The sequence below is a fragment of the Parascardovia denticolens DSM 10105 = JCM 12538 genome (assembly GCF_001042675.1).
GTDB classification, from domain to species: Bacteria; Actinomycetota; Actinomycetes; order Actinomycetales; family Bifidobacteriaceae; genus Scardovia; species Scardovia denticolens.
Genome location: NZ_AP012333.1, coordinates 1611921 through 1727263 on the forward strand (window position 1 = coordinate 1611921; position 115343 = coordinate 1727263).

The 115343-nt window shown below is 57.9% G+C and carries 116 protein-coding genes, 4 tRNA genes and 3 pseudogenes (1 of these 123 only partly in view); 33 read left to right on the forward strand and 90 right to left on the reverse strand.

The features are described 5' to 3' along the window. Positions 1–40: 40 nt before the first annotated feature. From PSDT_RS08740 to PSDT_RS08745, 3 genes and pseudogenes are all read right to left on the reverse strand, one after another. Positions 41–523, reverse strand: a pseudogene (locus tag PSDT_RS08740) (ATP-binding cassette domain-containing protein); the annotation flags it as partial. Next, positions 466–1080, reverse strand: a complete 615-nt coding sequence (locus PSDT_RS06615; protein ID WP_006288707.1) for a hypothetical protein — start codon at positions 1078–1080, stop codon at positions 466–468. The pseudogene PSDT_RS08740 and the gene PSDT_RS06615, both read right to left, overlap by 58 nt. A 549-nt stretch (positions 1081–1629) precedes the next feature. Then, positions 1630–2386 (reverse strand): annotated as a pseudogene (locus tag PSDT_RS08745) (acetoin reductase). Positions 2387–2739: 353 nt separating this feature from the next. Between PSDT_RS08745 and PSDT_RS06625 the strand changes: the two are divergent. After that, complete coding sequence (locus PSDT_RS06625) at positions 2740–3435, forward strand: PIN domain-containing protein (RefSeq protein WP_006288706.1); 696 nt, start codon at positions 2740–2742, stop codon at positions 3433–3435. Positions 3436–3661: 226 nt separating this feature from the next. On the opposite strand, the gene PSDT_RS06630 is transcribed toward PSDT_RS06625, so the two are convergent. The 36 genes from PSDT_RS06630 to PSDT_RS06800 all read right to left on the reverse strand — a co-directional run bounded on the left by PSDT_RS06630 (position 3662) and on the right by PSDT_RS06800 (position 26211). Then, a tRNA-Ser gene (locus tag PSDT_RS06630) sits at positions 3662–3747 on the reverse strand. A gap of 196 nt (positions 3748–3943) precedes the next feature. Then, on the reverse strand, positions 3944–4960 hold the full coding sequence (locus tag PSDT_RS06635; RefSeq protein ID WP_006288705.1) for a tRNA pseudouridine synthase A: 1017 nt from the start codon (positions 4958–4960) through the stop codon (positions 3944–3946). Between the two features lie 99 nt (positions 4961–5059). Continuing rightward, positions 5060–5815, reverse strand: coding sequence for an ABC transporter permease (locus PSDT_RS06640; protein WP_006288703.1), 756 nt, complete (start codon positions 5813–5815; stop codon positions 5060–5062). Continuing rightward, positions 5815–6603 carry an ABC transporter ATP-binding protein gene (locus tag PSDT_RS06645; protein WP_006288701.1) on the reverse strand — a complete coding sequence of 263 codons (789 nt, stop codon included), beginning with the start codon at positions 6601–6603 and terminating at the stop codon, positions 5815–5817. Before PSDT_RS06645 ends, PSDT_RS06640 begins: the two co-directional genes overlap by 1 nt. A 503-nt stretch (positions 6604–7106) precedes the next feature. Beyond that, on the reverse strand, positions 7107–7655 hold the full coding sequence (gene rplQ / locus PSDT_RS06655) for a 50S ribosomal protein L17 (RefSeq protein ID WP_006290124.1): 549 nt from the start codon (positions 7653–7655) through the stop codon (positions 7107–7109). Positions 7656–7791: 136 nt separating this feature from the next. Further along, the gene (locus tag PSDT_RS06660) at positions 7792–8787 is read right to left on the reverse strand and encodes a DNA-directed RNA polymerase subunit alpha (RefSeq protein WP_006288698.1); all 996 of its coding nucleotides are present in this window, start codon (positions 8785–8787) and stop codon (positions 7792–7794) included. A 78-nt stretch (positions 8788–8865) separates the two neighbouring features. Next, positions 8866–9264, reverse strand: coding sequence for a 30S ribosomal protein S11 (rpsK, locus tag PSDT_RS06665; protein ID WP_006288696.1), 399 nt, complete (start codon positions 9262–9264; stop codon positions 8866–8868). A gap of 74 nt (positions 9265–9338) precedes the next feature. Beyond that, complete coding sequence (rpsM, locus tag PSDT_RS06670) at positions 9339–9710, reverse strand: 30S ribosomal protein S13 (RefSeq protein WP_006290123.1); 372 nt, start codon at positions 9708–9710, stop codon at positions 9339–9341. A gap of 120 nt (positions 9711–9830) precedes the next feature. Continuing rightward, on the reverse strand, positions 9831–9944 hold the full coding sequence (gene rpmJ, locus PSDT_RS08145) for a 50S ribosomal protein L36 (protein WP_006291230.1): 114 nt from the start codon (positions 9942–9944) through the stop codon (positions 9831–9833). A gap of 48 nt (positions 9945–9992) precedes the next feature. Next, entirely contained in the window at positions 9993–10211 is a 219-nt protein-coding gene (gene infA, locus PSDT_RS06675) for a translation initiation factor IF-1 (protein WP_006288694.1), read from the reverse strand. Between the two features lie 91 nt (positions 10212–10302). Then, entirely contained in the window at positions 10303–10947 is a 645-nt protein-coding gene (locus PSDT_RS06680; RefSeq protein ID WP_006288693.1) for a LemA family protein, read from the reverse strand. Between the two features lie 186 nt (positions 10948–11133). Further along, positions 11134–13482: a DUF2207 domain-containing protein gene (locus tag PSDT_RS06685; RefSeq protein WP_006288691.1), complete on the reverse strand. Its 2349-nt coding sequence runs from the start codon at positions 13480–13482 to the stop codon at positions 11134–11136. 275 nt (positions 13483–13757) lie between these two features. Beyond that, the gene (locus PSDT_RS06690) at positions 13758–14327 is read right to left on the reverse strand and encodes an adenylate kinase (RefSeq protein ID WP_006288687.1); all 570 of its coding nucleotides are present in this window, start codon (positions 14325–14327) and stop codon (positions 13758–13760) included. A 68-nt stretch (positions 14328–14395) separates the two neighbouring features. Then, positions 14396–15730 (reverse strand): preprotein translocase subunit SecY, encoded by a 1335-nt coding sequence (secY, locus tag PSDT_RS06695; protein WP_006288685.1) that lies wholly within the window; start codon positions 15728–15730, stop codon positions 14396–14398. Positions 15731–15992: 262 nt separating this feature from the next. Then, positions 15993–16454, reverse strand: coding sequence for a 50S ribosomal protein L15 (gene rplO / locus PSDT_RS06700; protein ID WP_006288684.1), 462 nt, complete (start codon positions 16452–16454; stop codon positions 15993–15995). Between the two features lie 2 nt (positions 16455–16456). After that, positions 16457–16645 carry a 50S ribosomal protein L30 gene (rpmD, locus tag PSDT_RS06705; protein ID WP_006290114.1) on the reverse strand — a complete coding sequence of 63 codons (189 nt, stop codon included), beginning with the start codon at positions 16643–16645 and terminating at the stop codon, positions 16457–16459. Beyond that, positions 16645–17382, reverse strand: coding sequence for a 30S ribosomal protein S5 (gene rpsE / locus PSDT_RS06710; protein WP_006288682.1), 738 nt, complete (start codon positions 17380–17382; stop codon positions 16645–16647). The genes rpmD and rpsE overlap by 1 nt, the downstream gene beginning before the upstream one ends. Next, complete coding sequence (gene rplR / locus PSDT_RS06715) at positions 17379–17750, reverse strand: 50S ribosomal protein L18 (RefSeq protein ID WP_006288681.1); 372 nt, start codon at positions 17748–17750, stop codon at positions 17379–17381. Before rplR ends, rpsE begins: the two co-directional genes overlap by 4 nt. Beyond that, positions 17750–18289 (reverse strand): 50S ribosomal protein L6, encoded by a 540-nt coding sequence (gene rplF / locus PSDT_RS06720; protein ID WP_006288680.1) that lies wholly within the window; start codon positions 18287–18289, stop codon positions 17750–17752. Before rplF ends, rplR begins: the two co-directional genes overlap by 1 nt. 12 nt (positions 18290–18301) lie before the next feature. After that, positions 18302–18700: a 30S ribosomal protein S8 gene (rpsH, locus tag PSDT_RS06725; RefSeq protein ID WP_006288679.1), complete on the reverse strand. Its 399-nt coding sequence runs from the start codon at positions 18698–18700 to the stop codon at positions 18302–18304. An 82-nt stretch (positions 18701–18782) separates the two neighbouring features. Continuing rightward, the gene (locus PSDT_RS08150; RefSeq protein WP_006288678.1) at positions 18783–18968 is read right to left on the reverse strand and encodes a type Z 30S ribosomal protein S14; all 186 of its coding nucleotides are present in this window, start codon (positions 18966–18968) and stop codon (positions 18783–18785) included. A 1-nt stretch (position 18969) separates the two neighbouring features. Then, positions 18970–19539, reverse strand: a complete 570-nt coding sequence (rplE, locus tag PSDT_RS06730) for a 50S ribosomal protein L5 (protein WP_006288677.1) — start codon at positions 19537–19539, stop codon at positions 18970–18972. Further along, positions 19536–19871 (reverse strand): 50S ribosomal protein L24, encoded by a 336-nt coding sequence (rplX, locus tag PSDT_RS06735; RefSeq protein ID WP_006288676.1) that lies wholly within the window; start codon positions 19869–19871, stop codon positions 19536–19538. The genes rplE and rplX overlap by 4 nt, the downstream gene beginning before the upstream one ends. After that, on the reverse strand, positions 19871–20239 hold the full coding sequence (rplN, locus tag PSDT_RS06740; protein ID WP_006288675.1) for a 50S ribosomal protein L14: 369 nt from the start codon (positions 20237–20239) through the stop codon (positions 19871–19873). Before rplN ends, rplX begins: the two co-directional genes overlap by 1 nt. 70 nt (positions 20240–20309) lie before the next feature. Continuing rightward, positions 20310–20576 carry a 30S ribosomal protein S17 gene (gene rpsQ / locus PSDT_RS06745; RefSeq protein ID WP_006288674.1) on the reverse strand — a complete coding sequence of 89 codons (267 nt, stop codon included), beginning with the start codon at positions 20574–20576 and terminating at the stop codon, positions 20310–20312. Between the two features lie 2 nt (positions 20577–20578). Continuing rightward, positions 20579–20833 carry a 50S ribosomal protein L29 gene (gene rpmC / locus PSDT_RS06750; protein ID WP_006288673.1) on the reverse strand — a complete coding sequence of 85 codons (255 nt, stop codon included), beginning with the start codon at positions 20831–20833 and terminating at the stop codon, positions 20579–20581. Next, positions 20833–21252, reverse strand: a complete 420-nt coding sequence (rplP, locus tag PSDT_RS06755; protein ID WP_006288672.1) for a 50S ribosomal protein L16 — start codon at positions 21250–21252, stop codon at positions 20833–20835. Before rplP ends, rpmC begins: the two co-directional genes overlap by 1 nt. A 4-nt stretch (positions 21253–21256) precedes the next feature. Continuing rightward, complete coding sequence (gene rpsC / locus PSDT_RS06760) at positions 21257–22069, reverse strand: 30S ribosomal protein S3 (protein ID WP_006288671.1); 813 nt, start codon at positions 22067–22069, stop codon at positions 21257–21259. Next, positions 22070–22429 (reverse strand): 50S ribosomal protein L22, encoded by a 360-nt coding sequence (rplV, locus tag PSDT_RS06765; protein WP_006288670.1) that lies wholly within the window; start codon positions 22427–22429, stop codon positions 22070–22072. Positions 22430–22449: 20 nt separating this feature from the next. Continuing rightward, the gene (rpsS, locus tag PSDT_RS06770; protein WP_006288669.1) at positions 22450–22728 is read right to left on the reverse strand and encodes a 30S ribosomal protein S19; all 279 of its coding nucleotides are present in this window, start codon (positions 22726–22728) and stop codon (positions 22450–22452) included. Between the two features lie 16 nt (positions 22729–22744). Further along, positions 22745–23575 carry a 50S ribosomal protein L2 gene (gene rplB / locus PSDT_RS06775; protein ID WP_006288668.1) on the reverse strand — a complete coding sequence of 277 codons (831 nt, stop codon included), beginning with the start codon at positions 23573–23575 and terminating at the stop codon, positions 22745–22747. A gap of 30 nt (positions 23576–23605) precedes the next feature. Next, on the reverse strand, positions 23606–23902 hold the full coding sequence (gene rplW / locus PSDT_RS06780) for a 50S ribosomal protein L23 (RefSeq protein WP_006288667.1): 297 nt from the start codon (positions 23900–23902) through the stop codon (positions 23606–23608). 2 nt (positions 23903–23904) lie between these two features. Continuing rightward, positions 23905–24564 carry a 50S ribosomal protein L4 gene (gene rplD, locus PSDT_RS06785; RefSeq protein ID WP_006288666.1) on the reverse strand — a complete coding sequence of 220 codons (660 nt, stop codon included), beginning with the start codon at positions 24562–24564 and terminating at the stop codon, positions 23905–23907. Positions 24565–24568: 4 nt separating this feature from the next. Next, positions 24569–25222 (reverse strand): 50S ribosomal protein L3, encoded by a 654-nt coding sequence (gene rplC, locus PSDT_RS06790; protein WP_006288665.1) that lies wholly within the window; start codon positions 25220–25222, stop codon positions 24569–24571. 13 nt (positions 25223–25235) lie between these two features. Beyond that, entirely contained in the window at positions 25236–25544 is a 309-nt protein-coding gene (gene rpsJ / locus PSDT_RS06795) for a 30S ribosomal protein S10 (RefSeq protein WP_006288664.1), read from the reverse strand. Between the two features lie 343 nt (positions 25545–25887). Next, on the reverse strand, positions 25888–26211 hold the full coding sequence (locus PSDT_RS06800) for a hypothetical protein (protein WP_036737369.1): 324 nt from the start codon (positions 26209–26211) through the stop codon (positions 25888–25890). Between PSDT_RS06800 and PSDT_RS06805 the strand changes: the two genes are divergently transcribed. Next, positions 26180–26488, forward strand: a complete 309-nt coding sequence (locus PSDT_RS06805; protein WP_223293530.1) for a hypothetical protein — start codon at positions 26180–26182, stop codon at positions 26486–26488. The genes PSDT_RS06800 and PSDT_RS06805 overlap by 32 nt on opposite strands. Before the next feature lie 378 nt (positions 26489–26866). On the opposite strand, the gene adhE is transcribed toward PSDT_RS06805, so the two are convergent. The 7 genes from adhE to PSDT_RS06840 form a co-directional block, all read right to left on the reverse strand. Beyond that, complete coding sequence (gene adhE, locus PSDT_RS06810) at positions 26867–29560, reverse strand: bifunctional acetaldehyde-CoA/alcohol dehydrogenase (RefSeq protein WP_036737368.1); 2694 nt, start codon at positions 29558–29560, stop codon at positions 26867–26869. A 295-nt stretch (positions 29561–29855) separates the two neighbouring features. After that, on the reverse strand, positions 29856–30341 hold the full coding sequence (gene rpsI / locus PSDT_RS06815; RefSeq protein ID WP_006288658.1) for a 30S ribosomal protein S9: 486 nt from the start codon (positions 30339–30341) through the stop codon (positions 29856–29858). Positions 30342–30364: 23 nt separating this feature from the next. Continuing rightward, positions 30365–30814, reverse strand: a complete 450-nt coding sequence (rplM, locus tag PSDT_RS06820; RefSeq protein WP_006288655.1) for a 50S ribosomal protein L13 — start codon at positions 30812–30814, stop codon at positions 30365–30367. 203 nt (positions 30815–31017) lie between these two features. Then, the gene (gene malQ / locus PSDT_RS06825; protein ID WP_006290111.1) at positions 31018–33243 is read right to left on the reverse strand and encodes a 4-alpha-glucanotransferase; all 2226 of its coding nucleotides are present in this window, start codon (positions 33241–33243) and stop codon (positions 31018–31020) included. A gap of 77 nt (positions 33244–33320) precedes the next feature. Next, on the reverse strand, positions 33321–33956 hold the full coding sequence (locus PSDT_RS06830; RefSeq protein WP_006290110.1) for an AbrB family transcriptional regulator: 636 nt from the start codon (positions 33954–33956) through the stop codon (positions 33321–33323). A gap of 10 nt (positions 33957–33966) precedes the next feature. Further along, positions 33967–34608: an IMPACT family protein gene (locus PSDT_RS06835; RefSeq protein WP_006288650.1), complete on the reverse strand. Its 642-nt coding sequence runs from the start codon at positions 34606–34608 to the stop codon at positions 33967–33969. 3 nt (positions 34609–34611) lie between these two features. Then, on the reverse strand, positions 34612–35991 hold the full coding sequence (locus PSDT_RS06840) for an Mbeg1-like protein (RefSeq protein ID WP_223293529.1): 1380 nt from the start codon (positions 35989–35991) through the stop codon (positions 34612–34614). A gap of 317 nt (positions 35992–36308) precedes the next feature. Here PSDT_RS06840 and PSDT_RS06845 point away from each other — a divergent pair, with 317 nt between their 5' ends. Next, entirely contained in the window at positions 36309–37661 is a 1353-nt protein-coding gene (locus PSDT_RS06845; RefSeq protein ID WP_143828277.1) for a zinc ribbon domain-containing protein, read from the forward strand. A gap of 237 nt (positions 37662–37898) precedes the next feature. On the opposite strand, the gene truB is transcribed toward PSDT_RS06845, so the two are convergent. The 19 genes from truB to atpB all read right to left on the reverse strand — a co-directional run bounded on the left by truB (position 37899) and on the right by atpB (position 59401). Further along, positions 37899–38879: a tRNA pseudouridine(55) synthase TruB gene (gene truB / locus PSDT_RS06850; protein ID WP_006288647.1), complete on the reverse strand. Its 981-nt coding sequence runs from the start codon at positions 38877–38879 to the stop codon at positions 37899–37901. After that, the gene (gene rbfA / locus PSDT_RS06855) at positions 38879–39388 is read right to left on the reverse strand and encodes a 30S ribosome-binding factor RbfA (protein ID WP_006288645.1); all 510 of its coding nucleotides are present in this window, start codon (positions 39386–39388) and stop codon (positions 38879–38881) included. The genes truB and rbfA overlap by 1 nt, the downstream gene beginning before the upstream one ends. After that, on the reverse strand, positions 39388–42252 hold the full coding sequence (gene infB / locus PSDT_RS06860) for a translation initiation factor IF-2 (RefSeq protein WP_036737367.1): 2865 nt from the start codon (positions 42250–42252) through the stop codon (positions 39388–39390). Before infB ends, rbfA begins: the two co-directional genes overlap by 1 nt. 467 nt (positions 42253–42719) lie before the next feature. After that, positions 42720–43838 carry a transcription termination factor NusA gene (gene nusA, locus PSDT_RS06865; protein WP_006288642.1) on the reverse strand — a complete coding sequence of 373 codons (1119 nt, stop codon included), beginning with the start codon at positions 43836–43838 and terminating at the stop codon, positions 42720–42722. A gap of 358 nt (positions 43839–44196) precedes the next feature. Further along, positions 44197–45396 (reverse strand): elongation factor Tu, encoded by a 1200-nt coding sequence (gene tuf / locus PSDT_RS06870; protein ID WP_006288641.1) that lies wholly within the window; start codon positions 45394–45396, stop codon positions 44197–44199. Between the two features lie 264 nt (positions 45397–45660). Continuing rightward, positions 45661–47793, reverse strand: coding sequence for an elongation factor G (gene fusA / locus PSDT_RS06875; RefSeq protein WP_006288640.1), 2133 nt, complete (start codon positions 47791–47793; stop codon positions 45661–45663). A gap of 58 nt (positions 47794–47851) precedes the next feature. Next, on the reverse strand, positions 47852–48322 hold the full coding sequence (rpsG, locus tag PSDT_RS06880; protein ID WP_006288639.1) for a 30S ribosomal protein S7: 471 nt from the start codon (positions 48320–48322) through the stop codon (positions 47852–47854). Between the two features lie 2 nt (positions 48323–48324). After that, a complete protein-coding gene (rpsL, locus tag PSDT_RS06885) occupies positions 48325–48696 on the reverse strand; it encodes a 30S ribosomal protein S12 (protein WP_006288638.1) in 372 nt (123 codons plus the stop codon). Positions 48697–49032: 336 nt separating this feature from the next. After that, entirely contained in the window at positions 49033–49809 is a 777-nt protein-coding gene (locus PSDT_RS06890) for a hypothetical protein (protein ID WP_006290103.1), read from the reverse strand. Beyond that, positions 49809–50582: a hypothetical protein gene (locus PSDT_RS06895; RefSeq protein WP_006288636.1), complete on the reverse strand. Its 774-nt coding sequence runs from the start codon at positions 50580–50582 to the stop codon at positions 49809–49811. The genes PSDT_RS06890 and PSDT_RS06895 overlap by 1 nt, the downstream gene beginning before the upstream one ends. Beyond that, complete coding sequence (locus PSDT_RS06900) at positions 50579–51592, reverse strand: ABC transporter ATP-binding protein (protein ID WP_006290102.1); 1014 nt, start codon at positions 51590–51592, stop codon at positions 50579–50581. The genes PSDT_RS06895 and PSDT_RS06900 overlap by 4 nt, the downstream gene beginning before the upstream one ends. Positions 51593–52259: 667 nt before the next feature. After that, positions 52260–52583 carry a F0F1 ATP synthase subunit epsilon gene (locus PSDT_RS06905; protein ID WP_006288634.1) on the reverse strand — a complete coding sequence of 108 codons (324 nt, stop codon included), beginning with the start codon at positions 52581–52583 and terminating at the stop codon, positions 52260–52262. Positions 52584–52585: 2 nt separating this feature from the next. Beyond that, positions 52586–54079 carry a F0F1 ATP synthase subunit beta gene (gene atpD, locus PSDT_RS06910; protein ID WP_006288633.1) on the reverse strand — a complete coding sequence of 498 codons (1494 nt, stop codon included), beginning with the start codon at positions 54077–54079 and terminating at the stop codon, positions 52586–52588. Between the two features lie 16 nt (positions 54080–54095). Further along, a complete protein-coding gene (locus PSDT_RS06915; RefSeq protein WP_006288631.1) occupies positions 54096–55091 on the reverse strand; it encodes a F0F1 ATP synthase subunit gamma in 996 nt (331 codons plus the stop codon). Positions 55092–55093: 2 nt separating this feature from the next. Next, on the reverse strand, positions 55094–56764 hold the full coding sequence (atpA, locus tag PSDT_RS06920) for a F0F1 ATP synthase subunit alpha (RefSeq protein WP_006288629.1): 1671 nt from the start codon (positions 56762–56764) through the stop codon (positions 55094–55096). A gap of 14 nt (positions 56765–56778) precedes the next feature. After that, positions 56779–57597, reverse strand: a complete 819-nt coding sequence (locus PSDT_RS06925; RefSeq protein WP_006288628.1) for a F0F1 ATP synthase subunit delta — start codon at positions 57595–57597, stop codon at positions 56779–56781. 3 nt (positions 57598–57600) lie between these two features. Further along, positions 57601–58158 carry a F0F1 ATP synthase subunit B gene (locus PSDT_RS06930; RefSeq protein ID WP_006288627.1) on the reverse strand — a complete coding sequence of 186 codons (558 nt, stop codon included), beginning with the start codon at positions 58156–58158 and terminating at the stop codon, positions 57601–57603. Positions 58159–58242: 84 nt separating this feature from the next. Next, a complete protein-coding gene (gene atpE, locus PSDT_RS06935) occupies positions 58243–58473 on the reverse strand; it encodes an ATP synthase F0 subunit C (RefSeq protein ID WP_006288626.1) in 231 nt (76 codons plus the stop codon). Positions 58474–58594: 121 nt separating this feature from the next. Then, on the reverse strand, positions 58595–59401 hold the full coding sequence (gene atpB / locus PSDT_RS06940) for a F0F1 ATP synthase subunit A (RefSeq protein ID WP_006288625.1): 807 nt from the start codon (positions 59399–59401) through the stop codon (positions 58595–58597). Positions 59402–59843: 442 nt separating this feature from the next. Here atpB and PSDT_RS06945 point away from each other — a divergent pair, with 442 nt between their 5' ends. After that, positions 59844–60806, forward strand: coding sequence for a glycosyltransferase family 8 protein (locus PSDT_RS06945; RefSeq protein ID WP_006288624.1), 963 nt, complete (start codon positions 59844–59846; stop codon positions 60804–60806). 49 nt (positions 60807–60855) lie between these two features. Here PSDT_RS06945 and PSDT_RS06950 read toward each other — a convergent pair whose 3' ends face one another. After that, complete coding sequence (locus PSDT_RS06950) at positions 60856–61830, reverse strand: glycosyltransferase family 8 protein (protein WP_006288623.1); 975 nt, start codon at positions 61828–61830, stop codon at positions 60856–60858. Positions 61831–62375: 545 nt separating this feature from the next. Here PSDT_RS06950 and PSDT_RS08680 point away from each other — a divergent pair. Further along, positions 62376–62507, forward strand: a complete 132-nt coding sequence (locus tag PSDT_RS08680; RefSeq protein WP_263053130.1) for a hypothetical protein — start codon at positions 62376–62378, stop codon at positions 62505–62507. A 13-nt stretch (positions 62508–62520) separates the two neighbouring features. Further along, positions 62521–63054 (forward strand): DUF4230 domain-containing protein, encoded by a 534-nt coding sequence (locus tag PSDT_RS06955; protein WP_006290098.1) that lies wholly within the window; start codon positions 62521–62523, stop codon positions 63052–63054. 151 nt (positions 63055–63205) lie between these two features. On the opposite strand, the gene PSDT_RS06960 is transcribed toward PSDT_RS06955, so the two are convergent. Together PSDT_RS06960 and PSDT_RS06965 are read right to left on the reverse strand one after the other, a co-directional pair. After that, entirely contained in the window at positions 63206–64672 is a 1467-nt protein-coding gene (locus tag PSDT_RS06960; RefSeq protein ID WP_006288621.1) for an MFS transporter, read from the reverse strand. 10 nt (positions 64673–64682) lie between these two features. Beyond that, positions 64683–65729, reverse strand: a complete 1047-nt coding sequence (locus PSDT_RS06965) for a nucleoside hydrolase (protein WP_006288620.1) — start codon at positions 65727–65729, stop codon at positions 64683–64685. A 272-nt stretch (positions 65730–66001) separates the two neighbouring features. On the opposite strand from PSDT_RS06965, the gene PSDT_RS06970 reads away from it, so the two are divergent. From PSDT_RS06970 to PSDT_RS07015, 12 genes are all read left to right on the forward strand, one after another. After that, on the forward strand, positions 66002–67261 hold the full coding sequence (locus PSDT_RS06970) for a glycosyltransferase (RefSeq protein WP_223293526.1): 1260 nt from the start codon (positions 66002–66004) through the stop codon (positions 67259–67261). Between the two features lie 825 nt (positions 67262–68086). After that, on the forward strand, positions 68087–68482 hold the full coding sequence (locus tag PSDT_RS06980) for a MobC family plasmid mobilization relaxosome protein (RefSeq protein WP_006288617.1): 396 nt from the start codon (positions 68087–68089) through the stop codon (positions 68480–68482). 2 nt (positions 68483–68484) lie between these two features. After that, positions 68485–69957, forward strand: coding sequence for a relaxase/mobilization nuclease domain-containing protein (locus PSDT_RS06985; RefSeq protein WP_006288616.1), 1473 nt, complete (start codon positions 68485–68487; stop codon positions 69955–69957). Positions 69958–70062: 105 nt separating this feature from the next. Next, on the forward strand, positions 70063–70260 hold the full coding sequence (locus PSDT_RS06990) for a hypothetical protein (protein ID WP_006288615.1): 198 nt from the start codon (positions 70063–70065) through the stop codon (positions 70258–70260). A 194-nt stretch (positions 70261–70454) separates the two neighbouring features. Beyond that, on the forward strand, positions 70455–70685 hold the full coding sequence (locus PSDT_RS08750; RefSeq protein WP_397224213.1) for a hypothetical protein: 231 nt from the start codon (positions 70455–70457) through the stop codon (positions 70683–70685). Further along, complete coding sequence (locus tag PSDT_RS06995) at positions 70615–70983, forward strand: hypothetical protein (RefSeq protein WP_006288614.1); 369 nt, start codon at positions 70615–70617, stop codon at positions 70981–70983. Before PSDT_RS08750 ends, PSDT_RS06995 begins: the two co-directional genes overlap by 71 nt. Before the next feature lie 157 nt (positions 70984–71140). Beyond that, a complete protein-coding gene (locus PSDT_RS08595; protein ID WP_223293525.1) occupies positions 71141–71335 on the forward strand; it encodes a hypothetical protein in 195 nt (64 codons plus the stop codon). Then, a complete protein-coding gene (locus PSDT_RS08360) occupies positions 71332–71490 on the forward strand; it encodes a hypothetical protein (RefSeq protein WP_006288613.1) in 159 nt (52 codons plus the stop codon). Before PSDT_RS08595 ends, PSDT_RS08360 begins: the two co-directional genes overlap by 4 nt. 206 nt (positions 71491–71696) lie before the next feature. Continuing rightward, entirely contained in the window at positions 71697–72413 is a 717-nt protein-coding gene (locus PSDT_RS08685) for a type IV secretory system conjugative DNA transfer family protein (RefSeq protein WP_006290094.1), read from the forward strand. Continuing rightward, complete coding sequence (locus PSDT_RS07005) at positions 72349–73365, forward strand: VirD4-like conjugal transfer protein, CD1115 family (protein WP_006290093.1); 1017 nt, start codon at positions 72349–72351, stop codon at positions 73363–73365. Before PSDT_RS08685 ends, PSDT_RS07005 begins: the two co-directional genes overlap by 65 nt. A 121-nt stretch (positions 73366–73486) precedes the next feature. After that, the gene (locus PSDT_RS07010; protein ID WP_006290092.1) at positions 73487–74068 is read left to right on the forward strand and encodes an NAD(P)H-dependent oxidoreductase; all 582 of its coding nucleotides are present in this window, start codon (positions 73487–73489) and stop codon (positions 74066–74068) included. Between the two features lie 282 nt (positions 74069–74350). Continuing rightward, positions 74351–75574: an alpha/beta hydrolase family protein gene (locus tag PSDT_RS07015; RefSeq protein ID WP_006288611.1), complete on the forward strand. Its 1224-nt coding sequence runs from the start codon at positions 74351–74353 to the stop codon at positions 75572–75574. Between the two features lie 16 nt (positions 75575–75590). Here the strand turns inward: PSDT_RS07015 and PSDT_RS07020 are convergent, their stop codons facing one another. The 11 genes from PSDT_RS07020 to PSDT_RS08175 form a co-directional block, all read right to left on the reverse strand. Beyond that, on the reverse strand, positions 75591–76028 hold the full coding sequence (locus PSDT_RS07020) for a hypothetical protein (protein ID WP_006288610.1): 438 nt from the start codon (positions 76026–76028) through the stop codon (positions 75591–75593). A 312-nt stretch (positions 76029–76340) separates the two neighbouring features. Further along, positions 76341–77021: a CHAP domain-containing protein gene (locus PSDT_RS08700; protein WP_317623584.1), complete on the reverse strand. Its 681-nt coding sequence runs from the start codon at positions 77019–77021 to the stop codon at positions 76341–76343. A 39-nt stretch (positions 77022–77060) separates the two neighbouring features. Continuing rightward, positions 77061–77555: a hypothetical protein gene (locus PSDT_RS08705; RefSeq protein WP_143828276.1), complete on the reverse strand. Its 495-nt coding sequence runs from the start codon at positions 77553–77555 to the stop codon at positions 77061–77063. A gap of 365 nt (positions 77556–77920) precedes the next feature. Continuing rightward, positions 77921–80362 carry a VirB4-like conjugal transfer ATPase, CD1110 family gene (locus PSDT_RS07030; protein WP_006290089.1) on the reverse strand — a complete coding sequence of 814 codons (2442 nt, stop codon included), beginning with the start codon at positions 80360–80362 and terminating at the stop codon, positions 77921–77923. Positions 80363–80390: 28 nt separating this feature from the next. After that, positions 80391–80783 carry a PrgI family protein gene (locus PSDT_RS07035; RefSeq protein ID WP_006288608.1) on the reverse strand — a complete coding sequence of 131 codons (393 nt, stop codon included), beginning with the start codon at positions 80781–80783 and terminating at the stop codon, positions 80391–80393. A 22-nt stretch (positions 80784–80805) separates the two neighbouring features. After that, positions 80806–81678, reverse strand: a complete 873-nt coding sequence (locus PSDT_RS07040; RefSeq protein WP_006288607.1) for a type IV secretion system protein — start codon at positions 81676–81678, stop codon at positions 80806–80808. Positions 81679–81696: 18 nt separating this feature from the next. Next, the gene (locus PSDT_RS07045; RefSeq protein WP_036737519.1) at positions 81697–81951 is read right to left on the reverse strand and encodes a hypothetical protein; all 255 of its coding nucleotides are present in this window, start codon (positions 81949–81951) and stop codon (positions 81697–81699) included. 302 nt (positions 81952–82253) lie between these two features. Beyond that, complete coding sequence (locus PSDT_RS07050; protein ID WP_081442115.1) at positions 82254–82778, reverse strand: WhiB family transcriptional regulator; 525 nt, start codon at positions 82776–82778, stop codon at positions 82254–82256. A gap of 39 nt (positions 82779–82817) precedes the next feature. Next, complete coding sequence (locus PSDT_RS08605; RefSeq protein ID WP_223293524.1) at positions 82818–83054, reverse strand: hypothetical protein; 237 nt, start codon at positions 83052–83054, stop codon at positions 82818–82820. A 236-nt stretch (positions 83055–83290) separates the two neighbouring features. Continuing rightward, on the reverse strand, positions 83291–83917 hold the full coding sequence (locus tag PSDT_RS07060; RefSeq protein ID WP_006288602.1) for a helix-turn-helix domain-containing protein: 627 nt from the start codon (positions 83915–83917) through the stop codon (positions 83291–83293). 185 nt (positions 83918–84102) lie between these two features. Beyond that, complete coding sequence (locus PSDT_RS08175; RefSeq protein ID WP_081442114.1) at positions 84103–84342, reverse strand: helix-turn-helix domain-containing protein; 240 nt, start codon at positions 84340–84342, stop codon at positions 84103–84105. A 168-nt stretch (positions 84343–84510) separates the two neighbouring features. Between PSDT_RS08175 and PSDT_RS08180 the strand changes: the two genes are divergently transcribed. Beyond that, positions 84511–84708 carry a helix-turn-helix domain-containing protein gene (locus tag PSDT_RS08180; RefSeq protein WP_263053132.1) on the forward strand — a complete coding sequence of 66 codons (198 nt, stop codon included), beginning with the start codon at positions 84511–84513 and terminating at the stop codon, positions 84706–84708. Here the strand turns inward: PSDT_RS08180 and PSDT_RS07065 are convergent. Continuing rightward, a tRNA-Met gene (locus PSDT_RS07065) sits at positions 84665–84741 on the reverse strand. The genes PSDT_RS08180 and PSDT_RS07065 overlap by 44 nt on opposite strands. Before the next feature lie 406 nt (positions 84742–85147). On the opposite strand from PSDT_RS07065, the gene PSDT_RS07070 reads away from it, so the two are divergent. Further along, the gene (locus tag PSDT_RS07070; protein ID WP_223293523.1) at positions 85148–86122 is read left to right on the forward strand and encodes an ABC transporter ATP-binding protein; all 975 of its coding nucleotides are present in this window, start codon (positions 85148–85150) and stop codon (positions 86120–86122) included. 12 nt (positions 86123–86134) lie between these two features. Then, positions 86135–87832, forward strand: a complete 1698-nt coding sequence (locus tag PSDT_RS07075) for a hypothetical protein (protein WP_006288600.1) — start codon at positions 86135–86137, stop codon at positions 87830–87832. A 95-nt stretch (positions 87833–87927) separates the two neighbouring features. Here the strand turns inward: PSDT_RS07075 and PSDT_RS07080 are convergent, their stop codons facing one another. The 7 genes from PSDT_RS07080 to PSDT_RS07100 form a co-directional block, all read right to left on the reverse strand. Beyond that, positions 87928–89097 carry a Cys-Gln thioester bond-forming surface protein gene (locus tag PSDT_RS07080; RefSeq protein ID WP_231859826.1) on the reverse strand — a complete coding sequence of 390 codons (1170 nt, stop codon included), beginning with the start codon at positions 89095–89097 and terminating at the stop codon, positions 87928–87930. A 282-nt stretch (positions 89098–89379) separates the two neighbouring features. Continuing rightward, positions 89380–89859: a sortase gene (locus PSDT_RS08285; protein ID WP_143828275.1), complete on the reverse strand. Its 480-nt coding sequence runs from the start codon at positions 89857–89859 to the stop codon at positions 89380–89382. A gap of 549 nt (positions 89860–90408) precedes the next feature. Then, entirely contained in the window at positions 90409–90945 is a 537-nt protein-coding gene (locus PSDT_RS08610; RefSeq protein WP_006290083.1) for a prealbumin-like fold domain-containing protein, read from the reverse strand. Positions 90946–90995: 50 nt separating this feature from the next. Beyond that, the gene (locus tag PSDT_RS08615; protein WP_006290082.1) at positions 90996–91874 is read right to left on the reverse strand and encodes an isopeptide-forming domain-containing fimbrial protein; all 879 of its coding nucleotides are present in this window, start codon (positions 91872–91874) and stop codon (positions 90996–90998) included. A gap of 51 nt (positions 91875–91925) precedes the next feature. After that, positions 91926–92264, reverse strand: coding sequence for a prealbumin-like fold domain-containing protein (locus tag PSDT_RS07845; protein ID WP_006290080.1), 339 nt, complete (start codon positions 92262–92264; stop codon positions 91926–91928). Further along, positions 92261–94249 (reverse strand): Spy0128 family protein, encoded by a 1989-nt coding sequence (locus PSDT_RS07095; RefSeq protein WP_143828274.1) that lies wholly within the window; start codon positions 94247–94249, stop codon positions 92261–92263. The genes PSDT_RS07845 and PSDT_RS07095 overlap by 4 nt, the downstream gene beginning before the upstream one ends. Positions 94250–94567: 318 nt before the next feature. Next, on the reverse strand, positions 94568–96601 hold the full coding sequence (locus tag PSDT_RS07100; protein ID WP_006288598.1) for a heavy metal translocating P-type ATPase: 2034 nt from the start codon (positions 96599–96601) through the stop codon (positions 94568–94570). 599 nt (positions 96602–97200) lie between these two features. Here PSDT_RS07100 and nrdD point away from each other — a divergent pair. Both nrdD and nrdG read left to right on the forward strand, forming a co-directional pair. Then, a complete protein-coding gene (gene nrdD / locus PSDT_RS07105; protein WP_006288597.1) occupies positions 97201–99594 on the forward strand; it encodes an anaerobic ribonucleoside-triphosphate reductase in 2394 nt (797 codons plus the stop codon). Between the two features lie 384 nt (positions 99595–99978). Further along, positions 99979–100695, forward strand: coding sequence for an anaerobic ribonucleoside-triphosphate reductase activating protein (nrdG, locus tag PSDT_RS07110; protein ID WP_006288596.1), 717 nt, complete (start codon positions 99979–99981; stop codon positions 100693–100695). A gap of 145 nt (positions 100696–100840) precedes the next feature. On the opposite strand, the gene PSDT_RS07115 is transcribed toward nrdG, so the two are convergent. Continuing rightward, complete coding sequence (locus PSDT_RS07115; RefSeq protein WP_006290072.1) at positions 100841–103336, reverse strand: hypothetical protein; 2496 nt, start codon at positions 103334–103336, stop codon at positions 100841–100843. A gap of 408 nt (positions 103337–103744) precedes the next feature. Between PSDT_RS07115 and PSDT_RS07120 the strand changes: the two genes are divergently transcribed. The 7 genes and pseudogenes from PSDT_RS07120 to PSDT_RS07150 all read left to right on the forward strand — a co-directional run bounded on the left by PSDT_RS07120 (position 103745) and on the right by PSDT_RS07150 (position 112624). Beyond that, on the forward strand, positions 103745–106012 hold the full coding sequence (locus tag PSDT_RS07120; protein WP_006288594.1) for a maltotransferase domain-containing protein: 2268 nt from the start codon (positions 103745–103747) through the stop codon (positions 106010–106012). 116 nt (positions 106013–106128) lie between these two features. Continuing rightward, a complete protein-coding gene (locus tag PSDT_RS07125; protein ID WP_006288593.1) occupies positions 106129–106632 on the forward strand; it encodes an inorganic diphosphatase in 504 nt (167 codons plus the stop codon). A gap of 398 nt (positions 106633–107030) precedes the next feature. Beyond that, positions 107031–107651, forward strand: coding sequence for a carbonic anhydrase (locus tag PSDT_RS07130; RefSeq protein WP_006288592.1), 621 nt, complete (start codon positions 107031–107033; stop codon positions 107649–107651). 182 nt (positions 107652–107833) lie between these two features. After that, positions 107834–109153: pseudogene (locus tag PSDT_RS07135) on the forward strand (hemolysin family protein); the annotation flags it as partial. A gap of 404 nt (positions 109154–109557) precedes the next feature. Continuing rightward, positions 109558–110082, forward strand: a complete 525-nt coding sequence (gene dps, locus PSDT_RS07140) for a DNA starvation/stationary phase protection protein Dps (RefSeq protein ID WP_263053129.1) — start codon at positions 109558–109560, stop codon at positions 110080–110082. A 351-nt stretch (positions 110083–110433) separates the two neighbouring features. Continuing rightward, positions 110434–111381 (forward strand): SPFH domain-containing protein, encoded by a 948-nt coding sequence (locus tag PSDT_RS07145; RefSeq protein ID WP_006288588.1) that lies wholly within the window; start codon positions 110434–110436, stop codon positions 111379–111381. A gap of 235 nt (positions 111382–111616) precedes the next feature. Then, positions 111617–112624: a 2-dehydropantoate 2-reductase gene (locus tag PSDT_RS07150; protein WP_006290064.1), complete on the forward strand. Its 1008-nt coding sequence runs from the start codon at positions 111617–111619 to the stop codon at positions 112622–112624. 164 nt (positions 112625–112788) lie between these two features. Here the strand turns inward: PSDT_RS07150 and PSDT_RS07155 are convergent, their stop codons facing one another. After that, positions 112789–113472 carry a M48 family metallopeptidase gene (locus tag PSDT_RS07155; protein WP_006290063.1) on the reverse strand — a complete coding sequence of 228 codons (684 nt, stop codon included), beginning with the start codon at positions 113470–113472 and terminating at the stop codon, positions 112789–112791. 307 nt (positions 113473–113779) lie between these two features. Here PSDT_RS07155 and PSDT_RS07165 point away from each other — a divergent pair. Then, positions 113780–113853, forward strand: a tRNA-Ile gene (locus tag PSDT_RS07165). A 17-nt stretch (positions 113854–113870) separates the two neighbouring features. Then, a tRNA-Ala gene (locus PSDT_RS07170) sits at positions 113871–113943 on the forward strand. A 593-nt stretch (positions 113944–114536) separates the two neighbouring features. Here PSDT_RS07170 and PSDT_RS07180 read toward each other — a convergent pair. Continuing rightward, entirely contained in the window at positions 114537–115211 is a 675-nt protein-coding gene (locus PSDT_RS07180; protein ID WP_050755050.1) for a biotin transporter BioY, read from the reverse strand. Between the two features lie 15 nt (positions 115212–115226). Here PSDT_RS07180 and PSDT_RS08290 point away from each other — a divergent pair, with 15 nt between their 5' ends. Continuing rightward, positions 115227–115343: the beginning of a hypothetical protein gene (locus PSDT_RS08290; RefSeq protein ID WP_143828273.1), read on the forward strand. 177 nt of this gene lie beyond the right edge of the window; only the first 117 of its 294 coding nucleotides appear in the window; its start codon is at positions 115227–115229; its stop codon lies beyond the right edge, outside the window.

The following is a 115343-nucleotide window of genomic DNA, read 5'->3' on the forward strand; positions in this document are numbered from 1 at the left end:
CCTGAGGAGCCCCCTTCTCCCCCTCAAGAGTCAGGGTGATGGTGCCCTGCTCAGAAGCCAGCATACCGGTCAGCGCCTTCACCGTCGTCGTCTTACCCGCCCCGTTCCGTCCGACAAAAGCCACGATCTGCCCTTTGCGCGCGTGTAGGGACACCCCTGAGACGCCCACGCGCCTTTCTTGGTCATAGAAAGCTGAAAGACCGTCCACATCCAGTCCGACGACCTTCGCCGGGGCGGCCGGATCAACCATCGAACCAGCGTGCGAGGAAGCCGCCGAGTCAGCATCAAGCATATGCAGGAAGCCGCTGATCGACACAGATGCGCGTATCATGTTCCCCAGTTCATAGCCTACGTCGCTGGTGGCGGAGATCCCTGAAAGCACGCCGACCACGGTGCCGGCGACCATAGCCACCGACGCATGCGCATCGACCAAGGCGACCAAAGCGAAAATTATCAGCACCGCCGTCATGGCCGTGGCCGCCAAAGCCAAGAATAAATCAACCAGTTCCAGGCGGCGGGACATCCGCGACCGCCGACGGTAACCTTGGGAAGCCAGACCGGCGACATATCCTCCAGCATCATCATGGGCCAACTCCACCGCTGGCTTTTCATAAGCAATATGTCTTCGAAATAGCGGGCCCGACGGGACACTTTCATGATCTTCGGCCACTGCGTCTGCTCCACATCGGCAAATATCATATATTCAATTACGCTGGGGAACAAGGAAAGCAAAACCAGAACCGCCGACACCCAGCTCGACCGCCAGATGGTCACCGTCAAGGAGATGCAGACGATCGCGGAGGAAACCAAAGATAAAAGGGAGAAGGCTTGCAGAGTCAAGCTTCCCGAACCAATGGCATCACGCGCTTGCCGCGCCTGGTCGCCGGTATCGGAATTCTCCAATTCTTTCGGTTCCTGATGATACAGATAAGAGTTGACGGCTTCGTTGCACCAGGTAGCCATGGGAATCTGAGCAAGCCTTTGCATGGAGAAACCGACGCTGTTCAACCCATATGAAGAGGCGACCATGATTCCGGTGACGATGGCCCAAGCCAAGGACGTGGCGAAGTCATGCCTCATCAAAGCCTGGTCAGCTGGTTCACCAAGAGGACTTGCGCGCTGGGAATGAAAGCGACAAGGATACGAATGATGACGGTGACCGTCATGGAGACAGGGGCCGTACGAAAAGCAAGCCCTGTGCACCATACGATCGATCGGGCGACCTTGGCCAATCTTTTCATTGCCGCTCCCCTGTCTGCCGTTCTAAAATCGGCTTGACGTTTTCATCTTCCCTACCAACTTATCATAGAATTCAGATTGATATTCATCCCCTAGGAAGGTCTTCGCATACGGCCAAAGGCGCTGCCACCTCATACCGAAGAATATCTAAGCCCGAACCTCCATGTCTGTCATATCCCCATGTCTGCCGTATCACCAGCCGATCGTATTCCCAGCCTGCCGCATTCCAAGCCTGCCGCATCACATGGTCCAACTTGGCCAGAAGAGGGGGGGGGATGAAAAAAGCCATGAAAGAAACCTAAAGAAATGAAGCAAAAAAGCGCCCCCGGAAAATCCAAGGGCGCTCACGGGAAAGAAGGTCAACCGGACGGGGCCGGCCAGCCGGCTGAATTAGACGTACTGCATGCCGCCGTCGACGATCATGGCTTGGCCGGTGATGTAATCGGCCTTATCGGAGGCCAGGAAGGAGACCAGGTTGGCCACGTCGGCCGGGGTTTCCCCGCGGCCCAGGGCGATGCCTTTCATGGTTTCCTTCAACGACTCCCCTACCGGCACATGGTTGATTTCGCCCAGCCGGCGATCGATCTCATCCCACATGGGGGTGAGGACGATTCCCGGGCAATAGGCGTTGACGGTGATCTGGTACTTGGCCAGCTCCTTGGCCGCGGTCTGGGTCAGGCCGCGTACGGCGAACTTGGAAGCGGAGTAGGCGGCCAGAGGGACGAAGCCTTCGTGCCCGGCGATGGACGAGGCGTTGATGATCTTGCCCTTGGTGCCCTGCTTGACCATCTGCTGGGCGGCCTCATACGTCCCGTAGAAGGCGCCTTTGATGTTGATGTCCACGATGTCGTCCAAGGCCCTTATCGGTCATCTCCAGGAAAGGCTCGATGCGGCGAATGCCGGCATTGTTGACCATGACGTCCAGGCGCCCGTGATCGGCCACCACGTCGGCCACGAGTTTCTTCACGTCTTCGTGGGAAGCCACGTTGACGTAATACCCTTTGCCTCCGATTTCAGCGGCGACCTTATCCGCCTGTTCCTTGTTGATGTCGGCGACGGCGACGGCGAACCCATCTTCCGCCAATTGACGGGAGATGCCTTCACCGATGCCTTGCGCGCCACCAGTGACGATAGCTACTTTTGTCATGCGTTCTCCTTTGAACTTCTTTATGCGAATGAACTTCGCCCTACGAATTGTATTTATGCGGTATTTATGGATTGATGAATCAATCGGCTGCGCGGCCCCTTCGCTGGAGCCGCACCTTCGTTATATTACACGATGCTCCGCCCGTCACCGGACCCGCCTTCTCCCGGGGACGAACGCGGCCGCTTCCGCGCACGTGACCGCAGCCTTTCCGCAAGCTTCGGGCGAAAAACAGGCTCATTCCTTAGAGAGGAACATGCTGACACGCCCGTTGGTATCTCGACTGTGATACGATAAACGCGTAGCTCCCCATCGTCCTACGGGACTGATGGGGTTTATTATATCTGGGGGCCAACATGACTGACCTGCAAAAAGTCGCGATAGTGATTGACTATCAAAACGTTCATATGACCGCTCGCGATGTTTTCATGCCCAATGACCCTATACATTTCGCCCTGATTGACCCTGTGAAGTATGCAAAGCGCCTTATCCAAGTCAAGAATGACGACATCAAGTTCTCACGTGCAGAGAAAGGACTCACCCTTCCCGATTGTCAGCTGGCATGCATTGAAGTATTCAGAGGAATTCCAGTCGCCGAAGCTGACCCGGACGGTTATCGCAGAAATCTGAAACAAAAATCGACTTGGGAAAGGGAAGCCTGCCTCAACCACCTTGATTTACATATTACCTATCGACCTCTGAAATACCGATCTCGAATGCTCAACGGGGAATCAAGAATCGATACTTCATATCCTCCCCAAGAAAAAGGAGTGGATGTATTGTGCGCGTTAGCCGTCACGCGCCTAGCCAGATCAGGAGACTATGATTGCGTCATTCTTGCCTCCCGAGATACCGATCTCATCCCTGCGCTTGACGAGGCCCATCAGACTCAGACGAAGACACGCATTGAAGCCGCGAAGTGGTTTTCGCCGACTGTGGCATTTACTCGTGGCGCCCTCCATGTAGATAAATCGTGGAAGCTATGGACGACATCCATGGATGAGGCCGACTTTGAGGCAAGTCGAGATCGGACCAATTACGATTACTCTTGATACTCGGCGTCCGCTCATCGCCAAAACAGCAAAGAGCGCCATCCACGTTTTGATAGTATCCTCACATATATATAATCCCGAAACCGTGTTTATGCTTAAACCAGCATATAGGTTTGAACCCAGCCGATTTATCGATGAATTGTAATAAGAGAAGACCTGATTAAATCACTACCGATAAGATAAAGCATGGGGAGTGGTGGAAAAGAGTTTCACCACTCCCGGCAAGCGGATGATAAGGGATTTGAACCCTTGGAGGTATTTGGCCTCACACGATTTCGAGTCGTGCTCCTTCGACCGCTCGGACAATCATCCATAGCCACCGCCTTCGCGGCCCCTGACGGTTCCCCGTCAGAGCACGGAAGATGGGCAGCAAGAATCCATTATGCCATAGAAGGCCAACCTGGGCAAGTCCCGCAAGGCGGAACGCTTCCGGTCCCCATCCTAGTCCCCTCTCCGTCCCTTTCGACCTCCTCAATCCGCTCCAACCGCCTCCGGCCTCTTCCCTTTTTCAGTCCAAGGTGCGTTTGGCCCTGATCGCCTGCGCCCGGGCTGCCAGCAGATCATCGGCCGGATAATTCACCTTCTCCAAAGTCAGCCCGCAGGCCGGAGCCGGGCCGCTAGCCCCTTCCCGGACGGGATGAGCCAGCTTGCCGGCGAACCAGTCCAGGCCCTTCTTCCCCATGCCCACTTGCAGGCAGGCGTTGACCAGGGATCGGACCATGTTCTTGGCGAAGGCATCGGCGATGATGGTGAAAATCAGCAAGCCGGATTCGACCGAGTCCACCCGGTAGGGGGAATCAGGGTTGGATCCCGAGCAAGATTCAAAGCCGGAGATCGAGCCGGCGGCAGAAGGGTCGGCCCCGATGGCCTGAGTCGGAGAAAGGCTCGCTCCCCCGGCGTAGGAGGACGATCCCAAAGGATGGGTGGGAACCCGCTCCCAACGGGCGAATTTCACTTCGCGGATGGTGGTGCCACCGGGATTAGGGCTGGAGAAGGAGCCGAAATCATGAAGACCGACCAGGCTTTGGGCGGCCTGATTCATCAGGTCCAGGTCGAGCCGACGGGGAAGGTTGAGGACGAAGCCGCGCAGGCGAGGGTCATAGGCGGATGATTCATCGGCCACACGGTAGACGTAGACCCGGTCCGAGGCCGAGAACCGGGCGTCGAAGCCGGCCGGGGAGGGGAAAATCGATCTGACGGATATATCAGCGGGAAGGATTCGGCGCAAACGATAAGCGAGCGCCTCCCAAGGGCGATAGGTGGCCGGATCCAAATGCCCCATGGCCACGGACAAGACCTCATCCTCCAGGTCCAGGTGGCAGACCTGGCCGCTGGCATGGACCCCGGCGTCGGTGCGCCCAGCCACCACCAATGTGATGGGATGTCCGTCATCATCAGGCTTCCACAGATGAAGGACCTTGGCTATGGTGGCTTCCAACTCGCCTTGGACGGTCCTCTGCCCCGGCTGCCGGGCCCAACCATGAAAGGCTGTCCCGTCGTAGGAGCAATCAATCCTTAAACGCATACCCCCATAGTGGCAGACGGCCTTGAAAATAGCCGATCATATGGATTACAGCTGGAGACCTGAGGCCTGAGACCTAGCTAATCCTGAACCGCCACCGAGCTAATACCGCATGTTTATCCCGTTTTTGCGGCCATGCCGGAGGATGATGGCGAAGAGCAGATAGCCAATAGCCAGATAAGCCAGACTCTGCCCGGCAACCGTCAACCATTGAGCCGCCGAGACTCCATGCGTCCAGGCCCTCTCAATGAGTTCGAACCCGTATTGCAGGGGGAGAATCCGCCCAAACCAAACGACGGGCGTGGGCAAGACCTTCAGGGGGACGACAACCCCGGAGACGAGCATGAGGATATAGGTGAAAAGGCTGGAGTAGGACTGGGTGCGGGTATAGACCACAGTCAAAGCCACAAAAATCAAGGTGAAACCGAAAAGCCCAGCGAAGATAATCGGGCAGAGGCCAACGATAGCCCAGTTGAGGGCCATGGGGATGCGCAAGATCGCGAACAAGGCGACTATGAAAACCGCATCCAATATGATGGAAATCAAACTCCAAGTCAGAGTCTTCACAATGACCTGCTGGAAAAGGGAGGTCGGCTTGAGCATGAGTTGGGTGAAAGTCCCGTCCTGCTTATCCGTGGAGATGGAGATACTGGATTCGGTGATCATAGTCGATGAGGCGGTCCACAAGAAGTACCCCAGCCAAGCCGTCGGGTTCGACCGCGCGTCCGTGGACAAGGCGAACATGGCGATGAGGATCCCGGTCAGAAGCAGGTCGGAGACATAATTGCTCCAATACATCCTCAACTCGAAAAGATAGCGGCGGATCTCCGCAAGCAAAAGAATACCGAATTTGCGCATCAGTCGTCCTCACCTTCTTCTCCTGCGCCAACCTGTTCATCGAAAAGGGCCAAGAGGATTTTCTCCAAATCGTAGGAGACCCCTTCCGCAGCTCCCATCTGCTGACTATGAGCATCAATGAAATCCTGATAGACCCCCTGCCACTGGATATGACCGTGGGAGATGAGGGTGATGTCGTCGGCCACCTCCTCAATCACTTCGGACTGGTGGGAAGAGATGATGATTCCCATCCCTCGCCGAGCAAGTTCCTTGATGGCGTTCAGGAAATCCCGCTTGGCGACCACGTCCAGGCCCAACGTCGGCTCATCCAAAATCAGGACCTGGGGACGCGGCAACATGGCCGTGACCAGAGCCAGTTTCTGCTGAGTCCCCCGGGACCAGTCCCCGACCGGCTTATCCATGTGCTCGGCCAAGGCTAAAGCGTCCATGAGAGACTGCGACCGCGCGAAAGCCTCTTTGCGGGAGAAGCCGTAGAGGGCGCCCTGGTAAGCGAGGTTGTTCCACCCAGTCAGGAACATATAAGTCAGAGAGGAATCCTCCAAGACGCACGACAAGTGGGTATAGAGGGAGCTTTTCCACTTCTCCAAAGGCTCGCCTTTGAAGTCGACGCTGCCGGATGTCGGTTGGATGAGGCCGCACATCATGCGCAAAGTCGTGCTTTTACCCGCCCCGTTCGGGCCAAGCAGGCCCATGATCCTTCCGGACCTGACCCCGATCGTGACATGGGAGACCGCGGATTTTCCTTTGAACTCTTTGCTGACATCCTGGGCCACAAGGATTTCGTCCATTAGCTATGCCCCAATCCATATTGACCCATACCAATCTCATACTGACTCATCAATCGCGCCGATACTAGTTAATATACCCCCGCAGATGGACAATGTTTCCCATTAATTGCATATTTTCTCTGAAGCCACCAGAAAGTCTGCATAAAATGCAAGTTGCCACCCTCAGTCACCTCATATCCATATCTTGACGTGTATACGAAACGAGGATAGAAAAAAGAAGCCCCTATTTCCAAGGCTCAAAATTTCTATCCTCGTTTCGTATACGCCAATCAAAAATCACCCTCAAAAATCCCCTCCAAACCACCCAAACTCCACCAAAACACCCCAAAAACCACCTCCAACACCCAAAAATCCCACCACCCAAAAAATAATCCCTCTCCAACACATCCAAAAACACCTTCAAAGCCAAACCAGCCCCAAAATGGATAAAGAAAAACCCGGAGTACAGTTCAAAACCGCACTCCGGGCTTGTCATCAGCGATTAATTGCCGGATTTGCCGAGTTTACTCAGCCTTCTCAGCCTTATCCTTAGTGGCCTTAGACTCCTTGGCTTCAGCCTTGTCTGCCTTGGCTGGCTTCTCAGCTTTCTCAGCTTCAGCCTTGTCAGCCTTGGCTGCCTCAGCAGGAGCCTCGGTAGCCTCAGCCTGCTTGACAGCGGCTTCAGCTTCCTTGACGGTCGCCTTCTTGGCGGACACAGGCTCGGTCACCAGCTGGATGATGGCCATGGGGGAAGCATCGCCCTTGCGAGCGGAGATCTTGATGATGCGGGTGTAACCGCCTTCACGCTGCTCCATCTGCTCGGCGATTTCCGTGAACAGCTTGTGCACCACGGACTTGTTCCGCACCACGCGCAGGACGCGACGGCGGGAAGCGAGGTCACCCTTCTTGGCGAAGGTGATCAGGCGCTCGGCCAAAGGACGCAGACGCTTGGCCTTAGGCAAGGTGGTCTTGATCTGACCGTGTTCGAACAGGCTCGTGGCCATATTTGCCAACATCAGGCGCTCATGTGCTGGGCTGGAAGCCAGACGCGGCCCCTTCTTTGGTTGTGGCATAATTCTCCTTTCCGAGACAGGTGGGCATCAGCCCGAACATCCGCTCGGTTTGTTCTATGATCTGGATTGAGATAGCCTCTCAAAGTCCCGAAGATTCGATATCTGGTATTCAATACCTGATATCCAATATCAGTCATCAGATGTCTTCAGGGCTGAAGAAGTTATCACCTTCAAGATCGATCTGGCCAAGGCCCAAGGGGGACTGCTTCAAGGAAAGGCCCATGGAGTCGAGCTTCTCCTTCACTTCGTCGATGGACTTCTGGCCAAAATTACGAATATCAAGCAGGTCCTGCTCAGACCTCTTGACCAATTCACCAATGGTGTGGATTCCCTCGCGCTTCAGGCAATTGTAGGAGCGCTGGGTCAGGTTCAGGTCCTCGATGGGGATCTCCATCTGGGGATCGACCTCTTCGACCACGGGGGCCGGGCCCACCTCCACGCCTTCGGCCTGGTTGTTCAGCTCATGGAAGAGCCCGAAGAGCTCGACCAGAGTGGAACCGGCGGAGGCCACCGCGTCGCGGGGGGAGATGGAAGGCTTGGTTTCCACATCCACAGTGAGCTTATCGAAGTCGGTACGCTGTTCCACACGGGTGGGGTCGACCTTGTAGCTCACCTTGAGCACTGGGGAGTAGATGGAGTCCACAGGGATGCGGCCGATTTCATCGCCTTCCTGCTTGTTCATCTGTGCGGGGACATAACCACGTCCACGTTCCACGGTGAATTCGATTTCGAGTTCGCCATCTTCGGCAAGAGTCGCGATGTGCAGGTCGGGGTTGGCGACCACCACACCGGCCGGAGGGGTGATGTCAGCCGCGGTCGCCTCACCCTCGCCGCTCTTGCGCAGATACATCACGACGGGCTCATCATACTCGGAAGTAAGAACGAGCTCCTTGATGTTCAAAAGAATCTCAGCGACGTCTTCCTTCACGCCTGGCAGAGCGGTGAACTCATGCAGGGCTCCGGAGATACGCACTGATGTCACTGCTGCCCCAGGGATCGAACTCAGCAGGGTGCGGCGCAGGGAGTTGCCCAAAGTGTAACCGAATCCTGGCTCCAGAGGCTCGATGGTGAAGCGGGAACGCTGGGGATTGATTTGTTCCTCAGTAAGTGACGGACGCTGTGCAATAAGCACTTTGTTATCCTTTCAGCTAGATCGGCTGTGCACATGCCGATCTGTGCGGGTTGGATCTGTTTTTTATGTCTTAGTGCTTCAGACGCGACGACGCTTAGGGGGGCGTACGCCGTTGAAAGCCTGGGGGGTCTTGTCGGTGATGGAACCGACTTCGAGACCGGCAGACTGCAAGGAACGGATGGCGGTCTCGCGACCTGAACCGGGTCCCTTGACGAAGACGTCAACCTTCTTGACGCCATGCTCCTGAGCCTTGCGGGCTGCTGCTTCTGCGGCCATGCCCGCGGCGTAAGGAGTGGACTTACGTGAGCCCTTGAAACCTACATCACCACCGGATGCCCATGCCACGACGGCACCGGACGGATCAGTGATGGAGACGATCGTATTGTTGAATGTTGATTTGATATGCGCTTGGCCGACGGGGACCGACTTGCGGTCCTTGCGGCGAGGCTTGCGCGCGGCTTGCTTTGTAGCTGCCATTGACCCTCGTTTCCTTTAGCGATGATCGGCCGGACTCTTCTGAATCCCGCCGGAACGCTCAAGCTCTTCTGAGCCTAAGCCTTCTTCTTACCTGCGACTGTGCGCTTCGGTCCCTTGCGGGTGCGAGCGTTGGTCTTCGTACGCTGACCACGGACAGGCAGATGCCTGCGATGGCGAATACCTTGATAGCAGTTGATCTGAACCTTACGACGGATGTCCGCATCGATTTCACGACGCAGGTCACCTTCGATCTTGTAATTACCCTCGAGGTAATCACGCAGTTGGATGAGCTGCTCGTCAGTCAGATCCTTGACGCGGATATCTGGAGAGATTCCAGTCGCTGCGAGTGTCTCTTTGGCGCGAGTGCGGCCTACACCGAAGATGTAGGTCAAAGCCACTTCAATGCGCTTATCGTTGGGGATGTCGACTCCGGCAAGACGTGCCATTGCGATTTCCTTTGTTCCACGGAGATCGTGCACCCCATCGCCCACTTATGTGGCCTAAGTCTCCGTACTTAGGGTTCAGCTCACGCTGTGATGAAGTGCCTTACTGTGCCGCTGTGTCTGCTAGCCCTGACGCTGCTTATGACGCGGGTTTTCACAGATCACCATGACGCGGCCGTGGCGACGAATCACGCGGCATTTCTCGCAGATCCGCTTCACACTTGGACTAACCTTCATGGCTTTCCTTTTCTACTTGGCTGTATTACTGGTACTTGTTACTCGTGTTCACTTGTAGCGGTAGGTAATACGTCCACGAGTCAAATCGTAAGGGCTCATTTCAAGCACTACCCGATCCTGGGGAAGAATGCGGATGTAGTTCTTCCGCATCTTTCCGGAGATGGTAGCCAGGACGATGTGCTTGTTCTCGAGTTCCACACGGAACATAGCGTTAGGAAGGGCCTCGACGACCCGCCCCTCGACTTCGATCACATCATTCTTTGCCATAACTCTTTTTCCTCGTTGTGAATAACTGCATGCCCTCCGGCCGAGGGCACACCGAGTTCAAATGATAACACACCAAACGGACTGGGCGACATCAGGCGCCGAAATCGACCTTCGGGGCCTGACGGTCCGCTTGATCCGTCACTTCGAAGGACTGGGCCTGCTGGAAGTGGAAGAGACCGGCGATGATGTTGCTGGGGAAGACCTCCTGCTGGGTGTTGTATTTCATGACCACGTCATTGTAGAACTGCCGGGCGTAGCCGATCTTGTCTTCCAGCTGCTTGAGCTGGGCCTGCAGGTCCAGGAAGTTCTGGTTGGCCTGCAGCTGAGGATAGTTCTCAGCCGTGGCCAGGACGTTGACGATAGCCCTGCCGAAGGCGGCTTCCGCCGCAGCCCGGGCCTGTAATTGCTCGGCGCTGGGCGCGTCGGCGGCCGAAGAAGAGGCGAAGGGGCTTTCCCCGCCCGCGGCCTGGGAAGCGTTATAGGAGTTGAGGACGCTTGCCCTGGCCTTGGTCACCTCCTCGAAGACGCTGGATTCATGCTGGGCGTAACCTTTGACGGTCGCCACCAGGTTGGGGACCAGGTCCGCCCGCTTCTTCAGCTGCACGTCGGTCTGGGCCCAGCCGTTCTTGACGCGGTTGCGCAAGACGACCAAGGCGTTGTACTGTCCCACTCCCCAGACAAGCAGGGCGATGATGAGGACGATGATGACGATAAGAACAATCCAGCCTGCGCTCATTGCTCATCCTTTCTTTTTGAAGCGATATCCGCGATATCCGTCCTTCTGATTTTACCGGAACAGCGGCATCTCGCGCCACGGTCCTGAGCCGACTAGAAGCCGGCACCGGAGCCCCCGGCCGGAATCGGCCAGAGACCAGCCGGCGCGAAAGCAGCCGACACTGAATCAACCAGTCGCCAACCCTGGCTAACGGCCCCCGAAGGAACCGCCGCCGCCGCCGCCTCCGCCGCCGGAGAAGCCACCACCGGAGAACCCTCCCCCTCCTCCGCCGCCGGAGCCTGACGCTCCGGAGGTGGCGTTGATGGTGTTGATCGCGTCTGCCACTGTCCCTCCGAAAGAGGAAAGGCTGTCGGAGAAAGCGGACCCGAAATCGGAGAAATCGGTCAGTGAGGAAAGGCCGGCCCCAGCCAAATCGTTGGAGAAGCCTCCGAAGGACCACTCCCCTCCTGGCATCAACCCGCTCTGGTCCCCTCCGGTCACATCGGACGGCCCGAACGAGGGTGTGGACAGGCCGAACATATAGTTGGGAGCCCAAATCCAGCCAGTGGAAACCGCCCCCATATCCGCGGCGGTGACCTTCCCCAGCGAAGGCAGGACTTGACGGAATTGCTTCATGACCTCTTTCGACATGCCGAAAGCGGCAGCGTAAACCAGGTAGTCATCCCACAAGACCAACTCCTCCACTCCTCGGTCGGTGAAATCGCTGAAATCCCTCAGATAGTTGCTGAGCCTTTCCACCTGGTGCAGGATTTTCTCGCCCCCAGGCAGGACGGCATCAACCCGGCCATAAGCCCAAGCGAACCGGGCGACGAAAATGCCGGCCAAGCCCAGGACGAGGAAGTAGGCGAAGGGGCTGAACCAGAGCGTCAAGGCGAAGGCGCTGACCACGGAGGAGAGAGCCAGGAGAGAGACGGGCCAGGTCAGGTTCCGGGGGGCCCTATCGCTCAGGTAGCGACGCCGTTTGGAGCTGTCCGACTCCAGCAGGGCGTTCAACTGTCTGATCGACTTGGCCGCCAAGGTACCGCCGCGAAGAAGGAACTTCAGGTCATCCCCGGAGAAGGCGGGACCAATCTCCTGACTCACTTCCAGGAAGATGGATCGCAGCAGCTCCTCCTCGTCGCTCAAAGAATCCGCCTTGCCCGGCATGCCCTTCCACTCCTCGTCCGGCACCACCACATAGGTTATCTGGAAGGAACCGGATTTCTGGTCGAGGGAGGATGAAGATCCTTCCTGACCAGCGGCGGCAGCGGTCAGCATCGCCTTGCCAATCCGCTCTTTGCTCGGGTTCAAGGGATCCAGACCTTGGTAATAATCGGGGGACCCGGGATAGACGGCGACGGCCCCTTTGGAGATCAAAGACAGCAACAAGGCGGCCATCTGCCTCTTTTCCACGTTGGCATCGGTGGGAATCCCCTGGCTGACCTGCAGGCTCTGATAGACGGCGGCGGCTTCGGTCGCGGGGATGTCCAAGGGGACATCGCGCACGTATTCGCCCGTGGGCTTGTACCGGTTCGCCCGATAAGCGCGGATGGCGTTGACTATGGAAGCCACACTCAAGAGGATGATAAGAACGGCGGGGACGATGATCAGGGCCAGGTTCCGGATGGCTTCGCCCCGTCTCCTGCTTTGATCATGCTCGAAGGCCCTGCGCTCAGATTCGACTGTGGTCGAGACCGTCTTGTCGGTCGTTTTCCGGCTCACTTCCATGCCCGGGGTCTGGAACATGGCAAGGATGTCCAAGTATTGATAAGGACGAATGTTCTCGGCGGTGAAGATCAGGGAACCGTCTTTCCCCCTCCTGCTGGTCGACTGTCCGGAGAAATGATACCAGCCCCAGGATTTATCCGTCCCCGAGGGAAAGAAAATCCTGCCTTGCAGGTGTTTGACGGGGACGGTGTTGCTGGAGTCGATGATCTCCCACAGGAGCTTGTTCGCGTCGGTGTAAGCGGTGACGGCGTTCTTGAAGGTGAGGGAAATCTGGAAAGTCCGGGTGCCGGAATCGGTCACGGGGATGTTCCAGCCCAATTCCACTTGTTTGGACTCGCCTATTTTCAAGGAGGGAGGGATCGGGTCCAGGCCATGGGAGGAGAGCGGGTCGGGGTCATCCCCGGTCAGGGGAACCAGATACCAAGTGTTGGAAGCCTTTTCGTTCCACTGGTCCTCGTCGATGATGTCGGCCTCCGTGTCCCGGTAATCCACCTGCCGGTAAGGGACCTCTTCGCCGTCGACGATTTCGGACACCGATACATCGCTGATGGCCGTGGCCTTATCGGCTGACAAAGTGTAATGGCTGAAAAGCTGTCTCCAGACGCGGCCCCGATCCGACAGGTCGATGGTCACCTTCTCCTTCACCTGGATATCGCCGTTCTTCAACAGCCAGGCCTGATAGTCCATGTTCTGGTAGACCATGCCCCCGGATTGCTCGGAAGAGGACTGGACGGCGGCGAAAATCAGATAAAAGACGGCGATGAGGGCGACCACGACGGTGGTCAGGATGGCCTTGGATAAGGCGTAACGGGAACGGGAAGACTTCATGCTCTTCCACCCTTTCATCGTTGATACGACCGGGTCACCGGACGGTCTCCCGGGCGGTCACTCGCACAGTTGTAAAAGACAGCATACCAAAAGGGAGCCGACCGGGGAAAGGGAGGGGGGGAAGGGGAAGCGGAGGAGAGCTGAGGCGGGATGAGCCGAAAGGAGGCGGGGGAAGAAAATCAAAAAGGGAAACCCCGCATGATGCGCTCATGCGGGGTTCCTCTCCCATAGCTCGGATGGCCGACCAGGGTTTAGGTGACCTGGCCCAGCTGAGCTTAGGCGACCTGGTCCAGCTGGGAGATGATCGTCCGGCTGATCTCGTCAATCCGGCCGACCCCATCCACGCTGAGCAGGAGACCGCGTTCCTTGTAGATGGCCAGAAGGGGCTCGGTCTCCTTGGCGTAAACGTCCAAACGCTTGGCGATGACTTCCGGAGTGTCGTCGGCCCGGCCTTCGATCTCGGCTCTCTTCGTCATGCGCTCCATCAGCACGTCGTGGTCGGCATGCAAGGCCACCACCCGATCCAAGGGGGTGCACAGGTCGGTCAGGATGGAATCCAAGGCCTCCACCTGGGCGGCGTTGCGGGGGTATCCGTCGAGGATCCACCCCTGCTTGGCGTCATCCATGGCCAGGCGGTCTTTGACGATGGCGTTGGTCAACTGATCGGGGACCAGCTCGCCCTTGTCCATGAAGGCCTGGGCCTGCTTGCCCAGCTCCGTCTGGTTCTTCAGGTTATAGCGGAAGATGTCGCCGGTGGAGATGGCCGGGATGCCATAATGCTGGGCCAGAAGGGCGGCTTGGGTGCCTTTGCCCACTCCTTGGGGACCCATGATCAACAGACGCATGTTGCTCCTTTATTTGATATTCTTTGCTTGCCTTGCTTGCCTTGCTTATTTTGTTTGCCTGGCTCGCCTTACTTGTTCAATTCCGCCGCGGCGCTGGCCTCATCGGCCTTGAGCAGGAAGCCTTCGTACTGGAACTGCTCGGTCTGGGCCGCCGCCTGCCGCAAGGTATCCAGACCCACGCCGGCGATGATCAGGATGGTGGTTCCGCCGAAAGGCAGGTTGGAACTCAGCTGCAGGACCATGATGAGCACGGTGGGCAGCAGGCAGACGAAAAGCAGGTAGAGGGACCCGACCGTGTTGAGACGGTCCACCACGTACTTGAGATACTCGGAGGTGGCGCGGCCTGCACGGATGCCGGGGATGAAGCCGCCATACTCCTTCATGTTGTCGGCCGTCTCATCCGTGTTGAAGATGATCGACGTGTAGAAGAAGGTGAAGAAGACGATCATGACCAAATAAAGGACGATATACCAGGTGCTGGTCGTATTGGCCAGGTTGGTGTTGACCCAGCCGACCCAGGACTGCTTCGGATTGCCGAACTGGGCGATCAGGGTGGGGATGGCCAGGATGGAGGAGGCGAAGATGGGCGGGATGACGCCGGACATATTCACCTTGATAGGCAAGTAGGTGGAGGTGCCGCCGTACATCTTGCGGCCAATCATACGGCGGGTGTACTGGACGGGGATTCGACGCTGCATGAGCTCGATGTAGTCCACGAAGATGAGGATGAAGATGACCACGGCCGTCACGATGCCGAACTTGAGCCACTGACCGTCTTTGTAACCGATGTCCCAGAGCTTGGGAAGGAAGGACGAGCAAATGGAGGTGAAGATGAGGATGGACATGCCGTTGCCGATGCCTTTATCGGTGATCAACTCGGCCATCCACATGATGAAGCCGGTGGCTCCGGTCATGATGAGGACCATGACGGACAGGTTCCAGATGGAGCTGTCCGGCACGACCTGCTTGTTGCAGGAGCCGGCGAAGAGCTGGCCGGAGCGGGCGGTGACCAGGATCGTGGTGGATTGGAGCACAGCCAGGCCGATGGTCAGATAACGGGTGTACTCGGTCAGCTTGGCCTCGCCCGATTGGCCTTCCTTATGCAGCTCCTCGAAGCGGGGGATGACCACGCGCAGGAGCTGGATGACGATGGAAGCCGTGATGTAGGGCATGATGCCCAAGGCGAAGATGGACAGCTGCAGGAGGGCGCCGCCGGAGAAGAGGTTGACCAACCCGACGAAGTTCTCCTGGGTGGCGGCGGCCACGCAGGAATGCACGGCCTTGTAATCCACCCCAGGGGTGGGGATGAAGGATCCCACGCGGAAGATGATGATCAAGAAAATGACGAAGAAAATCTTCTTACGAAGTTCCTTCGTCTTCAACGCCTGAATGAGAGTTCTCACCGGACCTCCTCAGTATAGGATCCTTGCCATGAGGATATGTGCAATCCCTATATGATATGGTGTTTCTATCTTACCGATGCCGTCTTCGAAGCCATTGTCAGGGCCGGCCCCAGGTCTGCTTCCGATGACGACACACACTAGACTCACAGTATACAAAAAACGATAGACCCCACGCGCTTGAGACGCATGGGGCCTATCACAAATCTCAGCTCTGGAGGAGGAGACCATGGGGATTCCCTGGAATCCCCTCCCCATCTGATCGCTATTCAGCGGACACAGAGCCGCCGGCCGCCTCGATCTTCTTGAGAGCGGAGGCGGAAGCCTTGACCCCCTTGAAGTTGAGAGCCACGGACAGGTCCCCTTGACCCAGGATCTTCACGGGCTGGTTCTTGCGGACGGCGCCCTTGGCGACCAGGTCCTCCACAGTGACGTCACCGCCTTGGGGAAAGAGCTCAGCTACCTTGTCAAGGTTGACGACCTGGAACTCCACCTTGAAGGGGTTCCGGAAGCCACGCAGCTTCGGCAGACGCATGTACAGGGGCAGCTGGCCGCCTTCGAAACCAGGACGGACCTGGTAACGGGCGTGCGTGCCCTTGGTGCCGCGGCCGGAGGTCTTGCCTTTGGAACCTTCACCACGACCGATGCGGGTGCGGTCCTTCTTGGCGCCTGGGGCCGGACGGAGGTCATGCATCTGAAGAATGTTCACTTCTTTTTCATTAGCCATGACTAGGCCTCCTCTACAGTCACGAGATGGGCTACCTTACGGACCAGGCCACGGACGGCGGAAGAATCGGGACGTACGGTGGACTGCCCGATCTTATGCAGACCGAGGGTGCGCACGTTGTCCTTCTGACGTCGGGTGGCGCCGGCGACGCCCTTGACCAGGGTGATCTTCAGCTGGTTTTCCTTAGCCATCACTCACCATCCTTTGCTGTCTTGGCGGCCTGAGCCTCTTCACGGGCTTTGCGCTCCTCGTCGATGCCGGCGGCCTGCTCGCGGAGCAGACGGTCGGGGGCGACTTCCTGGAGGGAAAGGTCACGACGAGCGGCGACTTCCTGCGGCTCTTCCAAGCTCTTGAGGGCCTGGACGGTGGCGCGCACGGTGTTGATGGCGTTGCCGGAGCCCATGGTCTTGGTCAGGATGTCGCTGATGCCGGCGCACTCAAGCACGGCGCGGACGGCGCCACCGGCGATGACGCCGGTACCGGGGGCCGCGGGGCGCAGGAAGACGGTTCCAGCGGACTCATGGCCGATGACGGGATGAGGGATGGTTCCACGCAGACGAGGCACGGTGAACATGTGTTTCTTGGCGTCCAAGTTGCCCTTGGCGATGGCCGCGGGGACCTCGTGGGACTTGCCGTAACCGACGCCCACGTTGCCCTTGCCGTCACCGACGACCACCAGAGCCGCGAAGCTCATGGTGCGGCCACCCTTGGTGGTCTTGGAGACGCGACGGATGGTGACCACGCGTTCCAGCATCTCATCGCGCTTATCGTCGCGGTCGCGACGGGAACGACGCTCGCCACGGCCACGGCCGCCACGACGTCCGCGGCGCTCGTTGGACTCTTCGGCTGCGTCCGCCGCAGGGGTCTCGCCGTTCTGAGTGGCGGCCACGACCTCTTCGGTCTCTTTTACAGTCTGATCATCGCTCACAGCTGCAAACCTCCTTCACGGGCGCCGTCCGCAACAGCTGCGACGCGGCCATGATACTTATTACCGCCACGATCGAAGACGACCACGGAAATGCCGGCCTCCTTCGCCTTTTGGGCGACCTGTCCGCCGACCTTCTTGGCGGCTTCCGTCTTGGTGCCTTCGAAAGGACCGAAGTCATTGGCCAAGGTGGAGGCGCTCACCAGGGTGACTCCCTTGGTGTCGTCGACGATCTGGGCGATCATGTTGCGGTTCGTGCGGGTGACGACAAGACGCGGGCGCTCTGCGGTGCCGACGATCTTCTTGCGAAGACGAGCATGGCGACGCAGGCGGGAGATTTTCTTGCCCTTACCGAGAATATTGACTGTCATTACTTACCAGCCTTTCCTGCCTTGCGGGCGATGTGCTCATCGCTGTACTTGATGCCCTTGCCCTTGTAAGGTTCAGGAGCACGAAGCTTGCGGATGTTGGCGGCGACCTGGCCGACGGCCTGCTTGTCGATTCCCTTGACGATCACTTCGTTCGCGTTGGGGATCTCGAATTCGATGCCTTCAGGCGGGTTGACGGTGATCGTGTGCGAATAGCCCAGGGAGAACTCGATGCCCTTGCCTTTGGCGGTCGCGCGATAACCGGTGCCGACGATCATCAGGTGCTTGCTGAAACCTTCATGCACGCCCTTGACGATGGAAGCGATGATGGAGCGGCTCAGACCGTGGTTGGCACGGGTCTGACGCTGGTCATCGACGGCTTCGACCTGGATCTCGTTGCCCTCGATCTTCAGGGAGATGCCTTCGGGCATGGTATAGGAATCCGTGCCCTTGGGGCCTTTGGCGGTGACGGTCTGACCGTCGACCTTGACTTCTACCCCAGCCGGGATGGTGATGGGGAGCTTACCAATATGTGATGCCATTATCGCTCCTCCTTACCACACGTAGGCAACGATTTCGCCGCCGATGCCCCTGTCGAGGCATTCCTTCTGGGTCATCAAACCAGCGCTGGTGGAAATGATGGCGATACCAAGACCACCCAGGGGCATAGGCAGAGCGTCGGACTTGGCGTAACGACGCAGGCCTGGCTTGGAGACGCGCTTGATGCCATTGATTGTCTGTTCGCCGCGGGGACCGTACTTGAGAGTAATCTCAAGGGTCTGGCCGACGCGGGCATCCTTGGCGGCGAAGTCCTTGATGTAGCCTTCGCGCTTGAGAATCTCGGCGATATGCGCCTTGAACTTCGAGTAAGGCATATCCACGGTCTCGTGTTTCGCCGCACTCGCATTACGCAGACGCGTCAACATGTCTGCGATTGGATCTGTCATTGTCATTGGGCTTATGCCCTTCCTCGCCGTGGTTTCCGTCGCTTGGCACCTCACAGGTGTATGGGCCACGGACCTTCAGCGTCAATTTTTACCAACTGGACTTCGTTACGCCTGGGAGCTCACCGGCGTGGGCCTTGTTACGAAGGCATACGCGGCAGAGGCCGAACTTACGATAAACGGAATGAGGACGTCCGCACACCTGGCAGCGCGTATAAGAACGCACAGCGAACTTAGGCTTACGGGCCGCCTTGTTCTTCAGAGCGGTTTTTGCCATATTAGTTCTCCTTGAAAGGGAATCCAAGATGCTTCAGGAGGGCCTGAGCCTGCTTGTCATCCTTGGTGCTCGTGACGACTGTGATATCCATACCACGACGGTGGTCGATGGAATCGGGATCGATCTCGTGGAACATGGACTGTTCGGTCAAACCGAAGTTGTAGTTTCCATTGCCGTCGAACTGGTTGCCGCTGATGCCGCGGAAATCGCGGATGCGGGGCAGGGCCAGGGTCAAAAGACGATCCAGGAACTCCCACATGCGGTTGCCGCGTAGGGTGACGAAAGCGCCGATTTCCTGGCCTTCGCGCAGATGGAATTGGGCGACGGACTTCTTGGCCTTGGTCACCTTGGGCTTCTGCCCGGTGATGAGGGTGAGGTCGCGGATCGCGCCTTCGATGAGCTTGGAGTCGCGGGCCGCGGCGCCAACGCCCATGGAGACGACGACCTTCTCCACACGAGCGACCTGCATGGGGTTGGAATACTTGAATTCCTTCTCCATTTCGGGCACGATTTCCTTGAGATAACGTTCCTTGAGGCGTGGAACAGCTGGTGCTTCCACAGTGGTGCTCATGCTAGCTCCTTACCTGACTTCTTGGCGAAACGAGTGCGGACCCGCTTCACCTTGCCATCACGCGCTTCTTCGGTGACCTTGACTCCCACGCGGGTGGGTTTCTTGGTCTCGGGGTCGATCACCATCACGTTGGAGCGATGGATGGGGGCTTCCACGGAAACGATTCCGGCCTCCTGACCCTGCTGATTGGCGCGGACATGCTTCTTGACGATCTGAACGCCTTCGACGATCAGACGATCGTCCTTGAGGACGCGAAGGACCTTGCCTTCCGCTCCACGGTCTTTGCCGCGGATGACCTTGACCTGGTCGCCGCTCTTGATCTTAGCTACCATCAGATCACCTCCGGAGCGAGGGACACGATCTTCATGAAGCGCTTATCGCGCAGTTCACGACCGACCGGTCCGAAAATACGGGTCCCCTTAGGCTCACGCCCGCTGCCGAGGATGACCGCAGCGTTCTCATCGAACTTGATGTAAGAGCCGTCCTTACGACGGTGCTCTTTGACTGTACGGACGACGACAGCCTTGACGACGTCGCCCTTCTTGACCGATCCACCAGGAATTGCATCCTTGATGGAGGCGACGATGATGTCGCCGATACCGGCATAGCGTCGCTTCGAACCACCGAGCACTCGGATAGCCAAGATCTCCTTGGCACCCGTGTTGTCGGCGACATGAAGCCGTGATTCTGGTTGAATCATTGATTCTCCTTAGCCGAGCTGGTCCTCCCGGCACACCACAAGGGTGTGCCGGGAGCCTTGCCGAACTTATTTACTTAGCACGCTCGACGATAGCGTTGAGACGCCAACGCTTCGTCTTGCTCAAAGGCCGTGTCTCCATAATTGTAACAAAGTCACCGACATGTGCCTCGTTATTCTCATCATGGACCTTGACGTTGCGATTGCTACGCACGACCTTACCATACAGGGGGTGGGTGGAGCGCTGTTCCAGCGAAACGGTGATTGTCTTGTCCATGGAATCGGACACGACATAACCGCGGCGGACCTTGCGCTCGTTACGCTCAAGCTTTTCAGCCATGTTTACTTCTCAGCCTTTCCGCTTGTCTCTTCGGGAGCTGTGGTGATACCAAGCTCACGCTCGCGCAGAACGGTGTACATACGGGAAACGTCCGCCTTCACCGCCTTGATGCGAGAATTGTTCTCGAGCTGGCTGGTTGCCTTCTGGAAGCGCAGGTTGAAGAGCTCTTCCTTGGACTTCTTGATGAGGTCCTCAATCTCGGCATCAGTCTTCTCGTTGAGATTCTTGATACTGTAATCTGGAGTACCGATAGTCATTAGTTGTTACCGCCTTCACGCGCGATGATCCTGCACTTCATGGGGAGCTTGTCGATCGCTCGACGAAGGGCCTCACGTGCGACATCTTCCGAGACACCGGAGATTTCAAACATAACACGTCCAGGATGCACATTGGCGATCCAGAACTCGGGAGCGCCCTTACCGGAACCCATACGGGAACCCAGGGGGTGCTTGGTCAGGGGACGGTCGGGGAAGATGGTGATCCACACGCGACCGCCGCGCTTGATGTAACGGGTCATGGCGATACGGGCGGCCTCGATCTGACGGTTGGTCACGTAGGCAGGCGCTAGGGCCTGGATGCCGAAATCACCGAAATTGATCTCATTGCCGCCTTTGGACATGCCGCGGCGGGCAGGACGCTGCTGCTTGCGGTACTTGACACGCTTTGGAATAAGCATCCGTTTACTCCTTTACTTCTGCTTGTTCAGCCGCTGGAGCTGGTTCGGCGGTCTCAGCCTGAGCCGGGGCCGGAGCGGCCTGCTGCTGGGGCTGGGCGCCGCCGCGGTTGCCACGACGGGGACGGTTGCCACGACGGGGACGGTTGTTCTGGGAAGCCTGCTGCTCCTCGAACTCGCGCTCGGTCATGTCGCCCTTATAGATCCAGACCTTGACGCCGATGCGGCCGTAAGTGGTCTTGGCCTCGAAGAAGCCGTAATCGATGAGGGCGCGCAGGGTCTGCAGAGGCACGCGGCCTTCACGGTAGAACTCGGACCGGCTCATCTCGGCGCCGCCGAGGCGACCGGAGAGCTTGATTCGAATGCCGTGGGCGCCGGCGCGCATGGCATCCTGCTGGGCCTTGCGCATGGCGCGACGGAAGGTGACGCGGTTGGTCAGCTGCTCGGCGATACTCTGAGCGACCAGCTGGGCGTCCAAAGCGGCGTTCTTCACTTCGAAGATGTTGAGCTGGACCTGCTTGCCGGTGATCTTCTCGAGCTTGGCGCGAACGCGGTCAGCCTCGGCCCCGCGGCGACCGATGACGATGCCGGGGCGGGCGGTGTGGATATCCACGCGGACGCGGTCACGGGTACGCTCGATGACGATGCGGGAGACGCCCGCGCGTTCGAGGTCCTTTTCCATCTCCTTGCGGATCTTGTCATCCTCGAGGACGAAGTCGCGGTAACGCTCCCCCACCTTGGTGGAGTCGGAGAACCACTTGCTGCGATGATATTCGGTTACGCCGAGGCGGTAGCCGAAGGGGTTAACTTTTTGTCCCATTTAACGGGCTCCTTCCTTGTCGGCGACGACCACGGTGATGTGGCTGGTCCGCTTGTTGATACGGCCGGCGCGTCCCTGGGCGCGAGCACGGAAACGCTTCAAAGTCACGCCTTCATCAACGTAGGTTTCCTTGACAACAAGCTCATTCTCACGGAATGGGGCGTTCTCCTTGTCGGCCAGCACGCGGGCGTTGGCCACGGCGCTTTCCAAGGTCTTGCGGACCGGGACGGCCGCAGCCTGAGGAGCGAACTTCAGGATGGTGATGGCTTCGGTCGCCTTCTTGCCTCGGATGAGGTCAACCATGCGGCGAGCCTTGCGTGGCGTCACGCGTACGTGACGGGCGATTGCTTTAGCTTCCATATGACTTAACTCTTCCTGCCTTAACGGCGTGCCTTCTTGTCGTCCTTCACATGGCCGCGGAAAGTACGCGTGGGAGCGAACTCGCCGAGCTTGTGACCGACCATTGCTTCTGTTACAAATACTGGGACATGAGTGCGCCCATTGTGCACGGCGAACGTGTGACCAATGAAATCGGGCGTGATCATGGAACGACGGGACCAGGTCTTGATGACGTCATGGGTTCCCCTTTCGTTCTGGACGTCGACCTTTTTCTGCAAGTGGGCGTCGACGAAGGGGCCCTTCTTGATGCTACGAGTCATATCTTACGACACTTCCTTACTTGCGATGCTTACCGGATGGACGGCGACGGACAATCATCTTGTTCGAAGCCTTCTTAGGATGACGGGTACGGACCTCGCCTTTGCCCCACGGGGACACAGGCGGCTTACCACCGCGGGTACGACCACCATGAGGATGGTCCACAGGGTTCATGGACTCACCACGGGTGATGGGTCGCTTGCCGATCCAACGGGCGCGGCCGGCCTTACCCAGCTCGATGTTGGCGTGTTCGGAGTTGCCGACCTCGCCAACGGTCGCGCGGCAGCGGGCGTCCACGTTGCGGATCTCGCCGGAAGGCATGCGGAGCTGCGCGTACGCGCCGTCCTTGGCGACCAGCTGCACGGCAGCGCCTGCGGAACGGGCGATCTTGGCACCGCCCAGAGGACGCAGTTCGATGGCGTGCACGATGGTACCAGTGGGGATGTTACGCAGAGGCAGGTTGTTGCCTGGCTTGATGTCCGCGTTCTCACCGGTCTCGATGGGGTCGCCCTGCTTGATTCCCTCCGGGGCGATGATGTAGCGCTTCTCGCCGTCTGCGTAAGTGAGCAGGGCGATACGGGCGGAACGGTTGGGATCGTACTCGATCTCAGAAACCTTGGCTGGCACGCCATCCTTGTCCCAACGCTTGAAATCGATGAGACGGTACTGACGCTTGTGCCCGCCGCCGCGATGACGGCTGGTCACGCGACCGTAAGAGTTACGGCCGCCAGTCTTGCTGAGTTTACGAAGCAAGGACTTCTCAGGAGTGGAACGGGTGATCTCCGAGAAATCGGAGACGGAGGCGTTGCGGCGTCCTGGAGTCGTCGGCTTATATTGACGGATAGCCATAATTTAGTACCTAACTTTCTCGGCTAACCTTTAGTTACCGAAGATATCGATCGTCTGGCCCTGGGCCACGGTCACGATCGCCCGCTTCTGGGCGGCGCGGTGGCCAAGACCGGTGCGGGTGCGCTGGGTCTTGCCCTGACGATGAAGAGTGTTGACGTTTGTTACCTTGACCTTGAAGATCTCCTCGATGGCGCGCTTGATCTCGATCTTGTGGGCGTCAGGAGCAACCACGAAGGTGTACTGGCCGCGATCGGAGTTGGCGTAGCTCTTTTCGGAGACGACAGGGCGAAGGATGATGTCATGTGCAGTTTTACGGGTTACGGCCATTGTTAAGCCTCCTTGACTGACTCGTCGCCAGCGACGAAGGCTTCGAGGCCTTCCTTGGTGAAGACCACGTCTTCAGCGGTGACGACATCGTAGGTGTTGAGCTGATCGGCGAAAAGCACATGCACGGTCGGCAGGTTACGCACGGACAGCCACTCGTTGATGTTGTCGCGGGACACCACGATGGTGGCGAAGCGGGATTCAACCACGGGCTGCAAGGCGGCGACGGCTGCCTTGGTGGAAGGTTTGTCGGAGATGGCGAAGTCGACCACATGCACGCGACCGGCGTTGAAGCGGTCGGAAAGCACATAATTCAGGGCCGCCAGCTTCATCTTCCTAGGAGTGCGCTGGGAGTAATCACGAGGCACGGGACCGTGGACCACGGCACCGCCAGCGAACTGGGGAGCGCGAATGGAGCCTTGACGGGCACGACCGGTGCCCTTCTGCTTCCATGGCTTCTTGCCGCCGCCGGAAATCCGGGCGCGGTTCTTGACGGCGTGGGTACCTTGGCGGGCAGCGGCCAGCTGAGCGATGACCACCTGGTGGACCAAGGGGACATGCTTGACCACGTCTTCCTGAGCGATGCCGAAGACCTCGGAAGGAGCCTCGACCTGGCCGGAAGCCTTGCCGTTAGCGGAAGTGACCTTCAAAGAAATGTTTGCCATGGTACTACTTTGCTCCCTTCACAGCGGAACGGACGAGAACGATGGCTCCCTTAGGCCCGGGGATGGCGCCCTTGATGGCGATCAGGCCATTCTCGACATCCGCGGAGACGACGGTCAAACCCTGGGTGGTGTGGGTCACATGACCCATGCGGCCGGCCATGCGCTTGCCCTTGAGCACGCGGCTGGGGGTGGCGCAAGCGCCGATGGAACCAGGGCGGCGTTCGTTTTTGTGAGAACCGTGGGTGCGGCGGTAGGACTTGAAGCCCCAACGCTTGATGGTGCCGGCGAAGCCCTTGCCCTTGGTGGTGCCGGTGACGTCCACCTGATCCCCATCGGAGAAGGTGTCGGCTGCCAGTTCCTGACCGGGCTGATAGCTACCGGCGTCCTCGGTGCGCACCTCGACCAGGTGACGGCGAGGAGTCACGCCGGCCTTGGCGAAGTGACCAGCCAGAGGCTTGGTGACCTTGGTGGGGTCGATGGCCCCATAACCAAGCTGAACGGCCTTGTAACCGTCGCGGTCTTCGCTCTTGACGGCGGTGACCACGTTGGTGGAGACGTCCACCAGGGTGACGGGGACGAAGAACCCGTTCTCATCCCAGATCTGTGACATGCCGAGCTTCTTGCCGACAAGCGCAGTGCGATTGATATTCGATGTCATTCTTCCTCCTCCCCTACAGCTTGATCTCGATGTTGACGTCCGCAGGCAGATCAAGACGCATCAGGGAATCGACCGCCTTGGGGGTCGGGTCCACGATGTCGATGAGGCGCTTATGGGTGCGCATCTCGAAATGCTCGCGAGAATCCTTGTACTTATGAGGAGAACGGATAACAACGAAGACGTTCTTCTCAGTAGGAAGAGGAACGGGGCCAACCACGGTTGCGCCTGCGTTCGTGACCGTTTCGACAATCTTCTTTGCCGACTGGTCAATGACCTCATGGTCATAGGACTTTAGCCTGATGCGGATTTTCTGTCCCGCCATTGCTGTCTGCCCTTTCTGCGATTCGTTACATTACCGACCTGTTATTGGGCACTTCAGCACACTCTCCCCCGAAACACCGGGAGGCGAGACCACATCAGTGCGCAGCTCGCAAGTCTTCCTTGCGTCTACGCTCGCTATTCATAATTCAAATATACGAGCCTTGAACAGGCAACTCGTCCATTTAAACACAGCCCCTGGCCAAAGTCAGAAGGCGTGTTTCCCCTTCATCCTTCCGTCCCTCCACGCGCCCGCCGACCTCCACGGCAACGGCACATGGCGTTCATATCCTTCCTGGCAATCGAGGCGCTCGCATATCTCCCGGAGTTCGCGGCAATCCTGGCGCTCAACCAGCGGGGTCAAAGATCGTCTTGGTCCCATGCGGGACGGTCGATACCAGGACGCCGCTTCGGGAATAGTAGGTGAGGGTGCAGGCGGCCGGCCCGAACTCCAGAGTGTACCACCGCTTACGATCCACGGAGTCCACCGTCACCTTGATCTCTTTCTTCGTCTTGAGGTCCTTATAGATGAGGATCAGATCGCCTGGCTCCTTCTCATGCGTATCCGTCTTGGCCTCGATGAGGACCGCCTCCGTGGTCACCGGCCCCAGAACGAGGTCATTGATGGCATGGGATAAGGTGACGAATCCGAAAGCGCCAAGCGCGACCATAGCCACTCATAGCCACTATGGCGACGATATCCGCCAGCGCCTTCCAGACGCCGCTGCCGCTTTTCCATCCGCCGGACCGCCCCCCGTTTTTTCCCCTGCGGAGGCGATCGGGGACGTTCAGCCTGAGGATGACGATGAGGACCGTTACCCCCAAACCGAAGAAGAAGAGGCCGCCCAGACCTTTGCGGATCAAACCGACCAGGCCGATGGACGACATGAAGAAATAGGCCAGGACGAAGCCGAAGATGGCCAGGACGTAGAGGCCAAGATCCAGTAGGGCCAGGAGCCCGGAATCTTTCGGGTCCCCTTCGCCGGCGGAGAGGAAGGGGACGACGATTGCGGGGTCCGGCCGGAAAGATCAGGGGACAAAGCCTGAGGGGTGTCGAAAGGTTTCTGGTCATCTGCGGCCATGGCGTTCTCCAGTCTTCCGTGACGCGATCTGTCTTTCCTTCCATGATACCCGCCTGACCGGTACAGGAAAAGACGACAGTCAGGAGGCGAAGAGAGGAAGATGGACGAGGAAGACGAAGAAGAAGACGGAAGGCGATCCAAGAGGGCAAAGAAAGACCCCGCCCCCGCAGGATCCCTTCAAGAAGAAGGTCACATGCGAGGCGGGGCCAGTCAGCCAAACCTATCCGATCCAGGCCCGCGGTGCCTAAGCGACAGACGCAGGCTGGGTCTTGGCCTCACGTTCCTGACGAAGCTTGTGGCCTTCCGCCTGGGAGACACCGTAGTAAGCGGCGATGGCGATATCCTTCATATCCTCGATCATGGGGATGCGGGGGTTGGCCGGGGTGCACTGGTCCTCATAGGCGCGCATGCCGATGCGGTCCAGCTGCTCCCAGAAGTAGTCCTCATCCACGCCGGCGGCTTGGAAGCTCTTGTCCATGCCCAAACGGTTGTCTCGGTAATCCTCGATCCCGCGGGCCAGGGACTCCACTCCCTCTTCAGGGGTGTCGGCCTTGAGGCCCAGGTACTGGGCGACCTGCTGATAACGCTGGGGAGCCACGTACTTGTTGTACTTCGGCCACGAAGTCGGTTCATCCGGAATCTGCCCGTTGTAACGGATCACATAAGGCAGGAGGATGGAATTGGTACGGCCGTGAGCCACGTGGCAGACGGCCCCGATGGTGTGAGCCATGGAGTGGCACATGCCCAGGAAGGCAGAGCCGAAGGCCATGCCGGCCATGGTCGCCGCGTTGTGCACATGCTCTTCGGCCATGGTGGCGTTCGGCCCCTTGTTGACCGACTCATCCAGGTTGTCCCAGAGGAGCTTCATGCCGTGCAAGGCCATGGCATCGGTGAAATCGTTGGCGTAGCAGGAAACGAAAGCCTCCAGGCAGTGGGTCATGGCGTCTATGCCGGAGTCGCAGGCCACCTTGCGGGGCTGGGTACGGGCCAGCTCGGGGTCAATCACTGCCACGGAAGGGGTCAAGGCGTAATCGGTGATGGGGTACTTGAAGCCGGTATCCTTGTCGGTGATGACCGCGTAAGGGGTGACTTCAGACCCGGTGCCGGAAGTGGTGGGGATGCAGACCAGCTTGGCCTTGTGCCCCAGCTCGGGCAGGCGGAAGGCGCGTTTGCGGATATCGAAGAACTTCTCCTTGATGTCGCGGAATTCGATTTCCGGATGCTCGTAAAGGAGCCACATGATTTTGGCCGCGTCCATGGGGGAACCGCCGCCGACGGCGATGATGGTATCGGGCTGGAAGTCCTCCCTCATCATGGTGGCGCCGCGTTCCACGGTCTGCACCGAAGGCTCGGGCTCCACATAGTCGATGATGCGCCACTCCACCTTGTTCTGACGGAGCTGGAGCTGACGGATGGTCTTGTCGATGACCCCCAGCTGCAGCATGGTCTTATCGCAGACGAAGCAGACCCGGTTGACCCCGACCATATCGCGCAGATACCGGATGGCGTTCGGCTCGAAATAGGTCTTGGGCGGGATCTTAAACCACTGCATATTGTTGTTCCTTCGTGCGATGCGCTTGATATTGATCAGATTGACGGCCTGGACGTTCCCGGAGATGGAGTTGCCGCCATAAGAGCCGCAGCCCAGGGTCAGGGAAGGAGCGATGGCGTTGTAGATGTCGCCGATGCCGCCCAGGGACGAAGGGGAGTTCCAGATGATGCGGCAGGCGTGCATGCGCAGGCCGTATTCGCGCACCAGGTCCTCGTTGTTGGTGTGGATGGCGGCCGTGTGCCCTTCGCCGAACCGCAGCATCTGCTCGCACAGGTCGAAGGCCTGGTCCTTGTCCTTGGCCTTGAGGATCGCATGCACTGGGCTCAGCTTCTCCAGGGTCAGGGGCTCCTTGGGGCCGACTTCCTTGCATTCGGCGATGATGATGGTGGCGTCATCCGGAATCTCGAAACCGGCCTCGTGAGCGATCCACTGGGGGGATTTGCCCGGGACGATGGAATTCAGACGGGGGGCGGGAGCTCCTTCGGCCGGGTAGGCGGCGACGCCGAACATGTATTGTTCCAGCTTGGCCTTCTCCTCCCCCTCGACGAAGTAGGCCTTGCGGCGCTTGAGTTCTTTGATCAACGAAGAGTAGATGCTCTTGTGGGCGATGATCCCCTGCTCGGTGGCGCAGATCATGCCGTAATCGAAATGCTTGGACAGGACCAGGTCGTTCGCCGCCCGTTCGATGTCGACATCCTCATCCACATAGGCGGGGGCGTTTCCGGGGCCGACGCCCAAGGCTGGCTTGCCGGACGTATAGGCCGCCTGGACCATGCCAGGGCCGCCGGTGGCCAGGATGGTCGCCACACGGGGGTGCTTCATGAGGGCGCCGGTCGCCTCGATGGAAGGATGCTCGATCCACTGGATGCAGTTCTTGGGCGCCCCGGCTTCAATGGCCGCATCCCGCACGATGCGGGCCGCTTCGGCCGAGCACTTCTGGGCGAAGGGGTGGAAGCCGAAGACGATGGGGCACCGGGTCTTCAAGGCAATCAGGCACTTGAAGATCGTGGTGGAAGTGGGGTTGGTCACGGGGGTGACGCCGGCGACGACGCCGACCGGCTCGGCCACTTCGGTGATGCCGTCGACTTCGTTCTCGCTGATCACACCCACCGTGCGCTGGTTCATCATGTGATGGGTCACATGCTCGCAGGCGAAGATGTTCTTGGTCGCCTTGTCCTCCACCAGGCCTCGGCTGGTTTCCTCCACGGCCATCTTGGCCAAGGTCAGATGCTCATGCAGGGCGGCCAGGGAGGCCTTCCCCACGATGTAATCGATTTTCTCCTGGTCGTAGGATCCGTACTGGTCCAAAGCCGCCAAGGCCTTGGAGACCAGGTCGTCCACTTCCTTTTCCGCTTCCAGGACTTTTGCGTTGTCTTTTGTAGCCACAAGGGCTCCTTTCTTATACGTCCTCAACACGTCTGTTGCGAAGGAATGCCAAGAACGTTGAAACTACGGTATTTCTGTTCTTGATGGGCATCGCTGCCCATAACCCCTAATATGAATTACATCACATTCCACAGATATCATTCGGCCTTTGTGTCTTTGATCGTTTTGCGGCGTCTTGGAACTCATCATGAGATTCGCCGTACACTCAAACGGATATACAAGACATACAAAAAGACCCCGTGGCTAAAACCATGGGGCCCTCCCGTCGTAAAGGCGGAAACGCGAGGCGAAAGCCTTAACGCTTGGAGTACTGAGAAGCCTTGCGAGCCTTGTGCAGACCGGCCTTCTTGCGCTCGACGACGCGGGCGTCGCGGGTCAGGAAGCCAGCTTTCTTCAAAGCGTGGCGGTTGGCGTCGCGGTCGATCGCGTTCAAAGCGCGGGCCACGCCCAAACGGACGGCCCCGGCCTGACCGGTCACGCCGCCGCCATCAACGCGCACCTTGACGTCGAACTTGCCTTCGAGCTTCAGAAGCACGATGGGCGAGTTGACCTCGCGCTGCTGCAGGCGGCTGGGGAAGTACTCTTCCAGAGTGCGGCCGTTGATGGTCCACTTGCCGGTGCCGGGAACCAGACGCACGCGGGCGACGGCTTCCTTACGACGGCCAGTGCCATAACCAGGGGCGATGGCGGAAGCGCCGGTACCGGCACCCTGATTGGTCTCAGAAGTATAAACGGTGGTTTCCTCGGCTTCGGCAACCGTGGAGTTTTCTTGATCAGCCATGAGTTGATTCTCCTTTCGGTTTCCTACTTAGCCTGCTGGGAGACCTGATCGATCTCGTAGGCTACTGGCTTGTTGGGTGTATGAGGATGCTCTTCGCCACGATAGACGTGCAGACGGGTCAGCTGCTTACGGCTGAGCTTGTTCTTAGGCATCATGCCCTTGACGGCGGCGGTGACGATCCGCTCCGGGTTGCTCTTGAGCAGCTCGGCGTAGGAATCGGCGCGCAGGCCTGAAGGGAAGCCGGAATGATGATAGAGATTCTTGTCGAGCTTGTTGCGGCTCAAAGAGATCTTATCGGCATTGAGGACGATGACATGATTGCCCGCATCCGCATGAGGAGCGAAAGAAGGCTTGTTCTTGCCACGCAGCAGGTTCGCCACTGCCACGGAAAGACGGCCCAGGACCACATCGGTGGCGTCGACGACGTACCACTCATGGCTCAGATCGTTTGGCTTTGGTGAAAATGTTTTCACTGTATTGACCTTTTCTTGTATTGTGTTCCAGACGCGCGCCGAGAATCCGGGCGGTCCGGCCGTGGTTAAAAGCCGGCGAACGCCCTGTTTCCAGGCATACGTCACTTACTGTGGGCTCCCTGAAAGTCCTTATGCGAGTGGGAAGCGCTTTGAAAGACCCCTGAGGGAACACAACAATGGAATATCATAGAGCAGAATATCGACTACTTCACCCGGTTCATCACCTGAGCCAGACTCCGGGCGCGGGGAGAGTCGAAAATGCCCTCCACGTAAGCCACATGACCGTCGTGGTCGGCCAAAGGGACGCGCCAGTTGGGGTACTCGTTGTTGGTGCCGGGCTGGTTCTGAGCCCGACGCTCCCCCACCGCGTCCACCAGGCAGGCGCACTTGAGCTTGGAAGGCGAATCCATCAAGGCCCTGTGCAAGGCCTCGATGATCTCCTGCTCATGGGCCGGCTCATCGGCCAGCAGCCCCTGGTCCAGATATCCTTCCTGGACCAGCATGTCCATCATCTGCTTGTGCTCATACCGGGCGGAGGCCATGAAGTCCTCCACGGGGACGGTCAGCAGGCCCAGCTTCTCGCGGATCTTCACATGCTCGTAGTTGAGGTATCCTGCGGTCGGAGGCAGGTCGTGGGTGGTGACCGAGGCCAGGGCCATGGTCCTCCACTTGGACGGAGGGACGAATTCCCCGTCATACTGCTGGTACCATTCGATCACGCACCCCATGAGCCCATGGGACTTGAGGGAGTCGGCCACATAGTCGGGAACCACGCCTAGGTCTTCGCCCACGACGGTCCCATTGACCCGGGAGGCTTCCAAGGCCAGGATCCCCAGCATGATGGAGGAATCATAGTGGACGTAGGTGCCTTCGGAGGCGGGACGGCCTTCGGGGATCCACCAGAGACGGAAAAGCCCCAGGATGTGGTCGATCCGGACGGCCCCGGCCTTGGCGAACATGCCCGCCACCATGTTGCGGTAGGTGGCGTAGCCGTTCTCCTCCAAGTTGACCGGGTTCAAAGGCGGCTGGGACCAGTTCTGCCCCTGCTGGTTGAACATGTCCGGCGGGGCGCCCACGGTGGCCCCGCGGGCGAAACGCCCGGGATTCCACCAGACCTCGGCCCCTTGCGGATGCACACCCACGGCCATGTCGGACATGATGCCGATCTTCATGCCGGCCTGGCGCGCGGCCTGCTGGGCCTGGGCCAGCTGGTCCGTGGCGATCCATTCCATCCACATGTAGAATTCCAAAAGCCGGGGATACTTTTCGCACAGCTCGGCCACTTCAGGCGAGTCCTTGGAATAGGTCTTCTCCCAGCATTCGGGGTCGTCGCTGGGGGCTCCCCATTTGTCGTAGGCCAGGCACCAGACGGCGTAAGCGCGCAGGTCCTCGCCTTCCTTCTTGCAGTAAGCCTCGAAGGCTTCCCTGCGGGAGGAGGACAGGCCGGCCTGGAAGATGGTCCACAAGGCGGGCTTCTTCAGGTCCCACATGGCGTCGCGGTCCAGACGGTTGGGGTTTTCGTTGAGTTTGCGGGCTTCCTGATGGAGTTGGTCGACCTTGGCCTTGTCTTGGGCGGAAAGCGACCCATACTCGGCGATTGCTTCGGGCCGGATATAAGTGAAGTTGATGTAGCGGCGGGAGATTGGCAAGTAAGGGGAAGGAGTCAGCGGGGGAACCGGCTCGGCCGCATGGACCGGGTTGACCAGGAGGAAATCGGCCCCGCTCTTCTTCTTGGCGTCCACCAGCAGGGTGCGCAGGTCGGCGAAATCACCCACCCCCCAGGAATTCTCGGAACGGACCGAATAGAATTGGGCCATCCACCCCCACAGGTCCCCTTCTTTCAAGGGGTCGATGAGGTCGATCTTCTCGGGGACGCAGATCAGGAAGGCCTGGGTGGTCCGTTTGCCGACGGTCACCCGCAGCTTATGATAGCCCAGGGGGACATCCTCAGGCAGGACGGCGTAAGAGGTGTCCATGCTCTTGCCGTCGACCTCGACGGGCTCGTCTCCGGGGGCGTAACCGGCTTCCAGGGCCAAAGGCTCGCCGTTTTGGTAGAGGTCGCCGTCTTCCAGGGCCACCGTGACTTCAGGAGTCTGGTCAGCCGGATGATGCAGCTTCACCTTATCCACCGTGCCGAAAACATGAAGGACGGTCGGCTTGATGAGCCGGGTGGCTTCCTCTTTCTCGTGCTCTTTCAGGGCCTTGAGCATCTGTTTTTCGGATTCGGCCTGCACCCCCAAGGCTTTGAGGACGGCCACCAGGACGGGATCGCTGATTTCGTTGAAAGCCCCATCCTGTCCGGTGTAGGCGGTTGCCACCCCGTAAGCATGGGCGAGTTTGATCAAAGGACGATTGCTGCGCTCTTCGCTCTCCTGCAAAACTGCCTTAGTCTTGGGTCGAGCCTGAGCTTTCTCTTTATTTTTCACCATAAGTCCTAGATTAACTTATTCAGAAGGCGACATGCGCACGTTCAAATAAATCGGACGAAATCATCAGGACCTTCGATTCAGCCCCGGTCCAAAGCGGCTTGGGCCGCATGCTGCACGTCAGGGACGGGGTCGCCGGCCAAGGCTTTGAGGGTTTGCTCGCTGGCCTGGGGATTCTCCGCCACGGCCCGCCGGACCATGGCCGACAAAACCAGGTCCTGCCCCTCCTGGTCGCCCCTGCCGAGCGAACCCAGATAATCCAAAGTCTTCGCACTGGTCCGAGGGTCTTCCGCTCCTTCCATCCGCATCTTCCACGAAGTCTTGGGGTTGACCAGGGCGGCCTCCCTCACGACAGCGTCCTTGTCTTTGGTCAGACGCCCGGCCAGCCAGTCCTTGACGTCATGGTTGCCGGCCACGGCCGCCCTCACTTGGGCTTCGGGGTCGGTGGACAGCTTGACCAGGATGTTGGGAAAGGGCATGGTCGTGGCCAGGAAAACGCGGTCTTCCACCGGGGTGTTCAGGTTGCCGGCCACGGCCTCCAGCAAAGCGGTCGCCCGGGAGAAAGCGGCCCCGTCCTCCCTGTCCGGCAAAGGACGCCGGGCCTCTTCGCTCAATTCCTGGGAGTCCTCGGAATGGCGCAGATGTTCATAGGTGGTGGTCAGGGTCTCCCCCATCGGCTGCTGGGCCCCCTCCGGCTGGCTGTTTTCCTCGGTCATAGACTCCAGCCTAAATCCCCGAGCCGACTTGCACCGTCCGCTCCAGCTCCTGGCCGGCCACGGCCCCTTGGAAGGCGGAATCGACCGCCGCCTCAAAGGCTTCCTTCCCCGCTAGGGGGACCTGGGCCCACAGGTTGACCCGGTCGGTGAACTCCTCGCTCCGGACCTTCCCCCCGGCCTGCTCCAGCAGGCGACGCAGACGGTCATGCTGAGGATAAGTCAGGCGGAAAAGATAGGTCTGGCTGAGGATGAGCGGGGCTTTCCCCGCGGCTGACAAAGCGGCTGACGCGGCGGCCGAGTAGGCCCGGACCAGGCCCCCGGCCCCCAGGAGGATCCCTCCGAAATACCGGGTGACGGTGATCAGGCAGAAACTGGTCCCCGACTGCTGCAGGAGGTTGAGGATCGGCCGACCCGCCGTCCCCGCCGGCTCGCCGTCATCGCTCATCCTTTCGGCCGCCCTCCCTTGCTCGGCCCCCACCAAGGCGGCCCAAGCCACATGCCGGGCTTTGGGGTTGTCCCCTTTGACCCGGTCGACCAGGTCCTGGCACTGATCCAGGCTATCGACATGGCAAGCCAGGCCGATGAAATCGGATTTCTTCTCCTGATAGAGGCCCCGGGCGGGATGGTCGGGGGGATTGGTCACGGTGAGCATGGGTCAGACCTTCTGTTTGGGGGAAGGTTGCGGGTTCTGCGGGGTCCGTTGATTCGGCCGAAGGCCGGGGAGGGTCGGGGGGAGGATGGGAGAGAAGAAATTGCCTATCATGGATGGGATCAGCATGGCGATGATGTCCTTGACGGCGGCCAGGACGATGGATTTGTCCCCCGGCTCCAGCTGTCCTATGACCGCGGAAATCTTGGGCCAGGCAGAGGAGAAGTTGTCCTTCAGCTCCTGGATGTTGTCGTAGCCGCCCGCCTTCAAGGCCTGGTAGACGGTGGTGACGATGGTTTTGCGCTGGTCGTAGGGGCGGGCCTGCAACCAGTTGCGCAGGGAATTGTCGAAACGTTCGGCGTTGGGGTCGATCTGTCCGGCGGGCACGAAATCCCTCTTCTCCACCAGCCAATTCAGGCAGTAATGCTGGGAGACGCCGGTCGTGTTGCTCTTGACCAGGTCGAAGCGGCTCTCCGGACGCATGAGCTGGCCGATGACCGTGTATTGGGGGCAGGTCTTGTCCTCTTTCGGCCCGATCCTCTTCCAACCAGGCAGGTCATAGAACTCCTGGTGGAAACCGGGCCCGTCGTGGGAATAGACGGCCTGAATCCTGTCTTGGACAGCCTCCTCGGCCATGACGGCCGCATAAACGGCCATGTTCCCGCCCTTGGAGTGCCCTCCCACCAGAAGGGGGCGGGCGGATTGGGCCGCCACCGCCTGGGTGTAAGCCACGGCTTCGGTCTGGGAGGGAATGACCGGGCTATAGGTCATGGCGAAGTCTTCCTTCCAACCGACCAGGCTGGGTTCCGTCCCCCGGAATGCTAGATACTCCCGACCGTCGGGAAGCAGGTAGGTGACCGCGGCGAACTGCTGTTCCTCCCCGTCCAGGGTGTTTTCGTTCTGGGTGTAGTTCCCCACCCTCAGCTGGCGGAAACGGGGCGAGGCGCACACGGCTTCCAGAAGAGGTCGATGTTCGCTGGTCAGTGGATCCCCCTTGAACATGGAGGCGAATTCCTCAGCCCGATAAAGCTCGGCCAAGGGGAGGAAATTATCCAGGTCGCGGGGTTCCGACTCGGGTTCCGATTCTTCGGGCTTTTTCGACCCTTTCGGTCCTTCTTCCTTCCTTTCTGATTCAAGACCCGATTGGAAGAAGGAGAGGAGCGAGCCCTTCCACCGATCCCACCAGGTAGGGGAGGGGGCGGGCGAGGGGGAAGGGACCGGGGCGGGTAGGGGACTGGTGTAGCCAGGCAGGTCCAGATGCGGGACGTAGGAGGGCAGGGCCAAGTAGGTCAACTGGGATAGGACCAGGGAATCGACCCGGGAAAAGGGACGCTGATCGAATGTCTCCATCATCGTCTGAGCGTAATCGACTATATTGCCCATCATGCCTCCCGGCTTCATGAGGTCAGACGGGCCCACGCCCATCTTGTTATACAGAATTATAGTCGTCTTGCTGGATGCTTCCTGAATCCGACCTGAACAGGTCAGGGGAACTCAGACGGTCTCCCCCCCACCACCGCTTTTCGCGCGATTGTCGTCATGATTTCCGTCGGAATCCTTGCGCGGATCGTTCGGTTCCGCTCATGTTTCATTCAATCCGGTCTCACTGGTCGAACAAGGCCTTAGGACTCGATTTCCTTTGAACCAGGTGGTCTGATAGACTGGAATGGTCGTTGACTGAGATCATGAAAGGGAGGAAGTCTATGCACTGCCCTCAATGTGGAACGCCTGTAGATCCACAAGCGAATAATTGTCCTAACTGTGGAGCGCCTTTGCCCCACGCCAACCAGAACCAGCCGGAGCAGGCCGGATTCCAGAATCAGCAACCTGCGCAGCCGGCCTATCAAGCGGTGGGCCAACCTGCCCAGCCGGCCTACACCCAGTCATATCCTCAACAGGGTCAGAGCCAGCCTTCCTACTCCCAGCAGCAGTACTCCCCCTACGGGCAGACGGCCGTCCAAGCCACCCCAAAGAAAAAGATGAGCCGCGGGCTCAAACTCGGCCTCATCATCGGCGGCGGCGTCCTGGTCCTCCTCCTCGTCCTCGGCGGCATCTATCACTACCTCAGCACTTCGGTCTATAGCCCCAAGAACGCCGCGAACGAATACATCACCGCCCTGTCCAAAGGCGAATTCTCCAAAGCCACGTCCTTGGTCAAGCCCAGCGGCGGCGATACCAGCCTGTTGACCGACTCCGTCGGCAAGGGAATGAAGTACCGGATCTCCGACCCTCAGGTGATTTCCACCACCAAGATGGGCGATCACTGGAACGTCGTGGTCTCCTTCCGACTCAATAGCCGCACCGTGCGTGCCACCTTGCAGGAGAAGGAGAACGGACGGCAGGCCGGCCTGTTCGCCAAGTATGAGGTGACCACCAGCCTGGCCAAGAACCTGACCATCACCGCCCCCGGCATGCTGAGCAAGTCCGCTCTGAAAATCAACGGGGTGGAAGTGAAGCCTTCCGGCTCCTCCACGGACGCCACGGCCGCCGGCGACGCCACCGACCAGCGCTCTTATCTGGCTTACCCCGGCTCCTACTCAGTGGATGCCTCCAGCTCCAAGTTCTATACGACCAACTCCCCCTCCACCAGCGTCTATGGGAGTGATTACCAGAGCAATTACGCCATGGAACTGCGCATCAACCCCACCTCCGCCTTCGCCTCCGCCCTGCAGGACGCCATGAAGACCAAGCTGAACGAGTTCGCCAAGAACGCCGGCCCCCAGGTCGCCGATCGCGTCAAGAGGGAACTGGGCAGCCGGGCCAACGGTTTCGGGATTTCCGTGGAAGTCAAGATCGTCAGCATCCCTGACGTCCCCTCCACTTCCAACACCTACACCTGCCGCTACAACACCTACTCCTCCTGCCTGTGCATGGGGGACGGCACCGTGACCCTCAAGGGCATCAACATGCAGGACGTGATCACCATCACCTCCCCTAAGGGAGAGAAGAAGACCCAGACGCAGGACATCCCCAACGCCTACGTCCGCGGCAACTTCACCATCGATGGCGACACGATCAACCTGACCTTGAACCCAAGCGACACCTCGGTGAACTAAAACAGGCCTCGAGACCTGGGATTCAAGCGATTCCCAGGTCTCGGGACTAAAGCTGAAGAACTGAAAATCCAAACTGCGGTTCGTCGAATCAAAGTTTGAAACTCAAAACCGAAAACTGACTGAAGATCAAGAAAAGTTTGATTGAAGATCGGTCGAAAATAAAGGAAAGCCCAAGGAATCCCGCTCACAAGGCGGACCTGGGGCTTTTCTGTTTATTCCGGTTGGTCCCGGCCATCCCTACTGGGCGGGGAGGAAGACGGTGGCGGGCTTGGCTTGATGATGTTTCCATGGTTCCAGAAGAGCCACCAGCTCATGATCCGTGGCCGTGATCGCGGCGGTCAGCCCGGTCACGGGGATGGGGAGGGCGATTCCGTGGGAAAGGGCCACCTTCTCCTCTTCGCTGATGGGAACGACCGGCATGGTCAGGCTGGCGGCCTGGGCCGGGCTCAGACAAAAGGCGGCGGGGTCTTTGACGACAGGCGGGTCGAAGACCACCTCCGGCCGACAGATTTCCTCCCCCCTCCTGTTCACGAACCGATGCTCCCCCACGGTCGCGATGGCGGCGGAAGTCAGGCCGAATTTCCCCACCCGCAGCCGGCGGAGCATGATCAGATGGGCGCCGACGCCCAGAAGTGAGCCCAGATCCCGCCCTAAAGAACGGATGTAAGTGCCGGATGAGCAGGTCACCCGGGCATGGACGTCAAGCACGGGAGTGGCACCGGCCTGGGCCTCGTCCACGGACAGGATGGTGAATTCCTCGATGGTCACCGGCCGCGCGGGCAGATGGACTTCCTCCCCCTGCCGAGCCAGGTCATAGGACCGCCGCCCATTGACTTTGATGGCCGAATAGGCGCTGGGGACCTGCTGGATCCGGCCGGTCAGTTTTTTCGCCGCCTCCCAGATCATCTGCCTGCTGATGGCGGACAGGTCAAAGAATCCAGTCAATTCGCCTTCGGCGTCGTCGGTCGTGGTCGCTTGCCCCAGGCGGATGACGGTCTCGTAAGTCTTATCCGCATCCGTGATGGCGTTGAGCAGACGCGTGGCCTTGCCAAAGCCCAGGACGAGGACGCCGGTGGCCATCGGGTCCAAAGTGCCGGCGTGGCCGACTTTCCTGGTATGCAGCAGCCTGCGGGCGGCGGCGACCACGTCATGGGAGGTGACGCCTTGGGGCTTATCCACCACCATGACGCCGGAATCAGGAAGAAGGGGGCTGGGCATCAGAAGGATTCTACCTGGTCGGCCTCATTTTCGGCCGCGCTTTCGCCTTCGGCATCATCCTTGTCCTCATCCTTGTCCTCATCATGACGATAAGGATCGGCATCGCCGGCGTAATGGGCCTGCTCCCGCAGCTTGGCCAGCTCCTGGTCCCGCTTGTGGGCGGCGGCCATGATGTCCTCTACCGTGGTCGCCCTGGACGGTACCTGGTCGAAGATGAATTCCAGCTGAGGGGTAAGGCGAAGACCAGTGGAACGGCCGACCAGGCTCCGCAGATGTCCGCGGGCCTGGTTCAGGGCCTGGGCCGCGCGCTTGCGTTCGCCCTCCTCGCGGCCTTCTTCGCCCAGCTGGGTCCAGTAGATTCGGGCCAGCTGCATGTCGTTGGTGACCCTGACCTCGGTGACGGTCACCCGTTCCAGGCGGGGGTCGTGCAGATCCGTAGCCAAGGCCGAAGCGACCACGCGCTGGATGACTCCGGATATACGGGCGGAGCGGGGGTTGACTTTAGCCATTATTGACGCTCGACTTCCTGCATCTCGAAGGTCTCAATGATGTCTCCCACTTCGATGTCATTGAAGGTGCCCAGGTTGATACCAGCCTCGTAGCCTTCGCTGACCTCTTGGACGTCGTCCTTGAAGCGACGCAGGGAGGAGATCTCCAGGTCGTTGACGGTGACCACCCCATTGCGCATGATCCGGGCCTTGATGCCTCGCTTGACGGTGCCGTCCTGGACCATGACGCCGGCGATGTTGCCGAACTTGGAGGAACGGAAGATCTCGCGGATCTCGGAGTGGGAGGTGACCACCTCTTCGAACTCCGGCTTGAGCATCCCCTTGAGGGAGGCCTCGATTTCTTCGATGGCCTGGTAGATGACGGAGTAGTAACGGATGTCCACGCCTTCGCGCTCGGCCAGGTCAGCCACCTGACGGGAGGGGCGCACGTTGAAGCCGATGATGACGGCCTTATCCACGGTGGCGAGATTGACGTCGTTCTGGGTGATGGCGCCGACGCCGCGGTGGATGACCTGGATGCCGACCTCGTCGGAGACCTCGATCTTCATGAGGGAGTCTTCCAAGGCTTCCACGGAACCGGACGAGTCGCCCTTGATAATGACATTGAGCATGTCGATCTCGGACTTGGCGAACTGCTCCTTGAGGTTCTCCAAGGAGACACGCTTATGGCGGCGGGCCAGCTGGGCGGCGCGCTCGGCGGCCTCGCGCTTTTCGGCGATCTGACGGGCGGAACGGTCATCAGGGGCGACCAGGAAGAGGTCGCCGGCCGAGGGAACGGAAGTCAGACCCAGGACGGCCACGGGGGTCGAGGGGGTGGCGGCTTCCACGTTCTCGCCGTTCTCGTCGAGCATGGCGCGGACGCGTCCATAGGAGGTGCCGGCCACGATGGCGTCGCCCACGTGCAAGGTCCCTTGCTGGACCAGGACGGTGGCCACGGCGCCGCGGCCCTTATCCAAGCGGGCCTCCACGGTGGCGCCCCGGGCGTCGGTGTTGGGGTTGGCCCGCAGGTCCAAGGTGGCGTCGGCCGTCAGGAGAACCGCTTCCAGAAGCTTGTCGATGTTGGTCCCCTGCTTGGCGGAGATATCCACGAACATGGTGTCGCCGCCGTATTCCTCAGGAACCAGGCCGTATTCGGTCAACTGGCCACGGACTTTCTCCGGGTTGGCCCCTTCCACGTCGATCTTGTTGACGGCCACCACGATGGGCACATGGGCCGCCTGGGCGTGGTTGATGGCTTCCACGGTCTGAGGCATGACTCCATCGTCCGCGGCGACCACCAGGATGGCCACATCGGTCAGCTCCGCGCCTCGGGCGCGCATGGCGGTGAAGGCCTCATGACCAGGGGTATCGAGGAAGGTGATCTTGCGGTCGATGTCGTTGAGCTTGACATGGATCTGGTAGGCGCCGATGCGCTGGGTGATGCCGCCAGCCTCATGCAAGGAGACGTTGGATTTGCGGATGGTATCCAGCAAGCGGGTCTTACCATGATCGACATGGCCCATGACGGTGACAACCGGAGGACGGGGAACCAGGTTCTCTTCATCCTCTTCCTGATCCAGATCGATATCGAACTGCTGCAGGAGGGCCTTGTCTTCCTCCTCGGCGGAAACCAGCTGGATCTTCCAGCCAATCTCATCGCCCAGAATCTGGAAGGTGGATTCGTCCAAAGACTGGGTGGCGGTGGCCATCTCCCCCAAATGGAAGAGGACGGTGACCAAAGAGGCGGTAGGCACGTTGATCTTGTCGGCCAAATCGGACAGGGTCGCGCCTTGCTGCAGACGGACGACCTGGCCATTGCCGGCGGGGATGCGGACGCCGCCAATGACCGGCGCCTTCATCTCCTCATACTCCTGCCTCTGCCTCTGGCGGGCCGCCTTACGGGCCTTGGAAGATTTTCCTCCCTGACGGCCGAAAGCGCCTGCCGCGCCGCCGCGGCCACGGCCGCGACCGGCAGGGCCACGCCCTGGAGCGCCGCCGCCGGGACCGCCAGGAGCTCCCGCTCCCCCGCCGAAACGATTATGATTGTCTCCGCCAGCGGCACCTTGATGCCCCCAACGGGCGGCGGGCCCTTGACCAGCACCCTGACCGGGCCGGGCGCTACGAGCCGCCGCCTGGCCGGGGGTCGGCCTGCCGGGACGGCCTCCGTTGCCCCTGCCTGGGCGGCCGTTCCCGTGACCTGCCCCGAAGCCCTGGCCCGGACGGCCTCCACGGCGTCCGCCGCGACCTTCGCCTTCGCCAGCCCCGTTGCCACGCCGGTTCATAGGGTGGGGCCGGGGGATGTCACCTGGGGTGGGCACGCCCATACGCTGCTTGCTCATGAAAGGATTATTCCCCGGACGAGGGGTCCCCGGCTTGTGAGGACGGGGGGCCGGAGCGTGATCGCCTTGGTTTCCTTGCCCTGGACGGCCGCCTTGTTGCCCGGAAGCAGGCTGGCCTTCGGCCTGACGACGGGGACGGGATTCAGGGGTCTCCTTGCCGCGACGGACGTCATCATCGGCCCGGTTGACCGTGGCCTGGGCGGCGGGATTCACGGACGACATGGCCGCCCGCAGGGTCGCGCTGCGCGGATTGGGGGCGTTGTTGTGACCTTTGTCGTTCTTGTTGCCCTGAGGGTTGCGGGGGCCATGGGAACCCTTGCCCGCATTCCCCGCATGGGCGTTGCCAGCCTGGGCGGACCCTGCGCCCGAGCCCCCTGCCCCGGCGCCGGACTGGGCGAAAGCGGCGCGCACTTTGCGCACCACAGGTGGTTCCACAGTGGAGGAAGCAGACTTGACGAATTCGCCCATGTCCTTGAGCTTATTCAATACGTCTTTGCTGCTGACGCCAAGTTCCTTGGCTAAATCGTACACGCGTGCTTTAGGCACTCAAATCTCCTGTTCTATGGCCGCGCGCACGTCGGCACGGCTTATATGATACGGCTGAATTCCCGTCTCATCGTGCGACCATATTTCTTTACCTTAACTTTCCCAGCTTTTTAAGCCTATCAGCCCTTTACTTTACTGCATCCCATAGAAGATAGGGAGGGCGGAAGGCGGATGGAAAGCCGGACTGCTGCCTTGCATCAACCCGGCTCCCCTCTCCTGATCGTTTCAGGCTCATTTCAAGTTCATTTCAGACTCAATCCAAACTCATTCCAGCCCGCCTTCAGGAAGCATGAAGCCGGTCTCCACCAAGCCCGAAATCCGCGTGGGGATCATGCTAGGCCATCGAGTCGAGCCCCGGCGTCTCAGACCCGCCTTCTCCCTCCCCCCCCCCCGGCTCTGTCCTAGGCGTAAAAAATGGGGAGTCACGAGACTCCCCATGCCCGATTTCGAGCGGTCAGCGTCCGATCTCAGTCGGCCTGTCCAGCAGGACCTTCCCCTTTGCCGGAGGCGGAAGAGGCCTGTCCATCCGAAGCGGCAAGACCGTTATTCCCGGCTTCTTCCTGGGCTTTCTTGGCCTGTTCCGCCTTGGACTTCTCGTAAGAGTCGATGGCGATCTTCCACCCGGTCAACTTGGCGGCCAGGCGGGCGTTCTGCCCTTCTTTGCCGATGGCCAAAGACATCTGGTCATCATGGATGAGTGCCAGGGTGGTTTTGTTCTTTTCGCTCACCACGGTCACTTTGACGGCGTGGGCCGGGGAGAGGGCGGCTCCGACGAACTTGGCCGGATCCTCCGACCAATCGACGATGTCGATTTTTTCATCGCCCAGGTTCTCCATGACGGCCCGGACCCGCTGCCCGGCCGGTCCGATGAGGGCCCCCTTGGGGTTGACCCCTTGGGCGTTGGCCCGCACGGCGATCTTGGTGCGCTCCCCCGCTTCACGGGCGATGGACATGATCTGCACCGCGCCGGAAGCCAGCTCCGGCACTTCGCGTTCGAACAGGCGACGGATGAGCTCGGGGTGGGAGCGGGAGACGATGATCTCCGGCCCTTTCAACCCCCGGTTGACGGAGACCACATAGACCCGGATGCGCTGTCCATGGCGGAAACGCTCGCCTGGCACCTGCTCTCGCCGCGGAAGGATGGCTTCCACGTCGCCCACGGCGATATGGAGGTTGCCCCGGTCCCCGCTGTCCTGCTGGACGACGCCGGTGATGAGCTTGCCCTTCTGCCCGGCGAAAGCACCAAAAATCTTGTCATCGGCGGCTTTGCGGAAGAGGGCGGTGATCACTTGACGGGCGATGTAGGCCGCCTGACGACCGAAGTCTTCAGGGGTGTCATCGTATTCCTCGCCCAAGGCAGGCCGGGGATGGGGGTCCTCGGCGGTCGGCTCCTGAGGAATCTCGTCCTGGGCCCACACGGTGAAGGACCCGGCCCGCTCATCCAACTCCACCCGGGCGTGCTTGGCGGCGTGAGGGTTCTTCAGGTAGGCCAATCGCAAGGCTTCAGAGAGGGCTGCATCCAAACGTTCCGCATCGATCCCCTGTTCTGCGGCCAGCTTATGCATTGCCGCGATATCAAGCTTCATTTCGACCCCTCTTTCACTGTCATCATTTTCACTTTGCATGCATTCACTTATATCAACTTACCTATGAAAATCATGGGCTCAGGGCGTTCGACGCCCATTAACGGCAAAAGTCTAACAATCGAGTCTGACAGTCTGCTGATAACCGTTTGGGTCCTTCTTCTCGTTGTTTCCCAAGGGTTTTCGCCCTTGCCTGACCGGGCATGGACCGGTTCGGGCGAGGAGGAAAACAGAAAGGAACCCACGCCTAGGGTGTGGGTTCCTGAAGGCTTCATCCCACCATCTCAACCGATTCCCGGGCCCTCTCCTTGAAAGGGGAAGGCTGGAATCCGTTTCGACGGTTGATAAGAGCGGACGTATCCTATTCGAGGATCTTGGTCACACGACCAGAACCAACGGTGCGACCGCCTTCGCGCACGGCGAAGGTGAGGCCCTCTTCCATGGCGATAGGCTGGAGGAGCTGCACGGTGAAGGTGGCGTGATCGCCAGGCTGAACCATCTCGACGCCTTCAGGCAGGGAGATGATACCGGTCACGTCAGTGGTACGGAAGTAGAACTGAGGACGGTAGTTGGAGAAGAACGGGGTGTGACGACCGCCTTCGTCCTTGGTCAGAACGTAGACTTCGCCCTCGAACTTGGTGTGAGGAGTCACGGAACCAGGCTTTGCGACGACCTGGCCACGCTCGACGTCTTCACGACCAAGACCGCGCAGGAGCAGACCGGTGTTGTCGCCGGCTTCGGCTTCGTCCATCTGCTTGTGGAAGGTCTCGATGGAGGTGACGGTGGTGGACTGGGTGTCGCGCAGACCAACGATCTCCACAGGAGTGTTGACCTGGAGACGACCACGCTCCACACGACCGGTGACCACGGTGCCGCGGCCGGAGATGGTGAACACATCTTCGATAGGCATCAGGAAGGGCTTGTCCAGGTCGTGAACGGGGGTGGGGATGTACTCATCCACGGTGTCCATGAGCTGCTTGACGGTCTCGACCCACTTCTCGTGGTCAGGAGCGTCATCGTGCAGGGCGCCGTAAGCGGAAGTGCGGATGACAGGGGCGTCGCGGTCGAAACCGTTCTCCTCAAGCAAGTCGCGGACTTCCTCTTCGACCAGCTCGAGCATTTCTTCATCGTCGACCATGTCGCACTTGTTCAGGGCGACCAGGATCTTCGGGACGCCGACCTGCTTGGCCAGCAGGACGTGCTCGCGGGTCTGGGCCATAGGACCATCAGTGGCGGCGACCACGAGGATGGCGCCATCCATCTGAGCGGCGCCGGTGATCATGTTCTTCACATAATCAGCGTGGCCGGGGGCATCCACGTGAGCATAGTGACGCTTGGCGGTCTGATACTCGATGTGGGCGATGTTGATAGTGATGCCGCGTTCCTTCTCTTCAGGAGCGGAATCGATCTGATCGAAATCGTACTCTGGGTTCAAATCAGGGTACTCTTCGTGCAGTACCTTGGAAATAGCAGCGGTCAGAGTGGTCTTGCCGTGATCCACGTGACCAATGGTACCGATGTTAACGTGCGGCTTAGTGCGCTCGTACTTGGCCTTTGCCATATTTTTGTCCTCCTGGACGTCTCGTAGTTTTTCACTTGCCGGACTTGTTCAAAGAGACGAATCCCCTTGACGGCCATCCGAAAGCCTATTGCTACATATTACTTGTTTTTGGGTTAGTAGTCACTTCGTGTCCCTGACCCCAGCAAACACCATCATTTTAATGTTTGCGTAAGACCAGGGACGGAGGAGGTGTCTTTCGTTTTCCTTGAATCAGGCGACCGCGCGATTCAGGCGACCGCAAGGTCTCCAAGGAACGGTGCGGGACTACTCGCCTCGCTGCGCCTTGATGATCTCATCGGACACGTTCTTGGGGACCTCCGCGTAGGAGTCCATCTGCATGCTGTAGACGGCGCGGCCCTGAGTGCGGGAACGCAGGTCGCCGATGTAGCCGAACATCTCGGACAGGGGCACCTTGGCGTCGATGACTTTGACGCCAGTGGCGTCGGTCATGGACTGGATGGTGCCACGACGGGAGTTCAGGTCGCCGATGACGTCGCCCATGTACTCTTCAGGGGTGCGGACTTCCACGGCCATGATGGGTTCGAGGATGACGGGGCCCGCCTTGGGGGCGCCCTCCTTGAAGGCCATGGAGCCGGCGATCTTGAAGGCCATTTCAGACGAATCGACTTCGTGCATCTGACCATCGGTCAGCTCGATCTTCACGCCTACGACCGGGTATCCGGCCAGAATACCGGATTCCATGGCTTCCTGTACGCCGGCATCCACGGAAGGAATGAATTCCTTGGAGATGTGGCCGCCGGTGACCAGGTTGTCGAACTCGTAGGTCTTGCCTTCGGAGGTGTCCAAAGGCAGGATGTTCATGAGGACCTTCGCGAACTGGCCGGAACCACCGGTCTGCTTCTTGTGGGTGTATTCCACATTCATGACAGGCTTGCGGATGGTCTCGCGGTAGGAAACCTGAGGGTTGCCCACGTTGCATTCCACATGGAATTCGCGACGCATGCGATCGATCAGGATGTCGAGCTGGAGCTCGCCCATGCCGGCGATCAGAGTCTGGCCGGATTCCTCGTCGGTGGTGACCTGGAAGGTGGGATCTTCGTCGGACAGGCGGGCAAGAGCGATGCCCATCTTCTCCTGATCGGCCTTGGTCTTGGGCTCCACGGCCACCTGGATCACGGGATCGGGGAAGGTCATGGATTCCAGGACGATGGGGTTCTTCTCATCGCAGAGGGTATCACCGGTGGTGATGTTCTTCAGGCCGATGAAGGCGTAGATGTTGCCAGCGGTCGCCACATCCACCGGCTCTTCCTTGTTGGAGTGCATCTGGAAGAGCTTGCCCACGCGTTCGCGCTTGTCCTTGGTGGCGTTGAGGATACTGTCTCCAGGGTGCACGGTACCGGAGTAGACGCGCACATAGACCAGCTTGCCGTAGAAGGGGTGGGCGGCGATCTTGAAGGCCAAGGCGGAGAAGGGCTCGTCAGCCGAAGGCTTGCGATCAATCTCGATGGCCGGATCATGGATGTCGTACCCCTTGATGGCGGGAACGTCTTCGGGGCTGGGCAGATAATCCACCACGCCGTCGAGCATGGGCTGCACGCCCTTGTCCTTGAAGGCGGAACCGCAGAAGACGGGGTAGGCTTCGGAACGGATGGTCAGCTCGCGGATGCCCGCGCGCATTTCCTCTTCGGTCAGCTCGCCGGCTTCCAGATACTTCTCCATGAGGGTATCGTTGGCCTCGGCGGCGTTCTCCATCAGTTCGGTGCGGTACTCCTCCGCGCGGTCGCGCAGGTCGGCGGGGATGTCGACGGTATCGTAGTGGGCACCCAGGTCGGACGTGTCCTTCCAGACGTAAGCGACCATGCGGACCAGGTCGACGACGCCGGTGAAGGTGCTTTCAGCGCCGATGGGGAGCTGCATGACCAAAGGCTTGGCCTGGAGCTTCTCCTTGATGGTATCCACGGAATAGTAGAAGTCAGCGCCCAGCTTATCCATCTTGTTGATGAAGCAGATACGGGGGACGTTGTACTTATCAGCCTGGCGCCAGACGGTCTCGGACTGGGGCTCCACGCCTTCCTTGCCATCGAAGACGGCGACGGCACCATCGAGGACGCGCAGGGAGCGCTCCACCTCGGCGGTGAAGTCTACGTGGCCGGGGGTGTCGATGATGTTGACCTGGTAACGGTCCTTGGTGTCATGGGACTGACGGTTCCAGAAGCAGGTGATGGCGGCGGAAGTGATGGTGATGCCACGTTCCTTCTCCTGATCCATCCAGTCCATGGTGGAAGCGCCATCATGGGTTTCGCCGATCTTGTAGTTCACGCCGGTGTAGTAGAGAATACGCTCAGTGGTCGTGGTCTTACCGGCATCGATGTGAGCCATGATGCCGATATTACGGACATGAGTGAGGTCCTTAAGCACTTCTTGTGCTTCAGCCATTTTTACCTAACTTTCGTAAATAGTAGATAGTAGATACTCGAAAAATACTTAAGGAAAATTACCAACGATAATGGGCGAAGGCCTTGTTGGCCTCTGCCATCTTGTGGGTATCTTCGCGACGCTTGACGGAGGCGCCGAGACCGTTGGAAGCATCCATGATCTCGTTCGCCAGGCGCTCGGCCATGGTCTTCTCGCGACGGGCGCGGGAGAAGTCGGTCAACCAGCGAAGGGCCAGGGTGTTGGCGCGGGCGGGCTTGACCTCGACAGGCACCTGATAGGTGGCGCCGCCGACGCGACGGGAACGAACCTCAAGGCTGGGACGGATGTTGTCGAGAGCACGCTTAAGAACGGCCACGGGCTCCTGGTCGGTCTTGGCCTTCACCTGCTCAAGGGCGGTGTAGACGATGTTCTCGGCGATGGACTTCTTACCATCGAGAAGAATCTTGTTGATGAGCTGAGCTACGACTGTCGAACCGTAAATGGGATCGGGCAGGAGCTGACGCTTTTTTGCGGGTCCTTTACGTGACATGATTACTTAGCCTTCTTTGCTCCGTAGAGGGAACGACCCTGCTTACGGTCCTTAACACCCTGGGTATCGAGAGCGCCACGCACGATGTGGTAACGGACGCCAGGAAGATCCTTCACACGACCACCGCGCACGAGCACGATGGAGTGCTCCTGCAGGTTGTGGCCTTCACCTGGGATGTAGGCGGTGACTTCCACGCCAGAGCTCAAGCGAACACGAGCGACCTTACGCAAAGCCGAGTTCGGCTTCTTCGGGGTCGTCGTGTAAACACGGGTGCACACACCGCGGCGCAGTGGGCTGCCCTTCAGTGCCAAAACCTTGGATTTCTTTGGCTTCGGCTTGCGTCCTTTACGGACCAGCTGTTCAATAGTAGGCAACTGTTTCTCCGATTCTTATATCAGATTGTCATCAGTTCTTTTCGCGTGGCCGCCACACTGCGCCACACCCCAAAAAAGAAACCGCAGATCCTCGCTTTACGCGGGACTCATGCGGCTTGCCATAAAATGAGTTAAGCCACAGTCCACCGGCCCGATGGCCCCTCTCCTGACTCCTCCATCGCTGAAGGAACGTCATAGGATTCAGGGATGTCCCGCTGCCGTACACCTTCACATAGGCATACCAGCGGCACACACAAGAAGCGATTGTAATCGGCTCCCCCGACAAGGCGAAAGGCCTCGGACGCATCAAGGGAGCCGACGGTTTCAAAGGGAGTCTCAGAGGATCTGCTTCATCTCCCCCGACCGCAGCCGGCTGACGGCCACCCGCATCCCCAGGAAGCCGAAGCTGGTCCAAACGATGGCCTGGACCAGCTCGATCAGCAAGGCCTGCCCCAGAGGGGTCCGCCCAGTCAAAGCCTGGACCAGGGAAGACAAGGGGAGAAAGCGCAAAACCGAGCCCAGATGCCAGGGGTAATATCCCAGCGGGACCACGGTTCCTGCGGTGATGGGCAGCAGGAAGCCGCAAGCGTTCGACAAGGCGTAAGGGTCGCTCATGAGCAAACCGAAAGCCGAAGTGAAAGCGCCCAGGGCGATGCCGACTAACAAGGCCAAAGGCACGGCGGCCAGGGCGGTCAGGAGCAGAGAACCGCTATGCGAGGCATCAAAGGCGAAAGTCCCCAGGAAAGGAACCAGCCCCATCCCCAGGGCGGCCGCAGCGGCCCAGAAGGAGATCCCCAGCCAATACACGGGGTACGGACCCCGCCGCTGGATGACATCCTGGATGATCCCCACCCAGCGGGCGTAGACCACGCTCTGGTTGATGAAAGACATGGCGGTAATCCCTATCCCCACCAAGGTGCTGGCGTAACCGATCCGAACCAGACTGTCGGCCTGAAGGCTGGCCCCCATGAGCAAGGAGAAGAAGAGGTCGAAAAGAGGAATGAGGACAATGGAGACCAGGGCGGTCATCCGCGTGGCCATGGCCTGAGAGGCGTGGCGGCTGACTTTGATCGCCGTTCCCAAACGGGCGAAGAAGGCGGTGAAAGAGTTCATCAGATCACCTCCACGGTGCCGAAGGTGCGCATGGCCCGGAAAGCCCGCCCGGCGGATAGTCGGGAGCCGACCATCCATAAGGCGGTCACTGGCAGGCAAAGCGAAGCCGATAAGACCATGGCTCGAGGATTCCGATAGGAATAAAGGAAAGTCGTGGCCGAGGTCGTGGGCAGGAGGAAGGAGAAAACGGTCTCGAAGCCCCGGTAGACCGGCGAAGCGATGGGGAAGATCCCGGAGAAGAAAAGGGCCGGAGTGAGGATGAGCCCTTCATAAGCCAAGGCCCGCGGGGTGATGACCGAGATGAGGGCCATGACGAAGGTGATGGACAGGGTGGCCAACCAGAAAAGGAGCATCCCGACGATCAGAAGCGGGAGATGCACCCCCAGGAAGGCCGGACTGACCGCTCCCCTGCCCGGTATCAGCCAGAAGAGGCAGGCCAGGGGGAAAGAGTTGAGGCTGAAAGTGGCTACGGAGGACACCAAGGCGACCAAGGTCATGACGATATTGGTTCGGCCGGAAACCAAGTAGACCAAAGTTCCCTTGGAGCGCTCGAAGCCGATGATCCCCGTCGCGCTGATGGCCGAGGTCCACATACCGATGGCCGCGGACCGCAGGAAGCACAGGTAGGGGTCGCTATGCCAGGCCAGGACGCCCAGGCGCTGGACTATGCAGGCGGAGAGGGTGGCGAAAATGACGGTTTGAACGAAGTAGCCCACGCTGGCGAACTGACCGAGCTCGAAGCGGGCTATGCGAAGAAAGCGGGACGGGGTCATGCCTGGCCCTCCTCATCATCCGACATCTGGGCGATGGCCAGGAAGGCGTCTTCCAAGTTGGCCGTCCGGGTGAAGACGGATTCGGTCCGGAATTTTTCTTCCAAACCGGAAACCAACCGCCTGATCCGGTCCTCGGTCATGCCGGCCGAATCCTTCCACATGACCGTCACCCTCCACAGTCCGCCGAAGGCCCGGGACATGACCCTGCCGAAATCCCCTACATAAGACTCAACGGCGGGCAGGTCATACGAATCGGTCGGGCTGAAATCAAAGGTGGTCGTCCAGGACAGATGGGCGTAAGCCGCCACATCAGCCAACTGACCAGCCACTTTCATCCGTCCGTGGTTGATGACGATGAAAGAGTCGGCCAGTTCCTCCACTTCCTCCATGGAGTGGGAGGTCAACAGGACGGCCGTCCCTTTGAGGGCGATGGACCGGATGAGGCTGCGGATGCGCAAGGCCACGTCCGGGTCCAGGCCGGAAGTCGGCTCATCCAGGAGAAGAATGTCGGGCGACCCCAGCAGACTGCGGGCGATGTGAAGACGCTGATACTGCCCCCGGGAAAGCTCATAGGCCTTCTTGCCGGCCAAGTCGGTCAGCTCCACCTCGGCCAGGACCCGGTCCACCTCGCTTTTGCGCTCTCGAGCCGGGACATTGGCTATGTCCGCAAAGAAAAGCAGATTGTCCCTTACCGACGTGCGCGGATAGAAGCCGGAACTTCCTCCGAGCATGAGGCCGATGCATTCGCGGGCGGCCGCCGGATTAGTCACGGTGTCAACTCCGTGGACTAAGACCTGTCCCGAGCTGGGGTTGAGCAGGGTCGCGCACATTTTGATCGTCGTCGTTTTTCCTGCCCCGTTGACGCCGATCAGGCCTGTAATATGGCCTTTTCGAAGGCGAAAAGACAGATCGCTGACAGCGGTGAACCGTCCCTTCTCGAAAGTCCTGGTGACATGCCGCGCCTCCAGAACCACTTCCTTATTTTTATTCCGATTTTGTTGATTCATCATCGATTTTCCTGAAATCGTCTTTATGCGGCGGCGATTCCCAGTGATTCGGTTCATCGCCCGAGCCGCGTATCATCATCTTTTTTTCATCGGCTGCGCCGATGGTCTATCCACTCGACGGAGGCCCTGGCTCTTCTGCCTGTCAAAGTCAACAAGTCCTTGGAAAGAAAACCACGGGGCCCCTGAAAAAGTTCCAATGGTCCCTAAAGGCCACAAGAAAGTCTGCAAGAAGCGTCGACTTGTCCGGTGACAAGCCCTGATCGCCGAGGGGAGCCGTCTTCGAGTTCGTCTACCCGGCGATCGCCTCTAGAAAAGCGTCAGCGAAGTCGTCAATTCACCGCGCACAGCCGTTGGAGGCGAATCGCGAGGCGGACCCTTCCGCCTTCATCATTCCCATGCTCATATTTCATTCCTCCGTACGCTGCCTTGACGGTTTCCCGCGGGATATCCACTATTTCATCCCATGCGGTTGTTTCCATACTATCCCCACCCCCCTGATTTCATCCCGCTGACCGTATACCCCAGTCACAGGTCCTTCCTGACTTCGTCCCCATCGTGGCCAAAAGATAAAAATAGGGGGCGGACCGCAACCCGCTTTCACCAAGCGAATCGCGGTCCACCCCCATAGGGGAAACATCACACGTCCAGCGCCACTGCCGGACGGAAACGCTTAAGCCTTCCCCTTCGGGGAGCCATCCGCCTCCTCTGGGAAGCCATACTCCTCTTGGGAACTGTGCTCCACGGCCACCGTCACCGTATTGGAGTCGAAGGAGACGAAACCATCGCGCACCAGGAAACTGTGCTTGTTTCCAGACGGCTCGGTCACCACCAGCTTGCCTTCGGTCAAGAGGGAGAGAATGGGCTCGTGGTCGGGCAGGATGCCCATGGCGCCGTTCGTCGCCGGGACGACCACGTAGGTGGCCTCCCCCGACCAGATGGGCCGGTCGGAAGCGGCGATGTCCACTTTCATGACGGACTTATCGGAGTCAGCCATCGCTACTCACCCAGTTCCTTCTGCAGGTCATGCCACTTGCGTTCCAGGTCCTCGATGCCGCCGATTCCGGAGAAGGCCTGCTCGGGAACGTTGTCGTAAACGCCGTCGCAAATGCGGGTGAAGGCCTCGATGGTCTCGTCAGCGGGCACGTAAGAACCAGGACGGCCGGTGAACTTTTCAGCCACGTAGAAGTTCTGGCCCAGGAACTGCTCGATGCGACGGGCGCGGGCGACGGTGGTCTTATCCTCTTCGCCCAGCTCATCGATGCCGATCAGGGCGATGATGTCCTGGAGCTCCTTGTTACGCTGCAGGATGGCCTTGACGCGGTTGGCGCAATCGTAATGGGCCTGGCCCACGTAGCGGGGGTCCAGAATCCGGGAAGTAGAAGACAGGGGGTCCACAGCGGGGTAGATACCCTTGGAGGCGATGTCACGGGACAACTCGGTGGTTGCGTCCAAATGGGCGAAGGTGGTGGCGGGGGCCGGGTCGGTGTAATCATCGGCCGGCACGTAAATGGCCTGCAGGGAAGTGATGGAGTGACCGCGGGTGGAAGTGATGCGTTCCTGGAGGGAGCCCATCTCATCGGCCAGGTTCGGCTGATAACCCACGGCGGACGGCATACGGCCCAGCAGGGTGGACACCTCGGAACCGGCCTGGGTGAAGCGGAAGATGTTGTCGATGAAGAGCAGCACATCCTGGTTCTGCACGTCGCGGAAGTACTCGGCCATGGTCAGGGCGGTCAGAGGGACGCGAAGACGGGTCCCCGGAGGCTCATCCATCTGTCCGAAGACAAGCGCGGTCTTGTTGAGAACGCCTGCCTCTTCCATTTCGCCGATCAAATCGTTGCCTTCACGGGTACGCTCGCCCACGCCGGCGAAGACGGACACGCCGCCATGGTTCTGGGCAACGCGCTGGATCATCTCCTGAATCAGCACGGTCTTGCCCACGCCTGCGCCTCCGAAGAGGCCGATCTTACCGCCTTGCACGTAGGGGGTCAGAAGGTCGATCACCTTGATGCCGGTCTCGAACATCTCGGTCTTGGATTCGAGCTGGTCGAAACGAGGAGCGGCGCGGTGAATGGGCCACTTCTCCTTGACTTCGATTTGCTCGTCATCCTGCTTGTTGAGGATGTGGCCGGAGACGTCGAAAACGTGCCCCAAGGTCACATTGCCCACCGGCACTTCGATGGGGCCGCCGGTATCGGTGACCACGGCCCCGCGGACTAGGCCGTCGGTCGGCTTCAGGGCCACAGCGCGGACGATGGAGTCGCCCAGATGCTGTTCGACTTCCAGGGTGATAGTCGCACTGCTTTCCCCCTCGACAGACCCCACGGCGGGGATATCCACCGTCAAGGCATTGTAAATATCAGGCATGTGTCCGATAGGGAACTCGATGTCGATCACCGAGCCCTGCACGCGTGTTACACGGCCCTTGACCGCCTCAGCTTCATCCAGCTGTTCGGCCTGAAGGGACGTAGAAGCATATTCCTGTGCCATTGTGCTCCTATCTTTCCTATTCGATTTCCGTCTTCAACGCGTCCGCGCTGCCGACGATTTCAGTAAGTTCCTGCGTAATCGACGCCTGACGGGAAGCGTTCAGCTTGCGGGTCAGCTCATCGACCAATTTGCGGGCGTTATCCGTTGCCGTATGCATGGCGTTCTGCCGGGAGGCCGTCTCCGAAGCGGCGGCGGTCAGCAGGCATTCATGCACGCGAGACTGCACATACTTAGGCAAGATGTTGTCCAAGACCTCCGAAGCGCTGGGCTCGAAGGAATAAAGCGGAGAGGCTTTCACCTGCTTCTGGTCCGACTTGGACGACTGGCTCACGGCCTGCGCATCCTGGCTGGGCTGGTTGATTTCCTGGGGCTCGGCCGCATCCAAGCCGGCGAGGGCGTCATCCTCCCCGCTCAGGATCTTCACCTCGACGGGCAGCATCCTGAGGATACGGACCTTCTGCACCACCATGTTGACGAATTCGGTGAAAACGATGTAGAACTCGCTCACCCCGCCTTTGGAGGCGGGAGCCATGTAGGTGTCGAAGAGGGTCTGGGAGATCCTGGCGGCCATCTCTACCGAGGGGGCCTCGGATTCTCCTTCCCAAGTGCCGGCCACCTCACGGTTGCGGTACTTGTAATAGGAGACCCCACGACGGCCGTAGACGAAAAGCTCGGGCTTCTTACCTTCGGCCTCCAAACGGTTGAGAAGGGTTTCGGTCTCGCGGATGATGGAGGAGGTATAGGCTCCGGCCATACCCCGGTCAGCCGTCAGGGCGAGAACCGCGACCCGCGGGTTCTTCTCGCTCTTGCCCAAGATGGGATGGTTGATGTGGGTGTGGGCGGCCAAAGCCCGAACCGCGTCGAAGATGGCATCGGAAAACGGCTTGGCAGCAAGAGCGACACCACGAGCCTTCGCGATGCGCGATGACGCGATCATCTCCTGAGCGTTGAAGATCTTCCTCAAGGACTCGGTGGAGGCGATGCGCGATTTAAATGCCAGCTGTGATGCCATTGTTACTCAGCTTTCTCGCCCGGCTCGTTCGATCCGGAACGGTCGCCTGAAGGACGGGCGGAGATGACTTCCTGTTCCACCTTGGTGAGCTTGGCGGCTTCGGCCTTCACGTTCACCAGAGGAGTGCCGTCCTTCTTCACGTACACGCGACGGTAGGCGTCCACGGCCTGGGCCAGCTTCCGCTCGGTCTCGGCGGTGAAGTCCCCGGTCGTATGGATGACGTCGAGGATGTCGGTGTTGTGGTCCACGTAATCCAGAAGACCATGCTCGAAGGGGAGCACATCGGCCAAATCCAGGTCATCCAGCTTGCCATGGGTGCCGGTCCAGATGGAAACCACTTCCTGCTCGGAACTGTAAGGAGAGAACTGAGGCTGCTTGAGCAGTTCCATCAGGCGGGCGCCACGGGTCAGCTGGGCCTTGGAGGCCGCGTCCAAATCGGAGGCAAACATGGCGAAGGATTCCAGCGAACGGTACTGGGCCAAGGAGATCTTCAAGGTTCCAGAGACCTTCTTCAGGGCCTTGGTCTGGGCGGCGCCACCCACGCGGGAGACGGAGATGCCCACGTCCACGGCCGGGCGCTGGTTGGCGTTGAAGAGGTCGGACTGGAGGAAGATCTGCCCATCGGTGATGGAGATCACGTTGGTAGGAATATAGGCGGACACGTCATTCGCCTTGGTCTCGATGATGGGAAGGCCGGTCATGGAACCGCCGCCCATGTCATCGGACAGCCTTGCGCAGCGCTCAAGCAAGCGGGAGTGCAAGTAGAAGACATCGCCAGGGTAAGCCTCACGCCCCGGCGGACGACGCAGAAGCAGGGAGATCGAACGATAGGCCTCGGCCTGCTTGCTCAGGTCATCGAAGACGATGAGCACATGCTTGCCGTTGTACATCCAGTGCTGGCCGATGGCGGAACCGGTGTAAGGGGCGATGTATTTGAAACCGGCGGAGTCGGAAGCGGGGGAAGCCACGATGGTGGTATATTCCATGGCTCCGGCGTCTTCCAAGGAAGCGCGCACGGAGGCGATGGTGGACCCCTTCTGGCCCACGGCCACATAGATGCAACGGACCTGCTTGGAAGGATCCCCGGTCTCCCAGTTCTTCTTCTGATTGATGATGGTATCGATGGCGATGGCGGTCTTACCGGTCTGGCGATCGCCGATGATGAGCTGACGCTGGCCGCGGCCGATAGGGGTCATGGCGTCGATGGCCTTGATGCCGGTCTCCATGGGCTGGTCCACCGGATGCCGGTGCATCACATCGGGAGCCTGGGCTTCCAGGATCCGGCGGCCTTCGCTTTGGATCTCACCCAGGCCGTCGATCGGATGCCCCAAGGGATCCACGACGCGGCCCAGGTAGCCATCCCCCACGGGGACGGACAGGACTTCGCCGGTACGGCGGACTTCCTGCCCCTCCTCGATGCCGATGAAATCACCGAGGATAACCACGCCGATTTCGCGGGCGTCAAGGTTGAAAGCCAAGCCCAAGGTGCCATCTTCGAAGGTGAGCAGCTCGTTGGCCATGCAGCCGGGCAAGCCCTCCACCTGCGCGATGCCATCGCCGGCGGTCTTCACATATCCCACTTCCTGGGTCGGTGCGCTAGACGGCTTGTAGGATTCAACGAAATCGTTGAGCGCCTGGCGAATCGCGGCGGGATCGATGGTCAGTTCTGGCATTGATCACTCCTTTTCTACAGCACCCGCTGCAAATCATGCAGCTGTGCCACAACTGTTGTATCAGTCACCTGAGCCCCCACCTGGATGCGCAGGCCGCCGAGGACGGTCTCGTCGACGACCGAGTTGATGTGGACGGGATGATTGAGTTTCTGTGTATAAAGATCGGTAATACGCTGGGTCTGCTGGTCGGTCAGGGGAACGGCCGAAGTCACCGTGACGACCTCTTCCCCGGAATGGTCGGAGATCTTCTCGATCAACCAGGAAAGGGTGGAGAGATAACGCCGGTTGCGCAGGTCCCGGGTCGCGTGTTCGGCCAAGGTCATGGTGATGGGGTCCAAATCGTTTTTGCCCCCCAACAGGGTCCGCAGGCAGGCGACCCGCTTGTCCGGATCCACGGTGGGGTCGGACAGGTAGGAGCGCACGGCGGTCAGGTTGAGGATGGTGGAATGAATCTTGGCCAGTTCCACGGCCACGCGGCCGATCTTGCCTTCGGCGTCGGCCTGGTAAAGGACGGCGTCGATGGCCAGGTCCTCCACCCCGTTGGAGATGTCGGTGACCCGGCTCCACTGGCAGGCGACCAAGGCCCGCAGAATCTCCAAGGTCCTCGGTTGCACTTTGCCTTCGAGGATGGTGGAGACGAGCGCTTGCTTGTCTTGCGCCGAACGGGAGGGGTCGGTCAGGGCCCTTTCCAGCTTCCGGTTGGAGTCCAAGACCGCGGAGAAGCCGAAAAGCTCCTGGGAGATCCGGCCTGCGGACAGGCCGTCCTCCTTCAGACGGGAACCGAAGTACCGCCTTACCGACTGCTCAGACGCGAGTGATGTCTCTCCGTGCATGCCTCACCGACTCTCCTGGCTCTTCAGGCCTTCCGCGGATCCGGTGCCTTCCATGTTCGAAATCATGGAATCGATCATGGAATCCTGCACGGCGCTGCTCTGCAGCTGGGTATCCAGGATTTTGCCGGCCAAGGCGGTGGCCAAAGAACCGACTTCGCCCTTGAGGGCGACCAGAGCCTGCCTTTGTTGGGACTCGATGGACTTCTGGGCTTTATCAGAGATCTGCTTGGCCTCCGATTCCGCGCGGGACCGGGCGTCGGCGATGATGTTGGTCGCCTCGGCGCGGGCGTTGTCGCGGATCTTGGAGGCCTCCACACGAGCGTTCTTCAGCTGATCCTCATACTTCTGCTTGGCCGCTTCCGCCTCTTGGCTGGCCTTCTCTGCCTTTTCCATGTTCCCTTCGATGCGGCGCGCGCGCTCATCGAAGATCTTCTGGAACCTGGGCATGAAGAAGACGAAGAAGAAAACAGCAAGGACCACGAGGACCACGAGCGACCAGAACATGTCGTAGGTTTCCGGGACGAAAAGCGAGATACTGGATGAGCCTTCGGCTGAGATCACTGCGCACCTCCTTTACTGTGTTTGTTCAGCTTGTTCACTATCAATTGCACGACCGTTGCCTGTTGCTTTCGCGAATCCAGGTTGCTATCTGGCCATAAGGAAAGTGACGAAGCCCAGCAGGCCCAAAACCTCGACCACGGCGAAGCCAATGTACATGATGGTGTTGAGCTTGTTGCTCACTTCGGGCTGGCGGGCGGTGGATTCCAGAGCCTTGCCGAAGATCATGCCCAGACCGATACTGGGGCCTAGAGTAGCCAGACCGTAGCCGAGCACGCTCAAGTTACCGCCGACAGCTGCGAGTGTCACGAGATCCATGTTTCCTCCTTATGCGAATTTCGCTAAAGTGTTGAGACTCCCGGCGGATGCCCGGAACCTCGGTCTTAAGTTGCCTTAAGTCTTTAATTTTAAAACCGGACCATGTCCGGCAGCCCCGGGTTTATTCGGCCTCGGGGAAGCTTGAATTGATGTAGACCGTGGTCAGCACGGCGAAGATGTAGGCCTGAAGCAGGGCGACGAACATCTCGAAGCCCGTCAGAGCGAAACCGCCCAGGAACCAAACCACGCCCGCCAGCTTGATGGCGCCGAGCTGGGAGACCAGATAGAAATTGGTCAGGCAGAAGCAGATGGCAACCAGCAAATGCCCGGAGATCATGTTGGCGAAAAGCCGGATGGTCAGGGACATAGGGCGGAAGAGGAAGAGCTCCAGGAGCTGGATGGGGGCCAGGATGATGTAAACCGGCCATGGGATTCCAGCCGGGAACATCTCCCTTTTGAGGAATTTGAAGAAGCCCCCCTGCTTATGGGCCGTCCATACGTAGGAGCCGACCGCGATCAGGGCGAAGAAGAGAGGCATGACCACGGTGGCCGTGGCGGCGATGTTGGCGCCGGGGATGACCCCGCAGAGATTGAAACAGGCGATGGTCAGGAAGATGGCGGTGATCAGGGGGGTGTATTCCTTGCCCCTCAGCTCCCCCATGACCTGGTAGGTGATGTTGTTCTGCACGAACTCGATCACCCATTCCACGGCCCCCTGCCAGCGGCCGGGAACCAGCTTGGCCCGGGCGGCGGTGATGCCGAGGACGAGGATGATGAGCGCGGTCATGATCAGGCGGATCATGATGATGCGATTCATGCCAAAGACGGGGTTGTTGATGAAAGGCTTGGGAAGGAATTCATCCAGCCCAGGAAGCTTGCTGGGAAGTTGCAAAGCCGATAGGGTCACGGTCGATGCCAAACCGTTCATATCCGCCTCCTTACGTCTGCCTTTTTGTGCAAACTCGACTCACTATAGTCCCCTTGACCGAAAAGCCGCAATCGACACTTAAGTTCGAGCGTTTCTTCGAGGACTCGTCTGGCCAACTTCTAAAAACCTATGATATATCATATCGCATGAAAGGACTTTTCGCTGATTCGCGACATGCGGGGGACGGAAAGGTCACCTTCCGGCGCGCTTTGGGAAAGGCGGCTTTCCTCCCTCCGGCACCTCTTGGGAAGGGCCGCTCCCCGACCTGGTACCAACCGGGTTTCACCTGGTACCAACCGGGTTTCACCTGTCGCAAGGCTGAAACCCATTTTCGTGTGAAGGTTCTGTGAACCTCACTTATCCCCTGTTCATAGAAAGGCCTATCATGGGACGAAGTGCCTGGGCCGGACCCAGATGAAAAACCAAACCAAAGAGGTATCCCATGCCCACAACAGTCCCCATCTTCTATGCGACCGATGAGAAATACGCCCCCTTCCTGTCCGTTTCCCTCACATCTCTGATCGCCAATACGGACCCGACGGCGGACACCACCTACCGCATTCTCATCGTCCACAGAGGCCTGAGCGAGGAATCCCAGCAGCTCTTCCGCCAAATGGCCACGGACCGCATCGCCATCGAGCTCTACCCCATGGAGTCCTACCTGATCGAGGCCATCAATTCGGACCGGAACAAACTCAACGCCGACTACGTGACCATGACCATCTACTTCCGTCTCTTCCTGTCCGAGATGTTCCCTGGCCTTGATAAGGCCATCTACTTGGACGCGGACACCGTCATCAACGCCGACATCGCCCAGCTTTACCGGACCGATTTAGGGCATGACCTCATCGCCGCCGTGGCGGACAATTTCGTGGCCGCCAATCCCGAGACCGTCTATTACGCCGAAGAAGGCCTGGGCATCCCCTCCGACCAATACGTCAATTCGGGCATGCTGCTCATGAACCTCAAGGCCATGCGGGAGGGCCATTTCACCGAGCGGTTCGTGCAGCTGCTGAACAAGTACCACTTCGAATCCATCGCCCCCGACCAGGACTACTTGAACGTCATGTGCAACGGGCGGATCCATTACCTGGACCGGCGGTGGAACAACATGACCGGGGATGGAACTGAAGGGCCGGATCACCCTAAGATCATCCACTACAACCTCTTCGGCAAGCCTTGGCACTACCGCGACGCCCCTTTGGCGGACTACTTCTGGCGCTACGCCGAAGGGTCGGCCTACTATCCCAAGCTGATCGCCATCCTCAAGGAATTCTCCCAGCGCGACCCCTCTTTTGATGACAAGCGCAAGGCGACCATGATGACCGGGGCCGTTTCCATACCCAAAAACGAGGTGACTTTCAGGAAAGTGGCCGAAAGCGGGGTGGATCTGCGAATCCAGTGAAGCCTAGGGAGACCTAGGGAAGCCTGGCCTCAAACGATATGCTGGCCAATCAGCCAGCCAGACGAACCCTCACCCCTTCTTCCTCCAACTTGCGGAAGGTGACCTCATTCTTCGGCACCCGTAAAGCGCCGGCGATGAGCTTGGCCTTCTTACGCGCATCGGAATTGGCGTCGGTCTCAGTGAAATTCTCCACCCCCTCGACCAGCTGGGAGTAATAAGCGGACCCCTCGGCATACCGCCAGAAATAGTCGGCGTTGGTGGCATCCCTGTAATTCCAAGGCTTGCCGAAGAGGTTATAGTGGATGATCTTGGGATGCTCGGGCCCGGACGTCCCATCGGCCATCATGGTGTTCCACTCGTATCCCAGCATCAGGATCCGCCCCCGGCAGATGACGTTCAGATAATCCTGGTCCGCGGCGATGGATTCCACATGGTAGGCGTTGAGCAGCTTGACGAAGTGGTCCACGAAGCCCGCCTCCCGCATGGCCTTGAGGTTCATGAGCAGGACTCCGGAATTGACGTATTCGGATGAAGGGATGCCCAAGGCGTTCAGGGTGTAATAGGAGGTCTCCTCCCCCGCGGCCACGAAGTTGTCGTTGACGGCGGCGAAGAAGTTGTCCCCCAGATCGATCCGATAGAGCTGCGCGATGTCCACATTGGTGACCGTGTCCGCGTCTAGGTAGATGGCCTTGTCGATGTCCGGGAACATCTCGGACAGGAAGAGACGGAAGTAGATGGTGAGGGTCTCGTAATCGGCCCTCAGCTTGTTGTGGTCCGAATTGATGGATTGAATCATGTAGTCCCGCATGGGGTACAGTTCCACGGCGACCTTGTCCGTGGACATGGCCTGGAAGATCTCCTGCGCCTGCTGACTGAGGTCTTTGTGGACGACGATGACCCGGTAGGAGGTATCGGACGTGGGGTCGGTGTTGGCAATGAGCGACGTCAGGGCCACGGATAGGTAAGGAGCGTATTTCTCGTCAGTGGTGAAGAAGACTGGGACGATTTCACGGTTTTCACGCATAAGACACCTCGATTATGCACACGTTGCGAGAGCGGGTCAACTCGTTCAACCGTAGTCAGACAGGTCTACATACAGGCTCATATGACAGACCCACATAACAGGCCAACATTGCAGGCTCACATGACAAGCCCCCACCTGACAGGCTCATATTGCAAGTCCACATGATGGGCTCACATTGCATAGGCACACAGAGGCATGGCTGATTAGGCCGACCTTGAAGCAGGGGGAAAAGACAAGGGAAAGATAGTCAAAAGACAAACAGCCGTGTATACGAAACGAGGTTACAGAAAACAGGCCGCCATTCCCAACCCCGATTTTTTGTAACCTCGTTTCGTATACACGTCATCAGCCTTGGCCAACCTTTTGTCTACCTTGATCAACCCTGATCAACCTTGGTCTACACAACCCCATCCCCCCTACCTTATGCAAATCCACTTCCCGGCCCTGCCCAAGTCAAAAATTGATATGATGAGACCGGATGATTCCACTGTGAGGTGGAAATTCCACAGGAAATTTCTTATGAAGCCTTTTATGAAGGAGCGATCATGGCAAAGAGTGAAAGCCAAGCGGAAAACCAGCCAGAGAACAGGCCAAAGCCGAAAGGAAGAATCAAACAATCAATAGGGGGGGTTGACTGGCTTTCTTGTTGGTATCGTGGTGACTTGCATCCTGGTTAGTGTCGCCCCTCGCATGTTCAGCGCGATGCCGATTTTCTCGCAAGACAATTCAACCATCCAGACTTATGCCGTTTTCAAACAAATTAAATCGGAGAATGAGCTGACAACCGCCTCCCAAGCATATGATATCGCCGACTGGTATGGCGGTTCAACGAAGATCAAGAATTTCAGCATCCCCTTCACCTCCAGCGGCTTTGTTTACCGCTATTCCGGGACCATCAAGGCCGGGGTCAACCTTAAGACAGCCAAGTTCAAATTCCGGAAGAAGGACAAGACCATCGTAGTCACTCTGAACCAGCCGATGATACTGTCGAATACGATGGACCCCAAACGTACGGGCGTTCGGTATGAGGAAAACAACATCTTCCATCAGCTTTCCCCTTCTGATTTGGACATCCTGCAAAAGAAAATCATCAAACAGAGCGAGTTCGAATCAGTCAAGCTGGGGATTCTCAAACAGGCGAAGGCCAACGCCGAGAAGAACTTGAGTCTTGTTTTCACCAGTGCATTAGGCAAGGATTATCAGGTGCAAGTGATTTGGAGATAACAACCCAGAGATAGTCCAAAGGCAACCCAGAGAGAGCGCGGAAATTGCCTGAAGATGACAAATAACAATCGCCGATAAAACAAGGGGCGGTACGGAGAAATCCGGGCCGCCCCAAACTATGATTATTAGATCATTGAATAATCAAAATAGCCTAAAAATAGCCACGACCGACGAATCGCCCCTGGACTCTCTTGCCTTCCAAATTCTTGCGGAAGACGAAAACCAGAATCAGAGTGATGATAGACGCAGCCAGCATGATCCAGAACATGTTGGCGGTTTTGTTGATGGCCGCGTTCCCCGCCATGATCCAGCCATGAGAGGCGAAGCCCCTGTTGACCATCAGGCTGCTGTAAATGGCCAGACCGATGGAAGCTGCCGTGTTCATGGTCAGATCGCAAATGCCAATGCCTCGGCCATTCTCCTCGACCGGCAAAGCGTCGGACGCGGCGTCGTAAATCGGCGTGTAAACGATGGTGATGCCGGCGATGAAAAGGCAGGCGAAGAAGGTCAACAAGACGAAGCTGGTCTTGATGCACAAGGCGCTGCCGCCGAAGCCAACAATCATGAGGACGCTGGAGAGAACCATGGTGTTGAATCTGCCCAGCTTATTGACAATCGGCCCGGAAACCACGCCAAGGACAGTGGCCACCAGATAGACGAAAGTCAGGTAGAAGGAGACCTGGGTCAGCGAAATGGAGTAAATCCCCTCGCCAATGACCTGATAAATGGGCACGCAGGCGAAGTTGAAGAAGTAGTAAACAAAGAGGATGAGGATGCTGCTCATATAGGCTTTGTTGGTCACGAACTTCTTACTGAGGAAGGGATTCTTGCCTTTGGCCACGTAGAAACCGAAGACCAGGGAGAGGACGACCGCGGCCACGATGTACCAAACGCTGGGATAAGAGAAATAGATGGCGATGAAGGCGGCGATCAGGGCGAAAATCAGGATGCCCAGGACGTCGATTCTGGATCCCTTCATGCTGATGTCGGGCGTGTTCTTGAGCAGCAGGGGCACAAAAAGCACGGACAGAGCCGGAATGAGCAGAAGCCACTTATAGCCGATGGATTCCAGCAGGCCGCCGGCGAAGACTCCGATGGCTGCGGCCAGGTAATAAGCGGCGTTGTAGATGCCCAGATAGATGGCCTTCTCCTTATCGGTCAGATATTTGACTGACATGACCAGGAAGACCGACCCCGCAACTTGGCCGCCGGCCACCTGGATGATGCGGGCGACGAGAATCAGCCAGAAATCACCGGAGCCGAAGAAGCCCAGAAGACTGCCCAGAGTCAGGGCGCTGACCCCGAAAATGGTCATATGCTTGGGTGAGATGAAGTCGCACAGGGTTCCGTAAAGCATGCAAACCACCCCCAGGATGATGCCGGGCAGGGTGCTGATCAGGGAGGCGCTGGCCGACATGTGCAAGGAGTCGCCGATGTTCTGGTAGACCAGGTTGAAGGCTTGGATCATCAGGGTTCCCAGCACGAAGATGATAAGCAGAGCGGGAAGGGCCTTCTTCGTCTTGGCCCGGTTCTCTTCGAAATCAGATGGTTTGGCTTCGGAAATTCTGGTATCGGAAACCCTAGTGTCGGAAGGCTTGGTTTGATTTGCTCCAGTCATGGCCTACCTCCTACTCCTCGGCCTTGCCAGAAGTGCCAGCAGCGCCAAAAGTGCCGGCGTTGCTGACATTGCTAGCCTTCCCAGCACCGCTTGCGAGCGCGAAAAGATGCTTCATGAAGAGGCCCTTGAAGCGTTCACGGTCCAGCTGCAAAGCCACCTTGGTGTTCTTGGGTTCGGCCAGCAGACGTCTGGGGTCGCCGATGGTCCGACCGGCGGAAGGGCCTTCCGTTTCGCACATGAGGTTGATGGGGAAGGTCTTCACCAGGCTGGGGTCGATGGCCACGGCCGCGGCCAGGGGATCGTGCAGGTTGCAGCCGCCCAGGTAGGAGGGGTCGTACTTCTTGCTGACGCCCAGGTAGTAAAGCAGCATGTCATGGAGGAATCGCGCGGTTCTGGTGGGGATTTTGCCCAGCTCATCCACGTCTTCCTCCGTCATCAAGGCCTGCATGGTGACGTCCAGGCCGACCATGGTGATATCGGCCGCGGTGGAGTACATGTAGTCGGTGGCCTCAGGGTCGACGGTGGCATTGGCTTCGGCGAAAGGGCTGGCGTTGCCGGGCTGGGTCAGGGATCCGCCCATGGTGACGATGGTGATCTTATCGATGATATCCGGCGCTTTCTTCAGAGCGGTGGCGATGTTGGTCGAGCAGCCGGTGGGGACGACCACCACTTCCCCCTCCGGATCCCCTTTGGGATGCTTGCGAACGGAATCGATGATGAAGTCGACCGCATTCCCTGCGGCCGGCCCGTGCTTGGGGGTCGCCGGGATGGTCACATCGCCGACTCCGTTATGTCCATGCCAGAGAGCGTGTTCTTCCCACGTCGGCTCGTAAGGCTCAGTCGCCGACAAGCCGCGGTCGCAGCCACGGTACACGGGCACGTCATCCCTACCAAACATGGCCAGAATCCCGAGGGCGTTCCTCACCCCCCGATCCACGTTGACGTTGCCGAAAGCCCCCGTGATTCCGATCAGCTCGGCGTCCGGCGCGGCCAACGTGTACACAATGGCCAAAGTGTCATCAATGCCTGTGTCAAGATCAAGGATGATCTTCTTCATTTTCAGCTCCTCTGCTGTTTGGATCTGGCTTTCCCATCATACTCATGGCGCCGCGACCCTCTTCCTCTTGAACCGCCTGGCCCGCGTTCTGGCCGATCCGCGTCGCCGATGGGGTGGGCCGACAACCTCGGCAACCCCGGCAAGAGGCTGGCAAGAGGGGTGAAGACCGGGGAAGGCATCAGGAGGAGGAGTGGAAAGACTTTCCGATGTTTCTTCCCTTTCGGATGTCTCTTCCCGAGAACCACTGCAATCATATTGTGAAAAGGGTTAAAATGATTGATAATGATAATAAGGACAGTTCATCGAGGGTCGCGGTCAGAGTGGACCGCATCAAGACGACCGAAAGGATGGCCTCCATGAAAGTACTCATCGTTCCTATGTTCGCCCGCGCGACTACGAGCGGACCATGGTCACGGGCGCTCGCGATAAGTAAAGCATTGGATGACGCAGGTCACGAGATCCTCATGGGGGTCGCAACGGACGGTAATTGCGACCCGCCTGCGGGAATGGCGACGTTCCAGATCCCCGCCCCATCGCCCCTGGGACTTCCGAGCTTCCTGTCGCGGAACATGCTCCCTGCCCTCAGCAAATTGGGAGTCGTTGGCAAAGTGCGGATAAAAAGTTTCGAGGAGGTGCTGCATTTCGCCGGAGCTCTGGATTATCGCTACATATGCGATAGCGTTGAGCCCATCCGAAAAGCGATCCGGAGGTTTTCTCCAGATGCGATTTACTCCGAAGTCAATATATCTGCGATACTCGCCGCCAGGATCGAAGGCGTACCGGTTTTTGGATCATCCTCATATACAACCCGTAAAGCCTATGCAAGCGCCCCGAAGTACGCGTCTGGCGTCAGGCGTTTCATAAGCGAGTTCTCCTTGCCTCCGATAAATTCCTCCCTGGAGCTGTTCGACTGGTTAGAGCGAAAATTTATTCCGAGTACTCCGTCTTTAGAACCGGTGGATGATCCGAACGTCGTGTACTGCGGGTTTATGAAAAAGCCGGTGGATTTTGATGAGCGACAAAGAAAAGACCTCATATTAGTGTATATGGGGAATGGTTCGGTGAGCTCGAAGAAGCTCGAGAAGACGCTGACGGAAGTTTTTTCGGACTCTGACTATTCTGGTTATAAGGTCATCGTCGCCGGATCAAAGGGGAAAAAGCGAATTGGCAATATATTTTTCGAGAAAAGAGCGGAGTTCTCCCGCTTATTTCCCAGGACGAAGGTGTTCATTAACCACGGCGGCCAGAATTCCATGATGGATGGCATCAGCTATTGCGTTCCGCAAATCGTATTCCCCAGTAAGGCGTTTGAGAGGAACTTCAACGCCCAAAGCCTTGAACGGGTTGGGGCAGGAATTAATTTGAGCGCAAAAGGACTGAATCCCGACTCACTTCATGAGGCGCTCTCTGCCATAGAATCGAACGAAGCGTATTATAAAGACAACGCTCGCAGCCTGAGGGAGGAGCTGATCAGCCTTGGCTGCACAGACACGATAATCCGTACAATGCTTGATGTCCTGGACCGCGCCTGATGGGGGCCCCTCCTGCCTCACCCGATCATGCGGATCCTGCAAATCTTGATTCATAACCCAATCCTTTCCTGGACATGTACGCTTCCATCCAAGCACGATCGACCAGCATACGGGGGACATAAAAAAGGGCTGTAAAAAGGGCTGTTCCCACTCAATCTCAAATGAAAACAACCCTAAAAAAACATTTCAGCAGCCCAACAGCCACCGTCATCTTTTTCTCAGATGATAATAGAGAAAACCCGCAGTCCAGATAACAGCAAATCCGCACGCATAAAGCCATGTAGTCGCGTCAACCCACGACCGCCACCGGAACAAAGGAAAACCGTGCCCAAGAAGCACAAAAACCTTCGCCACCAGCACGCCCCATACAAACTGGAGAACCATGCTCCCCAGCAATTTCATCCTATCGCTGCGCCGCATAGCCGCCTTCCTCGTGCATCATAGCGAACCTTCTTTAAACGAGCAAAAGGGATTTCATCCCTCATATACCAAATCCATGGTACAACATGCTTTCTCAAAGCTCATCGAATTCCAAACTCTCACGTCATTGTTTGCCTCCTTCTTCCTCAACTAATCAACCGGTTTCCGGCCGGTCGTCCGAAATCGGGCCTGTGGCCCGATTTCGGAATAGCAAGGATAGCCTAGAGTACGTACTCTAGGCGCAACGATAAAAATCGTTGTCCTTGTGGGAGACCCACACCCCTCGCGGTTTTTCATTGCCAGCAATGAAAGAAGATGAACGATCCCTTCGTATTTTATGTTCCTGATACGTGCGCGATCGTGTGCATGATGAGAATGTAGCTACGCATGAATAGGGGCATATAAATGAGTTGGAAAGGCAGCCGAACCAGAAATATTCGGAGAACGGTTCTCTTCACTGACGAGGAGTGGAATCATGTTTATGAGCGCTACCAAGTCGAAGCGGGGGACGGCCAATCCTTTAGTAAATGGGCGCGCTCCACTCTCTCGGAGCCTTTTGCCATCACGGTGGAAATCAACGCTGACACCGACAAGCTCCACGAACAAATCAGAGGAATGGCAAACAATATTAATCAAATCGCGCACGTCGCCAATGCGAGGGGAAACATCAGTCAGGAAACGATACGCGAGGCCACGCTCCTACTCCGACTCGTACAGGAAAAACTCGATAGACTCCATGAAGAGAATCTCATTCTCATTGAAAAACAAGCAGCCCACGCGTACGGGAAACAGGCGGAATAATCATGGCGATCGTCAAGGTCGGGCAGATAAAAACGAGTCTGAATAAAGCCATTGCCTACATCACCAGAGATGACAAAACACAAGACAAATACTACGTGACCGTTTCCTGGTTATTCCCCGATGACCCCGATATCTGGAATCCAAGCAATCTTGCCGAGGCGATGATGCCGGACGATAAAAACAGCATGGCAGGCGTGAAGAAGAACACGACCTTAGCCCGTCACGTGATCCAATCCTTTGACCCCAAAGACGATGTTGACCCGGTCACGGCGCATGGGCTGGGAATGGAATTCGCCAACAGAATCACGGACAATGGAGCCTACAAGTATGTGATTGCCACGCACATTGATAGGAACCATATCCATAATCACATCATCATCTGCAATACGAATGGCAAGACGCATTACAAGATGCGCTTGGATAAGAACACACTCATGAAAAGGTGGACACCCATCAGTGATGAACTGTGCCAGGAATACGGGTTCAGTGTCAGTCCACGCCACGGACAAGACATGAAGACGAGCCAGAACCCAACCTTGTGGCTGCGTAGTGGCGACTATTACGCGAGCCTTCGTGGGGAAGGGCAGAAGCAACGTATCCGTGACATGATTGACCGTGCATGCACGGAATCCAAAACCTTTACCGAGTTCAGCAATACGCTCAAAAAATATCAGGTGGAGGCGAACATTCGTGGCGCACACATCACCTATACTGACCTGGCAACGGGGAGAAAGTACCGTGATAATCGCCTCGGCATGGCCTACGATGAGAGTGCTGTGATGATGAAACTGAACCATCAAGCCTTGAAGCATATCAGTGTCAATCAGAAACTCATAGACTACGAAGACCCCGAAAAAATCCGCATCATCATCCCACACACCAAGGGCAACAAACGTATCACTGTGCCAAAGACCATGGCGACAAGAACCGGTACGACCATCCGTATCTATTTCGGACAGGACACCGGGATTCCTGTCTCCGACCGGCAGGGGAAGGGCATGGGAAAAATGAGTATGCGTGACTTGTACGCGGCATTCGGACAGCCTGCGCAAACCTGGAATGACCTTAAAGACGTGCGACGCCATATGCCACGGATCGAATTGCATGGAAGCGCGAAACAGAACGGATGGATGAGGCATCAGATGCGTATGGCGGGCGAGATTTCCAGGCAGGCAACAGCGCTATCCCTGATCGCACGCAATGGTGGCAGTGCGAATGACGTGATACGGGAATTGACCGGTACGCTCCAACAGGCTGATGAAACACTGACCAGTTTGATGATTGCGCGCCAAGACGTCATCAGCAGGATCGCGTTGGATGAGGATAACGAGGATAGTGGAATACAACTCTTTGAAATCGATGAGCACATGGACAGACTGGAAGACACCATCAGCACACTCCGGACACGGATTCAAGCCGTCGACGAGTCAATACGTGAACATGATCAGAGGCAAAGACCGGGATTCTCCCGCTAAAGATCCGTGTCCACAGGCAGGTGCCTTATGACCCTAAAATCATGAAAAAACGAGGACGATAAAAAGTAAAAGAGAACCAAGGAAATCAACGCTAAGGAGTCACAAATGCCATTGGAGGAACAAACGACCCAGGCCATCAAGGAAGGAACCGAGGCCGTGGCACGCATAGCGGTAAGACTGACAGCCCATGGTGCCCAGGCGCTTATCCAGGCGGTTTTCGGAATCTCGAAAGCAGCGGTCCATAAGACCCATCAGGCAATCAAGGAGCATCGGACGACAGGAAAGATGAGCCTGAAAACCTGAATCGGAAAACAGGCGGAGCCACCGCACGCCTTGACTTTGACTTCGAGCAAGGCAATAGACTCGCAGCCGAGCTGGGAAAGAGCGGGATCGATTTTCATATCAGCCAGAACAGGAAAAACGGTACGGCTCTTGTTGATTTCCCGCTGCAAGCATCGCAATTCGTGCAGGATACACTCTCGCGCATACACCCGACCATGAGCGCGGACGACATCAACCAAACGATCACCGACGCCCAGGAAACAGTCAGGGAACTGAATGATCCCGATATGGAAAAGGTCGATGAACAGTCCCTTGCCCGCGAAGAAGTCGGGCTGAAAGAAGCAGGAATCCCCATGGAAGCGGGGGAGTGCGACCGTGTCGGCCGAACGGCCGGATTACTGGCACGCGACTCCCGCCACCTCGCGGCAGAAAGAGCTTATCGGTGAGCAAGTAGCCCAAGGATTCATCCCGGAAAAAGAGGCGCGGGAATTCCTCCAAGGCGAGCCGACCATCAGCCAAGCGAACGAGTTCTTGAATCAGCATCCACAGACGGTAGACCATCTCGACCTGTACGGCCAAGACAACATCAGCCAGGTCAAAGCCCGGAAGAAAGGGCACAAGCTCACGAAAAAAGACGTGCAAAAAGCGGTAAGGAAAGGCGCCCAGGCCCGCTCGCAGGCACGCCGCACAACCGGCAACGCACAACGCCACACCATGAAGAAACCCGCAACAATAAAAAAGTAACGGCGAAAGGAGCAGTGCGTGATGCAAGCGCATGTCGGTGACATGGTATGGTGCGACGGCAAAATCGTGACGGTGCCGACCAAATACACTCCGGACGATTCGACAGTCGTCTATTATCTCACCCTTGCATGCCATGACGAGCGGGGAAATACAACATATGTGGATGCAAAAGCCGTCAAAAAAAACAGCCCAATGGGTCAGCCTCCAGGAATGGGTGAAAGGTCAAGATGTCATCATCAAAGGCGTCGTAACCAGCCTGGAAACCGTCGGCCTCGACGGTAGAAGCGAAAACATGAAAATTCGTATCCTGAACATGGCCACCCACACCAGCAGACAAGCAGGACAGGCATGAGCATCACCATCGCAGACAGCCTGGCCAACCCGCATATCGTATGTATGAGCGAGCATCATGCGCAACCTGAAGGGCCAAGCCATGCCCTCATCCACAGTCAGCTCAGGGACGAGACCCCCATAGTCGATGACGCCCGCACAAGAGGATACACATGAACCCTACGCTCCAGGAGCGCGCGGCAAATTCCAACCGCCAGAAGGGCAATGGACGAAAACAAGTCTCATCGAAACAATCAAACATGAGGCACAGCGGCGCCAACGTGCGAAGACCCCGCCACCAGCCTCCATGAATCCATGGGCGGACCTGGCCACCGTGATGACGGACGACGATCAAGGAGGCACCAATGACATCGAATAGGAAAATGAGCCCCATCACATGGCTCATCCTTACTCTCATGGGCTTTTATGCGGGCAATATCGTCAGCAGGCCGGTACGCGTATCCTACATAGCGTCCCACGATATTCCAGCCGCGATAAATGCAAGCCTGGATGCATATAAAAACCCGGTCCCCAGTATGAACCGCATGGACCTCATCGCAGGCGCCGCCACGGCAGCCATCGTGCTCCTGGCCTTGCTCTACCACTACAGCGGGCAACACGTCACAAGAGACGGTGAGGAACACGGCAGCGCCGCTTGGGCAAGCAGCACGGACATGCGACCCTACAGTGACAAAAACCCGGGTAACACACTCCTCATGACCCACAGTGAAGCCCTCGGCCTGGATACATATAGGACGAGGCGTAACCTCAACGTCCTGGTCACCGGGGCATCGGGTTCGGGCAAGACGCGCGGCTATGTCCTACCAAACATGACCAACATGGCCACCCGTCACACTCCAATCAGTCTCGCCATCACCGATACGAAAGGCGAAATCCACCACCAAACGGCCGAAAAGATGCGTAAGGCCGGGTGGCGGATCAAAACCTTCAACCTCATCGACATGGCCACCTCAGACCACTTCAACCCGCTGAACTATATGAATCCCGATGATCCGGAAGGAAGCCTCATAAGGCTTGCCGATAACATCATCACCAACACAGGAGCGAACACCAAAAAACCATGGCGACTTCTGGGATAAAGCGTCCAAAAGCCTGCTGACCGGCCTGCTCGCCTACACGTATTTCGCGGAGGATCCGGAAACGCGCAACATGAACACCGTCATGAATATGCTCAGCCAGATGAGCGCCAGTGAATCCGACCCCGACCAGGCGAGCCCCATCGATGACCTTATGGCGGAAACGCGCGCCTTCATCGAGGACGCTGAAGAATCCGCGGATGATTATGACGGAGAAAGCCTTGCCATGCTTGAAGGCCTCGACTTCGCCTGCAGCCAATACCGAACCTACGAGCAAGGCCCCGCAGAAACCCGCGCCTCCATTACCACAACACTTGCGAACCAAACAGCAGGACTACACGCAAGGCGTATTAAAACCATCCTGGATAATGACACCATGCAGCTCGACCAGGTAGGGGACAAGCCCACCGTCATCTACATTATCATCAGTGACACGAACCAGACATTCACGTATCTGGCATCCATCTTCTATCAATGCCTGTTCGAAACCACCATGTATAAGGCGGACCACAATGCGAGCGGCGCATTAACCATTCCATTGCATTGCATGCTGGATGAGTTCGCCAACATCGGCAAGATACCAGGATTCCCGATCCTCATCTCCACCATGCGCAGCAGAAACATGAGCGTGTCGGTCATCCTCCAGACGATCAGCCAAATCAAGGCGCTCTACAAGGACGAGTGGGAAACCATCACCGCCAACTGCGACAGCAAGCTCTTCCTGGGAGGCAATGATGAGACAACCACGAAATGGTATAGCACAATACTGGGCAACCAAACCATTTGGACAACATCAACAACGGAAAACAAGGGAATGAACGGCTCCTACAGCATCCAACAATCCGCACAAAAGCGAGAACTCCTCACCGCGGACGAGCTCGGACGATTGGATAATGCGATGTGCGTCTATATTTTGCGCGGTCTCAAACCGTTCTACAGTCGAAAATTAAGCTAAATCTCTTAGGGTGGGGCGAAAGGCGATGCCCTGGCAGTAATCGAGGGCCTTGCCCATCAAGGATCAAGCCATCGGGACATATCCATGACAACAGGTACGTCCCGATTCATACAATAGGTTCATGAATATCGCAGTGCTTTACGCTTATCCCAATGACAACGGATACAACCACGCCATCCTGAACTCCGTCATGCAGGGGCTGGAAGACAACCCCGCCAGACATTCGGTGACCGTGGTCGATCTGTACAGGGAGAACTTCGATCCGGTCCTACGCTTCGATGAAAACCATCTGCGCCGCAACCTGAACATCGACCCGGATACCGAACGGTACCGTCGGATCATTACCGACGCGGACCTGCTCGTATTCATCTACCCGATCTGGTGGTCCGGCATGCCCGCCATCCTTAAGGGTTTCATCGATCGTGTCTTCTCCAAAGGGTTCGCCTACGTGTATCGGGGAGTGCTTCCCAAGGGGCTGCTCAAGGGCAAGAAAGCATGGGTCGTCACCACGAACGATACTCCGGGGTTCTACGCACGCCTATTCGAGCCCGACTATGGTAAGGTCCTCCATCACCAGATTCTCAAAATCATGTGCGGCGTCACGACCATCAAACACCACCAGATGTCCTACTTACGTAGATCAACCCCACGCAAGCGCACACGATTCCTCACCAAGGTACGAAACTACGCAAGCAAATTGTAGCCAAACCGGCCACGCCGGAATCGAGGGCCTCGCTTCTCAGGGAGACGATAGCGTCGCATCGCCAGCTCGTTCATCCTGAATCCGAGAGCCGTCTTCCACCCCTCCGAGGTGAGGTGTATCCGCTACGTCGCTGATTGAAGAAGACAGGGACACAGGTGCTTGGCAGGATGGACAGAAAAGAAGCCCCTCACTTATTATAGTGCCACACTTGATATACTGGATGGCAACCATTTAATTACTAAAACTTCCCACATGAAAAATCCAGAAAACAGGAGGTAAGTGATGAAGAAAAATGAGGTCATTTTAAAAAGGCAATCCACTCGAATGTTTTTTAAGAATGGTGATACGGATTTTTTCTTTAATTGGTTGTTAGGTATTGGTGAAGTTTTTGGCTTTTCTCACGGAGAACTTTATTATCTTGCCCAAAAGTTGGGCAAATCACCAAAGCCCGATGACTGGAAAAATGTTTTTTTATCACATGGGAACTATCTTGAACAAAAAGTAAGCAATTCAGATTTGAGTAAGCAAACAAAAGCACAGTATTATCTAGCACAGACCTATTCACTTCGTTCAGCAATCCAGTTTATCAATCCAGTTTCTAACGAATATCTGTCTACCGTTCATCAAATGGAGAGGGCGTTTTCTGACGCAATTCATTCACTAGGAGCCCCAGTCGAAAAACTAACGATTGATTATCAAGATTCCTATTTACCGGGTTATTATCTTCACAGCGGCAATAATTGTCCAACCTTGATTATGGTTGGTGGCGGGGATACTTATCGCGAAGATTTATTTTACTTTGCCGGCTATCCTGGATGGATGCGAAGTTACAATGTTTTAATGGTTGACCTTCCTGGCCAGGGGACTAACCCTGGTAGAGGGTTAACCTTTGATGCGAATGCCGCTATTCCAATTTCACTGTGCATAGACTGGTTGGAAGGCAGAAATCCCGAGCTGAATGATCTAGCCATTTATGGTGTCAGCGGCGGGGGATATTTTACCGCACAAGCTGCCGAAGAAGATCCAAGAATTCATGCATGGATTGCGAGTACAGCCATTTACGATGTTGCAGAACTCTTCAGAAAAGAATTTGGATCAAGCTTAAAAACTCCCAGTTGGTTAATGAATGCCATTTTAAAGTTAGCAGGAAATTTGAACGAATCTGCAAATTTAAACCTTAAAAAATATGCCTGGCAGTTTGGCACCTCTGATTTTAAGAGCGCTATTGATGAGGTGTTTAGCCGTGCAAAGGTTGTAGACTATCAAAAAATTCTGTGCCCTTGCCTATTTATCATGGGAGAAGGTGAAAGCAGCGAATTACAACACCAAACCAGGACGATTTACGAAGCGCTTAAGTCTAAAAATCCGCAAACCAAACTTCAAATATTTGAGGCGGAAAGTGGTGCGGACGCCCATTGTCAAGTCAACAATTTGAGACTTGCCCATAATGCCGTTTTTGATTGGCTGGATACCTTATTTGAATGGAATCAAAAAAGGATAAATTAGGGTTGGGAAGTTTTAGTTAATTATTTCCTTGCTGCTTAATGTCCCGCTGATAATCCTCAGGATTATAATCTATTGACATTACGAACCATGCGGAATCCTTATCTTTACGGTTCAGTCGCAAATAGAGAACACCGGAATCCGGATACGGGTCAGAACTGTTAGGAATATTTTCCTTACCATGTTCCTTGCCATCCAAAGAGACCACGCAGCCGATAGCATTATCGTCTATCTTCGTACCCAATATATCGGCAGCAATATCCACGGGTACTGCCGTAAAGGGCGGATCACCATGGTTGATCCAGTGAGCGGTGGACTCCGGATCGACATCCGCGCTGATAAGGTTAGGAAGGAAGAACCGCTTATACAGCTCTTCCTCACGCTGACTGCCTGAACCACTGATGAGCCAGTATGCCGCTTCCACGCCTGCCTGCGTGCATGTGCGTTCCTTATCCATGCCCGATACACGCCCTCGCCGGATTCGCGAATATCCTTTCCATGCCACAACGATTCGGACGACCCTGGTGACTCCTGCACCGTCTTCGACGATGAGGATGTGGCCTGCCGCGAGGAGCCTGCCATACGGCTGCCAATCAGCACGCCCGCACCAATACCCAACACAAGAAGCACGATAATGGCGAGAATGCCAAAGAGAATGATGCGACCTTTTTTCTGCGACCCACCCCATAATGAAATTCCCCCTATGTTTTAATACCAATTTGTTTGCTGACTATGCGCCCAGGCTCGGGATGGCGTACCATACCTGCCTTTAATATACTTCAATCCCCCAATTGATCTGGGTTTGATAATTCGTGCGCCAATCAACACCCATAGTTGCCATCTTATTACCAGGCAGACTCTGCGGAATACCATACGCGCCACTACTCTTATTCTCAGCCTTGTAATTCCATCCGGACTCCTTATTCCACAGCTTCACTAACGCCTGGAACTCATCATCGCCCCACCCGTACTGCTCCTTCATGGTCTTCTTCGCGTACTCTTGAGCGGTCTTCGCATCCGCGGACGCCGCACCCGTATTCCCATCATCATTGACGGGGCATCCTACAGGCGCGTAGGACACTTCATTAGCGCCAGCGGGAGCATCATCACCCGTAGTGGTGGAAGGAGTGGACCCGGTGGAATAAATATAGGTGTACTTACCCCGAGCTGCATCTAAGGCCGCTTTGGAATACTGATCGACAACAGGAGCACCATACGTATTAAAGAATCCGGTGCCTGACCCAGACACCCAGATACTACCATCCAAATCAATCTGCTCAACGACAGCGACTTGCCCGTAAGGGCCGGCAGAAGCGCCAAGGACACCACCTGACATACTCACGATAGCGCCAAGACGTGGCGTATCTCCCGTCGGATACCCGTGCTTTTTCGCGGACGCGGCCCAATCGACACCATTGCCCATGTGATGGTCGACATGCAAGCCCAGCATCTTCCACCGGTTAGCGACCCACCACGTGCACTGCTGAAACTAGTACGCGGAAGTATCATCCTCGAACCATGAAGGCTTGATACCCAAGGCTTGATAATCTACCGCGGTCACGCCGCGAACCCGTGTGGTCTTTAACCCCTCAAGCTTGCCACTGGTAGCGCCAAAACCACCCGCCGCAACGGCATTCCCGGCATCGCATCCCGATTGGCCGCTAAAGGAACTCATCAGTAAACCAATGGCGGCAATAAGCGCAACAATAATGCCGGCAAGCGGAAGAAGCGCTAAACCGATACCACTCAAGCCAGAGGCAACCATCCGGGCGACCGCCTTGACCGTTTGCATGGTGGAGCGCGCATACTTCAACTGTTTTGCGGCAAGCTGGGCACGCCTGACTGACCCATGGGCTTTCCCGAGAGCCTTTGCGCCTGAGCGGATGGTTTTCACCCCTGCGCGTGGAGCCTGGGAAACAAGATGGGATGAGGATGCAGACAGCCGAGTAAGCTCATCATCCGCACCCGACTCCATGCCATGCATGGAAGCGCCTACCGTGTTCGACACGCCTTTTCCATACGCTCCGGGAGACTTCCTCAGTCCCGTGCCTACGCCCTTGAGTATGGATCGAGGAGACTCCTTCAATCCTTTTCTCAACAGGAAAATACGACGAGACACGCGGCCCTTAAATGTCATCTTAGGGCCGAGAGGTTTACCATATTTCACCCTTCCGACCACGGTCCTGATACCCTGATATGTGTGAGCGGCAGCACCACCCACAGCACCGGCGACCCCCTGGACGGCTTTCACACTCGTTTTCGCACCCATTCGAGTGACCTGGGTTGCGCTCGTCGCCTGATCATACAGGCTGTCGGAGGCCTGATGCCCTCCGGGCTCATACGCAGGCATCAGAGCACACCTCCCGCTTGCGGTAGGCCGTCGCCGAACCTGATCGAATACAATTTCGCTAAAAGATTCCTTTGATTCATACGATTATTGAAACCGAGGGAGACACCGTTCGTGTTGAGCAGACCACATCCCGCTTGCGCGGTCGTCATCAACCGCACCTGTTCATCCGACAGTTCGAGGAGATCCTGGAGCATTTCCGCATCCGTCGTCTTCTGATTCATCAGCAGAAGAAAATCCGCGTTCGACAGCATCAAACGTGCTTGATCATTGCCCAAGAGCTCATCGATGTTCTGAGTGATGCCGGTAACGCCCAGGCCATATTTGCGTGCCCTCTTATAAATGTCCAGGAAAGTGCGGATGGAATACTCGTTATGGAAGAAACGGTGGAACTCATCCACATACAACCATGTGCGCAAACCGGTATCACGGTTCGCACGTACCAGGCTCCAAATCTGGTCGAGAATGACCATCATGCCGAACGTTTGAATCTGACCGGCCAAAGCGGACACGTCAAAAACAATGAACTGTCCGGAAAGATCAACATTCGTCAGGTGCGCGAAACCGGAAGAGGAACCAGTCGTAAACATCTCCAGCTCGGTGACGAGATCCTGTGCTTCGGGAGAAGGGTTCTCCACGTCCACATACACGCGTTTGATCTGCTCCTTCAGATCCACCAAGGTTGGTTGCGTATACGATCCGGTCGAATCCAATTGAGCGCGCGTATCCCTGTACACGTTCATCGCGGCCGTATCGATCATGCTTCGTTTGAGCTGGCTTAAACCTGTCGTGCCGCCCATCAGGGCACCTAACAGATCCAAGACAACCGATACCTTGGAGCGCACGGGGTCGGTATCATCGCTACCCGTCAGATTAATATCCATCGGATTCATATGTTGCGTCGAGTCCGCGGAAATGGTGATGACCTGTCCGCCCAAAGCCTGCGCCAGCGGCACATACTCATGTTCGGGATCGATGATGACCACGCGATCGGCGGAATTCAATACACGCTGCGCGATCTCGGCCTTAGCGGACTGGCTCTTACCTGAGCCGGTCGTTCCCAGGATGAACCCGTTGGAATTCATATGCTCGCTACGATTCACGATTACGGGGTTGCCGCTGCGTTCGTTGATCCCATAGAACTGGCCGTGAGGCTCCATGATTTCCTGAGCGGTGAAAGGGATGAGAATCGACGCACTATCCGTTGTCAATGCTCGCCTCATCGGCAGTCTATCGACGCCCAATGGCAGCATAGCGTTCAGGGCTTCGGGCATCATGTAACGCGTCACGCTCATCTTGCATGACAGTCGACGTGCGACACGTTCCACTTCCAGAAGCGTTTGCTTGAGCTCATCCTCACTATCGGCGCTCATGCTCACCAAAACAAGCGTGTCCAGTATACGCTGGTTCGACGTACGAAGCTGATCAAGCAACGTAGTCATTTCATCCACACGCTCGGTAATGGAATCAGGCACGCTCTCTGCGCCCAATCCCTGCCTGGCGAGCTTTTGTACGGTCCTGTCATATTCGCCCTTGACGCCTGCCTGCTTCGTCTTGACCTTTTCCAAGCCGGACGCGCGATCCCATGGCGCGATATGCACGTTGACCACTATCGGAGCGGTGATATCGGCCAGATCGGAGATAAGGGTATCCGTTAACTGTGCCGGCCATGCCTCCAACCACACATGGGTCATGAACGTCTCACTTCGGGACGATAGAGTAATCTGATCCTTGTTCCTGAAATCCATGCTCCATGGAGTGACGAAATCCTTCGCCCGCATATTCTTCGGCGCTTGCTCGAAGAGCTCCTCGCTAAAGGTGAAGGGCTCATCCGGTTGCAGCATCGAGCCCAGGACACGAAGGCGCTCACCGCGATCAAGACGATGTGCCGTGCAGCCACTCATGGAAGCAAGCTGCGTCTTCAACCCTGACAGGAGACGATTGAGCCTGACGACTGCCTTGTCCTGGCCGATCTCCTTGACGCTCATGGTAATATACTTGTCCGTCACCGTGCTCGACGCCAGGCCTTTGAGTTGGTCGGCGGCGAGCTCATTAAACGACCGGCGATACGAATCCAAACCATCACGACCCTCGGCATCCATGTACACGCCACGCGTGACGCTACGCCCGTTGAGCATACGATTCGCACTCGTCACCTGAATACGCGTATTCTCGTCAAACATGTTCAACGTACTCATCCATGCGTTCAAGATCTTCTTCCGCGTATCTACGGAGGCAAGCTGATAATTGACATCACTAATCAGTGCCGTCGCGCTCCACCAGCCAGCCCCGACATAGGCGATGCCATCCTTACGGATACCATGCAGAAACACCATGGATGCCGCAGTCAAAGCTTCCCTCTTCGCCTTCCGCGCATGCCCCTGATCCACATGAGACCCACGATTCCCACTCAATCCGAACATTGAAAACTCCTTAAGAACCATATTTTTTTAACCATTGACTGATGAACGTTCAAGCGTCCTGGACGGTAGGCGCTATTTCGACGTGCTCGTTGACGATCTTGAGTTCGCGCCGCGTGGCATGCCTGTCATGAGGGATCTCTCCCTTACGGATGAGAGGCTTACGCATCAACACGATGCGCCACTGCCAATACCGGACAAGAAAATCCTCCACAGGCAGTCCGGATTTTTTGAACCAGCCCACCAATACCAAAAGCGCGATAGGAATGATGATGACCTGATTAACAGCCTGACTCACCTGGCTGGGGGCGAGGAACTGGCAGACGATCGCGCCCACGGCGCATAGGACAACACCGTTCATGCAGAGGAACTGGCGACCAGTCAGCCCGAACCATTGCTTCGGGTCTATTTGGTTGATATCGGTAGGGACATCCATCACAAGCATGGTGAGCCTTCTTTCCTCTTCCCTAAGCTTGGCCGAACAAGGCTTTGGACGCTTTCTGACTAATCAGCACGAGAGCGACCATAAGCACACTGACCGTGACCAGATCCATCCAATGAGTAAACACCACCTCATTAAGCGACAACGAGCCTAAATTCTTATTCCCCGCGAAGAGACTATTCGCAACAGGCTGATATACGGCTAGGCCTATCAGGAGCGTGATATTGCTAAACGCACACGACGCGTACTCGCGGATATACGCCTCACCCCAACTTTTCGTCCCGTCATAGGACAGGAAGGCGATGGGAAGAGAGCCAAACGCGGTCAAGATCAGCAATTCCACGAAACGTGCAACAATGAGAACCTGGACAGCAAGGCCGGCCAGACGAGCGATAAGAAAAGGAATAAGCAGCATAATGATTGCGACTAATTGTTGGCCAAGATTCGCCTGTCCCAAAGCTCCACTGTTTTCCAAAGCATCGCCTAATTTAGTAGCCTTATCGTCCGCACTAGCAGTATTTGGCAGGGTAATGAGCCTGCTGACTCCCGTGCCGATCTGCTGAATCAGATACGTGATAAGCTCACACAGCCATGACGCGTTCATTGCAGCCATATACACGATAATGATTTTGAATAACAACTTCGTAATCGTGCGTACACCTTGCGTACCATCCTGATCGATGCTCTGGCTGGCATGAAGGATTTCCAGACTGAACACCACCGCCAACACGGTCATGGCGACGGGCTTGACCGCGGTGGTAGCGATATTCGTCACCGTCCGATAGGCGTCGGGATATTTACCCGCCGGAGTCTGAGTCAACAGGCTTGATATTGTCGGATCCATCCCCTGGCTGATCTGGTTCAGCAGGGATCTTAACCCATCCTTGAAATCAAACATGATACGGTCGGACCTTCGTTACACAAGAGTCTTGAACAAGCCGGCAGCGGCAATGACGATCGCGCCGCCGACGATCTTCCACACGCCATTTTGAATCTGGGGAGAGTTATGGTCGGACAGACCGCCACCCAAGGTGACGGCACCCCACACCGCCCAGAAACCGCCACCGACAACGACCCAGGTCGCAAGCGTGCTCAACACGTTCGTCACGACACCATTCGCGTCGGCGGCAAGAACCGCCGAACCCGCCTCAATAACCGTAGTGGTAAACATTATTTTCTCCTTAGCGATCTCTTTCCAATACCCGTGAGCGCACATGGGTGCGCTCACGGCCTGCTCATTCATCATCCCCGAAACGTTCCGGGGATGAAGGACATAAGGACAACGATGAATTTTTCAGCGGTCGAACGTTCGACGAGCCATGAGACCCGCCCCGGCTAAGACCATCAAACCGGCCGAAACAACAGCAAGTGGAACAATGGACGCACCCGCTGCGACGGCGGCGGCAACACGTGAATGATTCCTGATCATCCTCATTTCCTCCTTAGATCGATTGGTGGTAAAACTTAAAAACCTTAGAAAAGAGCCGGCTGGACACAACGGCCCGGAACAGGCTCAATGTCGGCTACACGAATAATCCCATTAAGTTCGATATCCCCAGCCTGGACACTGACCATGCGTGCACGCTTCCTCCGCCAGTACGCGCGATTATGCGAGTGGCTGGCATGATGGATGGCCCGACCGATCACACTGGGATCCTTTTCTATCCATTCGGCGAATCTCGTGAAACGTTCGTCTTCGCTCAATGCGGCCGTGTCCTCATCGGGATGAGCCTGCCGGTACAGACTCACCAGACTTTTACGCGCATACGACGGCACGCCGCCATAGACGCCAAACTCGGCATTGATGGCCGCGCCCCACGCGGCGCACTGAGCCTTGACGGGACACGTGGAACAATACGTTTTCGCATGCGCCACCGTGTCGGGATGCGCGCCATCCGCGAAAAACAACTCATCGGCACGAGCCGGTGGGAGTGTCGAACACTTCGATGCCGAACGCCACGACCGCGTTGAACCGGTTGATCCAAATCCTTCCATCATTAACCCCTTAAACCTTGGGAAAACATTGAAAACATGGGCTTATCGAGCCATGGGAGTGACTTCGCGCGCGGCAAGGGTCTCACGAATCCGTTCGACGCCATAGCCGAATCGAAGCAAATCCAGGACGCGCGCTGCGCGTGAATCCACCACGCAATCCCCGGGATTCGTGTATCCCAGAACCTGCTGCACATGCTCGCAACCACGGGAATGCACATGAACACGGGAGACCGGGGAAGAATCCGCGAAAGCCCCTGTGGAAGGCCGTGGAACACTCATCCGGCCCGTAACCTGCGTCCAGTTACGCTCCAACCGTTCGGGAGTGAACGCCACGGACCTCCAAAACGGCTGGCCGGCATCCAACGCCCACCGAGCGGTACGCTCCACCCGCTCCACGCCAAACGCGGCCACAAGACGGGCGGCCGCCGCAAGCTGCCTGCGCTCGAACCTCGTGCGGGCCTTCTCGGATTTGAACGGCGCGAGCTCAACACGAGCGGACTCACGCAGTGAAGCCATCAACGAAACAACCCGCTGCGCATCCCCACCCTCATCCCGAGCGGTGGGGGGGCATCGTCCCCACGGATGGCATCGGGTATCCGTCCGTCAGGCCCATCCGGGAAACCACCGTCGGGAATCGCCGCCACATCGCCTTCATCCCCTTCAAGGGGATAAAGAGGTTTAATGGATGGTTTGTGGTCCACCAGTGAACCCCCGCTCCGTGCACCGGTGAACCCTCGCTCCTCGTCGGAATCAGACGGGGGCTCATTTTGAACCCCCGCGGAAACCGCGGAATCATGCGATTCTTCACGGGGGTTCATTTTGGGCCCCCGCTCCTCCCGTGAGCTATCCACGGTCAATTCCACATGCAGATCCCAGACCACGGGACGACGGTCGATACGATAATGGGCGACCTTTAACTGGTCGCCACGACTGATGAGCCCCCGCTCTTCAAGACGCCTTAAAATACGCTTGATGGTGCTTCTGGACAAGTGGGACTGCTCGACAAGGGTGACAATGCTCGGGAAGGCATCCCGCCCTTCATCGTCCGCACGGTCCGCAAGATACACGAGTATCAGACGCGCGGACGCATCCGCACCTACAGGGGCTCGCCTCAACGCCCAATCAACTGCCGCGACACTCATTGGTGCTTCCTAACCATAAAAGTTCCGGTATTCCTCGACCATCGTCCGCAATGAACCACTTCGGCCCTAGAATCGTGTATAGTGAGAAGCGGTTCATGGGTTTCCTCGCTTTGGGCCCATGGCCAAAACATTGAAAACTCTCCCTCCTGCCTAACCCCGGGAGGGAGCTTCCATATACAAACTGATCACGCATTTTTCACATCCCGCGAGCGACCTAATAGTGAATCTGTAGAAATCTGAAATAAATCTGCAATGATGTTTATTTCCGCTGTTGTAAATGCAGTCTGATTATTGATTTTTCTTGTTACTGCTGATCTAGATATATTGAGTGCTCTAGCTAAGTCGGATTGTGACATGCTATTTGCAATTAGTAGAAGTCTGATAGTTTTACCTATCGTATCTGATGATAACTTTATGTAATTCATGGTAACATATAATAGTCAACATTGGTCATTTCTGAGATCATCGGAGTGTCGTCTTGCTAATTTAGGGAATTTCTGGTTACCATATGTAATGTGGAAACAGTCGAAAAGAAACCAGTGGCGACGAAGAAACGCGGTTTGCAAGACCTCGTTAGTTTTAATCTGCGAATGATGATGGCCGCAAGAAGCATGAACCAGCAGGACATGGCGGATGTCCTTGGTGTTACAAGGCCAGCAGTTTCGCAGAAGTTCTCTGGGAAACATCCGTGGAGCTTGGACGATATAGAAAAAGCCTCAGACTTCTTTCATGTGAAACCTGAGGCATTGGTAGCGGGGCATGGATTTGAACCATGGACCTCTGGGTTATGAGCCCAGCGAGCTACCGAGCTGCTCCACCCCGCGTCGGCACGTCCTGTGAAGGACAGCTCTTACAAGAGTAATGGGAAATTGAAATTTGTCAAATCGCGTGTCGCCACCAGCGAATTCCGTCATATTGTCGAATGGGTTGCTGCCGCCGGAGATTGTCGGAGGAGCCACCCACCGGTCATAGCCAAGCCAAGATAGCCAAGCAAGTTTGATATCGGTCGGGGCAGGCGGAGTCCTTGGCGGCAGGAAAAGTCGGAGATATTGGCGGACAAGGCCGCACCCGTATTCCTCTGGAGGAAAATCTTTCTCCCCTGCGAGCCGGCGAACAGGTCAAGGCATGAATCTCATTTCGGGACGGATTATGTTAGACTGAGGCCAATCAACGATTGAAAACGGAATCGAGCCGAAGACGGAAGAGGTCAGTATGATCAAGGAAAATCCGATGATGCAGACACCGCAGCCGCAGCAAGAGTCACAGTCGGTCCCGACCGGCTGGCAGCAGGAACGGCTCCGGCGGCAGCCGCCTCAGCCGCAACCAAACCCGGGACAAATCCAGCAGCCGGCACCCTATAACGCCGAAGCCGCCATGAGCATCCGGGGCCTGGCCAAGGTCTTCGGCAAGAAGTTGGCGGTCAACCGAATCGATCTGGACATCCCGGTCGGCTCTTTCTACGGGCTGGTCGGCCCGAACGGCGCCGGCAAGACGACCACCCTCAAAATGGCGACCGGACTCCTTCGGCCGACCGCCGGAGGAGCGGCCATTCGCGGCACCGACGTGTGGGCCCATCTGAACGAATGCAAACGCAAGATGGGGGTCATGCCTTCCAGCGACGAACTTTTCACCCGTCTGACCGGCCTGCAGACCTTGGTCTACGCCGCCATGCTGCGTGGAATCAACCGGGCCACCGCCAAGGACCGGGCAACCGACCTGCTCGCCGCCCTCGACCTGACGGATTCGGCCAACGCCCTGGTACAGGACTACTCAGCCGGAATGACCAAGAAAATAGCCCTGGGCACCGCCCTCATCCACTCCCCACAGCTTCTGGTCCTCGACGAGCCTTTCGAAGCGGTGGACCCCGTTTCCGCCGCCAACATCCGACAGATCCTCAAACAGTACGCATCCACTGGCGGCACGGTCATCATCTCATCGCACGTCATGGCCCTCGTGGAGCAGCTGTGCGACCATGTGGCGGTCATCTCCCAGGGGAACATACTGGCGGCCGGGACGACGCAGGAGGTCAGCGGGGGCATGTCCTTGGAAGACAAATTCCTCAGCCTGGTCGGCGGCATTCATAGCGAAAACAACCTGACCTGGTTGAACCAGCAGTCCGCTCCAGAGAATGGGCAGGAGCCCGGTCTGGCGCATCCCGCGCCGACTGCCACAGCCAGCCCCCCATCCACCCGGCAGGAAGATTAAGGAGGGCGTCGTATGGAAGGCACTTTGGTCAGTCTGCGTTACGCCCTCACCTTCTCCCGCATGAAGAAAAGCAAATGGGCGGTTTTCTCCCTCATCCTCAGCATCCTCATCGCCGTGGCCGTAGTCGTCGGAGCGGTGGTCATCGCCATCCTGCTCGCCCCTCGCCTGTCTTTCCCCGCAAATGCGGCGGCCCTGGGGATGGGGGTCATCATCATATCAACCATCATTGGATTCTTCTGGCTTTTGTCGGTCCTCCTCATCAGCGGCCAGAGCGGTTCCTTCAACCTGCGCCAATTCAGCATCTACGGAATCGAAGACGGGACCCTGACCCGAGGGATTTTCCTATCCAGCCTTCTGGGCATTCCGGCCATCGGCACCCTGGCGGCCTCGGCCATCCTCGGGCTCCTCTGGTGCCCCGCCTCCCCCTGGCTTGGCCTTGCGGGTTTCCTCGGCGGTCTGCTCTCGGCGGCCACTGTGATCATCATCCCCCGTACGGCTGCCCAAATGGTCGACACCCTTGTCCTCAGCCCCCGGGGACGGTTTTTCCTTAATGTACTTGAGTACGTCCTCCTCATCGCCATCTTCGAACTGCCGGCCATCCTGTCCACATGGTTTTCCTCCTCTGTTTCCGGCACGAGCTCGGCGGCGGCCAGCGGCCAGATCTCCCACCTCGTGAATTCCTTCCTCTCCGGTCAAGTCCCCCTGCCGGCTTTTCTGAAGGTTTTAGGATGGCTTCCTTTTTCCGCCGGTTTCATGATTCCTTCCGATTTCCTCGCCGGTTCCCCCTTTCTGGCCCTCCTTCGCCTGCTGGTCATCGTCGCCAGTCTGGCCCTCTGCTACGGAATCTATAGCCTTTGCCTGGACAGGCAGGCCAAGAATCCCCCGATGGTCAAAAACGTAAAAGTAAAGGGCTTGGGCGCCTTCAACCTCGTTTCCGACAGTCCTCGCGGGGCCGTTCTCGCCCGGCTGATCATCTCCTGGCAGCGTGATTCGCGTTATCTCCTCTCCGCTTTCAGCTACCTCGTGCTTATCATCATCTATACCGTCATAGCTTTGACCAACAAGGAATTGCGGAGCGTGCTCCTGGCGACCCCTCTGATCATCGGCCTGCTCTTCGGGATGAGCGAATACAACAATCTCGCCTTCGACGGCAAGGCTTTCACCCTTTTCGCCTTGTCAGGAGCCGCCGGCCGAGTGGATCGCACCGGCCGCCTGCAGACGACGGGAATCCTCGGAATCGTTTTCCTGGCCGTTTCCAACCTGATCATGGTCAGCCTGCACCCTCTGGAAGCCATGGGGGCGCCCGCCCTTCAAGCTGGAATCGGTTACATGGTCGTGGCCGTCACCTCCCTATGTCAGCTGCTTGCTGGATTGGGGATTTGCGCCGTCTTTTCCACTCATTTCATCTTCCCTGTCCCTTCAATCGACCAGCCCTTCAAACGCCCCCAAGGGGCCCCCGCGTCCATGGCGGCCGTCGCCCTGCTTCTACCTCTCGGCATTTTCCTTTGCTCCCTTCCCGGAGCTATCGTGGGGGTTATCGCGGCGTTCACCGCCAACGCCTCTTTGGGAATCCTCGGCATAATCATTTCCCTGGCTGCAGGAGTGGGAATCCTGATTGGAGGGACCAGGGCCGGAGGCAGGTCCATTGATCAGCGGACACCGGAGATTTTGGAGAAGTTGGAGACCGTCGTCGCCAATTCCAACGACTGAAATCTTCATAACTGGGAAATAAAAAGATAAATGAAAAAAAATAGGCAGGTCACCCTGCCTATTTTTCATGTGGAACCCTTATCCAGGAATCTCTTTCAGGATCTCATGGAAGCGGCACGCATATGCCACATCACAAGCGCGGCTCCAAGGACGAAGACGATCGCCGAAGAGAGGGAGATAAGGGTGACATCGCTCCCGGTCTTAGCCAGCGCAGGCTTCTGATGAGCGACCGGAGTCCGGGGCGCGGAAGGCTTGCTTGGTTGCGAAGGCTTCACAGGCTTGCTGGGCGTGGGCTTATCAGGGGTCACAGGTGTGTCGGAGGAGTCGGCCGGAGGAGTCGCAGGGGGAGTGCTCGGAGGCGTGGTAGGCGGAGTCGTCGGAGGAGTCGTCGAGGGCGGAGTCGTCGGAGGCGTTGTCGGCTGCTTCTCGTCCACGACCTTCAAATTGATTCCCTGAGGAGCGTGAAAATCGGTCGTCAGGAGGCTCTGGAAGCCTTCCAACTCACGCTCGAAATTCTTCCAACGCGGTTGGTAGATATTAAGAGTCTGCCCTTCAGGAGTCTGATCGGCACTTTGAACGAGGGCGAGCGCGGCTTTCCGTTCATTCTCATACACCCGACGAGAGGTATTCAGATCCTCGGAGTCGGTATAGTGCCAGATCGCCGCCTGCGTGGCCCAATAGAAACCTTCGTCGCTCAGGTGGAATCGTGCCTGGATACCAGCCTTATCAACGGTCTGCCCGTTTTCCTTCCGATAGCCATTGTAAATCACACGAAGCACGTCCTGATAAAGAGTCGACTTCTCCCGAGGCGTCTGCGCGGTGGAAGCAAAGAGATTCTCAGATCCCTCTTGCTTTAAATACTCACTCCCAACGGAGGGACCTCGCTTGTGGAGATTGAAGCAATAAATCGGTTCGATGATCGCCTTGTTGTCATCGCCCACGAGCTTCTTTTCGAACATCCCCTTCGTAGAGCCTTCAATATGGAATCGAATGGCGGAATCGACGTGCTCCGACGCCTTCACCGTAAAGTGCTGGTCAGCCGCTTTCTTATATCCCGCAGGCGCTTCCACCTCGGAAAGGGTGTAGTCGCCATCGGCCAGTTTCACTTCGTGGACGCTTCCATCGGACACCCATTCCGCAACCACCTGACCATTGCAGGTGATCCGGAGTTTCGCGCCTTTCAGGGGTTCACCGGAGTCATCGGTCTTAGTCACGCGGACCACTGTAGCCGGAGGGGCGACGTTGTTCTTGGGTTTACACGCCATAGCCGGGGTCGCGGTTGCCCCGAACATAAAAGCGATGGCAGCGAATAAAGCGAGGAAAACCGCTATTCGCTTCGATATGAGCTTCATAATCCTTCTTTCAAAAATTCAATTTTTGGATTGTATATTGACTTATTGCCTTGAGTCCATCCACATGAGCTTCCGATATCATTCTTCAGCTCTTCATGGACGACTGTGGTACTCAGCATACTCCCAGGTATGGAAATTGCTGAAGAACGCTGAGGAAAGGCGCAGCCACTCTTGCGGCTTGCCTCAGCGCGGAGTTTACGGCCTGCCATGCAAGGCGCGGGGAAACCTCGGACGGGACAGAATCCTGATCAAAGAGATGATGACGACCAGAATGATGGCGATGACGGCCCCGAAAAGACCATAGAACCAGATCCTGCGAGGAGTGTTGTCGAGAGTGGGAGACGCCACATGCGACCGCTTATTCCATCCTGGGGGCAACGGAGCCCTCCGGGCGTGCACCAGAAGCCGATGCGTGTTCACCCCGTAAGGCGTGCAGGTGACAAGAGTGACCAGATCCTGTGAATTCCTGATGGCAAGACTGCCCGCATCGGTAGGAAGGACGGTCTCAACGCTGTAAACCTGATAAGCGTGATCTTCACCAAGCACTCGGATGACGAACCAATCGCCGACCTTCATCTCGTTGAGCCTGTCGAAAAGCCTGGCCGTCGGCAAGCCGGTGTGCCCGGCGAGGACGGAATGCGTGGATCTGCCGCCGATGGGAAGGCTGCTTTTTATGACATGCCCTGCCCCCCCGGGTCAGACTCGCATCGACAGTACGATGGAGGATAGGCAGGTCAACGCTGATTTTAGGGATAATCAATTCCCCCATCACCCCATCGCCATTAAGATTCAGGGTGTCATCATATTCGATGTCGCTCGGCGAGACCGTATTCGGATCAAAGGGGTCGGTGACCTGGGAGGTGCCCTGCAAAAGACGCCGGTTGTAAGCCTCGGCCTTTTTCTTCTCCGACTCCAGTCTTCGATCGGGAGTGGCCCTGACCCTGTTCTCCAAGACTTTCACCGTCTGGCTTTGCGCGCGCTGATTGATGATATCACTGACGAAGGGATAAAGAAGAAGGCCCAGACCCGCCATCATGATGAGCAAAGGCCCGATGAGGGAGAAAACCCGACGTTTCATTAAAACCTGCCTGACATGTCCCTGCGATTGACCGGCCGCGTCATGACCGATGCCATGACTCCCCACTGTTCATGGAATGATCCATTCGATTCATCCTCTTTCGCAAAATGACCGGACCACACGCATGATTCCATAGCGCAGTCCGGTCATTTAATCATTATCACCCCTTGCCGCCGAAGGCGATTAGGAGTGGGACACTTTCCTGGAGGAACGGATGACAAGGGCTGAGCCGCCGCCCAACAAAGCGATACCGGCAAGGACCATGGGGTGATGTCGGCGGCGCCGGTCACTGGCAGGGTGGGGAGCTTCTTATCAACCACATCCTGCTGGGAGACGGCGTAATTGTTTTCAGCGATGTTCGCCGTCGCAGGGTTATCCGATTTGGCTGTCTGACCATTCAGAGTGAATCGCAGGTCAGGGGTCTTCTGGTAACCGGAAGGCACTCCGGTCTCTTCCGTCGTATAGTCGCCGGCGGCCAGGTCTTCAAAGAAGACGTAGCCATTATCGTCAGAAGTGGAAGTCAGGACCTTCCCATTCGAAAGCTTGAGGGTAAAGGTGGCCCCTTTCAGGGCTTTGCCTGCTTCGTCCACCTTCTTGAAGACAAACCCGTAAGTCTTCACGGTGACAGGGATGGTCGCGTTGTCCACGGTCGTGTCGGTGTAAGGATTGGGGTTGAAGGTCACAGTCGCGGTGTTGCCCGTCGTGCCTTGCGCGTTCGAAAAAGCCTTGTCCGTCAGTTTGGCCTTGTAGGTAACGGTGACGGGGTCCCCCGGATGGGCCAGGATATAAGTCTTCGCGTACTTGATCTTGAAGGAGTCGGCGGAAGCGGTGAGAGTGTAATCAGCCCGGATACGGCCTTCTGTCCGTTGACTTCGATAGACGCAGGGTCGATCTCCAAACCTTCTGTCGGCTTATCTCCGATGATGAAGGTAGCATTTGCGGAATCAGCGGGATAAGAAGGGACCGCGGTCGAAACGGTGAAAGGAACGGAGTCCCCCACGCTGTGCTTGTCAGTCGACGATTCGCCTTCATCAACCGTCTTCGTCACATTGACGTCCGTCTTCTTGACGTTGATCGGGTCCAAACGGCGCGTCTCATACCTCTGAGCGCCGGGAACGGTCTGAGAGGTGGCGTCGATCACCATGTTCTGATAAACGCGGGTCTTGCCGCTTGTGCTGGTCATGCGGACCAGGTAATAGCCGGACCCCAGGGTTAGGGTCGCGCTGGTCCCCTGGGCGGTCGCGGACGTATAAGCCGCTTTACCGGTCATTGCGGTGGCGATCTTTGCGGCCGCGTTTTGCATAGCGCTGCCCTGTTTGAAGGACGTGCCATCAGTAGCGACGGGGGAAAGCTCATCGGCGGAGTCATATTCCGCAGGAAGTCCTGAAACGAAATGATAAGTCAGATTGTTATGGGCGTCGATATCAGCGTCGGCAATCTGGTAAGCGCTCACGGTATCCCCGTTCAAAAGATCGTTGACGGTGAGCGTTGAGTCGGCGACGTCAGTGCCACTGGTCGGAGCGGCCATCGCAGTCATGGGCGCCAGAGCGACAGCCGCGAGCGCGGCTGTGATGACAGCGCTTATTTTCTTAGCGGAAGTGGTGAATTTCATCACTTGTCTCCTTATCTTTAATTTTTCCCCAATTTTTGGAAAATCCTGATTTTATCGGTTCCTCTTTCGCCTGCCCAGCAAGGAGCCAAGCCCTAGGACGAGGAGGAAAGCGCCTGCGAAGACGAGGTAAAGGATGCCAGGTCCGGAAGTGCTTGGCAAGGTCTTGATCTTCGAATCCGTGATGGTCACTGAGTAGATGTCGTCGACTGTATTGACATCCGCTGTCGAGCCGTCTTCATGGGAAATCGTCATCTTTCCCTGAGCCGAGATGCTGAGCTTGTAAGCGTGGGGATCCAGGTTGTAGCCGGAGGGCGCCTTGGTCTCTTTGAGCCAGTAAACGGCTTCAGGGTTCAGCCCATGGTAGAGGATGGTCCCTGAAGAATCTGTCACGGCGTAACCTTGGTTGATCGTTGTCGTGAGGCCGGGGTCGGAGTAGACGGTGGCCGCTTGATCGTCAGAGCCGAATCTGCCGTCCCATTGTCCTGATAAAGGGTGAATCCTGCCTGGGCCAGCGCCTGGCCTTTGTCGGAGCGTTTCATCACTTCCAAGGACGTCTTGTAGATATTTGTGAAAGTCTCACCATCCGCGTCATAGACCGGGGTCACCGCGAGCTTACCATTGCCGGCGTCGGCCACAGTGATAGTGATGATCTCTTTATGCGAATCGAAGACATAACCGTCTACCCGCTCCTGCATCTCGGTTATGGCATATTGGTAGCTTTTGCCGATATCGTCCTGAGTGAACTCCAGAGGTTTGAAAACCACGCTCCCATCGCCGCGGTTCTTTTCCGAGTCCACGGCTTTCCCAGCTGGATCGGTGAGGATGAAAGTGAATTGGTCCGCATGCAGATCATGCCCTTTCACCTTCTTCAGGGCCTTCAGCTCGACGCTTCCTTTCGCTTCGTAAGGCACATCGACATGAACCGTTTCCGTTCGTTTCTCGTTCGGCACCCCGTTCGCGTCCACGATGGTCACGGAGGCAGTATTGGGAATGCGCCAGTACGGTTTGCCGTCAATGGTGTCCCGGTCGTGCCGCGTCAGATCGGCGGTCGCGGAGACCGGGACTACGATGTGAAAGATATGAGCCGATTCCGCGAATCCGTGTCCGGTGTTCTTCGCGGAGGCGGTTATGGTGCGCGTCGCCGCGTCCAACCGTATCGTCCAATTGCCGCTGACGTCCCGGGTGATTTCATTCCCGTTCTGGTCCTTCCCCGTGACCTGGGACACGGTGACAATCGCTTTCGACGCGTCGAAGCCTGGACTGAGGGTATCGGTCATGGTGATGGACCGCGCCTGGTTGGAAGAGGACACGTAGGGGAAGGTCTCCCTCACATCGAAAGCGGCCTTGTCTGTACGCTTGAGTATCTGCGTCGCTCCTGGATGGGGCACATCGTCACGAGGGGTCAAAGCCTTGTGGGGCGAATCCCATGCAGGGTACTGGATGACTTTCGTGTCGTAGCCGATGCCGGTCACGCAGTTCTCCCCGCGCCATTCCGTCGTGAAGGACGGCCCCGCCTCCGTGACGACGCTGGAGACATTGTGCGGGACAGGGGAATCATCGACTCGGGTGGACCTGAACCAGGTGCTGCCGTCCTCGGTCTCCGTGCTTATGCTGGTGGACCTGTCAAGGGTGGCATGGCGATACCCGCTGATTAGCCCTACGCCTTCCGGGTAAGGCGATCTGAAGTCGTCATGACCGTACCCGTATGTATGAACTGGCTGATCGATGTCCCAGTAGACTATATCGACCGTGTTGCCGTCGTCGATTCTGGTATCCGTTCCTGATTTGACGAATGTGGTCGAGTAGGTGGAATCAACGCCAATTGGAGAGTCGCCAATCGAACGGGCGGAGAGGAAAGGACCATCGTTCTGGGATATCTCAAAAGGACGGACTCCGTAGGCAGGAGGGTACGCATCCCGTTTCTGCCATGCTTTCACGCTGGTGAAGTCGATGATGGAATCGATATGCTCTCCCTGGGAGGTATACCCCACATCGTTGAACCTGATTTTGAAACCGGGGAAGGTCTGCGCCCTCTCGCCCGAATCCGGCAGCCGCTTGTCTATCTGACGGTAAACATGATAGCCGCTTGCATCAATTCCGCCGGTATTGTCCCCATACCATCCGATTCGCCAGCCTTCCGGCAGCGAGGCAGATCCATAGGTTCCTATGCTGGATAAATTCCGCCATGCGGACCCGTCCCAGTATTGTCCGTTGGTTATCCAATCGTACTTGCCTGAACTGCTGCTTGAATCCCCTATGTAGACGGAACCTTTGACGCTTTTGAGCAAATCGGCGGATTGCGCAGGCGTAATCGAATCAGCGTATGAGGGATGCGCTCCCACCAACAGGATGCTCAGGCATGCGAAAAGAGACAAAAATGCCTTCCACAACGCAGGAAAGGCTTCGCGGCCTCCTTCATCCTTGGAGAGAGAATTTTTTTCTTATACGCACAATCAAAATCTTTCTTCATTCCGACAACGACCCTTCATGCGGGAGCGCACTCACAAAGAGAACGACCAGCACCTTCTCAAACTGATATTCATACCAGCACACAATCTGGACGTTTCTCCTCTGTCGACGGAAAATCGCCATCATCATAAGCGGAGGTTCTCTCCTTTCGGCACCCCTCGGCCTTTGCTTCCAACGATGCCGATCGTCGAGAATCACGTCAGCCGCATGACCCCGCCGCCGCTTCACGCCTTCCTGTCGAAGGCGGCCCGCAAGGCCCAAAGGATGCTGGTGGCGTCGATCAGCTCCTGCAAAAGAGCGCCGACGATGGTGGGAATCAGGCCGAAAGCGGCCAGCATCATGCCAATCAAAGCCGCGATGATGCCCCCCAAGACGGCCTGCAGCATGATGCGCACGGTCCGGCGGGAGATGGCGATGGCTGTGTTCAGCCCTTCCAGGTCGTTGCTCATGATGACCACTTTCGCGGTTTGGGCCGCTGCCGTGGACGAACCGTCGGTCATGGCCACGCTCACGTCGGCGGCGGCCAGGACAGGGGCGTCGTTCACCCCGTCGCCCACCATCATGGTGGTCACCTGTTTATCGGTGGAGGAATCGGCCTCCCTGGCGAAGCGGACGGCGTTGTACTTGTCTTGAGGCAAGAGGGCGGCCCGGACATCGGAAATGCCTACCTCCTGGGCCACCACGGCAGTGGATTGAGGCCGGTCCCCGGTGAGCATGGTCACATGCCTGACCCCATCGGCAAGGAGCTCCCCAATCACCTTCCTGGCGTTGGACCGGGGCACGTCGCGCAAAGTCAGCCGTGCCGCCAGGGCCCCGTCGACGGAGATATAAGTGGCCATCTCATCGGCCTTGAGGGCGGGGAAAAAACCAGGGCTGTGAGTGAGGGCCGGGTCCACGAAGGCCAGACGCCCGACCTTCACCTGGTGGCCGTCCACCATGGCGCTCAAACCCTTCCCTGAGGACTCACTCACGTCCTGAGCCACGAAACGACGCAGGGAGGACTGGCCCTCTTTGGCCGCTTCCGCCCGGCCGGCGGCGATGATGCCCTTGGCCAGGATATGCAAGGAGTACGCCTCCACAGCCCCGGCCGCCTGGATGATCCAGGAGGAGTCCAGCCTCTCCCCCGTCCGCGAGGAGGGGGCTGGTCGGGAGGATGGGCCTGGCTGATTGGGCGACTCGGCCAATGCGAGCCGGGCCTCCTGGGCTTTCTCCCATTCGGGCAACAGGTGGATGGCCGTCACCTGGGGCTGTGTGGTGGTCAGGGTGCCGGTCTTGTCGAAGAAAACATGGGTGACGTGGGTCAGGCTTTCGATGATGGCCTGGTTCTTGATGATGACGTGCGCCTTGGCCAGCTGGTTGGTCCCACCGATGAAGGCGACCGGGGCCGCGATGAGCAGGGGGCAAGGCGTGGCCAGAACCATGACCTGGGTGAAACGGGTGGCGTCTTTGGTGACGATCCAGGAGATGATGCCGATCAGCAGGGAGGCGATGGTGAAAGGCACGGAGATGCGGTCGGCCAGGCGGACGACGGGGGCCTTGGACGCCTGGGCCGAAGCCACTAGGTCGATGATCTTCTGGTATTGGGAATCCTGCGGAGCGGCCGTCACCCGCATGGCCAGGGAGGATTCGCCGTTGATGGACCCTGACAGGAGCTTGTCCCCCGCCAGGGCCTGCTGGGGCAAAGGTTCGCCGTTGATCATGGACACGTTGAGCTCGGCGGCGTCGGTCAGGAGCTGGCCATCGGCTGGGACCGTCTCCCCCGGACGGACCAGAAGGGTGTCGCCTATGCGGACGTTCTTCACCCCTACCGTCTTCCACTGTTTGGTCAAGGCGTCGGAAGGGCTGTCATAAGGTTCGAAGATGACGTTGGCGGTCATGGGGGCCGCGGCCGCCAAGGCGGAGACGCTCTTTCTGGCCCTGTGCTCGGCGAAGGTCTCGATCACGTCCCCCGTGCAGACCATGACGCACAAGATCCAGGCAGCGGGGAATTGCGCGGTCGCCAAAGTGGAAATCAAGGCGATGATGGCCAGCATGTCGGTGCCCACGTTCCCTGATTTGAGGCTGGTCATGATGTTGCCCAGGATGATGAAGGCTATGTATATGGACAAGGCGGCGATGACGACGATGGAAGCGGTCACGAAACCGCCTTGCCCGGACGCCTTGCCAATGCCCCATAGGATAAGGCTCACCAGCCCCGCCCCCAGGGTGATGACCATATTCCTATACGATTCCAAAAGGTGCTTTATCCGCGCCATCATGCCTCCTGTCCCTCGCCTGAGCGAAGGTCGTCAACGTGTTCGTTCGTCCCGGCCACCTCGGCCGGCCGTTTGGGTCCCTCTATCTTATATGCCTTCATCTACCCCCGAAGACGGCGACACACGCAGGAGGTGGAAGAAAGCGAGACACGCCTCATAAGACAAGCCTTACAGTATGAATGTGAGACGAATCACATCGGATCTTCCCCTTGGAAACCCTTGATTTTACTGGCCTCGCGGGGCCTTCATCAAATCTCCAAATTTGATTTCCGCCCCTCCGACCTTCCTCCTTCGCCTGAGGGGAGAAAAAGAGACCCAAGATATGACCGAAGGAGGAATCCGTCCCCAACGGAAAATCAAGGATGAAAAATCACCTCAAGCCTTGGAAATCCTCAAATTACACTCGTGAAAGATAAAAGCAAACAATACTATATCTAGTATTCGTCCCCAAAAAATACATCTACATTTCGTGTCTTGAGCCTGATGGAAGATAGATATCACCTAAATTACACAGGTGTAAAACCCAAGGTTTCACGCCTGTGGCGGCCCTTCCCGAATGAACGGGGAGGACGGAAACCGGCGCACGAAGTAAGGAGCAAGCCATGGAACAGCTGGTAGCAGACGCAGCCGTCAGGACTCATGACGTAGACGAAACCATCAAGGTGGAGAAGCGCGACGGTCGCATTGTTCCTTTTGACCGCGTGAACATCATCCACGCCATCGAGGGCTCTTTCAAAGGTTCCCATGTGGAGGTCGGGCCCGAAGAAGAGCGCCTGATCGAGCAGATGGCCCAGCGCGTCGAATCCGCTGTGACCGGCCGTTATAACGGCCCCGTCCGCATCGACGACATCCAAAGCCTGGTTGAGCATGAGCTGGTCAACGAACACCTGTACGACATCGCCAAGGCCTACACCTCCTATCGCCTGGATAAGGACATCAAGCGGGCCAAGGCCTCCGACGTGAACGAAGCCATCAAGAAGCTCATCAACAAGGATGAGAGCCTGGTGCGGGAGAACGCCAACAAGGACAGCAACGTCTACGCCACCCAGCGCGACCTGCTGGCCGGAACCGTCAGCAAGGCCTCCGCCATGAAGATGCTCCCCGCCGACGTAGCCAACGCCCACATGAAGGGCGATATCCACTTCCACGACGCCGACTACTCCCCCTTCACTCCTATGACCAACTGCTCCCTGCCCGATTTCGGCGACATGCTGCGCAACGGTTTCGAGCTGGGCAACGCCATGATGGACTCACCCAAGTCCATCGGCACCGCGGCCACTCAGATCACCCAGATCATCAAGGACATCGCCGGCAGCCAGTACGGCGGACAGACCGTCAACCGGGCCGATGAGATGCTGGCCGAGTACGCCCAGCTGGATTACCAGAAGCACCTGGACATGGCCGAAGCCGTCTTCCCCGATGACGAAGACTTGGACATCGCCCATACCGTCCTCGCCGGATTCAAGGCCCGCGAACCCAAGTGGCTCCACTTCGAGAACCGCGCCCCCCTGCCCATGGACGAGCCTTTCCATGACGATGTGGACAAGCTGCAGCAGATCCGCGAGATCTATGCCAAGATCATGACCCGCAAAAGCATCTACGACGCTATGCAGACCATGGAGTACCAGATCAATTCCAACCGCGTGAGCAACGGGCAGACCCCCTTCGTGACCGTCGGCTTTGGTCTGGGCACTGATTGGTTCGCCCGCGAGATCCAGCGCGCCATCTTCCTCATCCGTATCCGCGGACTGGGCAAGGACCGTCACACCGCCATCTTCCCCAAGCTGGTCTACACCATCAAGCATGGCCTCAACGACAAGCCCGGGACCCCCAACTACGACATGAAGGAAATGGCTCTGGAGTGCTCCACCAAGCGCATGTACCCGGACATCGTCTTCTATGAGAACATCGTGAAGATCACCGGCTCCTTCAAGGCCCCCATGGGCTGCCGCTCCTTCCTTCAGGGATGGATCGACCCCACCACCGGCGAAGACGTGGAAGATTCCCGTCTCAACTTGGGCGTGGTCACCGTGAACGTTCCTCGCATCGCCCTGGAATCCCATGGCGACAAGGACCGGTTCTGGAAGCTCTTCGACCAGCGTATGGAGGTCGCCCACGAAGCCCTGCAGTTCCGCATCAAGCGCTGCAAGGAAGCCACTCCCATCAACGCCCCTACCCTCTTCGAGCATGGCGCCTTCGGCCGCCTCAAGCCCACCGACAACGTGGACGTGCTCTTCCGCAACAGCCGCGCCACCATTTCCCTGGGTTACATCGGCCTCTACGAGACCACCGCCATGTTCTATGGCAAGGACTGGATGACCGACCATTCCTGGGATGAAGAAGGCAAAGAGTTCGCCCTCGAAGTGGTCCGCCGTATGCACAACCTCTGCGCGGATTGGGAAAAGGCCGAGGGTTACCACTACTCCGTCTACTCCACCCCCGCCGAGAGCCTGACCGACCGCTTCGCCCGCATGGACAAGGAGAAGTTCGGCTCCGTGGAAGGCGTGACCGATCATGACTTCTACACCAACTCCTTCCACTATCCCGTGTGGCTGCGCCCCACCCCCATGGAGAAGCTGTCTTACGAGCGTGACTTCCCCTACCTGGCCAACGGTGGGTTCATCAACTACTGCGAGTTCCCCTCCCTGCAGCAGAACCCCAAGGCCCTGGAAACGGTCTGGGACTACGCGCACAGCATCGGCATCGGCTACCTGGGGACCAACACCCCCATTGACCACTGCTTCGAATGCGGGTTCGAGGGCGACTTCGAACCTACCGAGAACGGTTTCAAGTGCCCCGAGTGCGGCAACGCCGACCCCGAGAAGTGCAACGTGACCAAGCGCACCTGCGGTTACCTGGGCAACCCGGTCCAGCGTCCCATGGTTCACGGCCGCCACGAAGAGATCGCCCACCGCGTGAAGCACATGGCCGGCGAAACCGGACACGTGACCTTGAGCGACGGCACCGCCAAGGAATGGTGGGACGACGCCAAGTAAGCAAGTAAAGTCGTAAGGTCGTAAAGACCAAGGCAAACTTAGGCGCCCACATCCAATCGATGCCTGCGCCCGACAGGTGAAGGGTTATCAGAGATATAGGAAAAGATAAAAAGGGAATAAGTGGAGGCGGCCCGCGATGGTTGCCTCCACTCTTTCTTTTCTTTATCTATTCTTTATACCTATCTTTTGCACCCTTTCTTTGCATCAATACATCCTCATACCTTTCGCAATCCCTTTCAAGGCAATGACGATGGAAGCCGGATGAAAGATCCCAACGGTTAGGAAACGCACATGAACGATTTCAGAAAAACATCCCCTTCCCCGGATGACCAGACGGGAAGCCCGAAGGCGACCCATCCCCTTCCTCTGAGCGAGCCCACCCCCATGCCCGCGTCCCGACGCAGCGCCCACCGGGACTTCGCCGCGGGAGAGGAAGGGCGGGGACCGAGCGTCCCCAGTCCGTTGACGAATAATCCCAAAGCCGGGCAATGGGACGGGCGCAAGATGACCCGCAACATGATCGCCGATTACAAACGCTTCGTCGTCACCGATGGGGAGGGAATCCGCTGCTCCCTTTACGTCAGTGGCTGCCCTTTCCATTGCGATGAATGTTACAACTCGTCCATTTGGGATTTCTTGGCCGGTCATGAATACACGCAGGAATTGGAAGACCAGATCATCAAAGACCTGGGCCTGAATTATGTTCAAGGCTTGACCCTCCTGGGAGGGGAGCCCCTCCTGAACACCCCCATGCTCCTGTCCCTGACCAACCGAATCCGCAAGGAATACGGGAAGAGCAAGGACATCTGGTGCTGGACCGGTTACACCTGGGAAGAACTTATGCGTCCCGGCGAGACCGAAGACAAGATGGCCCTCCTGAAGAACATCGACATCCTGGTGGATGGTCGTTACATCAAGACTTTGCACAACAGTCTCCTCCAATTCCGAGGTTCCAGCAACCAGCGCATCATTGACGTGCCCCGATCCCTGGAAAGCGGGGAGATCGTCACCTGGGCGAAGCTGCATGATCAGGAGCGCTTCATCCCCGAGATGTATGGCAAGGACAGGGATGCGGCCGACAACACAGAGAACCGGGAGTAGGCCACATCCCGTCCTTTCCTGCTCATCCTCTTCTTATTCCTTATCCTTTCTTACCCTTTCATGACCTTGTTTCCTTTCTTTGACATCTCTTTTTTCCCCCCCTGCTCTTCGTTACCTTTCCCTTTCCCCCTTGCTTCCCCCCCCTTTACCCTTGATCGACCTCTGACTCGGCCTCTTCCATGCGCCGCATCATACGATGCCCGGCCATGAGAAGGAGCGTGGCCAGGAGGGCCAGGCTGAGACCAATGAAGCCGACGTAAGCGACTGCGCTTCCGGTTTTGGCCAGAGCAGGCTGCGAAGGAGTCCGAGGTCCCTGAGGCTGATGCGGGCTTTGAGGCTGGCCAGGAGTCACCGGCTGCGTGGGGACCGGAGGCTTTCCCACCGTCACCTGTTCATGTTTGGCGCCCAACTCGTGGGAAGCCAGGATCCGCCCTTGAGCCGACCAAACGGTCGCCTTCCAATAGGAGACACCGGCTTGGGCGGACCTGGCCTGAGGGCTGGTCACCGTGCAGACCATGATGTCGTCATTCTTCCGCCCGGCTGAGCCTTCGCGAGCGCAGGAAGCCATATCGATGGGAACGCGAGCCTCGTCCAGAAGCTTACGGGCGGAGACGTCGGGCTTGCCAGAGGGAACGGCCTCATACACGGTGAAAGTGACATAGGCCCCTTGCTCCACATGGCCGGTCACCGTAGCCTTGTCGAAATACGGCTGACCTGTTTCCACCTTCTCCGTGGAAACCTGCGTGGTCACAGTGACCCGTTCCGGCTGGGGCTTGTCCCGGTCATACACCCGGGTCATCTCCCATTCATCCCCGTAAGAGGAATGGGCCGGGGACACGCGGTCATCGCCGGCGAAAGTGTAAACGAACACGTAATAGCCATGCTTCTTGGCCTTGATGTTGACGGGTTTCCCGAAAGCGTCGGGGCTTCCTCCGCCCACCTTCAAGGAACCGTTCCGGGCGGGGTAAGTCCACTGACCGACCAGCTCATGGTTCTTATCGGCCTGAGGGGCGAGATCTCCGGAAGGCTTGAAGGCAACGTCGTCCTCCCCATCCCGATTGCTCCCGGCCCAATAGACCTTCACCTGGGCGTACTTGTCGTCTGCTCCGAAACCATACCTGGCATCACCGGTGAATGACCCGTGGTCGGCGGGGAAGCCGGCTATGGTGATGCGGTCGGTCAATTGCGCGCCGACGATGGCTGTATGTTCGGAGACGGTGGAATCCACGCTCAGGCGGGCCCGCTGGCTGACCGTCTCCTGAGCGTCTAGGAAATCGGAAAGCACATCCTTCTCTAGGAAGGACTGGGCTTGCTGGTTTTGCTGGGCCCGGTCGACCATCCAGACCCATGTTCCGAAGCAGGCTCCGGCTGGGGTCACCAACGTCCGGGCGGCCTTCGCGTCGGCGGAGGTCAGGGCGGTGACGGTCTTGGTCTGCCCGGATCCGGTGAAGACGGCCGTCGCGTAACCGCTGGGACGCAGCCCTTTATCGGACAGTTCTTTCAGGTATTCGCCCGCCGTCATCCTTTCCTGGAGGTTGACCTTTTGATGGATTTGCTCGGCGGTCAGATTGGTGAAGTAATACCCTTGGGCGGTGAGGGAGACCCCTTGCGGCCAGGTCTGCCCCTGCCCGGTGGTCATGGTCACTTGGTCGGATACAGTCCGGCCCTGTTCGATCCGGTTAGGGCGGGCAAGGGTGTGGATGGTCGGCAGGAAACTCTTGCGCACCTGGAAGCTGACCGACCGCAGAATCCGTTCCTTACCGGGAACCACCCGCAGATAATCCTGGGCGGAAACGAGCTTCTCCATGGAAGCCGGGGCAAACGAGGTGGCCAGGGAGACAGGCCCCTGCCCGGTGGCGGCCCAGGGGATATCGATGGGATTAGCCGCCGTAGTGACTTTCAGCTCTTTCGTCCCCGAAGCGTTGAAGGTCCCCGGCCCTTCCAAGTGAACGGTCACAGGGAGACCCGGCACTGGCTTCCCTGTGGAATCGAGGACCCGCAGGTGGAATTCTCCTGCCCGGAAGGAATCGGTATAGGAGTTCGTGACCGCAAGATTGGACAGGTCGGCCGCCCGGGCCTCCGCCCATAAGGATGCGATCCTGCCCTCCAACTGGGGGTACTTCTTCAGGAAAGCGGCCCGGATCTTCCGGTAAGCCTTCATATCCCGCGCTTCGAAATTGTCTTTGACCAGGATGCCGATCGCTGTCTGAGTCATCTTATCGGTGCTGGCCTGGTATTTCTGCGCCAGATAGGCGACCCTGCGGAGTTGAGGGCTGTCCGGCATGGTTTTCGTATCGCTGTAGACGTAGGTGTTATCCACTCCTTCCTCGATGCAGTAGGCGTTGCGGCCCTGCTTGTCCCGGGCGATGACGCCCAGGTAGCGCAACTTCCCATCGACCGTGACGGTCAGATACCGGCCACCGGGGTGGGCCAAAGTGCCCCCGGAGGCGGCGGATGCGAAATGGGTGGGGATGGTCATGAGCGAAAGGACCAAGGCCACCAGGCATAAGTAGGCGGGGGCCGCCCAGCGAAAAACCCGCCGCCTGTCTTTGGGACGGATGGATGCGGGCGGCAAGGATGAGGGAGCGTTTTCGCGGCTCCAAGGACGATGGGGTCCTGGCGAATCTTGCATTGTGTTCATATTTCTCCTTCACTATCATCGGCGGCCCGCGAAGCCCAAACCTGCGGACGCCAGGATACATAAGGTTGATGGCGGTCGACGGCCGCCCAGCGACGGAAGCCGAAACATCCACGCCTGCATCCACTATGAAGGGCATCCGGCGGAAACTCCAGCGATGAAAGGCAATGTGGTCGAATGTGAATAACACGCCCCATCCCGGGCTTGACAAATCCTCCGTCCACCGGACGGACCCGCCGCATTGTGGACAACATGGCCCATCTTTTTTGCTAGCGCCTTCTTCTTATAATGGAAGGGCTAGTATTCAAAACAGGTGATAACTGCAGCATAGACAATGCATAAAGGAGAGATCGTATGGCACGCAAGTCTACAAACCACGTGACCGGTCAAGCAGAACCAGCCGAAACGAAGATGACGAATACTGAATCCGCCACCGAGAAGAAGCCCCGTGGCCGGGTCAAGAAAGCGACGAGCGTCAGCACGGCCAGCAGCACCAGCAGCACCAGCAGCCGTCCCCGCAAGACGACCCGCGTTACCCGCACGACCACCGCCGCAAGCTCCTCCCGCGCCCGGACCCATGCCAAGAGCGGGAAAGAAGCCCAGTCCGATTCCTTTGCCCGCACCAGTCCGCAAGAATTCGGGCGGGTCAACGTCATGAACGTGAAACCGGCCCCCCAGAACGGGTTCATCCCTCGGGCCGAACTGGGCGAACAAGTGGCCGTTCAGGCCAATGTCTTCATTGAAGGCCGCCGCCACGTCGGAGCGTCCGCCGCCGTCTACACCAAGTCCGGAGCCCTTTTCCAGCGGGTCCTCCTGACCTGCACCATCGCAGGCCTGGACCAGTGGAATGGCCAAGTCCGCCTTGGGGAAAGCGAAACCGTCCTCCCCTGGGAACCCGGCTTCGCCGCCATGGCCAAGAAACTCGGCACGTGGAAGCTGGTAGTCGAAGGTTGGGAAGACAGCTACGCCGGCTGGATCCACGACGCCCGCATCAAGGTGGAGACCCAGGATGACCAGGAAAACACCTTGGAAGAGGGCCTGCATCTGTTCGAACGCTGGCTGGGAAGCAAAGACGCCCATCTTCTGGTCAAGGACAAGAAAGTCCTTCAAAAGGCCATTGACGCCTTGGGCGACAAAAGCCTGACCTTCGAAGACCGCCTGGCCGCCGCCGACAGCCTCGACGTGCATAAACTGCATGAGACCAAACCTCTGCGCGACGGGATCAGCCCTTCCAATCCGGTGAAGATCGAGGTCCAACGCCCCCACTCCTCCTTCAGCGCCTGGTATCAATTCTTCCCTAGGTCCGAAGGCGCCTATGTGGACGAGAAAACCGGCAAAATCGTGCAAGGGACTTTGAAGACTGCCCTGTCCGGTCTGGACCGGGCCAAGACCGAAGGCTTCGACATCGTCTACCTGCCCCCGATCTTCCCCATCGGCGTCACCAACCGCAAAGGCAAGAACAACGCCTTGACCGCTGGTCCCGACGACCCCGGTTCCCCCTTCGGAATCGGCAGCGACTTGGGCGGGCACGACACGGTTGACCCCCTCCTGGGCACCATGAAGGACTTCGAGGCTTTCGTCGCTTACGCCCACAAGCTTGGCCTGGAGGTCGCCCTGGACTTCGCCCTGCAATGCTCCCCCGATCATCCTTGGGTCGAGCAGCATCCCAACTGGTTCCACATCAAGCCCGATGGGACCATCGCCTTCGCAGAGAATCCGCCGAAGAAGTACCAGGACATCTACCCGATCGATTTCGAGGCCGACATGCCCGGCATCGAGAAGGAAGTGGAACGGGTCCTGGACCTGTGGATCAGCAAAGGCGTGACCATCTTCCGGGTGGACAATCCCCATACCAAGCCCGTCCGCTTCTGGCAGGACGTGATCGCCAAAGTCACCAAGAAGCATCCCCAGACCCTCTTCCTGGCTGAGGCCTTCACCCGCCCGTCCATGATGCGGGCTTTGAGCTACGCCGGATTCACCCAGTCCCACTGCTACTTCCCTTGGCGCAACAGCGCGGAAGAACTCAACGAATACCTGGCTGAGACCAATTCCGACGAAGCCTTCTTCCAACACAACACCTACTGGCCCACCACACCTGACATCCTCACCGCCTATCTGCGCGACAACGGGATCGCCGGGCACGCGGTCCGGGCCGTCCTCGCCGCCATGGGCAGCCCCAGCTGGGGGATCTACAACGGTTACGAACTGATCGAGAACGTCCAGAGGGGAAGCTTCGAGGAGCCCAACGACAACGAGAAGTACGAAGTCAAAGTGCGCGATTGGGGCCGGATCAAGGAATACGGCATCGCCAAGCTCCTCACCCGCCTCAACGCCATCCGCCGCGCCCACCCGGCCACGCAGACCTACCATGACCTGCATATGCTCGAAACCCGGAATCCGGCCATGGTCGCCTTCTACCGCCACCTGCCTGCCGAGCTGAGCGAAAACGGCAAGTCCGACACGGTCATCGTGGTCGTCAATCTCGACGGGCACAACGCCCAGCAAGGCCAGGTGCACATCGAGCTGGGCGACCTGGGTCTGACCGGAAGCGAGCTGAGGCTGAAAGACGAACTCACCGGGCGCGATTTCACCTGGAGCTACGACAACTACGTCTCTTTGGCCCCCTGGGCCGACGTGGCGCACATCCTCACCGTCCGTCATCCCGGCGACAAGGACTGAAAAGCCCACCGAGTCGGAAGACCGGCAGGCTTCATGCCTTGCCCTATAATGAAGACATCCCCAAGATCAACAAGGCGGGGCCACCTTTCCCGCCGGCCACACTCAAAGGAGCATTCATGGCAGAAACATTCGACGTCTTGGTCGAGATCCCTCAGGGTTCCCACGATAAATTCGAAGTGGACCACGAAACCGGCCGCATCAAGCTGGACCGCATCCTCTTCACTTCCATGGGCTATCCCGATGATTACGGTTACATCGAAGACACCCTGGGCGAAGACGGAGACCCGCTGGACGCCCTGATCTACATGGGCGACCTGCGCCCCAACCTCTTCCCCGGCTGCGTGGTCGAATGCCGCGCCGTGGGCCTTTATCACATGGTCGATGAGGCCGGCGGCGATGACAAGGTCCTGTGCGTGCCCGCCGATGCCCGTTTCGACAAGTTCCAGGACATCGATGACATCCCCGATTACCACAGGGATGTCATCGATCACTTCTTCAACCAATACAAGGCTCTGGAGCCCGGCAAGGAAGTACAGCCCGGCTCTTACTGGACCAACGCCTCCAAGGCCAACGAGGACATCGTGGCCGCTCGCCAGCGTCTGGCCGAGTCCGAAAAGTAGGTTTCTTCTTCTCCCTCCCGCTGGGATTCCCGCCTGGGCCGGGATTCCCACTTGAGTCAGGACTCCGCTTGGGTTGGGATTCACCCCAACCATGAATTCCTGATGGGAGTGAGGTTTTGCGGTGGTCGACCGTATGGCGGCCACCACTTTTCTTTGCCTTCTCTTTTGTTTTTTACTGTTGTCTTCTCCATTCTTCGCTTGACCCTTACCCGTCCATCGTTTATCTTTCTGCCTTTCCTCGCTTTCGTTCGCCCTTCCCCGCTTTCCTTTTCCTCCCCTGCATCGCGCCGCCCGGGAGAAACCCACAAATCTTCGTTGGACAAGGCGAATCAGACAGATCAAAAATCCATCAAGCGCGATCATTCCTTAAAATCGTTACGGACGGGGATAATGAAGGCATGGATAACGATTTGAATGAAATGGCCGAGGAAAACCGCTCGAACGCCGTGTGGACCCGCATGCTTCAAGGCAATAAACGCTTCGCCCTGGGACAGGCCGAGCATCCCTGGCAGGATGAGGAGACCCGCTTATCCCTTGTGGATAGCCAGAATCCGGATGCTGCCGTCCTGTCCTGCTCGGATTCCCGCGTCCCGGTCGAGGTGATCTTCGACGAAGGTCTGGGAGACATTTTCACCGTCCGCACCGCCGGAGCGACCATCGACCAAGCCGTCTTGGAGTCGCTGGAATACGCGGTGGACAGCCTGCATGTGAGCATCATCGTGGTCATGTCCCATCAGGATTGCGGCCTGCTGAAAAAGGCGACCGAGCTGGCCCGGACCAGCCAAGACACCGATTTCATGACTTACAGCATCAATCAGGCCTTGGAAACGGTCAAGACCGCCATCGAATCCGAAGTGGACGAGCCGGCGGATATCGAACGCATCCATATCTCCCTGCTGATCGAGCGTCTGGTGGATCGATCGGAGATCATCCGCCGGGCCTTGGCCGATGACAAGTTGAAGATCGTCGGCGCCCGCTACGTGATGACGACCGGCTTGGTGGAGGTCCTCAGCTTCTGATGACGTCCGCTTTAGCTGAAGCGACCCTGTGGGCGGTCTTCTCTCCAAGTCAGGCGACGAATCGAGATCGGCCGCTGGTGGATCCGCAAGCGAGACTCCAGCGGGGTCGATTGAAGTAAAGACAAACGCGAACGGTCACGACCATAGACCGAAAATCGAGGAATTAAGGAATAGGAACTGACATGTCATCGCTTTGGATCGACATCATCGCCATCATCATTTTCATGCTCATCGGGTCGGTCTTTTCCGGTACCGAGATGGCTCTGATCTCCTTGCGCACCTCGCAGCTGGAACAGCTGGAACAGGAGGACGAACGCGGGGCGAGAGTGGCCCGGGTGGCCCGGAATCCCAATCGTTTCCTGTCCACTGTGCAACTGGGAGTCACTTTGGCCGGCTTCCTTTCCGCCTCCTTCGGCGCCAGCTCCATCGCCCCCTTCCTCACCCCCGTCCTGGTCTCCTGGGGGCTGCCCCGGGGCTTCGCCAGCGGTCTTTCCACAGTCCTGCTCACCCTCATCATCTCCTACTTCTCCATCGTGGTCTCCGAGCTAACCCCCAAGCGCATAGCCCTGCAACAACCGGTGAAGATCGCCCGAGCCGTCGTCCCGGTCGTCGACGCCATCGCCACCGTCTGCGCACCCCTGATCTGGCTGATCAGCAAAAACATCAACGGTCTGGTCCGTCTGCTCGGCTTCGACCCCAACGAAACCGAAAGCGAAGTGTCCGACGACGAGCTGCGCGTCCTCGTCTCCTCCAACGAGCAACTGGGCAAGGATGAGCGGGTGATCCTGGACGACGTCTTCGACGCTTCGGAGACCATCGTGGCGGAAGTCATGCGGCCGCGAGCGGACGTGACCTTCATCAGCGGGGATATGCCCCTGCCCGAGGCGGCCGGCTTCGTGCGCGACCTGCCTTACTCCCGCTACCCGGTCATCGGCAAGGATTTCGATGACGTGCTCGGCTTCGTGCATGTGCGCGACCTGCTGGACGTGCGTGACCTCCAGGCCCGGACCGTGCGGGACGTGACCCGGGAAGGGATCAGCCTGCCCGGAACGTCCAAGATCCTGCCGTCCATCAGCCTTCTGCGCAAGAAGGGGATCCACCTGGCCATCGTCATCGACGAATACGGCGGAACCGACGGAATCGTCACCTTGGAGGACATGACCGAGGAGCTGGTCGGCGACATCCGCGACGAGTATGACCTGCCCGAAGACGGTCCCGCCCACCAGGCGACCGCCTTCCACGATGGCATGATGACCGTGGACGGCGGCATGACTTTGGAGGATTTCGCCGACATCTCCGGCATCGAACTGGAAGATGGGCCCTACGAGACCGTGGCCGGCTACCTCCAGGCCCATACCGGCGAACTGGGCTACCCAGGCCAGGAACTGCGCATCTCGGGGACGGGGATCGTCTCCGGGGCCAATGCCGAAACCACGTCCGAGCTGAATCCCCGACCCGGCCGTGTGGGGGATCATGCGGACAATCGCACGGAGAATCATGCTGGAGGCCGCCCCGGCGACCGCTTGGGAGAGGACGACAAGAGCAAGAAGAACGACACTGGCGGCAAAGAGAAGAAGGGGAAAGGGACTCAGGCTGGCCAGAAGACCGATTCCGCCGCCGCGGACAACTTCGATGGCTTCACCATGACCGTCACCGCCATGGACGGTCGCCGCATCCAGACCGTGGAGGTCAGGCTGGTGCAACCCGACCAGCCCGCGGACGCCATCGACCCCATCAAAGGAAGCCATGGGAATGGCCGAGATGCCGAAGGTACCGAAGCGGCCGAAGATACCCAGGATACCCAGGATTCCAAGGACTCCCCCGCCCATTCGTGACCTAGGTGACATTTCTCCCTTAGCGAGAGCCTTTCCGGTACGGTTCCTGCGCCAATCTGGTTAAATGGATTGTGCGCGGTCGAAGAAACCAAGAACCGGCCGCAAAGGAGGTCACGATGGAACTCACTTATACCACTCCCGGTCTCAGCGAAGAAGCTTCCCAGAAGGCCATTGAGATTCTGCAAGGACGCCTCAGCCAGGAGCAGGAGGCGGCTTTGATTCTGAAGCACGCCCACTGGAACATGAAAGGGGCCAACTTCATCGCCATCCATGAGATGCTGGACCCGGAGGTCGACTCCGTGCTCGAGCAGGCCGATGAGACCGCCGAACGCATCGCCCAGTTGGGTGGATGGTCCGATGGTCGGGCAGACGGGATCATCGCCCACCGCACTTGGGACCAGTTCTCCTTGACCGGGTCCCGTGACGCTTTGGATTACGTCAAGGCTTTGGCCGACTACTACGCCTCCTTCGTGGAGAACGACCGTCAGGCGATCAAGCAGTTGGATGACTTGGATGTGGTCAGCTCCAACATCATCCAGGACCACGTGCAGTCCTTGGAGAAGTTCCTCTGGTTCCTGCGCGCTCACCTGAACTAAAGCGGAAGGGCGGTCTTGCCGGCTTCGGCGCGAGGCTAAGGCTGGGCAGGTCTTCAGCGCAGGCTTTTCGCTTTATGATTTCCCCATTATGATTTATGCGCATATGCAAGCATAAGGGCACCCTCGTGGACTCATTCGGAATCCACGGGGGTCCTTGTATAAGACCTTGTATTATCATGATGATTACCGCGAAGGCGGACTCCGTCCGAGATTTCCGAGAGAGATTTCCAAGGAGGACAATATCAGGCATGCCATCATACGACTGCCGCTGAATACCGGATATCCCTGTCGGTCCTGAGGACTGACAGGGAACCGGCCCAGCTGCGGATGGCATCACATTAAGGAGCAGATATGGGCGGTCCAATCGCACTTATCATCATTCTGGTCATCATCCTGTGGATTTTCCTTGCCAGCCTTTATGTGGTCCCTCAACAGCGGGCCTACATCATCGAACGATTCGGGAAATTCCACTCGGTCTCCGGCGCTGGCATCCACATGAAAATCCCCCTTGTGGACCGCATCGCCACCAAGACCAGCCTGCGGGTCAACCAGCTGATCGTCAAGGTGGAAACCAAGACCCTGGATAACGTCTTCGTCAACGTGGTCGTCTCCACCCAGTTCCGGGTCGAAGCCCCCAACGTTGCCAAGGCTTACTACGAGCTGCAGGACCCTGCCGGCCAGCTGCGCTCTTACATGGAAGACGCACTGCGAAGCGCCATCCCCATGCTGACTTTGGACGACGCCTTCGCCCGCAAGGACGACGTGGCCTCTGACGTCCAGAAGACCGTCGGCCAGGAGATGGCCCGTTTCGGCTTCACCGTGGTCCGCACCCTCATCACCTCCATCGACCCGTCCAACCAGGTCAAGGCGGCTATGGACTCCATCAACGCCGCCCAGCGCGAGAAGGAAGCCACCCGCGAACGCGCAGAGGCCAACCGCATCGCCATCGAGACCCAGGCCGCGGCCGAGGCCGAGCGCACCCGTCTGCAAGGTGAAGGTCAGGCCAACTACCGTCGCGAAATCGCCAACGGTATCGTCGACCAGATCAAGAGCCTGCAAGGGGTCGGAATGGACATCGACGACGTGAACAACGTGGTCCTCTTCAACCAGTATCTGGATGTGATGAGGTCCCTGTCCGAGTCCAACAACGCCAAGACCGTGGTCCTGCCCGCCTCCACCCCTGGCGGTTACGGCGACCTCTTCACCCAGATGACCAACGCCTTGGTCTCCGCCCAGGAAGCCAAGGGGACCGAAACCCTGAGCAACGCCAGCCGCAAGGGCATCCACAACGCCGAGTAGGCCCCAGCTCTGAGCTGAGCTGAGCCTGCGGACATATTGGCCCTGCGAGTGCATGATCGGCGCACTGCGCGCATGCTGGGCATGCTGAAATGCACGATAACCGCACGATAACCGCATCATGGGCCAGGCCGAATTGCAGAGCTGGTACTAAAGTGAAAACCGCCGGGAGGATTCCTTCCCGGCGGTTTTTTCATGCCTGGCGATGATTCCCTTACCAGGCGGAACGAGGCGAAAAATGACGGATTCGAATTCCCAGACCATGAACATCACCATCGTCGGAGCTGGCGGGATGGGCAGCCGCTTCGGACTCATGCTTCATCAAGCAGGCAACAGCGTCAGTCTCGTCGACGGGTGGCAGGCCAACGTCGACGCCATCCGGACCGCAGGCTTGGTCGCCCGCTACAACGGCCGCGAAGTGGTGGACCGCCTGCCCATCTACAGTCCGCAGGAAGCCGGCCAGCTCAGGCCCCAGGTCATCATCCTCTTCGTCAAATCCCAGCAGTTGGACGCCATGCTGGAAGCCATCCGTCCCCTCATCGGGCCGGACACCTACCTCCTTTGCCTGCTCAACGGCCTGGGCCACGAAGACATCATCAAAAAGTACGCCGCCGAAGATCACATCATCCTCGGCGTGACCATGTGGACCGCCGGAATGACCGCCCCCGGCCATGTCACCCTTTTCGGGGACGGCAACGTGGAGCTGCAGAACCTGCGGCCCGGGGAGGCGGCGGAGACCTTCACCAAACGGCTGGTGACCGTGCTCGACGAGGCCGGGCTCAATGCCGTCTACAGCGAGAACGTCAAATATTCCATCTGGCGGAAGGCCTGCGTCAACGGAACCATGAATTGCCTGTGCTCCCTGCTCGAATGCAACATCGGCCAATATGGGCGGACCTCCGCGGCTGCGGAGGTGATCCGCCGCATCGTCTGCGAATTCGCCGCCGTGGCCGCCTGCGAGCAGGTCCAGCTGGATGTGGACGAAGTGGTCGCGCACATCACCGCCACTTTCACCGCCGACATCGCGGATCACTACCCGTCCATGTACCAGGATCTGGTGGTCAACCACAGACCCACCGAAATCGACTTCATCGATGGCGCGGTCTGGCGCAAAGGCCAGCGTTACGGCGTCCCGACCCCCTACTGCGCCTTGCTCACCCAGCTGATTCACGGGAAAGAGGAGTTGGGCAGGATCCGGCAGGAGGATTCCGCTATCCCTCTACCTCTCAGCAGGACTGACGACTGACTTGCCCTCGCGCTTCTCCCCTTTTTACCCTCAGTAAATCGGATTCCAATTCTTGGCAAATCGGATTTCCAGCCTCAGTAAATCAGATTCCTCGTCCTGAGTAAATCGGATTCCCCTTCCTTAGCAAATCAAACTTGTATCCTTAATAACTTGGATTTTCATCCTTAATAAATCGAATACTGATTCAACTCCCTTCTGCGCGACCGCCAGTCGGGCAGGTAGAGGTCCATGCGATCGCGGAAGTTTTTCCCATGGCCTCTCTCGTAAAGGTGGGTCAGCTCGTGGACGGCCACGTACTCCACCAGCGGGTCCGGGACGGCGGCCAGGGCCAAGTTGATGCGGATGCGGCCAGTGGCGGGCGTGCAGGACCCCCAGCGGGACGTCATGGCCCGGAAAGTGATCATCTCGGGCTGACGGCCGATGGTCTGCCGGTAGGTCGCCAGAATCCCCTCAACCCGAGGACGCAGGTTCGTTTTAGCCTCTTCCCGAGTCCGAGAATCCCAGACGGTCACAGGGATGAGCCGGGGACGGTCCTGGTTGAAAGCGCCTTCCCCTTGAAGGAGGCTCTCCCCTTGCTGGAAGAGATTCCCCTGTTGATTGATGTCTCCCTGCAAGAGGATCTCCCTTTGGAGGAGGACTCCCTGCGCGAGCAGGACTTCCCGCTGATGGTGAATCCACTCCGCACGGGACCGAACAAAATCCGCGATCGACCGCTTCGACGCCCGCATCGGGGCGGAAACCTCGACCCGGCCGCGGGGAGGCTTGACGCGTAAATACATGTTGCGGTTCCCCCTCCTGCGGGTCACAAAGACCTCGACGGGGCCCACAACTAGCCGTTCTTCAACCACTCCCCCATTGTGACACGGGCGCAGGCCAGAGACGCAGATCCGGCCCAATCCTGACGAGGCTTAAAGCAAAAGGCTTGAAACAAAGATGCGAGCTCGGCACCAGCCGACCCCAGTCCGCCCCGGGTCCAGGCCAAGGCATGACCAAGGCTAGCTTCAGTCATAATGAAGCTCGAGTAAAGACTAAGATCAAGGTCAACAAGCTCGGCCTCAGCCGACCGACACACCTGACACGAAAAATTTGACGTCTTCCAGACCCCCTTGTAAGATATCCACGTGTGCGGCTTGAGGGAACTTAGGCGGCTCGTGCGGGCCCATAGCTCAGCTGGTTAGAGCGCGTCCCTGATAAGGACGAGGTCGGAGGTTCAAGTCCTCCTGGGCCCACGGATGACTTCATCCCCGGGGGTATGGCGCAGCTGGTAGCGCATCTGCTTTGCAAGCAGAGGGTCAGGGGTTCGAGTCCCCTTACCTCCACAAGATTTCCCTGCTTTCTACCCCATCAGGACGATTCGGTCATTTAGTCGCTGACTGCGAAAGCAGACGAGGATAAGCCTTCCCTCCCCTTTTCATCCGTCGTTGGCCATACAAATCCGTATATTCATAGCTGGTCACGGCTTCTTTACTCGATCCATCGCTTGACGCGCGGGCGATAATCGACTTTTACTCGCTGGGGATGAAAGGCAACAAACCTCCCCAATGGAATCTCGCCGATGCGCGAACGATGAAATCTCCGGCGGGCACGCATTGCAAATTGAGATCGGGCTTTTTCTCATGTGACTGCCGATGAGAGTTTTGACTGTGGATGACGACGGTGAAAACATGCTCTCCGGTCTGATTATGGATGAAAATCGACCACCTTTCTTCAAGGGGAACCGATTGATCCTCCATCTCCAAAAACGATGAATCCCGCACAACGGCTACGCTTCTCCTCCTCCATGTCTTTTTCATCTCGCTTTTGCTTAATTCGATTGAGGCGGCTCCTAAGAATCAGGACAGCAAAGGGCCCAGCGCGGTCGCAAACCGCCGCTTCTGTCGGAAATTCCATAATCTCCCAATCGCCGGGAAAATCATTCTCCTTTTTCGGAAGGTGCGTCCGTCGATTCCACGAATTTCATGCAGGTTAAGGAGAAAATCAGGGCGAAAACGACCTTGATCGAATCAGCGGCGAGGAAGGGGAGGGAAACCATGATCAAAGAACTGACCGAGACATGGGTCAGGAAGGCCTGCATAAGAATCCCCATCGTATACTGGGTCAGCATCAGGCCGACGAAACAGGCGAGGGCGAAGCGGGAGAGCGTAAGAACCCGGCTGAAAACCTGTCTGGAAATCCGACTACCCCTGCGACCGCTGCCAATGCCCATGACGTCCCTTAATCCCCCATCAAACCGGCGTGCACTCGCGGCTGCGGCCACATCCACCGCCGATCGGGATCGGGTCGCGCCAGCGATGACGGCCGTGACCAAGGTTGCCACCAGGAACCCCCAGATGTAGCCCGCCGTCGGCCCGACCAAAGCCGCGGCCGAAATGAATCCCGAGAAAACGGGGAAACCGGCGAGTCCCAAGGCGATATAGGAAGCCACGGCTGCGGTGATCTGCGGCAAGGACAGGGTGAGGGCCATGCACATGAGGACCGCGGTTTGGAGGGTGATAGGCACTGGATTGCCCGGAATCTGGATGCGGCCGGCAGCGGTGGCCAGGACCAGGCATAGAAGGGCGAGAAGGACCTTCACCACCGAGACCACGAAAGACTTCCCCGCATGGGTGAACAGTCTTCCCGGCTCCGCTTCCAGGGCCTTTGCCGGGGTTTTCGCCTCTTCTCGACTTTCCCATCGAGCGTTCTGCTGATTATTTTGCCGTGCGTCCTGCCGATCGCC

Bases quoted from the DNA above. Each gene is read 5' to 3' on its own strand.
- PSDT_RS06615 (WP_006288707.1), bottom strand. From the start codon at position 1,080: ATGAGGCATGACTTCGCCACGTCCTTGGCTTGGGCCATCGTCACCGGA.
- PSDT_RS06625 (WP_006288706.1), top strand. From the start codon at position 2,740: ATGACTGACCTGCAAAAAGTCGCGATAGTGATTGACTATCAAAACGTT.
- PSDT_RS06635 (WP_006288705.1), bottom strand. From the start codon at position 4,960: ATGCGTTTAAGGATTGATTGCTCCTACGACGGGACAGCCTTTCATGGT.
- PSDT_RS06640 (WP_006288703.1), bottom strand. From the start codon at position 5,815: ATGCGCAAATTCGGTATTCTTTTGCTTGCGGAGATCCGCCGCTATCTT.
- PSDT_RS06645 (WP_006288701.1), bottom strand. From the start codon at position 6,603: ATGGACGAAATCCTTGTGGCCCAGGATGTCAGCAAAGAGTTCAAAGGA.
- rplQ (WP_006290124.1), bottom strand. From the start codon at position 7,655: ATGCCACAACCAAAGAAGGGGCCGCGTCTGGCTTCCAGCCCAGCACAT.
- rpsK (WP_006288696.1), bottom strand. From the start codon at position 9,264: ATGGCAGCTACAAAGCAAGCCGCGCGCAAGCCTCGCCGCAAGGACCGC.
- rpsM (WP_006290123.1), bottom strand. From the start codon at position 9,710: ATGGCACGTCTTGCCGGAGTCGACATCCCCAACGATAAGCGCATTGAA.
- rpmJ (WP_006291230.1), bottom strand. From the start codon at position 9,944: ATGAAGGTTAGTCCAAGTGTGAAGCGGATCTGCGAGAAATGCCGCGTG.
- infA (WP_006288694.1), bottom strand. From the start codon at position 10,211: ATGGCAAAGAATGATGTGATCGAAGTCGAGGGGCGGGTCGTCGAGGCC.
- PSDT_RS06680 (WP_006288693.1), bottom strand. From the start codon at position 10,947: ATGAGCGCAGGCTGGATTGTTCTTATCGTCATCATCGTCCTCATCATC.
- PSDT_RS06685 (WP_006288691.1), bottom strand. From the start codon at position 13,482: ATGAAGTCTTCCCGTTCCCGTTACGCCTTATCCAAGGCCATCCTGACC.
- PSDT_RS06690 (WP_006288687.1), bottom strand. From the start codon at position 14,327: ATGCGTCTGTTGATCATGGGTCCCCAAGGAGTGGGCAAAGGCACCCAA.
- rplO (WP_006288684.1), bottom strand. From the start codon at position 16,454: ATGGCTAATGAAAAAGAAGTGAACATTCTTCAGATGCATGACCTCCGT.
- rpmD (WP_006290114.1), bottom strand. From the start codon at position 16,645: ATGGCTAAGGAAAACCAGCTGAAGATCACCCTGGTCAAGGGCGTCGCC.
- rplR (WP_006288681.1), bottom strand. From the start codon at position 17,750: ATGACAGTCAATATTCTCGGTAAGGGCAAGAAAATCTCCCGCCTGCGT.
- rplF (WP_006288680.1), bottom strand. From the start codon at position 18,289: ATGGCATCACATATTGGTAAGCTCCCCATCACCATCCCGGCTGGGGTA.
- rpsH (WP_006288679.1), bottom strand. From the start codon at position 18,700: ATGACAATGACAGATCCAATCGCAGACATGTTGACGCGTCTGCGTAAT.
- PSDT_RS08150 (WP_006288678.1), bottom strand. From the start codon at position 18,968: ATGGCAAAAACCGCTCTGAAGAACAAGGCGGCCCGTAAGCCTAAGTTC.
- rplE (WP_006288677.1), bottom strand. From the start codon at position 19,539: ATGAGCACCACTGTGGAAGCACCAGCTGTTCCACGCCTCAAGGAACGT.
- rplX (WP_006288676.1), bottom strand. From the start codon at position 19,871: ATGGTAGCTAAGATCAAGAGCGGCGACCAGGTCAAGGTCATCCGCGGC.
- rplN (WP_006288675.1), bottom strand. From the start codon at position 20,239: ATGATTCAACCAGAATCACGGCTTCATGTCGCCGACAACACGGGTGCC.
- rpsQ (WP_006288674.1), bottom strand. From the start codon at position 20,576: ATGGCTGAAAAGCTTGAGCGTAACGAGCGCAAGGTCCGCCGCGGTTAT.
- rpmC (WP_006288673.1), bottom strand. From the start codon at position 20,833: ATGACTATCGGTACTCCAGATTACAGTATCAAGAATCTCAACGAGAAG.
- rplP (WP_006288672.1), bottom strand. From the start codon at position 21,252: ATGCTTATTCCAAAGCGTGTCAAGTACCGCAAGCAGCAGCGTCCTGCC.
- rpsC (WP_006288671.1), bottom strand. From the start codon at position 22,069: ATGGGACAAAAAGTTAACCCCTTCGGCTACCGCCTCGGCGTAACCGAA.
- rplV (WP_006288670.1), bottom strand. From the start codon at position 22,429: ATGGAAGCTAAAGCAATCGCCCGTCACGTACGCGTGACGCCACGCAAG.
- rpsS (WP_006288669.1), bottom strand. From the start codon at position 22,728: ATGACTCGTAGCATCAAGAAGGGCCCCTTCGTCGACGCCCACTTGCAG.
- rplB (WP_006288668.1), bottom strand. From the start codon at position 23,575: ATGGCTATCCGTCAATATAAGCCGACGACTCCAGGACGCCGCAACGCC.
- rplW (WP_006288667.1), bottom strand. From the start codon at position 23,902: ATGGCCGTAACCCGTAAAACTGCACATGACATCATCCTTCGCCCTGTC.
- rplD (WP_006288666.1), bottom strand. From the start codon at position 24,564: ATGGCAAACATTTCTTTGAAGGTCACTTCCGCTAACGGCAAGGCTTCC.
- rplC (WP_006288665.1), bottom strand. From the start codon at position 25,222: ATGACATCGAATATCAATCGCACTGCGCTTGTCGGCAAGAAGCTCGGC.
- rpsJ (WP_006288664.1), bottom strand. From the start codon at position 25,544: ATGGCGGGACAGAAAATCCGCATCAGGCTAAAGTCCTATGACCATGAG.
- PSDT_RS06800 (WP_036737369.1), bottom strand. From the start codon at position 26,211: ATGGTCGCGCTTGGCGCTTTCGGATTCGTCACCTTATCCCATGCCATC.
- rpsI (WP_006288658.1), bottom strand. From the start codon at position 30,341: ATGGCTGATCAAGAAAACTCCACGGTTGCCGAAGCCGAGGAAACCACC.
- malQ (WP_006290111.1), bottom strand. From the start codon at position 33,243: ATGGTGAAAAATAAAGAGAAAGCTCAGGCTCGACCCAAGACTAAGGCA.
- PSDT_RS06830 (WP_006290110.1), bottom strand. From the start codon at position 33,956: ATGACCGAGGAAAACAGCCAGCCGGAGGGGGCCCAGCAGCCGATGGGG.
- PSDT_RS06835 (WP_006288650.1), bottom strand. From the start codon at position 34,608: ATGCTCACCGTGACCAATCCCCCCGACCATCCCGCCCGGGGCCTCTAT.
- PSDT_RS06840 (WP_223293529.1), bottom strand. From the start codon at position 35,991: ATGATGGGCAATATAGTCGATTACGCTCAGACGATGATGGAGACATTC.
- PSDT_RS06845 (WP_143828277.1), top strand. From the start codon at position 36,309: ATGCACTGCCCTCAATGTGGAACGCCTGTAGATCCACAAGCGAATAAT.
- truB (WP_006288647.1), bottom strand. From the start codon at position 38,879: ATGCCCAGCCCCCTTCTTCCTGATTCCGGCGTCATGGTGGTGGATAAG.
- rbfA (WP_006288645.1), bottom strand. From the start codon at position 39,388: ATGGCTAAAGTCAACCCCCGCTCCGCCCGTATATCCGGAGTCATCCAG.
- nusA (WP_006288642.1), bottom strand. From the start codon at position 43,838: ATGAAGCTTGATATCGCGGCAATGCATAAGCTGGCCGCAGAACAGGGG.
- tuf (WP_006288641.1), bottom strand. From the start codon at position 45,396: ATGGCAAAGGCCAAGTACGAGCGCACTAAGCCGCACGTTAACATCGGT.
- fusA (WP_006288640.1), bottom strand. From the start codon at position 47,793: ATGGCTGAAGCACAAGAAGTGCTTAAGGACCTCACTCATGTCCGTAAT.
- rpsG (WP_006288639.1), bottom strand. From the start codon at position 48,322: ATGTCACGTAAAGGACCCGCAAAAAAGCGTCAGCTCCTGCCCGATCCC.
- PSDT_RS06890 (WP_006290103.1), bottom strand. From the start codon at position 49,809: ATGAACTCTTTCACCGCCTTCTTCGCCCGTTTGGGAACGGCGATCAAA.
- PSDT_RS06895 (WP_006288636.1), bottom strand. From the start codon at position 50,582: ATGACCCCGTCCCGCTTTCTTCGCATAGCCCGCTTCGAGCTCGGTCAG.
- PSDT_RS06900 (WP_006290102.1), bottom strand. From the start codon at position 51,592: ATGATGAATCAACAAAATCGGAATAAAAATAAGGAAGTGGTTCTGGAG.
- PSDT_RS06905 (WP_006288634.1), bottom strand. From the start codon at position 52,583: ATGGCTGACTCCGATAAGTCCGTCATGAAAGTGGACATCGCCGCTTCC.
- atpD (WP_006288633.1), bottom strand. From the start codon at position 54,079: ATGGCACAGGAATATGCTTCTACGTCCCTTCAGGCCGAACAGCTGGAT.
- PSDT_RS06915 (WP_006288631.1), bottom strand. From the start codon at position 55,091: ATGGCATCACAGCTGGCATTTAAATCGCGCATCGCCTCCACCGAGTCC.
- atpA (WP_006288629.1), bottom strand. From the start codon at position 56,764: ATGCCAGAACTGACCATCGATCCCGCCGCGATTCGCCAGGCGCTCAAC.
- PSDT_RS06925 (WP_006288628.1), bottom strand. From the start codon at position 57,597: ATGCACGGAGAGACATCACTCGCGTCTGAGCAGTCGGTAAGGCGGTAC.
- atpE (WP_006288626.1), bottom strand. From the start codon at position 58,473: ATGGATCTCGTGACACTCGCAGCTGTCGGCGGTAACTTGAGCGTGCTC.
- atpB (WP_006288625.1), bottom strand. From the start codon at position 59,401: ATGAACGGTTTGGCATCGACCGTGACCCTATCGGCTTTGCAACTTCCC.
- PSDT_RS06945 (WP_006288624.1), top strand. From the start codon at position 59,844: ATGCCCACAACAGTCCCCATCTTCTATGCGACCGATGAGAAATACGCC.
- PSDT_RS06950 (WP_006288623.1), bottom strand. From the start codon at position 61,830: ATGCGTGAAAACCGTGAAATCGTCCCAGTCTTCTTCACCACTGACGAG.
- PSDT_RS08680 (WP_263053130.1), top strand. From the start codon at position 62,376: ATGGCAAAGAGTGAAAGCCAAGCGGAAAACCAGCCAGAGAACAGGCCA.
- PSDT_RS06955 (WP_006290098.1), top strand. From the start codon at position 62,521: ATGTTCAGCGCGATGCCGATTTTCTCGCAAGACAATTCAACCATCCAG.
- PSDT_RS06960 (WP_006288621.1), bottom strand. From the start codon at position 64,672: ATGACTGGAGCAAATCAAACCAAGCCTTCCGACACTAGGGTTTCCGAT.
- PSDT_RS06965 (WP_006288620.1), bottom strand. From the start codon at position 65,729: ATGAAGAAGATCATCCTTGATCTTGACACAGGCATTGATGACACTTTG.
- PSDT_RS06970 (WP_223293526.1), top strand. From the start codon at position 66,002: ATGATTGATAATGATAATAAGGACAGTTCATCGAGGGTCGCGGTCAGA.
- PSDT_RS06980 (WP_006288617.1), top strand. From the start codon at position 68,087: ATGAGTTGGAAAGGCAGCCGAACCAGAAATATTCGGAGAACGGTTCTC.
- PSDT_RS06985 (WP_006288616.1), top strand. From the start codon at position 68,485: ATGGCGATCGTCAAGGTCGGGCAGATAAAAACGAGTCTGAATAAAGCC.
- PSDT_RS06990 (WP_006288615.1), top strand. From the start codon at position 70,063: ATGCCATTGGAGGAACAAACGACCCAGGCCATCAAGGAAGGAACCGAG.
- PSDT_RS08750 (WP_397224213.1), top strand. From the start codon at position 70,455: ATGAGCGCGGACGACATCAACCAAACGATCACCGACGCCCAGGAAACA.
- PSDT_RS08595 (WP_223293525.1), top strand. From the start codon at position 71,141: ATGTGGATGCAAAAGCCGTCAAAAAAAACAGCCCAATGGGTCAGCCTC.
- PSDT_RS08360 (WP_006288613.1), top strand. From the start codon at position 71,332: ATGAGCATCACCATCGCAGACAGCCTGGCCAACCCGCATATCGTATGT.
- PSDT_RS08685 (WP_006290094.1), top strand. From the start codon at position 71,697: ATGAGCCCCATCACATGGCTCATCCTTACTCTCATGGGCTTTTATGCG.
- PSDT_RS07010 (WP_006290092.1), top strand. From the start codon at position 73,487: ATGAATATCGCAGTGCTTTACGCTTATCCCAATGACAACGGATACAAC.
- PSDT_RS07015 (WP_006288611.1), top strand. From the start codon at position 74,351: ATGAAGAAAAATGAGGTCATTTTAAAAAGGCAATCCACTCGAATGTTT.
- PSDT_RS07020 (WP_006288610.1), bottom strand. From the start codon at position 76,028: ATGGATAAGGAACGCACATGCACGCAGGCAGGCGTGGAAGCGGCATAC.
- PSDT_RS08700 (WP_317623584.1), bottom strand. From the start codon at position 77,021: ATGCTGGGCTTGCATGTCGACCATCACATGGGCAATGGTGTCGATTGG.
- PSDT_RS08705 (WP_143828276.1), bottom strand. From the start codon at position 77,555: ATGCATGGCATGGAGTCGGGTGCGGATGATGAGCTTACTCGGCTGTCT.
- PSDT_RS07030 (WP_006290089.1), bottom strand. From the start codon at position 80,362: ATGGTTCTTAAGGAGTTTTCAATGTTCGGATTGAGTGGGAATCGTGGG.
- PSDT_RS07035 (WP_006288608.1), bottom strand. From the start codon at position 80,783: ATGCTTGTGATGGATGTCCCTACCGATATCAACCAAATAGACCCGAAG.
- PSDT_RS07040 (WP_006288607.1), bottom strand. From the start codon at position 81,678: ATGTTTGATTTCAAGGATGGGTTAAGATCCCTGCTGAACCAGATCAGC.
- PSDT_RS07045 (WP_036737519.1), bottom strand. From the start codon at position 81,951: ATGTTTACCACTACGGTTATTGAGGCGGGTTCGGCGGTTCTTGCCGCC.
- PSDT_RS07050 (WP_081442115.1), bottom strand. From the start codon at position 82,778: ATGATGGAAGGATTTGGATCAACCGGTTCAACGCGGTCGTGGCGTTCG.
- PSDT_RS08605 (WP_223293524.1), bottom strand. From the start codon at position 83,054: ATGAGTGTTCCACGGCCTTCCACAGGGGCTTTCGCGGATTCTTCCCCG.
- PSDT_RS07060 (WP_006288602.1), bottom strand. From the start codon at position 83,917: ATGAGTGTCGCGGCAGTTGATTGGGCGTTGAGGCGAGCCCCTGTAGGT.
- PSDT_RS08175 (WP_081442114.1), bottom strand. From the start codon at position 84,342: ATGAATTACATAAAGTTATCATCAGATACGATAGGTAAAACTATCAGA.
- PSDT_RS08180 (WP_263053132.1), top strand. From the start codon at position 84,511: ATGATGGCCGCAAGAAGCATGAACCAGCAGGACATGGCGGATGTCCTT.
- PSDT_RS07070 (WP_223293523.1), top strand. From the start codon at position 85,148: ATGATGCAGACACCGCAGCCGCAGCAAGAGTCACAGTCGGTCCCGACC.
- PSDT_RS07075 (WP_006288600.1), top strand. From the start codon at position 86,135: ATGGAAGGCACTTTGGTCAGTCTGCGTTACGCCCTCACCTTCTCCCGC.
- PSDT_RS07080 (WP_231859826.1), bottom strand. From the start codon at position 89,097: ATGGCGTGTAAACCCAAGAACAACGTCGCCCCTCCGGCTACAGTGGTC.
- PSDT_RS08615 (WP_006290082.1), bottom strand. From the start codon at position 91,874: ATGAAATTCACCACTTCCGCTAAGAAAATAAGCGCTGTCATCACAGCC.
- PSDT_RS07100 (WP_006288598.1), bottom strand. From the start codon at position 96,601: ATGATGGCGCGGATAAAGCACCTTTTGGAATCGTATAGGAATATGGTC.
- nrdD (WP_006288597.1), top strand. From the start codon at position 97,201: ATGGAACAGCTGGTAGCAGACGCAGCCGTCAGGACTCATGACGTAGAC.
- nrdG (WP_006288596.1), top strand. From the start codon at position 99,979: ATGCCCGCGTCCCGACGCAGCGCCCACCGGGACTTCGCCGCGGGAGAG.
- PSDT_RS07115 (WP_006290072.1), bottom strand. From the start codon at position 103,336: ATGAACACAATGCAAGATTCGCCAGGACCCCATCGTCCTTGGAGCCGC.
- PSDT_RS07120 (WP_006288594.1), top strand. From the start codon at position 103,745: ATGACGAATACTGAATCCGCCACCGAGAAGAAGCCCCGTGGCCGGGTC.
- PSDT_RS07125 (WP_006288593.1), top strand. From the start codon at position 106,129: ATGGCAGAAACATTCGACGTCTTGGTCGAGATCCCTCAGGGTTCCCAC.
- PSDT_RS07130 (WP_006288592.1), top strand. From the start codon at position 107,031: ATGGATAACGATTTGAATGAAATGGCCGAGGAAAACCGCTCGAACGCC.
- PSDT_RS07145 (WP_006288588.1), top strand. From the start codon at position 110,434: ATGGGCGGTCCAATCGCACTTATCATCATTCTGGTCATCATCCTGTGG.
- PSDT_RS07150 (WP_006290064.1), top strand. From the start codon at position 111,617: ATGACGGATTCGAATTCCCAGACCATGAACATCACCATCGTCGGAGCT.